We start from the raw sequence: 115,343 nt of genomic DNA, 5'->3' as shown, positions 1-115,343 counted from the left end.
GAAAGCCCTGCATTTACTTTCAGCAGCCGTCAGGAACATTTACCAAAAAAATCATTGCACAGGATTCACTTCATGAAAATATATCCGCAACATTTTTTGACGCGGACGGCGACAAGGATCAGGACCTGATTGTCGTAAATGGCGGGAACGAGCGGCCTGAAACCGACAAGGCTTTTTATGCAGTACAGCTGTATCTGAACGACGGCAACGGAAATTTCAAGCTTGCACCAGCCGGAACATTTCCTGCTGTTTCGGTCAGCGGTTCCTGCATGGCTGCCAGTGATTTTGATCTGGACGGAGATGCCGATCTGTTCATTGGCGGCCGCATGGTTCCGGGCAAATATCCGCTTCCGGCGCGTAGTTATCTGCTCCGGAACGACTCCAAACCGGGCAAAATGGCATTTGCCGATGTAACCCGAACCTTTTGCCCCGAGCTGCTCTCTGCCGGAATGGTGTGCGCCGCTTTATGGGCCGACACGGATCGCGATGGGCTGAACGACCTGGTGATCGCCGGCGAATGGATGCCGGTGCGTGTTTTTAAAAATCAGAAGACCCGATTACAGGAAACGGAATCTGTTAAAAATTCACTGGCGCCTTATTCCGGCTGGTGGAACAGTCTGGCGGCGGACGACTTTGACCGCGATGGCGACATGGATTTTATTGCCGGAAATGAAGGTATCAACACATTTTACCATGCATCGCAAAAGGAGCCGATTACGATGCTGGCCAAGGATTTCAACCATGACGGCACTTTTGACCCGCTGATGGGCTACTTTATTCAGGGCGTCTCCTACCCGAGCGTTCCGCGCGATGCGCTGAACCAGCAGGTGATCCAGTTCCGCAGAAAATTCCCGCATTACATCGATTATGCCAAAGTTACATTTGATAACTTACTGGACGATGAAGAGAAAAAAGATGCCTGCAAAGTGCAGGCAACCTTTTTACAAACCGCTTTTATTGAAAACCAAGGCAACGGAAAATTTGCCGTAAAAGCCCTGCCGGTGGAAGCGCAGGTTGCACCCGTATACGGCATTGTGGTGACCGACGTGAATGCAGACCGGAATCCGGATGTGATCCTGACCGGCAATTTCTTCCCGAATGAAGTCAACATGGGCAGGCAGGACGCATCGACCGGACTGTTGCTGCTCGGGAACGGGAAAGGCGGATTTTCACCGCAGCATCCTGCCAAAAGCGGCTTGCTGCTGCAAGGCGACGCTCGTTCCAGCGCCTTGCTGCGCGGCCCTCACAACCGGCTGTTGTTACTGACAGCCATGCATTCCAAAGGCATTACTGCAAACCGGATCAAACAATAAAAAAGCCCCTTTCACGGCCATTCCGCAGGCAGCCAGCCTTCATTCAGCCTATGCCTAAGCGAACCGGCGAAGGGGTGCCCGTTTCCGTTGCGTTAAAGGACTTCGGGTACGTCGCCACCAGAGCAGAAAGCCGGTGACGGCCAGCAATCCGGGAGCAAGTCCGATGATTACATAAAGTATCTTTACGATGATGCCTCCGTAATTACCCACATGCAAGGGATGAAAAGTGGCTTCTATCCGTTCGCCCAAAGGTTTCTCCGCCAGCCTGACAACTTCCTGTACTTCACCCGTCTGCTGATTGATCCTTACCGAATTTCCGGCACCCCAAAGTTTCCATTGTCCTGCCGCATAGCCCCGTACTTCAAATTTACGTTCTGGCTGTGTGGGCAAATAAACATACACCGGTTGCAGTTCCGGCATTGCTTGCAGCGCCTGCTGAAACATCCGATCGGCCGGTACCTGCATTTGCGTATTGGATCTGGTGGAAACCAGCTCATTCTGCCAGGTTTTGGATTTAAAGGCAAAAAGATTCATCCAGAAGCCCGTAAAAAAAATGACCGCATTGAAAAGCAATGACCACACGCCAATGATGCGGTGCAGGTCGGAACTGATGGTGCGCCAGTTTTTCCGGTTGATCTTTACCCGAAAGCACAGTACGTGCCATAGCATTTTCTGATACACGATAGCACCTGTAAGCAGGGACAGCAGCATGGTAATACCAAAAATCGCCGTCAGTGCTGCTCCCGGAATGCCCAGCTGAAAACTGAAATGAAACTGAAACAGCCATTCCAGCAGACTGGGAATAAAATCACTGGCCGGGCCTTCGCGCAGCACAGCACCGGTATAGGGATTGAATGTGATCAATGCCAGATCATACGTCAGCAGTCGGGTATCATTGAAATAGATCCTGAAATTGTAGGCATCTTCCGGGCCGGCATCTGGATTAAGCCATGCTATGCCGTCCAGATCCGGGTATTTTTCTGTGATATGATTGTAACAGCGCGACAGAGCCTGTTCGGGCTTGCTGGCTGAGGCCGGTGAAACGTGCAGCAGGTCCCGATTGAAAAACCGGTCAAGTTCGGGTCGGAACACAAGCACGGAACCGCTCAGTCCCAGTAAAATCAGGAATGTTCCCGTAACCAGCCCAAGCCAGCTGTGAAGCCTGAACAAGCTTCGTTTAAATGTTGATTTTCTCATGCAAATGCCTGATGATCTTAGGTTTACTGCCAACTTGATTAAAGCATTGGTTTAAAACATTTGAGGACAACATCGGCCTCGGAACGCGGATTACCAAAGCTGATAACTGACACCGATCCTGACATTAAACGGATCGCCCAATCCGGCCGTCGTCACACCCGAACGGCTTCCGGTAAAGTAATGCCTGTCCGTCAGATTATACGCATTCAGCTGAAATTGATATCGGTTGCGCTGATAGGAAAGCGCCGCATCCAGAACCGTATAGGAAGGAAAAATGAAATTCTGATTGCTTAAAAGGCCGACCTGATTACTTACATAGCGCACGCCTGCCGCAAAAGCAAGCCCTTTCAGCACCGGGAACGGAAGTAGATATTTACCCCAGAAGTTGAGCTGATGCTTGGGCGCATTGGCAAATCGGTCGCCTTTCTTTCCGTAAGTGCTCGTGCTGACGAGTACATGCTCGTTGAAGGCGTAACCGGCTATGAGGCTGATTCTGTCAAGATTACCTGTTACGGAGAATTCACCGCCCCGGCTGCGGGTACCATCAATGGCAGCCTGACGGTGCGAGTTTTGCTCAGTGGGTGCTGCTGTGAGAATGTTGGTATAATTGATCTGGTACAACGACAAGGTAGCCGAAAGGCGGTTGCTCAGCAGATCTGCTTTGGAACCTACTTCATACTGCGATGCCTGCCGGGTCGGGAACGGGCCTCCGGCCAGAACGTTATTGGAAGTCTGCGGATTGAAGGATTTCAGATAAGTACCGTAAACGGATACATTTTTTACGGGTAAATAAACCAGTCCGATCCTGGGAATCCAGCCAGATGCCTGCAGTTCATCGCCCTGTTTGTTGTCGCGCTCCGACAATGGGGTTTCCTTGCCATTGTAACGGTCATACCGGAGCGAAAGCAGAACTTTAAAATAGTCGCCGACACTGAGCTGATCCTGAATGTAGCCGCCGAACAGGTTGGTGATGCGTTTGTTATCATCCGATTCATCGGCAGGAACGGATGCATCCGGGATACTGCCGGAATAGTCGGGATTAAAGATTGAAATGCGCGTGGATGCCTTGTACTGATAATCATTTTTGGTCCAGCCGTAACGGTTGTAGTCCATACCGGCAACAAGCTGATGCCTCAGAAATCCTGTTTTTGCGGTATAAGCAGCATAAGCAGTTGTCTGCAAACTGAACCGGTCCGTTTCCCAGTCCTGAAATCCTCTGCTGATGGAATCATTTCGGATTCTTCCAACGGGAATGTGATCCGTAAAATCCAGTACATTCCGCACCATCCGCTCCACAACCGTGAGTTTCAGGTTTTGATTAACCTGATGATAAAAACTCAGCGTGCCCGATGCATTGCGGGTTTTTCCATAATCGGTCGGGCTTTGTATCGTCAGATGATTAGGATAATGGTTGAAATCGAAGCTGCCATCGGGTCCGGAATAAATGTAGCTTCCGTTGTCGTATTGCTGAACCGCTTTCTGGTATGCATAATTAAGTTCGAGGTTCAGGGAAGTGCGGCCGTTCAGAAGGTAAGTCAAGGAAGGAGCAATAAACAGATTTTGTTTTTCCTGATCGTTGCGAAAGCTGTTGGAACGGTCATAACCGATAATGGCTCTGTACAGCAGTTTTTTGTTGTTTGAAACAGGTCCTGTAAAATCTGCCGAAGCCCGCATGAATCCCCAGCTGCCCAATGACAGGTCTGCGCCTGCGCCTTTTTCGGACAAAGGTTTTTTGGTAATAAAATTGACCACACCGCCGGGAGAACCTTCACTGAAAAGTGCGCCGGACGGGCCGCGGAGCAATTCAACGGATTCGATGTTATAAAGCAAAGGCTGCTGGCTCCACAAAAACAGGTTTCCCCGTATACCGTTATACAGTAAAAAACTGGCATCGTTGGGCGAGTAAGCAGTGAAGCCCCGCATTTGAAAAGAGCCGTTCCCATTATTGGCCTTCATGCCCGTAAACGTCCCGGCAATCTCGTTCAGTGTAAAAGCCTGACGGTCCCGCAACAATTGTGAGGACACAATCTGTACCGACTGCGGCGTGGAAAGCAAAGGGACATCCAACCGGGTTGACGTATTTGACCTCGATACCAAGTAATTGTTTCTGGCTGTGCTGACCACCACTTCCCTCAGTTCCTGCATGCTTTCCGAAAGATGAAGATCAAGAAACGGATTTTTTCCATCTGTAACTGGAAGACTTTGCGTATGCGCCGTATAGCCAACATTGGATACGGTTAAAATATAAGATCCGGGCGGAATGTTGGAAAGGCTAAAGCGGCCGTTGGCGTCGGTGGTTGTACCCAGCGCGGTGTTTTGAAACGTAACGGAAGCACCGGCAACCGGGTCCTGACGGGTGTTCATGATCCGGCCGTTCAGCGTTCCAAGGCCGGATTGCGCTAAGGAACTGATGCAGTTACCGGTAAACAGTAACCACAGGAATAAATAGTTGAATTTCATTCGACAATACATTTATGGATCCATGCAGCAAAATGGCTGTATGGACATGATTCAAGTAAGCTGGACTGGATAGAATAATCGCTGCGCTGCCCGCCAGATCCATAAGCCGGCAGCACCAGAAAATGAGAAAACCGTACAGGAAATCCAAAGCGGCATGAAGGAAAAGCCGAAGCTAATCCCTGAGCAAAAAGCCCGAATAACCGGAATGTACGATCAGGCGCAGGGCGGATGAACCGGAATGGAAAGCGGAGCGTGGTAAGTAGCCAGCTGATAAAAGAAAGCGGGCCGCAGGGATGGAGAAAAATGTGTCGGCAAAAACTCGAAACGGGCCAACGGCGAAGCAAAAAGATGCAGCGCCGGCAAATTCTGAACCAGATCACTCGTCTGCTGATCCTGCTTTTCCTGCTGTGCTTTCAGCTTTTTGGCCAGATAACAATGCCCGTCACAATGCAACTGCGGTTTGTCGCGGTTTTCACAAAGCACACGCGTAATGTAATCCTTGTTGATCTGGTAATACGCAATGGTTCCCCACTGACTGAAAGTCGGCAGGATGGTTACAATCAGCCATATGTAAAGCAGAGTAGTACGCATCGGATTACCGGGCAAATATAGCGACGGATTGTTTTTGTCCAAGGCATGGATGCCGAAGTTTCAGGTTTTTGTAAAACCATCCAGCAAATCTTATTTCGTGCCGGTATTGTAATACAGCGGGTTGCAGTTTCATGCCGGTGGCAAATCTTCGTCAGAAAATAAAATGGAATGCAGCTTCTCAAGGAAATGTTACAACATCTCAAGCTTTGCTGACGCGCACTGGCAACGGACTGAATTAGTTTTGAAAAATCAAATCTGAACTGCAAACTCTTTCCAATATGGATTATCACAAGTTACTGAATCAGCTTTATCAGGATTTTAATGACCGTAAAATCGATGCGGTTCTGGCACATGTTCATACGGATGTTACCTGGCCGAACGGATGGGAAGGCGGCTTTGTTCACGGAAAGGACGAAGTGCGTGCGTACTGGCTGCGTCAATGGCAGGAAATCAACCCCGAATTAGTGCCGGTTTCTATTCATCCGTGGCCGGACGGAGCCATTGCTGTGGACGTTCATCAGATTATCAAAGACCTGAACGGCCAGGTACTGAGCGACAGTTATGTAATCCATGTATACCGTTTTGAGGAAGGAAAAGTAAGGTCGATGAGTATTGAACAGAAATAGAATCAGCTTAATTTTCAGAGGTTTACACATCCGGCAAGATGTCGATCCCGCTTTTTTTCATCAGGGCGCTTGCATTGAAATCCGTGCAGAAACCTTCCGTCAGCTTGTAGCTGAAAAGGATCTTTTCGTCTTTTAGCGTGCTGTTAAAACTGTAATTGCGGATGGGCAGACGCTGACTTGCCACTTTGGCCAGGTTCAGATCGTGGGTTGAAATAATGCCGGATGCATTCAGCACACTTAGTTGCCGGATGAGGGAAACGCCGCCTTTATACCGGTCCTCGGAGTTGGTCGCTTTGAACATTTCATCCAGCAGGAAGAAAACAGGCTTGCCGCCGGCGATCCGTTGCAAAAGTTGCTCGATGCGTTTCAGCTCGGCATAAAAGGATGAAATGCCTTCCTGAAGATTGTCCTGAGTACGCATACTGGTAAAAAGCGACACGGGTGCAATCCGCGCCGATGCGGCACAGCATGGCGCGTCCGTCATGGCAAGCACCAGATTGCAGCCGACCGTTCGCAGAAAAGTGCTTTTGCCGGCCATGTTGGAACCGGTCACCATGACGACCGATCCTTTCTGCATCAGTTCAAAATCGTTAGAGATACGCTGCTGCGCGATCCTAAGTTTTTTGTCCGGTACAGCAATCTGTTATCGATATTGCTGAATCCAGCTTTTGAACTCCGGCATGGTTTACAATTCATGTTGTCCAACGAAATAAAGCAAATCCAATATAACATTGTATTTTCTATAAACGAGTAGGGAACCAGAACAACCCGGAAAGTAAAGAAAGTTAATGCGTCAAATCTGTCATATGCAATGGAAAATGCTTACTTTGGCCCCGGCTGTACCAACTTTGCACATTGACAAAGCCAATGCATTGCTCTATTTTTGTGACCGATAAGTGTATTTTTTTAACATAACCTTTGATCAAATGGATATTAAGCGAATTTTTGAAAACAATCAGGAGTGGGTTCAGAAGAAGCTAGACATAGATTCCAACTATTTCAGTGACCTTTCCAAAGGACAAACGCCGGATATTCTTTACATAGGCTGCTCCGACAGCCGTGTAACCGCTGAAGAACTGATGGGCATAGCGCCCGGCGAAGCGTTTGTGCTCAGAAACATTGCGAACATGGTGCCCAACACGGATCTCAGTGTCATGTCGGTGATCAATTACGCCGTGGAACAGCTTAAAGTAAAGCATATCGTGGTTTGCGGTCATTACTACTGCGGCGGCGTTCAGGCGGCCATGAAATCGGCGGATCTGGGAATCCTTAACCCGTGGCTGCGGAATATCCGTGACGTGTACCGGACGCACAAGGACGAACTTAATGCCATTGACAATGAAGAACAGCGTTACAAAAGACTGGTTGAACTGAATGTGGAAGAACAATGCATCAATGTCATCAAGACGGCAGAAGTACAGAAAGCGCAGCGCGACCGCAATCTTACGGTCCACGGCTGGGTTTTTGACGTACATTCCGGCAAACTGATCGATCTGAACATCGACTTTATAAAACTGCTGGAAAACATTATGGAAATTTACCGCCTGGATCTGACCGAGCCAGAAGAGCAGGAACTGAAAGTATAATTTCATCATCAGAAATAGTCAGATTAACGATTCTGACTATTTCTGTTTTTAACCAAACAAGCAAAGTAAAACCGCTTTTTACATAACAATGAAAATGCGGCTCCGCCTGTCATTTCAGACAACCTGAACAGCTACTTCGTAGTAATCGATTGTTGGCTGGCCGGCAAAATAAGGCTTCATGTGTGTCATTACGCTTTTTAAAAAACCATTCGTTTCAGCACCGGTTCGGGCTTCTTCCGTTTCCCAGAGCGTTACCATCAGGCATTGGTTAGTTGCCTGATTTACAAGAAAACGGCTGTTTTTGAAACCGGAAAGGTTTTTCAAAGCCGGCCCTACAGAATCCCGGAAATAATCAGTAGCATCTGCAATATGATCCTTGTTTAAAAGAACCTGAACAACTCTTGCATACATAAAGTGAAGATTTTTAAGTTGAACATGATTACAATTGACTAGTAAGTATTTGCTGCCTGCACATGTTGAACTGAACCCGGGCCGACGACAGCTTACAAAGACTGCAACGTAGCCACAACAGCCGCAACAAGGCTTTTATTGACCTTTTCCGAATCGCCGGACATGCTGATAACCCGGTACTCGCCCGCATCGTCCTTTTCCAGGATCAGCGTCCTGCCCTCGATCTCTACATGTAACTGATAAGTATATCCCTGCGGGACAATGGTCAGCGGCAATTCATGGGTTGTGCCCATATATTCCACCGGAAGCATGATCGTTTCATTCATATACGAAGATAATCAGAATGTCTGCGCGATGAAAGCGGATATTGTAATTTGATTGCGTGGCGGTTACTCTTTTATGAAAGGGCTTTCCTCCTTTTTGGCCGGGTCGGAATATTAATTGGTTTCTGGCAAGTAGGAATAAGATAATTTCGTTTTATATATAAAATAACTGTATATAAAACATTGCTTAACTAATTATTTTCTGTCATGCTTGTACATTATACAATACTTTCACTGCGCCGCATCTGGCGGCAGCGCCAGGTCAATCTGATCCGAGTATCAAGCCTGGCGCTGGGGCTGGCGAGCGGTCTGGTCATTTTCCTGTTTGTTAATTACATGTTCAGTTTCGACCGCCATCACCCGCATATGGAACGTTCCTACTGGGTAGTGACGGATATTATCCGGGAAAACACGATGCAGACGGACGCTGCTCCCCGCCCACTGGCCGAAGTGCTTCGCCGTGACTATCCATTTGTTGAAAGTGCAACCAGGCTGGAAACTGTTTTCGGACGTACCATCGGCGTTCCGGACGGGAAGAACGGCTGGGCCAAAAAGTTTAATGAAGCCCGGAATGTCTGTTTTGCAGAACCCCAGTATTTCAATCATTTTCTGGTCAAATGGATCTCAGGCAACCCGAAAACGGCGCTCAGCTCGCCGAACACGATCGTACTCAGCGAACGTTATGCCCGCAAGTACTTTGACCGTGCCGATCCCGTTGGCCGCACCTTGCGGCTCGACAACCGCGTGGACCTTACCGTAACCGGGATTATTGAAAATCCGCCTGCCAACACACAGCTTCGTTACGACGCATTGATATCTTATACAACCATCCCGGATCTGGAACAAAGCGGTGCCATGCAAGACTGGGAAGGCCTTCAGAGCATGTGTTTTGTGTTGCTGCGCGAAGGCAGCAATCCCGGACAACTGGCCGGCACTCTGGATGAAATCCGTAAAAAAAACCTTTCTGCCGAAAAAGCAGCCCGGTTTGCATACCATATGCTGCCTCTTCCGGAACTGAACCATGAACGCAGCGGTATGGCGCCGCGTCCCGTATTGTACGCACTGATTGCAGTCGGACTGCTGCTCGTTCTGGCTGCGTGTATCAATTACATCAATCTTGCAACAGCTCAGGCTTTACAGCGCGCCAGAGAAGTCGGCGTGCGCAAGGTAGTCGGGAGCAATCAGTTTCAGCTGATCAGACAGTTTCTTTTCGAAACCGCCATACTGACCTTTTTTGCCTGTGCAATGAGTCTGGTATTGACACAAATGGCCATGCCGCTTGTCAACCGGACATTGGCGGAGCAAGTCGATATGCTGCACCCGGCGATTTCTGTTCTGGATTTGCTGCACCCGGAAAGCCTGAAATGGTTTCTCATTCTGATTGCCGGAATCGTCATCCTTGCCGGCTTGTATCCCGCCTGGGTGCTTTCCCGGTTTAATCCGGCAAAAGCCCTTGCCGGCCAGCTTACTACGCAGACCGTTGGCGGTTTCAACATTCGCAGAACCCTGATTACCGGACAGTTTGTTCTTTCACAACTGTTTTTGATCATTGTCCTGGTCATAACGGCACAACTCCGGCACATGCAGAAAGTGGACTGGGGTTTCAGTCACGAACGGAAGCTTACCGTATGGCTTTCGCCACCCAATCCCGTTCCTTATGACCAGTTGCGGCAGAGCTGGTTACAGTTGCCGGGGGTAGAAAGCGTGACATACGGCAGCGATCCGCCCGCTTCTCCCTACAACCGTCCTGCTCCATTCAGCTATCATATTGCCTCTAAACCAGAGCCTTTTGAAACACGGCTCCGGGCTGCTGACGAGCATTATATTGCTGCATTCGGGTTGTCTGTAATTGAAGGGCGCAATTTCCGGCCTGCAGATACCACCGCGCAGGAGGTGCTGGTCAATGAAACACTTGTGCGCCAACTCGGTGTTTCACCTGCCAGCAGCATCGTTGGCAAACGGATGCGCATCATGGATAAAGACCGCATGATTGTGGGTGTTGTAAAGGATTTTCGAAGCGGAGATCTGCATCAGTCCGTCTTGCCTGTTACCCTTGTGAATGACTTGGGCCATACCACGATGGCCGTGCTTACATTATCACCAAATTTTCCGAAGACAACGTTGAAAGCCATAGAGCAGGTGTGGGATGAAACACTGCCAGACCGCGTTTATAAAGCGGATCATCTCGACGATTTGCTGGGATCGTTTCTTGATATGGAGCGATTGCTGGCCGGATTTGTACAGGCATTTGCCTTGATTGCCATGGCGATGAGCTGCATCGGGCTTTACGGACTGGTCACCTTTATGGCAGAAGGCCGGGCCAAGGAAATCGGGGTACGTCGGGTACTGGGCGCTCGTACGCAGCAGTTGCTATGGATTTTCGGAAGGGAATTCGGCCGCCTGATCCTGATCGGGTTTCTGGTGGCTGCACCGCTGGGCTGGTGGCTCACCGGAAGCTGGCTGCAGCAGTACGTTCACCGCATTACGTCAAGTGCCTGGTTAATCGCTGCAACACTTGGCCTGACCGTCCTGATTACACTACTGACTGTATTGGGACACGCTTTGAAAGCAGCCGTTGAAAGCCCGGTCAAGTACCTGCGGGCGCAATAATATGAAGGGAGGAAGGAGAAGGGAAGGAAGGAAAAGGAAGGAAGGAAAAGGAAGGAAGGAAAAGGAAGAAAGGTTGGAAGGAGGAAGGACAAAGTTTTCCTCCCTCTAACCTTTCCTTCCTCTCTCCTTTCCTCCCTCCTCCTTCTCACCCTCCTCCTTCTCACCTGCTATCCTTCACGATCCGCTCCGTTTTTGTGAAATTGACATAGCTGTACTTGCCCAGAACGGATAGTTCGAGACTTAGTCTGTATGTTCCCCACGGATATTGTACATGCGTTTGCACGACTTCTTTTTTGGCATTGCCCGTCTTTGACGGTTTGTTTTCAAAATATTCTGCCAGTACGCGGCCGTCCATTTGCGGCGGAACGGGCAGGCCATAAAGCGCCAGAACGGTAGGCACAATGTCCACGTTTGAAGTGGGCAGTTCACTTGTCCATGCATCTTTGAAATCTGGGCCGTCTGCAAGCAGGGCAATATTGATTTCATAAGGACTTGATCCGCCATGGCCGGCAACGCCTCCTGAAAAGTCCGTTCCTGCATAGCTTTTGTCATTTTTGTCATCATTCCAGTTCGGCGCCACAAGGATATCACCGCTCCGGGCGGGATGATTGTAGTGAATGGCATCAAACGACAAGGTGCCTGGTGCCCAGCCCTTCATGCTTCCTTTCTTTTCAGGCTTTGTAAAAACAGCGCCGATCCAGTCGGTGTGATGCAGCGTGGCAACGATTTTTTTAATCCGTTCTTTGTCATGGTTTTTTACATAAACAGCCCCTTCCGAAATCACCACGTCGTCCGATTCCTTATCTTTTTTCAGGCCACTGCTGATCAGCAAATCGCTGAGATTCTGCTTGCCGGTATGCGTTACAAAGCCGTGATCCGTAGAAATAAGGATGTTGTATTTTTCCCTTAATCCGCGGCTTTCAAGCGAATCCAGAATTCTGCCAAACTGCGCATCGACATAGCTGATGGCAGCAACGGCCTGTTCCGAACCAATGCCGTAACGGTGCGCAGCGCCATCCGGATCTGAAAACCAGACGGCGCTCACCAGCGGTCCATCCTTTTTCAAACCATAATGCAGCAAGGCATCCGCAACCCATTTGTGCTTGATATAAACGTCACCGGTACCTTTCGGCATTGGTCCGATTTCGGATAAAACCTGTTCTCTGAATGTTTCCGGCAGGATCAGTTCATGATTGACAATCGCGCCTTTCCCGACTTTGTGATTTTGTAAAAATGCCTGGCCCGTCGTTCCCGAACTGAAAACCATCATTTTCTCACCTGCCGCTTCAAGCACCTCGCCAAGCGACACGGCCGTCAGCAAATTCCCGGATTCGGATTCCCGGACTTTCACCAGCTCTTCATAAGTGGTTCCGATTGCCTTGTTCGCGCTTACTTTCGGGAAATAGATGGAATTGCCCAGCAACCCGTGTGTTCCCGGGTAAGAGCCCGTCGCATAGGATGCCGAATTTACGCGCGTGACGGTCGGGAACACGCTGTGATGATTTTTCCCCTGAGATGCCTTCTGCCTGAATGCATACAGATTGGGCATCAGTTCCTGCGTGATGTAATCCGGACGAAGCCCGTCAAAAAAGACAATAAGCGTCTTGTTTTTGGCTGTAACGGTCTTCGCCTGAGCCGATTTCTGTTCCGGCTGCCTTACGCCGGCATAACCTGGAACAACCCGTTTGATACCGACCTTTTCAGCTTCCGGCATAAAATCCGCCACGTTATTTACGAGTACAAAATCAACGCCTTCCGCATAGAGTGAACCGAGTTCATCCGGGGACTTGGCATAAAAATAATTGATTTTGACGTTGTTGTCCTTCAAAGATTTCATCGGTCCTTTTCTGTCCTCGCCCGGTTCGTGCCGCAGCAGTTGGATAAAATCCGCTTTCATGTCAACCGTTGCCTGAACGTATCGGGGTGTATCTTTCCGGTAGCTGTTATCACCGTTGCAGATCAGGATGCCGGGGACTATTTTACGTGCTGCCCCGGCTGCCTTTTCCGAGCAGGTCAGAAATGCCTGATGCATCCTGCCGGATTTCGCAAGCGCGGCAGCTGCCCTGGAACCTACTGCCTCGTCGCCTTTCAGGTGGCAGTTGAGCCATACATTTGCCGGCATCATGGCGAGTGTTTCTTCAAAGGTCGGCACTTGCGTTCCTTTAAACTTCTCCCCTTTTTTGATGCCTGCATCCAGTGCCCGGATTTGTGCAAATGTGAGATCCGAAACGTTTCCGGTCCCATTGGTCGTCCGGTTTACGGCATCGTCATGCATGATCACCATCATACTGTCTTTGGTAAGCTGGATGTCGAACTCGATCATCTGCACGCCAAGCCGTACAGCTTCCCGGAAAGCGGGCAATGTGTTTTCCGGATGCGTGTCCATGCAGCCCCGGTGTGCGCACAGGCCGCGTTCCGGCATTTTGATATTGGTCTTCTTTTGAGCCAGTGCAACATTTGCAGTTTGTAAAGCCCAAAGCACAAGGATTGTACAAACCGCTATTTTATTTTTAAATATCATCTTGTAACCAAATCTGAAATGAACTGAAAAAATTATTTATCCCACCAAACCTTGATATTGCTGTCGTCACCGCCCATGGAAGCTACGGCTCCTGCCAGTGCTTCGGGATTAAGAGACTGCAAGTATGTAGGATACGGAACGCGGGAAGGAAATGTGTTTTCGGAAGGGATTCCGGCTCCCCGCGGCAGTACCGGGTAACCCGTCCTGCGCTTTTCAAACCACGATTGGTAATCTACAAAAAAGTAGGCGTAATACTTCTGCAGCATGATCTGTTCCAGCTGTTTATCCGCTGTTGCCGAGGCATTGTATGAAATTTCGGGCTGCTCCAGAAATCCTGCGGGCATGGTTACACCCCATTGTGCCATCGAAGCCGCAATGCCTGATTCGTAATGCTTTTCAGCCGTCGAGCCGGTGTTGTATCCTTTTACGGCCAGTTCGGCTTTAATGAACTCCACTTCTGCCCACGTCATCATGACGCCCAGCTGCGGCAGCGTTTTCAATGCATCCGAATAGCTGGAATTGCTGCCTACTGCATATTCCGTTGTAGTCGGGTAACCGCTTTCAATTCCCTGAAACACTTCTGAATTACCTGATTTCACCTGCGTCGCCCATGCCGCACGGCGCGGATCATTCAGTGCATTCATGCGGTCCATGAAAAATTTGGTATAATAATTTCCGTCACGCCAGTCTACTTGCCTTGCATTGTAAAACGGGTTGAAAAACGGAAAGGTACCCGGATACCTGAAAATGGCCTCGTCTGCATTGGATGTAAAAACGGGGTTTGCAGCCGGATCGGCAAGAATGGCGTTAATTTGCTCCTTTACATTTACTTCCCCTTCCCTTTTCGATATTCTCAGCAGCAAACGCAGCCGCAGCGAGTTGCAGAACTTCTTCCATTTCAGAATGCCCGGATTTTTACCGCCCGACAAGGCATTGGCGCTGTAAAGCATATCGCCTCCGTAGGTCAGTGCTTTGCTGTCATCCAGCAATCCGTTTGCCGTTTCCAGGTTTTTCAGAAGCTGGATGTAAATATCCTTCTGTTTGTCAAAAGTCGGCTTGAAATTTCCTTCAATGGCTTTCGTGGCCTGTGAATAAGGTACGTCGCCGTAAAGATCCGTCAAGATGGAATAAGCCCACGTTTTGTAAATCAGTGAAATGGCTTTGTAGTTGTTTTCATTGAGCCGGTCGGCGATCAGGTAAATATCTTCAATGTCGTTCAAATACGAATAGAAATTGTTCCATACACCGCTGCCGGGATTTACAATATAGCGGTGCAGACCGCCGCCGCCTGCACTTGCCCGCGGCGCATCCACCTGCATGAGTTCATGTGTAAAATTGCGGCTCGCATTGACCGTACTGTTCACGATCTGATATTGCAGCTGCCCGAGCATAACGCCCGGCGTGATTTCTTTCGGACGGTTGGGATCGGTGTTCAGTTCTTCAAAACCGTTGGTGCAGGACGTCAGAACGGCGAGCAGGAATAAAATCGGAATATAGGCTTTCTTTAACATGTTCTTTTTGATTTAAAATTTCAGGGTTAAGTTCATGCCCATGGTTCGGGTCGAAGGGAATTGCGCAAGCTCAACGCCGGGTGTAAGCGTACCGTTATTGAGGTTTCCGCCTTCGGGGTCAAAACCGGGGAATTTTGTAAAGTTGAAAAGGTCTCTTCCGAACAGCGCCAGGCTCGTCTGGCGTACGCCGATTTTAGTAAGCAGCGCCTGCGGCAAATTGAATTCCACCCTTAACTCACGGATTTTCAGGAAAGAAGCATCGAAAATATTGGTTTCGGCATTCGCGATCTGATAGTAATTGTCGTAATAAGAGCTTGCAGGCACTTTTACCGTATTCGGTGTAAAGCTTCCGTCCGGCTGTTTCACGACGCCCTGCCCGATGATGCCATCTTCCCGGCCCGGCAAAGTGACTTTTGTTTTGCCCAATGTATTGTTCTTGTGGTTGGTCTGGGAAAACATGCTGCCGCCTTTCTGCCCGTCGAGCAACAGACTGACACGCACGTTCCGGATCGTGAATTCATTGGATATACTTGCTTTCCAGTCGGCAAATGCATTGCCCCATTTTTTGGCAACCGGGTCCAGTGCAGCAGGAAGCCCCACCGAAGAATAAATGATCTGGCCGTCCGGCGAGCGTTGGAAACCGCGGCCGTACATATCGCCCATCAGCCCGCCTACGCGTGCCTCAATGCTTACGTTGGTGTTGTGCGCATAAATCACCTGATTCGTAATGCCGGACGCAAGTTCTCTTACATAACTCCGGTTTCTGGACCAGAGCAAAGTCGTGTTCCAGCTGAAATTTTTGGTTGTGACCGGCTTGCCCGTCAGCTTGATTTCCACACCGCGGCTGTTGATCAATCCCGCATTGATGAGTGCATTGGAATAACCTGAAACCGGGTCCAGCGGAATAGCCAGAATCTGGTTGCGGCTGTTGTTGTTATAGTAAGTAAGGTCCAGGCCCACAAGGTTTTTGAGCAAACGTACATCCAGCCCGAATTCGTAGCTTGCCGTGATCTCGGGTTTCAGGCCGGCATTGAAAAGCGTGGAGGAATTGGTAAAGCTGTTTCCGTAGATACGGTCATAGTAACGGGCCGTCTGATAAGGCCGCGTATCGTTTCCGACCTGCGCCCAGGAAGCACGCAGCTTGGCAAAGGAAACAGCCTGCGGAAGTGTAAACAGTTCGTTCAGCAGGAAACTCGAACTGACCGATGGATAAAAGAAGGAATTGTTTCCGTAAGGCAGCGTGCTCGACCAGTCGTTCCTGCCGGTTACGTCCACAAATATTTTTTCATCGTAGGAAAACTGCGCGGCCGCGTACATGCTGTTGATCGCCTTTTTGGTTTTCAAAGGATCAGCCACGGCCTGATCCAGACTGTTGGAAATCTGGTAAATGCCCGGCTGCGCAAGCTGGTCTGCGTACATGCCTGCAAAATCGTAAGACTGGCGCATGGCGTTGGCTCCGGCAGAAGCAGTGACGTCAATAATGCCCAATTTATCTTTATAGGTTAATAAAAAGTCGGTATTGGACTCATAAGTAAATACATTCTGTTCCCGGTACATGCCGCGCGGATAGCGTGTCATGCTGAACGGACGCTGTTGCGAGCGGAACTCGAAAGCCATATCCAGTCCGGTACGAACGAGCAGGTCAAGCTTTTTGGAAATTTCGTAAGTGGCCGAAACGTTGCCGATAAATCCGTGCTTGTTCATCTTGTTAAGCATTTCGTACATGCCCAGATACGGATTGTCCGGCGTCGGGTTGAACGGATTTCTTTGCTTCACATTTTCCAGTCCCGGCTCCCAGTAAGGTTTAAACCATTCCGGCTTGATGTTGGGTGCTGTTCCCAGGATCAGGAAATACATCAGCGACTGATTGTTGTATCCCGCCATAGGCAGGTTGTCGCTTTTTTTGTTGGTATAATTGGCTTTACCGTTTATTTTCAATCTTTTGGACACATTCTGGTTGACGGAAAGTGCTGCATTGATCCGCTCGAAACCTGTATTCGGAATGATCCATTTGTTTTTCATGTGCGTCAGCGACAGGCGTGCAGATCCGTTTTCGCCTCCGCCTTCTACCGAAACGCTGTTGGAAAATGTAGTTCCGGTCTGGAAAAAACCGGAAATGTAATCTTTGTTGGCTACCCACGGCGTGCGTACCGTCGGACGGCCGTCCGGTGCGTCCGGGTTATACTGGAAATACGACTGCCCGTTGAACTTGGGTCCCCATGCCCTTCCCGCCGCTACGGTTGTTGCAGTATTGGGACCGTCCTCGCTGTCGAGATAGGAAAAATAGGCGCTGCTCCGCCCTTCGCCGTATTCAAACTGATAATCCGGATAACGGTTGATCTGCTCGAAACTGAAATTGGAATTGACCGTAACGCCGATCCCTTTATCCTGACGCACACCGGATTTCGTCGTGATGATAATGGCTCCGCCGGCTGCCCGGCTGCCGTACAATGCCGTGGCGCCCGGGCCTTTCAGTACCGTAACTTTCTCGATGTCGTCCGGGTTGATGTCCGACAAGCTGGAACCGTAATCCACCGGGCTGTCCGCAGAAAGGTGCGAATTGAAACCTGTTCCCGTAATCCGGCTGCTTACCGGAACCCCGTCCACAACGATCAAAGCCTGATTGTTGTCGAGGTTCAATGAAGATTCGCCCCGCAGCGTAATGCGTGAAGAACCCATCGGCCCTGCGCCGGCTCCTTGAATATTAAGCCCGGCGACTTTGCCGGAAAGCGTATTGACCCAGTTGTTGGATTTGGCATCTTTCACCGCATTTTCATTGATGGTCTGTGCGGCAAAACCGAGTGATTTTTCTTCCCTTTTAATTCCCAGGGCCGTTACAACCACTTCGTTGAGGATTTTGGTGTCTTCGTTCAGTGTAACGTTGATCACGCTTTTGTTGCCAAGGGCCTTTTCCTGCGACACAAACCCGATGGCAGAATAAATGAGGACTGATTCTCCGGAAGGCACCGCGAGGCTGTACATGCCGTCCGCGTCCGTGGTTGTTCCCGAACTGCTTCCTTTGATCAGGATGCTTACACCGGGAAGCGCATCGCCGGTGGCAGCGGTAACCTTACCGCTTACGGCAATGGATTGGGCAGACAACTGCAATGCCATGCAAAGTCCGGCCAGCAAGAGCATGAATGTTGGCAGTAAACGTACTTTCATTTTGATAAAAAGGTTAGGTGAGCTTATCAGGACCGCGAGTGACCTGACATTTTTCAAAACCTCAAAGTTATCCGGCTATCCGGAACCGGATGTTAAGCCTGCATTATTCAATTGTTATGAAATTACCGGCGGATTTTTGCTGCATCCGGATGGTTCAATTCCGGATTGTAAAAAGGAGTAAAAACCAGACTGACAGAAACGGCATTGCTTCGGAAATGCGCTACACTCCGGACACGGGAAAACTCCAAAAAAGCTTGAACATGATTGAGAATCAGCCATGCAGCCGGATAATAAAAAACAGGTCTTTTAAGCGAATTGCACCGTCCGCTGCTTGCAAGCATGATTGTTTTAGGCCTAACGGTAACTTATGTCAGCAAACGAAACAGTATTAACTACCATCCTTAAATGAGTTTAAACAACATTACAATCATTGGCGGCGGAGCATGCGGGATTTCAGCATTTATTGAGCTGTTTCTTCAGTTCCGGATCGCCGGACTTCATCACCAAGTAAGTATCACCATTATTGAAGAAAATCAGGAAGTCGGGAAAGGGCTTGCTTTCGGAACAAGGCAACCGGGTCATATCCTCAACACGCAGGCCGATCTGATGGGAATTCATTATACAGAACCCCAGCATTTCAGCGAATGGCTGATCGAAAATGCCGAAAGTGTTGAAGATGAATTCGTAGACAATCATGGCCGCAACGAAGCCTTTACAACCCGGCGGCTTTACGGCGACTATCTGAAATCACAGTTTGATCATTATTTTGAACTGGCACAAACAGAAGGCATGCAGGTCGAAATTATTCATGCCAGTGCATTGAAAGTTGAAAAAACAGCAGACGGTTTTACCGTTCACCTGTCAGGAGAAAAAACCCATTCGTGTAACTATCTGATCCTGGCGCCGGGTACGCCGGTTGCCAACAATTATCCGGATCTGGAGAAAAAGAAAAATTACTTCCCGTCTCCGTGGCCATCCAGCCTCATCATTGAAAATGTGCCCAAAACAGCCAATGTCGGCGTACTCGGGTCCAGCCTGAGTGCCATTGACGCACTGATGACGCTGGCCGATAACGGGCATGAGGGAAAAATTACCTTTTACTCGCTCGACGGATTGCTGCCACGGGTTCAGCCCGAGAATCCGGAATCTTATGAATGCAAATTTATCACGCTTAAAAACCTGCATCAGATCCAGCGCAGTAAACTCCGTAACCCCAAGGTAAAGGAACTGTTCCGTCTTTTCATGCAGGAAGCAGAGGATTACGCGGGCAGGAAAATCGACTGGAAAGCAACCGAACGTGTCGGCAAACCTGCTGGCGAGCTGTTGAAACAGGATATCAGAATCGCGCAGGAAGGCGGCGATGCGCTCATTGCCATTCCGTACGCACTGCGCTATACCAGCTCGGAAATGTGGAAATCTCTGGACGAATCCGAAAGGATCAGGTTCAAAAAATGGCTGGGCGGCTACTGGGCCATCAACAGGCATTGTATGCCTTTGGTCAATGCGGAACGGATCGACAGACTTTTTGACAATCAGCAGCTGAAAATCATTCCCGAACTGAAAGATGTAACGCACGATCCTGAAAAAGGATTTGTACTGACCTACGGCGACGGACAGACTGTAACCGAAGAATTCCTCATCAATGCAACGGGCCCGGCATCTTCGGTAAAAATGATGAAGTCGGAACTCATGGCGGCACTGGCGGAAAGCGGCCTTGTAGAACCGGAACCGGTGGGCGGAATCAAAATCCATGCGCAAACCATGCAGATTGTGAAAAACAACAAGCCCTACCCGAATTTTTATGCCCTCGGCCACATCACAAACGGTACATTACTGGATGTGAATGCCGTGTGGTTCAATGTTAAAACAATCGGCAATTTGTGCCAGCACCTTACCAGCCAGATCTTTGAAAAAGCTTCTTGAACTATACGGCGAACTGCTGCCTGTCATGGCTTTTATCCCCATCGGATATTTCATCAGCAAAAAAACCAGCTTCAAGTCTGAATATATCAGCAAGCCGCTGATCAATGCGTTGCTGCCTTTGCTGGTTTTTACAAATATGCTGGATGCCGAAGCCTCCAAACTGATGATCCTGCCGGCATTGACGTTCCTGCTGGCACTCGGAATGAACTTTGCAGCCCTTGCCGGACACAGGAAATTTGCTCCAGACACCGATCCGCTTTTGCTCAGAAGCTCATTTTCCTTCTTCAACATCGCGTTTTTCGGCATTCCGACGATTACTGCGCTTTTCGGTGAGGAAAAAGTCAGCGTGCTGATCTGTATTTACCTGGGCTCTGCGCTGTACGGCGATACAATTGGATATTATCAGGTGGCAAAAACCAAGCATTCGCCGGGCAAGGCCTTAAAGGAAATGCTGCGTATTCCATTCTTATATGTGTTTGCAGCAGGTGTTATCTGCAAGATTCTGGATGTTGAAACGCCTGAATTTATCAAACCTGTTTTAGGCGTTGTGAGTTTTGCAGTTTCTGCCGCAGGAATGATGATCGTCGGGTTTCAGCTTGCCAATGTAGATTTCCGGAATATCAAATTCGGCTACTTCTCCAAATTGCTGGCTTTCCGGACGGTTGCAGCGGCCGTCCTTATGGCTGCCATTGCTTTTGCAGCTTCCCTGATCTTTAAAAATCTGGAAGAGGAAGATTACAAAATGCTCGGTCTGGTGCCGCTTTTTCCCATTGCAGCCAATGTCACCATTTTTGCCGCCGTTCTGAAAGCAGATGAAGAGCAATCGTCCATGCTGGTGTTTCTTTCTATGATGCTGTCCGTCGTGCTGGTTTCCATAGCTACGCTGGTGCTGATGTAAAATGCTCAATTTACAGTCCGCAATGGTTTTCAGGCCATTAAGAAGTGCATCAAGTCTGGATTTTCAACTGAACGCCTTTGCGTGAAAGCCATTCTGAAATCAGCTGACAAGCGCAATCCGGTGCCGTATGTACTGAAATCCAAAAAGAAAAGCTGCCTTTTTCAAAGCAGCTTTTCTTTTCGGTCAGTTTCCGGATCAGGCTTTTGCGGTATCTCTCAGCGCCTTGATCTTGTCATGTGCCGCATTGATTTCGTGCGCCTGGCTGCTTACCGTACTGGTAACATCCGGCAGAAGTTCGCCGCTTGACAATGCTTCCTGATATGCTTTTTTGATGGCATCTTCTCCGCGTTCCGCTTCCGACAATATACTGGCGCGGTCGCTGCCGCCGAAAAGCGATTTTACATCAATCCATACGCGGTGCAAAGTGCCGCTTACGCTGTTGCCGGTTTCAATTTCATCTGCGGAACCAACAATGGCAGCAAGCTCCTGTCCGTTCTTACGGCTTTGCTGTGCGAATTCCTGAAATAGTTGTTTCAGGTCAATATTTTGGTCATCAATATCTGCAATTACTTTCTCGAAACCGGCTAGGCGGTCATTATTAAGTTCAATCAGATTGTTAATGATACTGGTGGTATTTCCTGTTGTTGACATGATAATTGTTTTTGGTATACTATACGTAATAAGAAAGTCGTGCCACAATGCCGTTTTTTTATGACGGGCAGAAAAAAATTTCCGGAGAACTTGACAGGGCGGCATTGTGGTATTCCATTTTCCTGGCATAGTTTGTTTACAGACCTGCGTATACTCATCTAAACGTTGCTGCCAGCTTGATTTTACAAAAATTGCTTCCGGTTCTGTTTATTTGCTTTTCAGCTGTCACTTCTCCGCTTCTGGCGCAGGACAGCTGGTTCAGGCGAACGATACAAAAAGCCATTACGGACACTACTGCACCGGGTAAACCCAGTTTCCGGATTTACCCCACACTGGCTTACTCACCTGAAACCAGTGTCGAATTTGGCCTGTCGTCATTGCTGCTGTTTCAGGCAAAAAACGACACACTGAACCGTTTGAGTGAAGTCCAGGCTTTCAGTTTTGTGACTTTGGAGGGACAATACGGAATCTGGCTCGACAATGCCATTTATGGAAATCACGACAACTGGTTTTTTCTGGGCAGGACGCGGTTTCAGAGATTTCCGCTTTTATATTACGGGATCGGTCCCGAAACGCCCGGCAAAGATCCTGCGCTGATTGATGCCAACTACCTTCTGTTCAGGCAGCGGGTTTTGAAGAAAATCGTTCCGGATTTTTTCATCGGTCCCGAAATTGATTACCAGCAATTGTATAACACAAACTTTGAACAACCAAAGGACCATTTTTATGAAAAACCGACAGGCAGTGACGGAACGCTCAACGTGGGCCTTGGTGGCGCACTGGTTTTTGACAACCGGCATAATGTACTGAATGTCCGAAAAGGTTTCTTCGGTGAAATTTCCTTCCTGAAATACCATCCCGGCCTGGGAAGTGACTATAATTTTCACGGTGTCAATCTGGACGTTCGCTCCTATCATCCTTCCGGCAGCCGCAATGTACTTGCATGGCAGGTTTACGGGAATTTTTTCCGGGGCAACATCCCTTTCAACCAACTAGCGCTGATGGGCGGGGAAATGATTATGCGAGGGTACTACTCAGGCCGTTACCGGGATAAAAGCATGCTCGCAGCGCAGGTGGAGCATCGCTGGCTGCCATTTGGTTTCAGCAAGCGTTTCGGCGCGGTTGCTTTTGCGGGAGCTGCGGTGGTGGCGCCCAGAATCGCTGATTTTACGACCAGACACCTGCGCACTTCCGGCGGCGTCGGGCTGCGGTATCTGTTGTTTCCGAAAAAAGACATTTATCTGCGTCTGGATGTCGGGTTTACGGAAGATGGTCCCGGATTTTATTTGTTTACCGGAGAGGCATTCTGAGGTTGTTTTTGGCTGTTGGCTGTCAGCTTTTGGCTTTTGGCTTTTGGAAAATCCTGCTTACTGTTCATAAAAACGGTTTATGAGTTGGTATGTTCTGAAACCAGCGGAAAGATAAGATGGGCGTTATTTCATTTTATTGTGAATGGATGTTGCCGGAATTTTGCCGGACGCATTTACTTCAAGAAGTTGCCTGACAAAATCCCGGGCATAACCAGGCTTTATGAATCCACGGATTGTTACTGAAATTCAATTTCGATTTCAGGGATTTTCCAGTGTTGAAAGGGATTGCCGTTCGGTTTTCGGAGTACCTTTTAACCCGATTTTCAATTTCTTCTTTTTTTTCATTTTTGCTGCTTTTCCCACAGGCTGCTCCGAATGTTTTGCCTTTTTGGTTTCTTTTTCCTGCCTGGCAGAAATCCTGATCAGTTTCTTGGCAAGCTTTTTAGCCGTTTTCCTGATTGCTTTTTTCAACTGTTCGGCCCCGTTTACGGTATCCGTCAGTTTATCCTGAATCGTTTCCGTAATAGCTGCTGCCAGCTCCTTTTTTTGTCCTTTCATAGGTTTTTTATAAATGATATTTTAATGTGTCCGGCGCAGATCCGAAAAGTCAGTATCTGATTTCTTGCCTTGAAATGTACAGCGTGCCGCGTGCATTTTCCTTGTCACAAGGCTGCATATTTCCGCCGGTATCACAAAGCGGCGCCGATCCGGAAATGTACAACCGCGACTTTTTATCAAAATAGACACTTTTCAGTACATGCCGTTGAGGCAGAGCGATTTTACGGCCATTCTCGGACTTGATGCCTTTATCTTCTACATGGCCGTTGGTATCGATAAACCGATCAATACTGAACCGGATGCCGTTTGCCGAATAGCTGTAATTGAGCGGAGTTTTCATCTCAGACCTTTCCGCTTGCCGGTCCAGTTTTTTCCATGAAATCCCGCCATCCATGCTGAAATAGTATGGACGTATTGCATAACGGTTATCCGGATCGCTGCTGCTGATGGTTTCGGTATCGAGTACAAACAGCGTATTCCCCTGACATTGCGAATCCGCTCAGACCGATGTTGGAATCATAGCCGGCCTGTTTCCAGGTTTTTCCCTTGTCCCGGGTATAATGAATATGGCGACGGTCGGTCAGCAGCAGCGTACCGTCGATATCACCGTAAACAGCCTGTATCTCGTGTTCATCCGGTGCATGCAGAATGTACCAGTCAGAATGCTCTGTTTTTGTTTCTGTTACTGTTATGGGAGCGGGAACTTCGTTATCCTTGCGGCATGAAAAAAGAAACAGCAAGGCAAGCAAAATGGTCAATGAATGTTTCATAAGGATACTGGGAGTTTCATGTTATTCAAGGATCAAAATTTAGATTTAATTTTAGTGGTATGCAGCTATTTGCTGTTATTAAATTGTAAAATATGGCCCTATTCTGCGATACTTTTTTTAAACAAGAAAATCGGAAGCAGACGCCTCCGATTTTTCTAAATTCTGACACCAATTATATAATCTTTTAATATTTTATTTATAGATCGTATTCTGCGGATCCCAGTTGGTCCATCCTTTTGTCCAGTCTGTAGTTCCGAATGCACCTCTGAAAGTTTCTTTTGTGAAGTAAGCATCAGCGCCTTTTCCATCCCATACAGCTCCGGTCAGAAGCGGTGATGTGGCCTGCGGCAACAAGCCAGGAGCAGTCAGTGTAAAGTTTGCCGTGTTCAATAAAAGGGAAGCAAGGTCTTTCACTTCATTTTTACGGGCAGCCGTATTAAAGTACGCAGTGGCCTGCGCATCGGTAATTTCACCTTTTCCGGTTACAGGAAGTGTATTGTTGGCCAGAACGATTCCTCTCAGGTCCAGTGTTCCCTTGGTTGCATTGGTATACGTTCCGGTTGCTGTTCCGTCCAGGCGAAGGCCTTCAGGATAACCTACGAAAAGGGAATTCAGAATGCTGATGGAAGTATTTCTGCGCAAATGCATGCCGGCCTGGTACCCGCCGCTTCCTTTGATCGTTGCATTGGAAGGCGTTCCCGAAGTAACAAGGTTGCTCACATTGGCAAAGACCGGTGCTGTTAGGGGAAGACCTGCATTCGGTCCTGTTGCGGGTTCGCCTGAGTTGAAGTTATCGGATTCAAAACCGTTGGATGCGGACTGATCGGCATACTCCGGATCACGCAGTGACAAGGCGTACTGGACTTTTCCTGTAAAACCCCAGTCCGTATCCCAGTCGTCATCATAGCCGCGGTAAGCAACCAGATATTTGGAATTAACTGTTCCTCCGAACCATTCGAATGAATCGTCACCGCTGTATGATACCTGCACGTGGTCAATCGTTGTGCCGGAGCCTACTGCATAAAGCGTCAATCCGTTAATTTCGCTGTTTGCTGTATTGCTGAGCGCAATACCTGCAAATTCAATGCGTACGTATTGCAAAGTTCCTGAGTTGTCATCGGCAATGTTATCGGTTCCAAGTCCGGCGTTCGTGGTTCCGCCGCGGATTCCGCCTTCAGGTCCTTTTGAACCCGCCTGGTTATGAGGTGCTTTACCGATCAGTACAACACCGCCCCAGTCTCCGTAGTTACGCTGTCCCGGCTCTTTGGAAGAAGTAAAAACGATCGGTTGTTCAGCAGTACCGACCGCCATGATCTTGGCGCCTGCTTCAATGATCAGCGATCCGCCTTGGCCTTGTGCTTTCGGGTCAGCCTCTTTTCCGGCTCCTTTGATGATCGTACCTTTTTCAATTGTCAGTGTGTTGCCGGCAGTTACATAAACAAAGCCTTTCAGCACATAAACATTATTGGCAGTCCAGGTTGTATTTGTTTTGATTTCTCCTGTAACGTCTACAGTTGCACGGTCCGAAACGGTAAACGGCGTTGCGCTTTTTACTGTTGTTCCGCCTGTCGTTACCGTAATAAGACCGGTTGTTGCCCCAACCGGCACCGTTGTTTCAAGTGTTGTAGCTGTTGCTGCAGTTACCGTTGCAGGCGTTGTATTGAACAAAACAACGTTATTTGCCGGGGTAGGATCAAATTTTGTTCCTGTGATTACCACTTTCGTCCCTGCGAGCCCGGAAGCAGGAGTGATGGATTTCACTGCAAGTACTTCTGTAACAGGAGCCGGCTTGTCATCATTTTCACAGGCAGAAAGCGCCGCAAAAAGACTCATTGACATGAAAAACAGTTTAAATTTTGTTCTTGACATAATCATAATGAACATGAATTGTTTACTTGGGTTGTTTTAATTGACTTGGCTCAGGGTTTAAGTAATTTTTATGGGATTACAGTGCGCTTTCCAAAGGTGTAGGCAGCCGTAACGGTAAAGTAACTTCCTCTTCTGAATCTTCTGATATCCTGATCGGCAGACGCTATTTTCGAGGTTACATCTTTTCCGATTTTTCCGTCTCTGTTGAAATCCTGCGAGAAACGTACAGGCTGGTTCAGAATGTCCTGAATTCCAAGGCGGAGTTCAAGCTGGTTTTTGAATTTTTTGCTGATGTTCAGGTCAACGACATTGCGGGGCATTTCATAAACGGTCGGGTTTTCAAGATTCCCCACTGCAAAAATCCGTTGTCCGAAAATGTTGTAAAGCACGTTCCACTGAAAGCCGGATGGCGCTGCATAGTAAATCCCGGTATTGATCAGGTATGGCGACTGATTGGCCATCGGACGTTTTTTATCCGTAATCCCGGTCAGGTCATACTTCACATTCGCACCGCTCAGGTCCGGACCTTCTACGAATTGTCCAAGGTTTACCGTACTTTTTATGAAGGATGCATTTCCAACCAGCGTCAGGTTTTGCAGGAACGGGATTGTGGATTCCTGAAATCCTTTGCGTACCTCGAGTTCAACACCATAGTTTGTAGAATTGTTGGCATTGATGAAAGTATAAGCCAGTCCGTTTCCGGTCGGCAGCAAAAATGTCTCGATCGGATTTTTGAAATATTTATAGAAACCGGTAACGGAAATCAGCTGGTTGGTACTTGGATAAAATTCCCATTTTGCGTCAATGTTCTGGATCTTAGCCGTTTTAAGCGCCGTGTTTCCTCTGATGTCGGCCTGCAGATTGAAGTCAAAATAGGTAAAAGGAGCAAGCTCGCGGAATTCGGCCCGGTTCAGTGTAGAAGAGAAAGCAAGTCTCAGATTCTGTTTTTCAGATACTTTGTAAGTAAAGTTCAGCGAAGGCAGCGGAATGAAAAGTTTGTTGTTTACCAGTTCCTTTCTCTCGTTTACAATGTAGGAATGAAGTTGCTGGTTGTTGTATTCTCCTCTGAAACCCACAGTCAGTATCGCTTTGGGACCGAAATTCATGTCGCCGCTGAGGTATGCAGCATAGTAATTGTTGATTCCCGAATACGAATCAAGGTCTTTGGTACCGTCCTTGATCGTCAGTCCGCCTTCCTGGCCCGTTACATTCTGTGGCGTAAAAATGGTCCCGATGTCGCCGCGCAGGATACCCGAAGCATTGCCAATCGTGTTGTATCCATAGAAACGGGCAGAGTAATCGCGGTCTTTACGTTCTCCGTAAACCCCGAAACGGATCCTGTTCGGCTCGCGGTCGGTCGGGTTGCCCAGCGTATGCTCTCCGTTAACCGAAAGTGTCAGAACGCGCTCATTTAATTTGGAATAAAAACGGCCCAGATCAATCGGGTTCGGCTCAATCGGCGCTACAACCTGATATGGTGCAAGCTGACCATCCGATCCCGTCGCGCCGGTCACACGCTGAAAACGGACGCGTTTCCAGTCCGGCTCCCAGCGGCCGGTGTAGCCAAAACCTGTAATCCAGTTCAGCTTGGTCAGATCGCCGAATTTATGGTCACCGGAAACCTGCGTAGTAACAATGCTGCGGTTTTCGAAACGCTGCGAGTAGTTGCGCACGTCGTATCCGTCCACAACTCTTTGTCCTTCACGAACAACCGTTTCTGTATTGCCCAGCTGGTTAAACAATGTCTTCCATTCCAGATTGAATACCGGGGAAAAACGGAAAGTCCAGTTGTGAAGCACACCGATACGCGACTGGCGTGCATAGCTCTGATCCGTGTAGCTTTCGAATACATCATTGGCGGTCAAACCATTCTGATATAATTTAAGGCCTACTTCTGCAAACTGGTTTGTAAGGGAGTAGTTAATGTTAGTCAGGTTGCTTACATCCACATTGCCGATTTCAAAACGTCTTCCCATGTTCAGCGCAAAACGCATGTCAGGGTTAACGGTCTGGCTTTTCAGTGCCCAGGTATTGGGAAGTAACTGTCCGTAAGTTGCTCTTTCCGGAGCGCTGAGCGAGTTGAAATCAGCTGATCTTTTCGGAAAGGCAGTTGAAAGCTGCTGATCTGCACCCCAAAGTCCAAGCCAGTTGGCACCGCTGCGGGAATGCGTCTGTACGTTCTGAAAAGTAGTGTTGGCCCTGTAACCGATCGTAGCCGCGCCTTCTGTAAAGTTCTGGTCCGGGCGGCGTTTGGTATAAATCTTGATGATACCGCCGGCAAAGTCACCTGGCGACTCGGCGGAACCGGATTTGTAAACAATCATCCGGTCTATGATGTTGCTTGGTACAAGGTCGAAAGAGAATGAACGCGTATCCACTTCGCTGGAAGGCGTGATTACATCGTTGATCAGTACAGAATTATACCGCGAACCCAAACCGCGGATCATCACAAAACGGTTATCAACGATGCTTACACCCGGCACGCGGCGGATGGCCGATGCGGCATCCCTGTCCTGTGATTTCTGGATCTGCTGCGCGGAAATTCCCACCGCAATGGGTTTAAGCTGCTTGATTTCGCTGATGACGGCCACTTCCGTGTTCGTGGCACGGGCGCCGCGTACTACCACTTCCTGCAAGGCAGTTCCTTCTTCACTCAGTTCCGTGTCAATTACCGTAGTGTTCCCGGATTCCACTCTTACGTTCGGGATTTCCTTGGTCTGGTAAGAAACAAAAGTGACAATAATCTTGTAGGAGCCTGCGGGAACGTTGGCCAGTTCAAAATTGCCGTCCACATCGGCGGCGGCCCCGATCTGCGTGCCTTCGATCAGTACGGATGCACCGATCAGCGGTTCTTTGGATTTGGCGTCTTTAATGGATCCCCGGATGGAACCCGGATCGGCAAAGGCCGTAAAGGCCAGAAGGGAAAGCAGCAGTGTCAGTAAATTCTTTTTCATCTTTTTTGGTGTCATTTTTACGACACAAAAGTAGATTCGTCAGGTTACTCCGATATTTCCCGAATGTTATCTTATTGTTAACTTCAGTCAGCATTGTCCTTCATTCCCGGCAGTTTATTTTACTGAATTCCGCATCATTATTTTTAAAAAATACCGCGCATGCATCGTGACTTTATACCTTATACGACTGCGTAAAGGATTGGATCAGATGCTGTCAGGAAGCCGCAATGATCCTTTTTTTACTGTTATACCGATTTGTTTGGCAGTAAACTGATAAAGTTTCGGCAGAATGCCGCTTTATAACATTCGCTTAATATTGGATGGCTTATTTTTGAACAAAAAGCCGGGATGGATATTTTCTTAATGGTACTGGGAGGGCTGGGCCTTTTCCTGTTCGCGATCAATAACCTGTCTGATACGTTAAAAGAGCTTATTGGCAACAAAGCCAACAAATGGCTTGACCTTTTTACCAAAAACCTGATCACTTCCGTACTTACGGGCACTGCTGCCACCGTCCTGCTGGATTCTTCCTCCGCCGTGATCATTATGACCATCGTGCTGGTGAACGCAGGTGCGCTGACTTTCCGGCAATCGCTGGGAATCGTTATGGGCGCCAATATCGGAACCACTTTTTCGAGCCAGCTCATCGCACTGGATATTGGCCAGTACTCGCCTGTTCCGATCTTTCTGGGTCTGGTTTGCAGCTTTTTTGCAAAAAGTGAGAAAGTTTCCAATGCAGGCCGGGTTATTCTTTACTTTGGCATTCTGTTCTTCGGGCTTTATACCATGGAAAGAGCAGTGGAACCGCTGAAAGACCATGAAAAATTTCTTTCCTGGATGGAACGGCTGGACAGCCCGCTGCGGGGAACGTTCATCGGTGCACTGGTCACACTGGTGATCCAGTCTTCTTCAGCAACTGTCGGCATGGTGATTACACTGGCCAAAAAACAGCTTATCAATTTGCCCGGCGCCATGGCGGTTATGCTGGGTGCGGAACTGGGTACGTGCTCTGACACACTGATGGCAACCATCCGTGCAGACCGCCAGGCAGTCAAGACGGGCTTGTTCCATCTGGCTTTCAATGTGCTTTGCATAGCAATCGGCCTCGCCGTGTTTCCGCAATTCTATAAGTTTATCGAATGGATTTCTGCCGGAGCGGGGATGCAGCAGAAAATTGCCAATGCGCATATGGTCTTCAACACAGCGGGTGTGCTGCTGTTTCTGCCTTTTATTCCTTTGATTGAAAAGCTGCTTGATCAGGTACTTCCGTCAAAACCTGTAAAGGCCCAAGCAGAAAGTCCTCTGATTGACGGCTAGGCTGTTCGCTCTCATCATTAAATCAAAAGAAATATTGTGCCTATATTCCGCCTTATTTTCATGAAACGATGTGTACGGAGCGTCGCCATGGCGGAGAATGTAACCAGTAAATGCATTGTAAAGTAAAGGTGTCGTTTTATATTTGATGACAGAGCGGCCTATTCATTCCTAAACACCGCAACTTTAAACATCATGATAAAGCAACACCATGAACTCACCCGGCGTGAAATGATCGGACTTACCGCTATGGCCGGCGTCGCAGCATTGACCGGAACCACATTCGCTGCCCCTCCGCAGGCTGCACCGAAACGGCCCCGCATCGCCTGTCTTGTAAGCTACTGGGGCGCTACAAGGTCCCATGCAGACTGGATTATAGCGAAATTAATGGACGGTTACTGGTGGGAAGGCGCCCACACTCCTTCTCGCGTGGATGTGGTTTCCGTTTACATTCATCAGTTTGAAACCAGCGGACTGGGCCAGAAAATATGCAAATCAAAGAACATCCCGATTTTCAGGACTGTGGGCGAAGCGGTAACGCTGGGCGGCAAGGAACTTGCAGTGGATGGCGTCGTCATCGTCGGCGAACACGGAGAATATCCGACCAATCTGAAAGGACAATGGCTGCTGCCGCGCTGGTGGATTTACCAGCAGGTTATCCGGGTATTCGAGCAGAGCAAACGCTCGGTACCGGTTTTCAACGACAAGCACCTTTCATACAGCTGGGACGAAGCCAAATGGATGTTCGACAAATCCCGCGAGCTGAAATTCCCTCTGACCGGAGGCTCTTCCATCCCGACGTACTTCCGCAAGCCCGAAGTAGAACTGGACATCGATACGCCAATCAAAAATTCAATCGTCGTTGGCGGTGCACCGGATGAAGGTGCCCTGTTCCATTGTGTTGACGTACTTCAGTCTTTTGTTGAACGCCGCAAAGGCGGCGAAACGGGCGTCAGGTCCGTGCAGTGCATCCGTGGTCCCGAAACATGGAAGTGGACCGAACGCAATCCATGGGCCGGCAAGCTGCTGGAATCGGTACGGACAAGCTTTGATTTGAAATCAGGGCATTTTCAGGAAATTGAAAAACCAAACGTCTGTATTGTAGAATATAATGATGGTACAAAAGCAGCGGTGTATTCCGGGCAAGGCGTGGGCTGGACATATGCCGGCGAAATCGAAGGGCGCAAAGATCCGGCGGTTATATCCATGCTGGGCTGGCCGGGCCCGTTCTCGCAATATCACGCCTCCAACTCGCAACCGCACTGGATTACGGAGATGATGGTGACCGGAAAGGAACCGTTCAACGCGGAGCGGCTGCTCCTTTCCACGGGAATAACAAATTGCAACATGGATTCGAACTGGGAAAACGGCCGTTACTCCGACGTCGGCCGGCGCATCGAAACGCCGTTCATGAACATGACTTACCGCTCTGCACGCGGTCCGCAGTTCAGCAAAGGCGAACGGCCGCCGAATGTGCCGTACATGCGGGGCTTTGACGAATAGCAAATTCAGCACCATTCCGACCGCACTGCAAACCAGCCTTTCAGGACAAAAACAAATATGCGCCGCCTGCTTCTGCTTTAAAAAACAGCTTTAAATTTGTGTACCAAAACATGTACACAATGGCAATTATAGAAACGACAAGCAGGCAATTCAGGGAAAGGCAAAAAGATTTCTTTGATATGGCCGACAAAGGTGAAAAAGTGGTGATCAGAAGAGGCCGCAAGCAATCCTATGTGCTTACTCCGGTTTCAGAAGAGGACTTGTATTTCACTCCTGAAATGATCCAGCGTATCCAGGATGCACAGCAGGAAATCAAGGAAGGCAAATCCACTGTCATCAGAAGTAAAGATGATCTGGACGCATTTTTTGACAACCTGTGAAATACATTCTTGTTTTTTCGGATAAAGCAAAAGAAGATCTGAAGTTTCTGAAGATGTATGAACCTCAGGCATATAAGAAAGCAAGGTTATTAATTGAAGAGCTTACGGAGCATCCCAAAACAGGACGGGGAAAACCGCAGCTTAAAAAACATAACCTTGCAGGATTATACGCCAGAAAGATTACTGACAAGCACAGACTTCTGTATTCAATAAATGAACAAACCATAACTGAAGATATTATTTCCTCCAAAGGTCATTACAACGACAAATAGTACATGGTGCTTTTGTACTTTTTGTGAGATTAACCCCGCGAAGACGAAAACAAAAAACGAATGAAACGCAGAGACGTTATTAAAAGCCTGACACTCCTTCCGGCAGCCGGAAAAGTTCTTCCGGCACAATCTATTTTATACAGCGCGAATGCCGGAAATATGTTCCCTTCATCTGTTCAGGGCAAGCCTATGCCCGATCTGCACCGGGAAGCATTTGTCATGGACGGGCATACGCATGTAATGAGCCGCGAAATGGTGCTGAAAACCGACATCGGCCAGCGTTATCCGGATGGAACGGTCGATCTTCCGCGGGCAAAGGAAGGCGGACTGGATGCCATGTTCTTTTCGGTTTATACGCCTGAAAACTATTATCCCGGAAGATTTGAGATCAAGAATACTTTCCGAGTAGTCAACCTTGCACTGGATCAGATCAAAAAGAACAACGCGGTCATCGAACTGGCTCTGACGGCTTCCGACATCGAACGGATCAGTAAAAAAGGAAAAATAGCTGCTTTCCTCGATCTGGAAGGCGGTTATGACCTTTATGGCGACCTCGATCTGCTGCGGGCGCTTTACAAACTTGGCCTGCGCTCCATGCAGCTGACGGCTCACGGTACGACCAATGCTTTTATAGATGCCTGCAACGATGTATACACATGGGGCGGAATCAACGATCACGGAAAAGCGGTGATCCGGGAAATGAACGATCTGGGTATGGTCATCAATGTGGCCCATGCTTCCAACGACGCCATTATCCAATCGGCTGCTGCCAGTCGGCATCCAGTCATTTACAGTCACGGCGGCTTTTACAAAATTGTGGATCATCCCCGCTGCATTTCTGATGAAGCTGCAAAGGCCATTGCTGCAAAAGGTGGCGTTATCGGGGTTCATTTCGGCAGCCTTTTCAACAATCCGAAATACTGGGCATGGCAGAAGCCGAACAATCCCATCCGAAAGCAGCCCGATCCGCAGCCCAAAACGCCCCGGATCTTTAACGAACAGGTTACTGCAAAGACTATTGAAGACGTAGACAAGGAGTTTGCACGCGAACTTCCGTTTACTTTCAATGGAACCATTCCCGACGAGTACTGGATGCATGTGGACCAGCTGGCCAAAGTAATTGATTACGGCGTAAATCTGGTTGGTGAAGACCATATTGCGCTGGGTTCCGATCTGGACGGCGGCCCCGAACTGCCGCGTGAAATCAAAGACATCAGCGACTACCCGCAGATCACCATAGCCATGCAAAAACTGGGTTATACCGATCAGCGTATCAAAAAAATCCTGGGTCTGAACTGGTTGCGCGTGATCCGGAAGGTGACGGAGGGGAAGTGAAGAACGAAGGATGAAAGGATTGAAGGAGGAAGGGATGAAAGGATTAAAGGAGTAAAGGAGTAAGAGAGGAAAGGATTGAAGGGAGGAAGCTGTAATTTTTTGTTCTGAAGAGGTGTACGGTTTGGAGCGGATTGTTCATTTCTGGACAGTCTGGATGCTGAAATATTGTATAACTTATTGACTGATAGATTTTTAAAAAACCGGCATGAATATTTGAGCTGGCGTTGGCAAATGCAATGTTTTGTGGTTATAACCTTCTTGCCATTCTGAACGGTATAGTACGAAGATTGTGTTTGTCAACCTTTCACCAAATGGATCATGATCGGCAGCTACTTTAAAACTTCGGGGCGCAGCCTGATGCGCAACAAACTGTTCTCATCCATCAATATGGCTGGCCTTGCAATCAGTATGTCGGTCGGGCTGCTGCTGATTGCATTTGTGCTTGATCTGCGTTCGTACGACAGGTTCCACAAGAATGGCAAACGGATCTACCGCATTACGAACGTGGCCACTTTCAACGGTGAACAAGGCAGCGGCAGATACGCTTCCACATCCGTGAAAACCGGAAAGCTTATCCGGGAAAAAGTTGCCGGTATTGAAGAAGTGGTGATCCTGCGCAATGATTTCCGGAAGGATGCGAGAGTTGGAGACCATGTGCTTCCCGTCAAAGGTTTCTGGACGGAACCGTCTTTTTTCCGGATATTTACATTTCCCATGCTGGAAGGCGATCCTGAAACGGCATTGCGCGACCCCTACTCCATCGTTCTTACGGAAACAGCCGCGAAAAAGCTGTTTGGCAACCAGTCTGCACTGGGCAGGGCCGTCAAATTTGATACTTTGGATTATCAGGTGACCGGTGTGATGCAGGACGTTCCTTTCTTCTCACATATTCAATTCGAAGCACTTGTATCGTTTGCTACGGCCGAACAAACAGGCAAAAACGACAAACGTTTCGGGGACTGGACCAATATGTTTTCAAACGCTGTGTACGTGCTGCTGCCGGAAAACGCAGACATTGCAAAATCGGTCCAACTGCAACTTGACTCCATTGCCGGAGCAGAAAATCCTGCTGACGAAAACACCAGAATCCGGCTCGAACTGCTTCCTTTATACCAGATCGTGGTCGGAGAAAGTCTCCGCTCCGGCTCCATGAGCGGCTCTGTCGGTCCGCATATGCCCCCGGTCGTACTCTGGATACTGGGCGGACTTGCATTCATTGTAATCCTTTCGGCGTGTTTCAATTATACCAATCTTTCGATTGCACGTGCCATGCGCCGCTTTAAGGAAATTGGTCTGCGCAAAGCCATAGGCGCCCGGAAAGGGCAGATATGGCAGCAGTTCCTGACCGAGGCAATCCTGATTTCCGTAGCTGCATTGCTACTTTCCTGTTTTATATTTCTTGTATTGCGGCCGCAGTTAATAAACATGGCTCCCGAAATACAGCATACGGTAAAGCTGGATCTCACTCCGTTAACGGTCGTTGCGTTTATTGTTTTTTCAATTGTCGTAGGTGTTATTGCCGGATTGATGCCCGCCCTGTTCTTTTCCAAAGTCAGTCCGATGCATGCGCTCGGGAACGCTTCTGCGGTGAAAGTATTCAAACACGTTACACTCCGGCGCGCGCTGGTGGTGATTCAATACGCCGTCACACTCATTTTTATTACCACAACAGCCATTGGCTATGTACAATACAGAAATATCCTTGCGTTCGATCTGGGGTTTAGTACAGAAAATATTCTGAATATTAATATGCAGGGCAACAAGCCGGATGCACTTTTTAAGGAGCTGAGTGAAATGCCCGAAGTAACCGGACTGTCACGGTCGCTGATAACCACCGGCGTGGGAAACGCCTGGGGCGGCCAGATGAAATACAAAGATTCGCAGGACTCAGCCCTGGTCATGACCAACCATATCGACGAAAACTACTTGCCGCTGCATGGATACAAACTCATTGCCGGCGGAAATTTCATGGCGCGGCCTGCCACTGCGGAAGCTGTAAGTGAAGTGATTGTCAACGAGCAGGTTTTAAAACGTTTTAACATGAATGTCAACGATCCTCAAAAAGCAATAGGCGAAGAAATTACATTCAGCAGTTTCAAAATAAATGGACGCAGGATGAAGATTGTCGGCGTCATGCAGGATTTTCATTACGGGAAAGTCGAAAATCTCATCGGGCCGGTAGCATTCATGCCGTGGACACCCGAAGACGGGGTAATTATAAATGCCAAAATCAAAAGTACGGATATGCCGGCAACATTGGCCAAAATCAAATCTGCATGGAAGAAAACGGACCGTGTACATCCATTTAAAGCGGAATTTTATGACGAGGCGATCGAAGATGCTTACAGTGAATTTTCTACTATGATCAAGATCATTGGCTTTCTTTCGTTCCTTGCTGTTTCCATTGCTTCCATGGGGCTGTTCGGAATGGTGGTATTCACAACCGAGACGAGGCTGAAAGAAATCGGCATACGGAAAGTAATGGGTGCCAGCCCGGGCAGCCTTGTTTATTTACTGAGCCGGGGTTTTTTACTGCTGCTCTCCATATCGGCACTTGTAGCACTTCCCGTGACTTACCTTTTCTTTGAAAACATCGTGCTCGTCCATTTTCCCTATCATACACCGGTTCAGATTTTCGAGCTGTTCGCCGGCCTGCTCGCGGTATTACTGATCGCATTCGTCATGATCGGTACGCAGACGATGAAGGCAGCGAGCAGTAATCCGGTGGAGGTTCTCAGGAGTGAATAAAAGACGGAATGAATGCCGGCTACTTATCCTTTTTATACGCTTGGCAACCGCAAGTATGCACCTTTATTGATCCTGATTTTTGTTTTTCAGAGTAAGCGATTTAAACTGCCGCGTCAGGTCCGTAAGGGATTTTTCAACGCCCATTCTTTCGAGGGATGATGCCCCGACAAATCCCTGCGCATCCGTTCCGTCCAGTACGATGCGCACATCTTCCGGCGTATTGACCGGGCCTCCGTGCGTCAGAAAAAATATATCCGGATTGATTTCCCGGGCTGCTTCTATGATCTTCTGGGTACGCTCCATGGCGTCATCCATGGTGCAGGAAGCACCGGTAACACCAATGGAACCGCCGACCGTCGTTCCGACGTGGGCGATTATGGCATCTGCGCCGGCCTCTGCCATTTTGATGGCTTCTTCGGGTTTGGCAACATAAACGATTGTAAACAGATCCATTTTGGAAGCAATGCGGATCATTTCCACTTCTTTGTCAAAGCCCATGCCTGTTTCTTCCAGAACTTGCCGGAACTGACCGTCCACAATCGAATGCGTAGGAAAATTGTTCACACCTGAAAAACCCATTTCTTTTACTTTCAGCAGATGGTGCCACATTCGTCTGCGCGGATCAGAACCGTGAACGCCGCATATCACCGGAATTTCTTCCACAACCGGCAACACTTCAAATTCACCGATACTCATGGATTCCGCATTGGCATCGCCATAGGCCATCAGCCCAGCCGTGGAACCATGACCGGCCATTCTGAACCTTCCGGAATTGTATATAATGATGAGGTCCGCCCCTCCTTTTTCAATGAATTTTGCGCTGATACCCGTTCCGGCACCCGCTGCGATAATGGCTTTACCCTGATCCAAAGTGGCTTGCAAACGGTCTCTGACTTCCTGTTTCGTGTAAGGATTTCCTTTATTGGTCCAAGGATTCGGCATAATGCAAAATTATGGTTTATATGTTATGGTTTGTAAATTTCCTGCTGGCTATTTCCTGCTGACCGGCATCATAGCCAGCAGCCTCGCCACCAGCTCCACTGCAAAAACCGTATCGTTGATGTTTGCGTCCACTTCCACAATTTCTGCTTTCTCGTCGAGATTTTTCTTTATCGAATCAAATAAAATACGGTCCGCTTCCGGATTGTAAAATATGCCGCCTTCCGAACCGATCTGGGATAAACCTTTCAATGGCATCACAACGGCAACAGGTGCTGACGAGCGATTCAGTTTCTGAGCCAGCGTCTTGCCCAGAATCCGGTTTTCCTCTTCATTCGTGCGCATCAAAGTTACATCCGGCGCCCAGCTATACAAATGCCGGCCCGTAAACTTCTGCGGAACGGTATCCGGATGCGCAAAATTCACCATATCCAGACAACCCGGAACGACAACCTGCGGCAATCCTGTTTCGGTTGCCGCTTCCAGCCGGTGCGGCCCGGCACTGCAGATGCCGTCGCATAAGTCATCGGCCAGTTCCGTTGTGGTAATGTCCAGCACTGCGCTGAAAACACCTTCCCGGATAAGCGATTCCATTGCTCTTCCTCCTACCCCGTTTGCATGAAAGGCCAGCACTTCATATCCGTGCATTTGCAACAGTTCCGTGCATTTATCCACGCAGGCCGTTGTGTTCCCGAACATACTGACGGCGATTGTTCCGGCTGTAACCACTTTTTCACTCACCACGACATTGGACATGGCGCAAATGGCTTCTGCTGCCTGCGCGACCAGCACCTGAATGACGCTGTTAAGCCCGGCCACATCCACAACGGACGGAATGAGCGTAATATCTTTGTTGCCGATCTGACGGGAAAGGTCCTTGCTGGCAATGGTGGAAAGGCAGATTTTAGGAATGCCGAAAGGGATTTCCTGCATGGAAGCAAGTGCTATGTATGTACCTCCGCCGCCGCCCATTCCGATGGCTCCTTTTACAAGCTTTTGCGCAACCAGTCCGGAGACAATCCTTGCGGCGCCTTTTCCCATCACGTCCATGGCATGTCCGCGGTCACGCTTGCTACGCAGTTCTGTAATGCTCTCGCCTCCTTCCAGCGCCACCGCATCGCATTCGAAATCGACAGGAAACAATGCAGTACTTCCCATAACGCCTGTATTGATGGTCAGGACCTTTTCACCGCGTGCCGCAATACAATCATACAAGTAAGCAAAAACTGCTGCTTTTGTATCAAAACAGCCAATGATCAGAACGGACTTTGTTAATGACGACATAAGTTAATGGTTGAAGCAGGCAATCGGGTTGAAATTAATCAATGAATCTGTGAAAATGACTTTAAAGTCGGGTTAAAACAACCATATCGAGCAGAACTGGCCTTTCCTTATGGGAAAATAAGCCGGTAAATCCGCCACCTGCTTGCCTGTATAACCATCAATAAGCCCTTCTATCCCGAAGGAACGCCCGTCCGGAAAGCCCTGACTTTTGATACCGGCCGCTTCCAGACAAAACAGTTGTCAGTTTTTTTTCCGCAGCATTAAATCCGGGATTGTCTTTTTGGGAGGAAGGGAAGAAAGGAGCAAAGGAAGAAGGGAGGAAGGAGGAATTAAACTGTTGGCTTGTTTTTCAGGACCTGAATTTCTGCTTCCAGCTTTTGGATGTAATCATTTTGGGATTGAAGTAAATGCTGTATTTCCTGCTCGGTGAATCTTGGTGTAATGTGTTGCGGGCAGTTCCAGTCGTAGGCTTTGATGTGGAAAACCAGCATCCGTTCGGGCCGGAATTTATAATCTTCTGGTTTTAACAAATCGTAGAGATCAGGATTGTCGCTGATCTCTGCGATTTCTGCTTCTGCATACATTTTTAGCCGGGCCTGCATCGGGTATGAGACAAGAATCAGCGAAACCCTGGGATTTTTCATGATGTTCCCGACCGATATATACTGCCGGTTTCCGCTGAAATCAACAACACCAAGCGTTTGATCATCGATTATTTTGATAAAGCCTTTCGGTCCGCCGCGGTGCTGTATGTAAGGAAATTCATTGTCGCCATGCGATGCCATGTAAAAGCTGTCCATCTGACGGATGAAACCGACCTCTACGGCGGTCAGGCCATCTCTGAAACTCATTTTCTCCACTCGTTCGTAAGTACTTCGGCTGCCGAGTCTTTGCTGAATGGCTTTGATTTCGTCGGTAAATGCAAGCTTTGCGTAGTTCATGGCAGTTTTGTTTGTAACAGGCCCGGTTCTATTTATAGCGACTGAATTTGTCGGATCATCTGGTTCGTAAATCCCCACTCGTTGTCGTACCATGCCATTACTTTAACCAGGTCGCCATCCACAACCCTTGTCATTTCCAGATCGACAACTGCTGCAAACGGACTTTTGACAATGTCCGTCGAAACGAGCGGCTCTTCGGTTACGGCAACTACTTTTTGGTACCGCTCCGTCGCCGCTTCTTCGGTCAGGATCCGATTGATTTCTTCCACGGTGGTGGCACGCTCGGCAATGAACGTAATATCGGAAATGGAACCCACCGGAACCGGCACGCGAACGGCAATGCCATCAAACTTGCCTGCATATTGCGGCAATGCCTTGGTGGTGGCTATGGCAGCTCCCGTTGCGGCAGGTGCCAGGTTTATGCCTGCGGCGCGGCCCATGCGCGGCTCTCTTCTGGAAGGCGCATCCACAAGCGTTTGGGATGCGGTATAAGCGTGCGTGGTGTTCAGAATGGCTTTTCTGATGCCGAGCCTGCGGCCGAGAATCTCAATAACCGGACTGATGCTGTTGGTCGTACAGCTTGCACAGGAGAAAATGGAAACCTTGCCTTCTTCGGTATTGACGCCGTGCACGACGGTCGGTGTATCTTTGGTCGGGCCGGAAATGACAACGAATGCGGCACCGGAGTGGATGTGTTTCTCGGCATCGGCGCGGTTGGTAAAAAAGCCTGTACTTTCGATTACTACTTCTGCACCCAGTGCTTTCCAGGGCAGGTTTTCGATTTCGCGTATGCTGTGGTATTTAACGGGTTTGCCGTCGATGAGGAGGGTGTCGCCTTCGACTTTTATATCTTTCTCGTATTTGCCGTAATTGCTGTCGTATTTCAGAAGATAAGCGGCATTTTCAATGCTCATCAGATCATTGACGCCCACCAGTTCGAGGTCATTGCTTTCAAAGATGATTTTCAGTGCAGCACGTCCGATACGGCCAAAACCATTAATTGCTACTTTTTTCATGATGTTGTTTTTTGAGTTAAAAATCGCGTTGATTTCATGTCTCAAAGTTGCATCATCCGTAAATGCTTTTGTTAGGCAACAATTCCCGTTCTGTTGGCAATATTTCCCTGTTGCAGCACGGGCTGCTCCTGTTGCTCGCGGTAATGGCCCGGCGACACGCCTTCTTTGCTTTTAAAAAAACGGCTGAAAGTCTGAACGTCGTCATAGCCCAGCTCGTAAGCAATTTCCTTGATGGAAAGGTTGCTGTAATTGATCTGACGACGCGCATGCGTCATAATCCGGTCGTGGATAATGTTCAGCGGCGTGCGTGATGAAACGAGTGAAAAAAGATTGGAAAGTGTTTTTGGGGACTTGTTGAGCTGCGATGCATAAAATGCCACGTTGTGATGGACAGTAAAATGCTTGTCGACCAGATAATTGAATTCCCTGATGATTTCACCCTGTGTTCTGTCGATTTTATGGAAATTGCTGGATTGCCGTAATTTCCTGACCGAAAGGATCAGCATCCGTTTAAGCAGGGCCTGCAGCATGTCCTGCTGCAGAATGTCGCTTTTCTGCATTTCGGTTTTGAAAAGTTCCCAAGTCAGTTCAAAGTCCCGGATTTCAGCTTCTTCTATTGAAATAACCGGGATGCCGTTTGCACCGAAAAACAGCAGTCCTTTGCTGCCAACTTCGTTGTCGTGGTTTACGACGCAGTAAAAAGGCTGGTTAAACCGGATCATCCTCGCGGACTCGATTTCAATTTGATCAATCCGGTGAAATTCAGTCAGAAAGATGATCTGGTTTTTGCCAAGCTGAAAAGGGACTTTATCCACGGTGATATCCATGCGTCCGGCAACATTCCAGATGAGTGTCATATCCGTTTCGCGCACATCGCAGGCTAGTTGACTATTGGCAGGATCAAGCTCGTAAAGACTCAGGATTTCGTTCGAATTCTCAAAAACCATCTTTTTGTTATTTTTATCAAAAATAGGTTACAGAACCGAAATGTCAAGTTGAAAACAGGCCATGCGCCTGCCCTTTCCCGTTACAATCCCGGTCAGTACCCATGACCGGGATCTTTGCTTAAAGACTTTCATTAAAGCCTTTTTACACTATTCTGCATGCGCCGGATCATTTTTGCGGTATGCCCAGTAAAAAATCTGCGGCAAAACAGTGAATGACAAAATCATACAGATCAGCAGTCCGCCTACGATCATAATGGCGAGCGGTTTTTGGATTTCGGAACCCATGCCGTTGGAAAGTGCGGCGGGCAGCAGTCCGAGCGAACCCATCAAGGCAATCATGATAACCGGCCTGATCCTTCCGTAAATGCCGTCGGAAATGGCCTGCCTGAGCGGTAGCTTGTGCAAAAGATTGTCCTTCATGACATGCACCAGAATGATCCCGTCAATCGTACAGACCCCGAACAGAATGATGAAACCGATTCCTGCCGAAATGCCGAAAATAGTATGCGTAACCCACAAGGAAATAAAGCCGCCGATGAATGCAAATGGGATGGTAACCAGCGATATGAGCGTATCTTTTGCATTTCCGAAATTCATGTACAGCAGGAAAACGATCATTACCACCGCCGCCGGGATAATCAGTGCCAGCTGCTGCGTGGCGCGTTCCTTGCTTTCAAATTCACCCGCCCATTCCACTTTGGTGTTTTTGGGAAAATTTACATTGTCTTTCACTACTTTTTGCGCCTCGGCAATCGTACTTCCCAGATCGCGGCCTTCGATACTGAAACCGACACCGATGTAGCGGCTGCTGCCTTCTCTGTAAATAAATGCCGGGCCGGTTCGCGTTCCGATCGCAGCAATTTCCTTTAACGGCACCTGATGGTCATCAAGCGACGGGATCAGAATGTTGCCGATCTCTTCTTCCGTATTCCTGTATTTTTCCTGATACCGAACGGTAATGTCAAACATCCGGTCATTTTCGTAAAATACCGAAGCCGCTTTCCCGCCGATCGTCATTTCAATCACCGCCTGCGCATCGGCCATGGCCACGCCGTGCCGCGCCATACGGCCTTCGTCCAGTTTGATGTTGAGCTCCGGCAAGCCTATGTTTCTGTAAACCAGAATGTCGGCGATGCCTTCCACGTTTTTCAGATTGGCCGCTACTTCATCCGCCTGCGCTTCCATATCCACAAGATTGTCTCCGAAGATTTTAACCACCAGCGAACTTTTCACCCCGGCCACGTATTCTTCCACATTATCCTGAATAGGCTGGCTGAACCCGAGCGTAATTCCCGGAAACGAAGCAAGTACCTGCTTCATCTCGGCCAGCAGCTGTTCCTTCGTGATCTTGCGTTTCCATTCCTTTTCGGGTTTGAGCTGCAAGTGGAATTCGTTGTTGAAGAAACCCGTCGGATCGGTACCGTCATTGGGGCGGCCCGTCTGGCTCATGACAAAACTTACCTCGTCGAACGAGCGCAACGTATCCCGCAGCGCATGGCCGGTTTTCACGGATTGTTCCAGGTTGATGCTGTTGGGCAAAGTAGCGCGGACGTAAATGGCGCCTTCATTGAGCTTGGGAATAAATTCGGTTCCATAGCTCATGAATTTTCCTGCGCAAACGGCAAACAACACGATAAAACCGATCATGACCAGTCGCTTGTGCCGCTCGCTCCACAGGTAAAGCCTGAAGATGTTGTTCCGGAAAAAATTCACGACCGGATTATTGATCTCGCGCACATTGCTTTTGAGCAGCACCTTGCACATGGCAGGCACAAAGGTAAGACTGAGGATCAGCGAGCCGACCAGCGCATAACCCAATGTAAATGCCAGCGGTGTAAACATTTTCCCCTCCACTTTCTGGAATGAAAAAATGGGAAGCAATGCAACGATCAGAATAATTTGTGCAAAGAAGATATGCGGTGCTACGTGCTTGACACTGCGTTTCATCAGGCCGAGCTTGGACATCTTATTAAACCGGTCTACGCCCAGTTTCAGGGAAGTCCGTTCCAGATCGACGTATATTTTTTCCACTATCACCATCGTTCCTTCCAACAGCAGCCCGAAGTCAATGGCACCGAGCGAAATCAGGTTGGCCGGCAGCCCCTGAATGCGCAGCATGGTGATGGCAAACAGGAATGAAAGCGGGATCACCAGCGCTACGGTTACCGTCGTGCGCCAGTTGAACAAAAACACAAAAACGATCAGCGACACCAGCACGATTCCTTCGGCAAGGTTGTGCGTGACTGTATTGACGGTTGCATCCACCAGTTCCGTACGGTCAATTACCGGAATGATTTTGACGTCTGCAGGAAGAATGCGTTTGTTCAGATCGTCAATAGTACTTTCCAGCCGGGCAATGACTTCGCTCGGATTTTCACCGCGCAGCATCACGACAACACCTTCCACCAGATCCTTGTCTTTGTCCAGTCCCACTTGTCCGAGCCTTGGCTTGGCGGTAATTTCCACGTCGGCCACCTGCTTCACCAGCACCGGCGTATTGCCTTTGACGTGGATCAGAATGTTTTCAATATCCTTAACACTTTCCAGAAGCCCCATCCCGCGCACTACATAAGCCTGATCGCCCTTCTGGATTACGTCTCCGCCGACATTGACGTTGCTTTTTCCGACAGCTTCAAAAACATCCAGCGGCGTAAGGTTGTACTGTGCCAGCAATGCCGGGTTAACCCTTACTTCATACATTTTTTCCTCACCGCCAAAGCTGGCGACGGTTGCCACGCCGGGCACGGCAACGAGCTCACGCTCAATAACCCATTCCTGCAATGCGGTCAGTTCCTTGATCGGACGCTCGCTTTTAAGCACATAACGGAAAATTTCACCCGTCGCACCGTAAGGCGGTTCTATTTCGGCTTCGGCTCCTGCGGGCATTTCGATGTTCCGAAGCCGCGTGGATGCGTATTGCTGCGCATAGAAATCTTCCACGCCATCTTCAAAAAGGACCGTCACCACAGACAATCCGAAGAGTGAAATGGAACGGACCTGTGATTTTTTCGGGATCGTGTTCATTTCCTTCATTACAGGCAGCGTAATGAACTTTTCGATTTCCTCCGCACTCCTGCCGGGCCACTGCGTAATGATTCTGGCGCGGGTATTGGTCACATCCGGAAATGCTTCGATCGGCGTGTTGATGTAACTTACCACGCCCACAACGGCCAGAACAGCCGTCATGAAAAATATGATCATTGTATTCTTCAAAGAGAAGGCTACAACGCTTTGTGTCAGTTTTTGCATGAAATTTCTTTATTTATCCTGTCCGAGGACTTCGGAAAACAACAGGAGCTGATTTTTAATGACGATCTTCTCTCCTGCCGCGATACCGTTTTTGAAGAAGAGCCGGTCGTTGTCTTTTACGTCGGCCTGTACTTTACGGGGTTCAAGGGAATTGTCCGGTTTCTGGATCAGCACATAATTTTCATTGTTGTGCAGGATCAGTGCGCTGGCGGGAATGCCTACGGCCAGCTCTTTCGACTGACGTGTTACGACGGCTTCAATCGTGAGCCCGGGTTTCAGTTTCAAATCCTTGTTTGCCATTCTGATTCTTGCTTTCAGAACGCGTTCCTGCGGGTCAAAAACCTGAGAAATGTCGGAAATGGTGCCTTCGAAAAAATCGTTCGGATAAGCCTTGGACTTGATGACCGCCTTCATTCCTTTCTGTACAAAGGAAAGATCAACGGCATATACATTGGCAGTCACCCACACTTCCGACAGATCCGAGATTGTGAAAAGACCGGCATCGCCGCTGCTCACCTGCGTACCTTCGGAAATATTGTATTCGACGACGTAGCCGCTTACCGGCGCTTTGATCTGGAATACGCCTTTTTCCGAACTTGCGTTGTAGAGCGACAAATTGGACTGTATCTTTTCTATTTCCGACTGCAGGATTTCCGTTTCACTCTCGGCTTCCACCAGATCCTTGTCGGACGCAATGCGGTCCTCGAACATTGATCTGACGGACGACAGTTTTCGTTTTGCCACGGCAAGCTGCGCTTCAAGAACCCGGCTCTGTGCATTCAGTTCCGAGAGTTCGCTGCTGCGCATTTCGGCCAGAACCTGACCTTTGGCAACGCGGTCACCAAGGGAAACGGACGATCTGGTTATGGTTCCCGTTACAAGGCTTGCATACCGGACAACCTGATTGGGATTGTACTCGATCTGGCCGGTAAGCCGGATCGATTCGGTGACCGGCTCAATGACGGCGGGATACGTCGTTACATTTGCAGGCTGATAGGATTTACGAGGTTTTTCCGTTGCAGGTGCCTCTTTTGGTTCATAGCAGGACGTCATCAGCATGGCAGCGGCCATGACCGTGATCAGAGGAAGGTTTGATTTTAACATGTTTGTTTCAGGCTTTTAGTCTTAAATCTCCGCTCCGGTTGTGTAAACGAGCGTTTCGCGGCTTTGACGCAGTTGTTTGATGGTGGTAAAAATCGTTCGCTTGTTGGAAATATAAGCTTCGAAGAAATCCAGATATTCGACCAGATTCACGTTTCGCTGTGTGAAATACCGTGTGTAGGATTCCAGGACATTGTCCAGCTCGCTGCTGTACGCCGGATCCAGACTGCGGTAGGCGGCAAGGCTGTTCTGCAAATCGCGGAATGCGGCCGTTACCTCGGTTTCGATCTGCTGCACCTTTTGCTGCGCCTGCACGTCCGACTGCTCCATGCCAATCCTGCTTTCCAGGATATTTCCCTGATTCCGGTTAAAAACGGGCACATCGAACTTTAATCCAAATCCGAAAAAATTGAGCAGGAAGTTACCGCCGCGGTCATAATTGATACCTGCATGTACATCCGGCCTGCGCTGGGCGTATTCGTAGTCGTACTTTTTCCTTGCCCAATCCTGCTGCATGAGACTGATCCTGCTGTCAGGTCGATTAGCCAGTGCTGCAGCCGTGAGATCATTCAGTGCAAGCGCGGACAATGCTTCGGTATCGGGCACTTCCGGCGTTTCAAATACAAGGTAACTGCCTGCCGGTGTGTGCAACAAAACGGCCAGATCTTTCTGAAGGCTGTTGATCTGCATCTGCGATTCCACCATTTCCTGACTTAGTTCCAGTTTCAGCGCACGCAGCCGGAACAGCTCGGGTTTGCTTACATTCCCTTGTTGGTACTGACTTTCAAAAGAGGTCAGCAAACGTGTTACGGCAGTCTGCTGATTAGCAAGTACGGTATGTTGGGATTGCCGGAATGCCAGCTCAAACAGGTTTTCACGAAGCCGCAGCTTCATTTCACGGATCAGCTCGGAAAAATATTCCGCGGCCATATCGCGCGATACCGATTCGAGTGCAATGCGTTTGCGACGTTTTCCGCCTGTTTCGATCAGCTGCGAAAGCTCGGCCGTGAACTCCCGGTTCCTGCCGAAATTCCCGAACAACGGCGGGATCGTTTCCCCGGAAGACAGCTGATTGCGCGTCGTCCACAAATTGACTTCGTCCAGACTGAACTCGGGATTAGGCCAGAGTTTTGCCTGAATAATGGAAGCTTCCGCCTGGCGGATGCTCAGTTTTTGCGCGATCAGATCCAGGTTATTGCCCAGAAACAATGCTTCTGCTTCTTTTTGACTGATTCTTAAAGTGTCCTGTGCAGACACCGTTAACGAAATGGTAGAGGAAGCCAGCGCGAAGAATGCTATGATGTAAACCTTCACACAATGTCTGTTTATTGAAGGCACAAAACTAGCCGCGCAACATTAGAGCGTTCTTTGAGCTACATTAAAAGTAAATGAGAAATCAGAATCCGATGCTGATCGTGGTGCCTTCACCAACCTTTGACGTAATCCGCAGGCTGATGTGATGGTTTTCCAGGATTTTGCCGGAAATGCTCATTCCCAGACCATTTCCTTTTTTTCCGAATACATTTCCGCCCCGGTAGAAAGGCTCGAAAATATGTTTCAAATCTTCTTCCCCGATCCCGATTCCCCGGTCCCGTATCTTCATCAGCAGCCGTTCTTCCACTTGTTCCAGCGAAATATCAATGGGCTTGCCTTCCGAAAACTTGGCTGCGTTTTCAACCAGATTGTAAAGTGCGATGTAGATCTGGGTCGGGTTGCAGACATACGTGAGCACATCCGTCCGGCCTTCAGGCAGTTTCCAGTGCAGATTTGTTTTGGTGTCCGGGTATTCCGAACTCAGCTGGCCGAGTACTTCCCAAAGAATTTCATCCATCCGCTGTTCACCCGTCATCTCCGGGGTATGTTTTTCAAGATCAGCCAGGATCAGCAGGTTTTCCAGGATTTTTTCCAGTCGCTCGGCATCGTGCAGTACATCGCGGCTTACAGATTGGTATTCATCAATGGACCTTTCCCTGTTCAGCAAAACTTCCAGATCACCCACAATGGCCGCGAGCGGGCTTTTCAGTTCGTGCGAAGCGTGGCTGATGAAATTTTTCTGAATCTGAATGTTCTGGTAAGATTTATCCAGCATGGCATTGAACTCCTTAAAAAGATCTTCCAGCTCGTCGCGGGTCTCGGGATAAGTGAGCTGCTGCCGCTGCCGGGTGACATCCAGCGACTTTACCTGTTCAATGATATGCCGGATCGGCGAGTAAGCGATTTTGGATAACGTATAGCTCAGCGCCACGATCACGATAATCCCGATCACGAGCGCAGTCAGCAGAATTTTCAGGAACTCGTTTTCCTGTGCGTTCAGCGTGGGATTATTGGCTTTGATAATGACGCTGAACGCACCCTGATTGTCGCGGTAATAAATGGCATAATAATACAGGCTGTCTACTTTGAAACTGTAACTTTCGCGGTCGCGTATCGTTTTAAGGATCTTGATCGTAATGTTTGTGTCCGGATCGGCTTCACCAAAATGGATGTTACCCGTTTTGTCGTACAAACGGATTTCCTGATTTGCCGTGGCGGTCAGGAATTTCTCCTCAATTCTTTTGTACTCCCGGGAGGTTACTTCATCTTCTTCCAGATAAAACATCGCCGTTAGCGAAGCCTTCCGTGCCAGTTCCTCGAAAAAGATATTTTCCGCGGATTTGGTAAAATTAAAATAGATCAGTGCCGATGAAATGGTGAATACCAGACTGAAAATCAGGGAAGAAACGAGCGTAAGCCTGTGCTGGACTTTCATTTTGGTGCCGAGATCATGTAACCGCGCCCTTTTACCGTTTTGATCAGTTTTTCAGGAAAATCCGCATCGATTTTGTTGCGCAGATAAGAAATATATACATCGACTACATTGGTATACGTATCGGACCCGGCACCCCAAACAACCTGCAGGATCTGGCTTCTGGTTACAATTTTGTTTTGATTCTCAATCAGATAAACCAAAAAACGAAATTCTTTTACCGATAAAACAATTTCCTTTCCGGCCCGCAGCACGGCGTTGGTATCCAGGTTCACTGTCAGGTCGCCGCAGGAAAGTGCATTGTCCTTGGAATAATGCAGTTCGTAACGCCGCCGCAACGCATTGATCCGCGAAAGCAGTTCAGGAAAATGGATCGGTTTGGTCAAATAATCGTCTGCGCCAAGGTCGAGCGCTTTGATCTTGTCTTCGGATTCACCCAAGGCACTCAGTATCAGGACCGGCGTATCCATTTTTCTATACCGGATCAGTTGCGTGAGCTGAAAACCGTCCATATCGGGCAGCATAATGTCGAGGATAAACAAATCCCAGGTTTCATCCTGAATCAGGCGCCTTGCTTCCAGCCCATCGCGGGCAATCTGGACAAAATAGCCTGCTTCCTGCAAACCTTTCACCAGAAAACTGCCGATCCGCTCATCGTCTTCGACTATCAGTATTCTCATACAGGCATTTTTAAAGAGGAATTTACTTGATCAAACATGCAGTGCATTCGCTTTTTTCGTCAGTTGCTTTCATGTACGGAGCGGCAGCCAGTCAAATAGCTGTACAGCGTACAAACCTAAAAGTATTTGTCCGGCTTAGCAAAATGAACAGGCTGTGATTTTTGTTCCAATAAGTACGGTCAGGCTTTTAGGATCAGAAAAATTCCGGTAACCGGCTCCAAGAATCCGCTTTTTCACTGGCCGGATGAAGCCGTACCTTGTAATTTATGATCATTAACATGATCCGAAAACCGGTTTAACAGGATTTTTAATTTCGGGTCAATAAACGTTCTGCAAAATGGCTTGTCGGGATCATTGTAATAGTAATCAAGGTATTTTTCACTGTTCAGTCTGAAGCTATGAAACCGGATTACTTTTGTAATGACCGGGTTTTCAAAATCATTCCGGAGTTGTTCAATAGCTCGTTTGGCAGAAATAGCCTGTTTATCCGCGAAAGTATAAACTGCAGACCGGTATTTGGAACGCATGGAATGTTCAGCGGTGCAGCTGTGCGTATGAAGGTGAATTTCAACAAGGGTTTCGAGTGTAATCAGGTCAGGGTTGTATTCCACGACAACTGCCTCTGAAAATTCGGCTGGATGGTCACCGGAACTGATCCAACCCTGATTTACGCTGATTACTCCTTTTAAAGACTGGAATATGGCTTCGGTGCACCAATGGCAGCTTCCTCCCAATCCGATTTTGTTTATGCCGGGCATGCGTTTCAATTTGCTTTATAAGAGCAACGTCAGCAAAAACGAAATGTTACACAAGGAAAATCTTTGCGTCGGAAGTTGTATACATTGATTGCTCTTTAAAGAAATTTACCTGAAAAGATCCGGTTTGTTCCGCTTGCTTTTTACCAGGGGCAATTTGCCGGTTCCGGAAAATATTCTTCACTGAAAAACTTTCCGGTGGGTCCATTCTCGTCTATAAGCGCATATTTTACAATTCGTTGCGCCGCTTCTTCCGCCGTGCTGGTGCCCTGCTGACCGGTAAAATCCGTTTTGGTCCAGCCCGGACAAACCGCGTTGACCTTGAAGGGCGTGTCACGAAGCTCATAAGCCAGACTGATCGTGTACATATTTAGTGCTGACTTGGAAGACTGGTATGCAGCATACCTTTTCGGATAATTACGGTTGTCTAGTTCTGCCGCCAGTGCAAGAGATGCCATGCTTGTGCTTACGTTCACAATGCGCGGGGCAGTTGACCCTTTCAGTAAATCCATAAATGCCTGTGTAACCCCAATAACGCCAAACAAATTGGTTTCGAAAACGGTCCTGAACTGTTCGGCCGGCGTTTCGAGCGCGGATTGCTGTAACCCTCCCGAAATGCCTGCATTGTTGACCAGCACATCCAGTGTCCCTGTTTTCAGACCAATCGTATTTCGAGCAGCGAATACAGATTCCGGATCAGCAACGTCCAGTTGTACTGTCCCGACGTTGTTAATACCTTCTCCTTTAAGCTTTTCAACTGCTGACCGGCCACTTTCCAGATTCCGGCTGCCCAGATAAACGTAAAATCCTTTTCGGGCAAGTTCCCTTGCTACTTCAAACCCGATACCCTTATTTGCACCTGTTACCAACGCTGATTTCATCTTTTCAATGTTTTTAAATGATGCATCAAAAGTAGCAGCTGCAAAAAAAGCCGGAATGGACGAATCATTTTACTTGCTGGACAAATCGCGAGAATCCTCTAGAAAGGTGCTCACGCTCTTGCCTGTACTTCTTTTGAACAGTCTTGAAAAATAATCAGGATCATTGAAACCCAGATCGTACGCCAGTTCTTTTACGGAAATTGAAGTGTAATGCAGCTTCCGCTGCGCCTCCTGCATAAGCCGGTTTGTAATCCATTCCTTTGGTGAATAGCCCGAACACGCTTTTACGACACTGTAAAGGTTGCTCGTAGTCATGGCAAGCTTTTCGGCAATGCTGTTCACATCCTGCTGCTCGGTCAGGTGCGATTCGACGGCTAGTTTAAACGCAACATATTTGGATAATTTGGGACTTGGAAAAATCTCCGGATTTCCGTGCTGAAAGTAGGCGCTGTTAAGCTCGGTCAGCAGCGTATGCAAATGGGCCAGAATAATGTCCGCATGCTTTTGTTTCCCCGGCGAATGCAGCAATCTGAACAACATAGAAAAAACAGCTTTGACCCGGCTTCTGGATTCCGGGTCAAATGTGATTGTATTGGAACCAAACGGATTGACCAGGAACGAATAGGAATGCGGAAGCAGCGCCAGCGTATTTTCGTCAAAAGAAACGGTATAATGCTGATCGTCCGGATTAAAATAGGTATTTGTAAAGATTTGATTGGGCAAGCCAAAAACCAGTTGCCCGTTGGTAACAGTAATGTCCTTTAAATCAACTTTACTGGTTACAGAACCCTGATCCACATACATCAGGTAATAAAAAGAAAGTTTATGCGGGTTAAACAGCTTTACAAGAACATCTTCCGGTAAGGCAACCGCACAATTTTCATTCACCGCAATCGACAGTTTGTCATGGTGTTTAATTTTCTCCAGTAAGCCGTAAGTATCCTGCATATCTTAATATTTGCTGAATCAAATGTAAAAAGGACCCGTTAAATTCCCGAAATTGAAAAACAGCATCAAAATTTCAGGAGGAGCCTTCTGGGAAAAGCGATGGACAAAGGAGGCCCCGCCGGGGCCAATTCCTGCAAAACGCTTTATTCTTGCTACAAACAGGGAGCCGCGCTGCGGCTGGTTCAAAACATGCGTAATGCAATCGCTCCGGAGGAGCAACCTGTTTGTAGAAAGTTCAAAACCATGTTTTTTTTGGCTCCGGAGGAGCCTTCATGGGAAAAGCGATTGACAAAGGAGGCCCCGCCGGGGCCATTTCTTATAAAAACGCGTAATCCTTGCTATAAACAGGAAGCCGCTCTGCGGCTGGTTCAAAACATGCGTAATGCAATCGCTCCGGAGGAGCAATCTGTTTGTAGAATGTTCAAAGCCATGTAATTTGCTGGCTCCGGAGGAGCCTTCATGGGAAAAGCGATTGACAAAGGAGGCCCCGCCGGGGCCAATCCCTCCTAAAACGCTTCATACTTCTATAAACAGGAAGCCGCTCTGCGGCTGGTTCAAAACATGCGTAATGCAATCGCTCCGGAGGAGCAATCTGTTTGTAGAAAGTTCAAAGCCATGTAATGTGCTGGCTCCGGAGGAGCCTTCATGGGAAAAGCGATGGACAAAGAAGGCCCCGCCGGGGCCAATCCATGCAAAACGCTTTATCCTTGCTACAAACAGGAAGCCGCTCTGCGGCTGATTAAAAACATGCGTAATGCAATGGCTCCGAAGGAGCAACCTGTTTGTAGAATGTTCAAAGCCATGTAATTTGCTGGCTCCGGAGGAGCCTTCATGGGAAAAGCGATGGACAAAGAAGGCCCCGCCGGGGCCAATCCATGCAAAAACGCTTCATACTTCTATAAACAGGAAGCCGCTCTGCGGCTGGTTGAAATTTATATTAATCCAAAAATAAAATCATGACTATCATAAAATTTTTGCTGCGACTCCTCAGCATTCCAACAGCAAGATAATTTATGGCAATATTGCTTGACAATAACAAAAAACACTCCTACCTTTGCTAACGCCGTTAGGTAAAACTGGATCAAAGATGGGCATTCTGGAAAGAAGAATCAGGCAGAAAGAGAATATGCGGACCACCATTCTGGCTGTTGCTTTGCAACAGGTCAAGGATGAAGGCTGGCAGTCGCTGTCCATCCGGAAAATAGCGGATGCCATTGAATACAGCGTTCCCGTTATTTACGATCACTTTGAGAATAAAGAGGCCATTCTGTTTGAACTTTCTCTGGATGGTTTCAGGTTACTGGAACGGTCGCTGGAAAAGAACAAGAAAAAATATCCCGATCCGACCGAACGATTGAAAGCCCATGCTGAAACGTATTGGAACTTTGCCTTTAAAAATCCCGAGTACTATCAGCTGATGTACGGCCTGGGCATGCCTTGCTGCGGTGCCGGAAAAATGAAGCCGGAATTCAACAGTTTTCGTAAGTACATCGGGGAAGCCATTGAAGGAATTGTAAAAAACAAGAAATCTGACGACAGTGAAACCTGCTTTAAAATCTATGCATTCTGGTCTGTGTTGCACGGGCTGATTTCCATTGTAATGATGCGCTGTTCCGACATTGATGACTCCACTATGAATAAAAAAGTAATGGATGACACCGTAGAAGCATTCATTAAAAATTTATAATTTTTTTACATATAAGCTAACGGTGTTAGCATTAATAACTCCGCTACCCCTTCTTAATTAAGTATTTATCACCATAATTGACCTTCAGTATCCATGAAAAGGATCCATTTAAAATCAAAACAAAGGCTTATTGCACTACTTTTACTTGTAACCGTTTCCGCAGTTATTTATAGTTGCGGCGCTTCCAATGCCGATGCGCCTGCCTCCGCGCCGCCCGCGCAATCTTTGCCCGTCCTGACCGTAAGCGACCATCAGGTCACAGCACACAGAGAATTTACAGCCTCCATCGAGGGCAGCCGTGACATCGAGATCAGGCCGCAGGTCGACGGTTATCTGGACAGGATTTCGGTAGATGAAGGTGCCTACGTGCACAAAGGACAGGTTTTGTTCCATATTGATCCCCGTCCGTACGCCGAGCAGCTGAATAATGCCACTGCAATCCTGCAATCAGCAAAAGCGGCACTGGAAAGTGCTGCCATCAATGTCGATAAACTTACTCCACTGGTGACCAACAATGTCGTTTCGGATGTACAGCTGAAATCGGCGAAAGCTGCTCAGGATGCGGCAAAAGCAAATGTAGCACAGGCGCAGGCTGCTGTAGATGCCGCCAAAATCAACCTCGGCTATACTTCCATCAAAGCGCCGGCAGATGGTTATATCGGAACCATTCCCTTTAAAACAGGCAGTCTGGTTGGGAAAGGCACCATGCAGCCGCTTACGGTCCTTTCTGAAACCAAAGAAATCCACGTCTATTTTTCCATGAGCGAGCTGGATTTTCTTCAATTCAAAAACCAGTTTCCGGGCAACACGGTTGAACAGAAAATCAGACAAATTCCTCCGGTGGAGCTTCTGCTGGCCGATAACAGTGTGTATCCGCAGAAAGGCAAAGTGGAAATCGTGGAAGGCCAGTTTGACAAAACCATGGGCGCTATCAACTTCCGTGCCACTTTCCCGAATGTGAACGGACTCTTGCGTTCAGGCAATACCGGTAGGATCCGCATTCCTCGTGAACTGGTCAAATCGGTCCTGATTCCGCAGGAAGCTACCTTTGAATTGCAGGATAAAGTGTTCGTTTATACCGTTCTGGATAGCAACAAGGTAGAAGGCCGGCCGGTTACGGTTTCTGACAGAAGCGGCCGTTATTATCTGATCTCAAACGGATTAAAGCCCGGGGAAAAGATTGTTTACAACGGTCTTGACAGGCTCAGGGACGGAATGGCAATTGCGCCTCAGAACATGTCAATGGATAGTTTGTTGCACGCCAATCCGATCTGACCTGCTGATCATATAATATTTGCTGTCATCCTGAGCAATCCGGTTTTACAAACCGGAGCGAAACCGAAATGCTGAAAGCATCATTTCATGAAGCATCGTGCCCGGCAAGTAGCATCCTGCAACCGGCTACTGGCTCTGTACGCTCAGGATGACATGCATTTAGCCGCAGCCGTTCATTGGCTGTTAACACCACAAAACAACTTAATAACTACCCTCATCCCGGGGGTAAAACAAGACCTCTATGTTCCAGAAATTTATTGAAAGGCCCGTCCTTTCGACCGTTATCTCGATCCTGATATTACTGCTCGGGATCATTTCGCTCACCACTTTGCCCATTACCAAATTCCCCGACATTGCCCCTCCTACCGTTCAGGTGACGGCCGTATATCCGGGAGCGAACGCAGAAGTTGTGGCGCGCGCAGTGGCGACGCCGATTGAAGAAGCCGTAAACGGTGTGGAAAACATGACTTACATGACTTCCTCTTCCAATAATGACGGAACAATGGCTTTAAACGTCTATTTCAAACAGGGTACCGATCCGGACATTGCGGCTGTGAACGTTCAGAACCGTGTTTCCAAAGCGGTCAGCCAGATTCCGCAGGAAGTTGTGCAGGCGGGTATTTCCACTCAAAAACAGCAGAACAGCATCATCATGTTCGTGGCGTTGTCGAGTGAAGACAGCACTTATGATGAAACCTTTTTGCTGAACTATATCAAGATCAACCTCGTGCCGCAGTTGCAGCGTATACCCGGGGTCGGACAGGCGCAGCCTTTCGGGACGCGTGACTACTCCATGCGCATCTGGCTGAAACCGGATCGCCTCGCCGCATACGGTTTGTCGCCTCAGGAAGTAACGGGTGCAATCCGTGAGCAGAGCCTCGAAACCGCACCGGGCCGTCTGGGCGAGAACAGCAAGGAAGTTTTTGAATATGTACTGAAATACAAAGGAAAACTGACGCAGAACAAGGAGTATGAAGATATCATTATCAAAGCCAACAGCGACGGTTCCGTCATCCGTCTGAAAGATCTGGCGCGGGTTGAATTCGGTTCCTATACCTATTCTTCCAACGGCAAGCTGAACGGGGACGCTTCATCCGGTGTTGCCGTTTTCCAGACCGCCGGAACTAATGCAAACGAAATCCTGATTCAGGCAGAAGCCTTGCTCGACGACTTTTCAAAATCGTTGCCCAAAGGTGTGAAAACGACCATTATGTATAACTCCAAAGATTTTCTGGATGATTCCATCGGTCAGGTTCGCAGCACGTTGCTGGAAGCTTTTGTGCTCGTGTTTATTGTTGTGTTCATCTTTTTGCAGGATTTCCGGTCTACGCTTATTCCGGCCATTGCCGTGCCTGTGGCCATCGTCGGTACGTTTTTCTTCATGCAGCTGTTTGGATTTACAATCAACTTCCTTACGCTTTTTGCTTTGGTACTTGCCATCGGAATTGTCGTCGATGATGCGATTGTCGTAGTCGAGGCTGTGCATTCCAAAATGGAGCTCACGCACTTGCCGGCGCGGCCTGCCACGATGGAATCCATGAATGAAATTTCCGGCGCGATTATTTCCATTACGCTGGTTATGGCCGCAGTATTTATTCCGGTTGGATTCATGCAGGGCCCCGCAGGGGTATTTTACCGGCAGTTTGCATTTACGCTCGCCATCGCTATTTTGATTTCGGCACTGAACGCCTTGACACTCAGCCCTGCACTTTGTGCATTGTTTCTAAAAAACCCGCATACGGACGAAAACGGTCACCATGGACGCAAAGGTTTTTCAGCCAGGTTCTTCGCAGCGTTCAACACCGGTTTCCAGGCAATGACCGACAAGTATGTCAAAAGTCTTCAGTTCCTGATCCGTCGTAAATGGGTTACTGTTTTCGGTTTGCTGATTATTACGGGTACTACAGTCTGGCTGACATTGAAAACACCAACCGGTTTTATCCCGACAGAAGATCAGGGCTTTCTGCTGTATGCGCTCAACACGCCTCCGGGCAGCTCGCTGGACCGTACGCACAAGGCCATGGCACAAGTCGACAGCATTGTAAAAAATTCGCCGATTGCCGAGCAGCGCTATGTTGTGGAAGGAATGAACATCATTTCCAATTCCAATGCATCGCCTTATGGTGTCGGTTTTATCCGGATGAAGCCCAAGGCCGAACGCGGGGATGTTCAGGATTTTGATCAGATCGTGGGGATGATGTCTCAGAAAGTTCGGGCAGTCAACGACGCCAACGCATTCTTTTTTACCTTTCCGACCGTGGACGGATTCGGTAACGTCAGCGGATTTGAATTCATGCTTCAGGACCGCGGAAACGGATCGCTGGAAAAGCTGAGCGCGACAACCAACCAGTTTCTGGGTGCCCTGATGAAGAAAAAGGAAATAGCCTATGCGTTCACAACCTTTGCAACGGGCAATCCGCAATACATGCTGGAAGTTGACAATGCCAAGGCAAAACAGCTCAACGTACCCGTCAACGAACTGCTTCAGACTCTTCAGATTTATTACGGCAGCAGCTTTGTTTCGGATTTCAACCGTTTTGGTAAATATTACCGGGTAATGGCGCAGGCCGATGCTTCCTACCGTGCAGATCCGTCGTCGCTGAACAATATTTATGTCAAAAATACGCAGGGTGAAATGGTGCCTGCCAATTCGCTTGTAACGCTCAAAAGGGTATTCGGCCCCGAAACCGTTACGAGAAACAACCTTTATAATGCCGTCGTGATCAACGGAACGCCGAAACCGGGTTACAGCACGGGCGACGCGATCCGGGCCGTGAAGGAAACTGCCGCCGAGGTACTTCCCAATAATTACCGCACCGAATGGACCGGCATGACACGCGAGGAAATCAACGCCGGTTCGCAGATTCTCTTGATTTTTGTACTCAGCCTGGTGTTCGTGTATTTCCTTCTGGCGGCGCAGTATGAAAGCTACATTCTGCCTTTTGCCGTCATCCTGACCATTCCGCTGGGTGTTTTCGGTGTAATGCTGTTTATCAATCTTGCGGGAATTGAAAACAATATTTATGTACAGGTCGGACTGATCATGCTCATCGGATTGCTGGCCAAAAATGCAATCCTGATCATTGAATACGCCGTGCAGCGCCGTCATGCAGGAATGTCCATCGTGGCATCTGCGCTGGAAGCATCGCGGCTGCGTCTCCGGCCGATCCTGATGACTTCATTCGCCTTCATCGTGGGTCTGATTCCATTGATGCGTGCCACCGGCGGCTCCGCTCTGGGTAACCGCTCGATCGGTACGGGTGCAGTCGGCGGGATGCTGACGGGTGTGATCTTCGGCATATTCGTGATTCCGGTACTGTATGCTATTTTCCAGTATTTACAGGAAAAAGTAGCCGGCAAGCCGAAGGAACTGGTGAAAGAAGAGCTTGTTAATTAAAACCTCCACTCATCAAGGCGACGATTTAAAATAGTTAGAAACATATTCATGAAAAACAAAACAGATATTCCGTATTTGCTGGGTTTTGTGCTGCTGATAATGGTTATTTCCTCCTGCAAAGTAACCAGGGATTACAAGCAACCGGAGCTCAGCCTCCCAACGCAGTACCGCAACGCCACATTTGCCGACACTGCGACGCTGGCCGATATCGAGTGGAAAAACTTCTTTCCGGATACCACTTTACAAAGGCTTATTGAACGCGGGATTACGTACAATTACGACCTGCAGCTGGCTTTGAAACGCATTGATATTGCGCAGCAACAAGTGAAACAGGCGAAATTCCTGCAATTTCCACGGCTCGACTTACAGGTAACCGGACAATACAACCGCCCGTCGAGCAACAGCCTGAACGGGATCAGCGCAAGCAATTTTCTGGGTTCCAAACACATTGAAAACTACATTGCAGGCGTAACCCTGAGCTGGGAAGCCGACATCTGGGGCAAAATCCGCAGCCAGAAGCAGGCTACGCTGGGTCAGTACCTGCAAACCTACGAAGCAAGCAAAGCACTGAAAACTAGACTCGTAGCGGATATAGCAAAAGGTTTTTTCAATTTACTGATGCTTGACAAGCAACTGCAGATTGCCAGAAGCAACCTTGAACTGAGCGACAATACGCTGAAAATCACCCGGCTGCTGAAAGATGCCGGCGAAGTCACTTCCCTTTCTATCCAGCAATCCGAAGCACAGCGGGAATCCATTGCCTTGCTCATTCCTCAACTGGAACAGGATATGATCATTCAGGAAAATGCACTGCAGATACTGACCGGCCAGATGCCCGAGAGCATTGCAAGAACAGTCAGCCTGTCGGATTTTGAATCGGGCGACAGCCTGGCTACGGGCGTACCCGCTGCGCTGGTAAGCCGCCGTCCGGATGTCCGCGAAGCTGAAACGGCTGTCCTGATCGCCAATGCGCAACTGGGCGTTGCCCAGGCAAGCATGTACCCTTCGCTGATTATTTCGGCAAGCGGCGGTGTAGAATCATTCCGGTCGAGTAACTGGTTCAATATTCCGGGTTCTTTGTTCGGGATTGCAGCGGGTACAATCGCCAGGCCGGTTTTTGCAAGAAGACAACTGAAAACCAACCTGGAAGTTGCCAAAATTCAGCGGGAACAATCGGTACTTGAATTTCGCCAGTCCGTTCTGAATGCAATCGGAGAAGTTTCCAATACTTTGGTACAAACCCAGAAGCTGAAAGAACAGGAAACGATTGCGAATAATCAGGTAGCGATTCTGCAGCAGGCCATTTCCAACGCACAGCTGCTTTATCAAAGCGATATGGCCAATTATCTGGAAGTGATCACCGCACAGGGAAATGCTTTGCAGGCCGAACTGAACCTTGCTTTTATCCGCAGCCAGTCACTGGTAGCAAGAGTGGATTTATACCGAAGCCTGGGCGGTGGCTGGAAGTAGGAAAACGCAAGTCCGCTTTGGATAATTTTGGCTTAAAAGATTTAAGCAGAGTCTTTTAAAATTACCGAACGCTTCAAAAGAGGAAGCCCGGAGATGAACGTTCCGGGCTTCCTCTTTTATTTTCCAAAACCATTGTTTTTAGACAAAACGGGTAAATTATTTTAAATCCATTTTCTTCTTCATTTATAAAAGAAGCCTTCAAACCGCTTTGAACAAATCCGCATTCCTGATTTGGAGATCACCAGAATGACGGCCTTTCGGTGGTTCCGCCGTTTGTCCTGCAATCGGTACATTCGGAAGAGGCTACCAGCACCGAATCAGCACGGGGGCCCCAGTAAGTAAGCAGCAATTTGGTTGTGTTCAATGCACACTCTTCGTCACGTCCGCCGCATGCAATTGGAAGGGTGTCGGGTTCGGTACATCTTGGAAATATGCCCAGATGCGGTGTAATTGTTAACCGTCGGGTTTCTTCCGTTGCGGCGCTGAAATAGCCAAAAACGGGCTCTTTGGAATCTGCAATATTTTTTATATTTCCCGTAACCTGCGAAGGCTGCGGATCAAAAAGACTTCCGGTTCCCTGCGTCGTTTTGGCAAGGTCAGTCCAGTATTCAAATGCCTTTTGCGACAAACCATATTGCCTGACCAGCAAGCTGTATTTGATGTAAAGTTTGTTGGTCGAGACCGGCACCGTGTTCAGCGGAAGGTTTTTAATGATATCGTCGCTTAACCTGACCGTACTGCCCAGCAAAATACTGCCCGACTTTTTATGGCTCCAGCATGAATTGATGTTATCTTTCCGAAGCACTACTGCATTGTTCACTACTTCCAGCGCGGAATAATACGTTGCTTCATATTCCCAGGTTTCCTCAAATTTCCAGCGGTAAAACTGCGTATGGTTCTGCGCATCATGCGTATTGACATAAAACATCATGGCGTTCTGAAAGGCGTCCAGCTTGTAAGTAACGCTGTCGATGGCAGGCGTCCGGCTTACGGTGACGTATTCGGAAAGGTATTCCTGTCCGTTTCGGGTTTTAATGCGGATCCGGTATTGCAGGGCCGTGTTATATTTTCTGGGCGGCAGCACATAAACCCCGTTTCCGGATTCGGTGAAAAGATACATCTCGCCCTCTTCCTGTTCAACGACAACCGTGGCACCGGTTTCAGTCACCGGCTGCGTATTCTGGTTTATATTCTGCGTTCTCCGCAGTTCGATCCGGCTGGTATCCGTTCCGCTGACATTGAAAAATCCGTCAACGACCAGATGACTTTCATCTGAATTCACTTCCGGCGGAGAAAAAGGTTCTATACAGCCGTCCATGAAAAGCAGCAGCATGAACAATGCGGATGCAATGTAAAATTTCATTTTCAGAATGATTAAAAGTTTACCAAATCAAACCGCAGTTACCGGAACGTAAATTGAAATCATTGCCTCACTTCTTATTCTTTATACTTTTCAGAAAGGCGCGGACAGGTGTGCGCCAGACTTCCATTTTATGGAATCAAGGAAAGAAAAGGGCTTTTCTACTTATACAGCTGATTTATTGATCATTCCGCCTGTCCTGCTGAATTTCCATATGCATTTTGTTCAGCTTGAAAGCCATTCTGGGAAAACTTCGTAAGACGGCAAGCTGGTAGAAAACCATGCAGGCTTCCTTTACATAGCACGTACCTGAAACATAATGTTCTGCTTGTGCGGATGCGGAAATTCAGTAACCATTTTACTATGAACAGAAACATTTTCCTGCTTTGCCTGCTTCTTGGCGCTTTCATTTCAAAGCTGGCCTGCGCACAGACGAGTACCGACGAGTTCCGTCCGGCAGCGTCCAACCTGTCCGGCGTGGAGTATCCGAAAATCTCCGGCGATAACCGTGTAATGGTCCGTCTGAAAGCTCCGGATGCTGTAAAAGTGCAGGTGCAGGGCGGCGACGGACTGCAGAAAGATCCGCTGGATCTGGTGAAAGATTCAGAAGGAAACTGGAACGGCATTATTCCGTCCGCCGGGCCGGGTTTTCATTATTACTGGTTTGTCGTGGATGGCGTGCGCGTGAACGATCCGGGCAGCGATGCCTATCTTGGCTACGGACGACCTACAGGCGGTATAGAAATTCCGGCTGCAAATGAAGATTTTTATCTGCTTAAAAACGTGCCGCACGGCGTCGTGCGCGAGCAATGGTATTATTCGGAAATTACGGGCAAATGGCGCCGGGCTTTTGTATATACTCCGCCGGGCTACGATGCTTCACCAAATAAAAAATACCCGGTTCTATATCTGCTGCACGGTGCCGGCGAAAATGAACGCGGCTGGTCCATGCAGGGACATATGAACGCTATTCTGGATAATCTGATTGCCGGTAAAAAAGCTACGCCCATGCTTGTTGTGATGGATAACGGATATGCAGTTCCCAAAGGCGAAACGGCTCCGACCACAAACACCCGGGCGGAAATGGCGCGCAGGGCGGCTACACTGGAAGAGGTTTATCTTAAAGAAATTATCCCGACGATGGAAAAAACCTATCGCGTGCTGCCGGGCCGCGAAAACCGGGCGATGGCCGGACTTTCCATGGGCGGACTGCAGACGATGCTGATCGGCGTCAAGCACGCTGACCTTTTTTCACATTACGGTTTTTTCAGCGGGGCCATTTTTGACGAAATCCTTGCCGACCCGAAAACAGCATTGAACGGTGCCTTTTCGGATGCAAATGCATTCAACAAACGGGTAAAAGTTTTATGGTTTGGTGCCGGAAGCGAAGAAAAACCATTTACCAAAATGGCAACAGACACCCGCAAAAAGCTGGAAGGGCTTGGCATAAAGTCCAGTTACTATGAGTCGCCGGGCACCTTTCACGAATGGCATACATGGCGCCGGTGCCTGCACGAATTTGCGCCGCTCCTGTTTAAAAACTAATATGCTTATAATGATAAATGCCTTGCCTTTCTTTTGGTACGGACCACAGGCGAGTCAAGATCAGTACTGTAACGCCATGAAAAATGATGGGTCCCCGGCTGTTTGTACGCGTATTTGATCAAATCGCTTTGCCTGAGCACACGCATTGCCTTGTTGTCGTAAAGCCGGTACAACTTTCCGCTGCGGTCCCGAAATCCCCAGAGGCCGCTTTTCAGGATTTTTCTTTTTTGTCCATTTTTATAAACCACTTTCAGATTTTTCCCGTACGGTGAAGCAATCTTTTTTATGGTACCGACAGAATCTTCCCAAACCGCATGCTTGCTGTCGTACATCAAGGCAGGAAATTGCCCGAAACAACGTCCCGACAACAACCCCAATAAAACAATCAACAACCCGCCTTTCATAACCCCTTTTATTTACAACCCATGACAAATAACCCAAAACGGACAATAAATGACCACACATGACCCAAATTCCCATTTCCCTAAATGTACAAAAAACCCTTCATCTACAACAACTGCCTGGCCACACGGAAAGTATTGGCATGCGCTTCCATAATGGTCCTGAGCTGGGCCGAGTAACCGCCGCCCATGCTGCATTGAAGCGGAATATGATGCTTACGGGCCGTTTGCAGCACAATTTCGTCGCGTTGCCGGCAACCCTGAATCGTGCAGGCCATGCGGCCGATCTTGTCGGTATGAAGAATGTCCACGCCGGCCTGATAAAAGATAAAATCCGGACGGACCTGCTGTATAAGTTTCGGCAGAGTTTCTTTCAGAATGCCCAGATAAGTATGATCATCCGTTTTGTCTTCGAGCGGAATATCCAGGTCACTTTGTTCTTTCCGGAAAGGATAATTGTTCTTGCCGTGCATGGAAAAGGTAAATACCCGCGGCTCACCGGTAAAAATTTCCGCCGTTCCGTTGCCCTGGTGCACATCCAGATCAATGATAAGCACCTGCTTGGCCTTGTGATGATCCAGCAGATATTGTGCCGCTACTGCCTGATCGTTGATCATGCAGAACCCTTCGCCCTGATTGCGGCCGGCATGGTGCGTACCGCCGGCTATATTGAAGGCCATGCCGGTTTTCAGCGCTTTCAATGCACCTTGCACGGTACCGTTCGTGATCATTAATTCACGTTTGGCCAGCAACGGCGACTGCTCAAAACCGATGCGGCGCATTTCCTTCGCACTGAGGCTGCCATTTATCAGACGGTTTGTATAATCATAGCCGTGCACCGCATAAACTGCCTCTGCAGCCACCGGTTCCGGACTGAAAAAATCCGGTTCTTCCGCTGTACCTTCCCGCAGTAACTGCTGAGGCAGCAGCTCGTATTTGTCCATCGGAAAACGGTGGCCTTCCGGAACGGGGTATTTATAGATGGGATGAAAAGCAATCGGGAACATACCTTGTTTTACCGCCGTTTCCGGCAGGTTCCGTTCTTTAAAAGTATGTTTTAACCAAAGGTTTCATTTTATGAATACTGTCCGTATTGATCCTGCAGTACTTTCCTATTGAATCAAAAATAATGGCAGGGTTGCCGATGTCAAAAATCCGGTACATTTCAGCTCTCCTGTTTTCTTCCACGTTCCATGAAGCGGCATAGGAATTAATGACAGTACCCTTCATCGCTTCATTCAGTTCAGACCATTGATAAGTTTGATAAGTCATGTTAATTGTTAATTCTTTATATCTCAAGTTAAGAAAAAGCATTTACCGTTTTACCGAAAATAACATCCGACCTCATATCATAACATTCAGATAATATTCCCTGTTTTGTTCCGGCAGCTGATGATGCCTGAAAATATCATTGCTGTTCCTTGTCATGACAATTCAAAAAAGGAATGATAAGTAAACGGGTCACTGCCCTCAACATTGCAGACCGGTTGTCGATATTTGATTAAAAAAACGTTTTTTGCACGGATTGCTGCCAAATGCCAACTTGCATGTAACTCCTTTCATCCTGCCGTTAACAACATTACATTTCCGGCATTTGCCACCGTTACACACCATATAGTTGTACAATTACAACAAATTATTAAACACTGCAAGCTGACAATAAAGTTTGGATTAAAACAAATTTAATTTTTGCTTAACACTGCGCACCATCTATACATTGGGGTTTCGTCTACCTTTACAGAATATTCGGGCACTAAATGGATATAACCCGAAATTGCCGTTTTATACCATTCCGTAAACGATAAATTTTTAATCCTAGTCGAACTTATCTAAAAATAGCGGGTTTTACCTGCTATTTTTTTAATGCACGATTAGGCAGTTTTACGCATGCATTTACCGGAATGATGCAACCGGTTTTCGGTATTTGTCAATGCCCTTTTCTGTATTGTCTCAACGGATTACAAGGCGGTCATTCTGTATCAAATCGGAAAATTTATTGAACAATAACCGGCGTTCTTCATTAACATCATGTTAAGATTGTTGTGAATAGCACGGATTTTGATAGCCGTATCAGAAACTTTGTTAAAATTAGTGCAGCACAAGCTTTTGCCAGATAATGAATCCGCGTCTGAAACGAATACATGAAAGAAAACTGATCAAGCTTTCCATTGCAACCGGCTCGTTTTTAACCATATGGGCTATTGTGGTCGGGATTTTGGGTGATTCCAAATCCATTATTTTTGATGCTCTTTTTTCAATGGTCGGCATCAGCCTTTCCGGTGTTTCATTGCTCGTCAATAACTTTATCCGTAAGCCGGACGATGACAATCTTCCTTTCGGACGTTCCCAGTTTGAGCCGTTCGTGATCACGGTCCAGTCTTCCGTAATCATTTTTTTATGTCTTTATTCGCTCGCCACTTCGGTCATCGATATCATGAACGGCGGCAAGGCAGTCGAGCTGGGCATTGCACTTCCTTATCTGATTTTCTCCATTATCGGCTGCTTTGTTTTATGGCTTTATTTCCGTAAAAAAGCCTTGCAGCTTAATTCGGAATATGTCCGGATTGAATCAACGGAATGGCAGCTGGATGCGCTTCTGAGTTTTGGCGTACTGCTTGTTTTATCTTTGGGTTACTTTCTGAAAAATACTTCCCATGCTTATCTGATTCCTTATCTGGATCCGTCCATGGTCCTGTTTATTTCCGTTTTATTTCTCCGGATTCCGGCCAGGACTTTTATAAAGAATATAAAGGAACTTCTGCAGTTTGCGCCGGATGATGAAGTGGAAGAGAAAATACATGAACAGGCCGCTTTTATTTCAAAAAAATATCACTTCAAGGATGAGTACGTGCGGGTAGCTAAAACCGGCAGCAGTTATAATATTGAAATTGATTTTTTACTGCCCAAGGAACTGGCAGAGACACAGGTAAAAGAACTGGATATGATCCGGCAGGAATTATATGACCTTATAAAAGGCGATTACAAAATGTGGCTGACGATTTCCTTTACAACCGAGCTGAAATGGATGATCTGATGCATGCATTCAACGCTTTATATATTTTGGAACAACCCGGTGAACAACCTGAACATGAATCAAAAAATGAGTTCTCAATTATCCCGAAAAGACTTTGGAAACGATTTCCGCTGGGGAACAGCAACGGCATCCTTTCAGATTGAAGGCGCCGTAAAAGAGGACGGTCGGGGACTTTCCATCTGGGATACTTTTTCCAGAATACCGGGTAAAATAAAGAATAACGACAATGCGGACGTTGCCTGCAATTTTTATCATTTGTATGAAAATGACCTTGCGCTTGCTGCACAATTAGGCTTTAAGGAATTCCGGTTTTCCATTTCATGGTCACGTATATTACCGGCCGGAACCGGCAACATAAACCGCAAAGGAATTGATTTTTACAACCGGCTTATCGATCAATGTCTGCAGCTGAAAATTACGCCATGGATTACTTTATACCACTGGGATCTGCCGCAGGCTCTGGAAGACAGAGGCGGCTGGAAAAACCGTGAAATTGTAAACTGGTTTCAGGAATACACCGAACTTTGCACAGCCGAATTCGGCGATCGCGTCCGTAACTGGATCATCCTGAACGAACCCATGGCTGTGGCCGGACTGGGTTACACCACGGGCTTGCACGCGCCGGGCAAAAAAGGCCTTTTCAATTTTCTGCCAGTTGTACATCACCTTTCTTTATGCCAGGCGGAAGGCGGGCGGACTGTACGCCGGAATGTGCCGGGTGCCTACATCGGAACGGCTGTCTCCTGCTCGTTTGTAAAGCCTTATACGGGATCACTGAGGGATAAGATGGCTGCCAAAAGAGCGGATGCGTTGCTGAACCGGCTTTTTATTGAACCCGCGCTTGGCCTCGGCTACCCCGCCGATGCTTTTTCCTATCTGAACAACATTGAAAAATACATGCAGCCGGACGATCGTGAGAAATTGCAGTTTGATTTTGACTTTATCGGCATTCAGAATTATTTCAGTGTAGTAGTAAAACACTCATGGCTCAAACCTGTTCTATGGCTGGCGGAAGTTCCGGCATCCAGACGGAATGCGCCGGCAACAGCCATGGGCTGGGAAATTGACCCGGAAGGAATGTATCAAATCCTGCAGCAGTTTTCAAAATACAAAGGAATAAAGGATATCATTGTTTCGGAAAACGGCGCGGCTTTCAAAGATGTGCTTTCCAACGGGCAAATTGAAGATTCGGAAAGAACAGCCTTTTTTCAGCAATATCTTTATAACATTCTCAGAGCCAAACAGGACGGCGTAAATGTAAAAGGTTATCTGGCATGGTCGCTGACAGACAATTTTGAATGGGCGGAAGGTTATGCAGCCAGGTTCGGACTTGTCCATATCGATTTTGACACACAGGAACGGACAGTCAAAAATTCGGGAAAGTGGTTTGCTGACTTCCTGAATGCGGAAAAATAACCGGTCAGGGCAAATTCAAACACTCCAATTTATTCTAAGTAATAGCAATATCCTTGTAGAAATCATTAACAAATTGGTAATCTCTCCGTAATACCCGGTTCATATGAAAGGAGCATATTTGTATTATGAGAGATACAACACACTTCCGGACCATCATTATATCGGACCTGCATCTGGGCGCGAGCGGCTCCAAAGCAGAAGAAGTAACCAGTTTCCTGAAAAACTATTCGTGCAAAAAGCTGATCCTGAACGGGGATATCATTGATGCCTGGCAATTGAAAAAGTATGGTGTCTGGAAACGGAAACATACGATGTTTTTCAGAAGAGTGTTAAAAATGATTGAGGAAAACAACACCAAAGTCATCTATATACGCGGCAATCACGACGATTTTCTCGATCAGATCATTCCTTTCCGGCTGGGCAAGCATTTTCAGTTCAGAAAGGATTACATCCTCAATTCAGGTTCGAAGAGCTTCTACATAACCCACGGCGATGTTTTTGATTCCATCACAACCCGTATGAAATGGCTTGCGTACCTCGGCGACATGGGTTATACTTTTCTGCTCTGGATCAACAAATTTTATAATAAATACCGCGAATGGAAAGGATTGCCTTACTATTCACTTTCGCAGCGGATCAAGCAGTCGGTGAAAATGGCGGTAAACTATATGTCCGATTTTGAGGAAAAACTGACGGAACTTGCAAAGGCCAAGAGCTGCGACGGCGTCATTTGCGGGCACATCCATCATCCGGCAATCCGAGAAATTGATGGCATCCAGTACATGAATTCAGGCGATTGGGTGGAAACGCTGAGTGCTTTGGTGGAGGATTCCGAGGGCAACTGGAGCCTGCTGTATTACAACCAGCAACATGCCGGAAACAAATCGGAAAACAGCAAGCCGCTCAGGACTAAAGTCGTTGAGAACTTTCCAGGAACTGAAAAACAGGTTGCATTTACCGGCATTATCCCCAACAAAGACCATCGCATTTTATAAATATGAAAATTCTGTTTCTTGTTCAGGGTGAAGGACGCGGGCATCTTACGCAGGCCATTGCGCTGGGACAAATACTTAGAAGAGCTGATCACGAAATAGTGGGTGCCATGACCGGCAAGTCCGCCGGCCGCATTATTCCGTCATTTTTTAAAGAACAGATCCAGGCGCCTGTATACGAATTCGATGCGCCGTGCATTGCCTATAACGCCAAAGGAAAAGGCATGAACCTGGGCCGGACAATTGGTACGCTGCTGTTGAACGCCCCGAAATACCTGCGTGCCGTTCAATTCATCAACAGGATTGCATGCAAAGCAAAACCGGATGTAATTATCTGTTTTTATGAAACATATGGCGGGATTTACAATTTTCTTTACGGTTCAAAAGTACCGATGATCTGTATCGCGCATCAGTATCTGCTGCTGCATCCCCGGTTTATTTTCCCTGAAAACAGCCGCTTCAGCAAATCCGTCATCAACTTCAATTCCCGGATTACTTCCTGGCTTGCTGCCAAACGGCTTGCATTGTCGTTCCGCGAAATGGAATCCAGAAACGACCTGAAAATAACGGTTGTTCCGCCGCTGATCCGAGAAGAAGTCCTGGACCTGAAACCCACATGCGGCGATTTTTTCCTGGTTTACATGACGCATCACAGCATGAGCCAGAAAATCATCGACTGGCATTTAAGTCATCCCGGGGTAAGCCTGCACTGTTTCTGGGACAATGCGGAAGCGAATGAAGTTTTCCAGTTTGATGAAACGCTGACTTTCCACCGGATCAACAGCGAAAAGTACCTGAACATGCTGGCGTCGTGCAGGGCGCTTGTAACCACCGCAGGATTTGAGTCGGTATGCGAAGCGATTTATCTCGGAAAACCCGTTATGATGGTTCCGGTGCCAAACCATTTTGAACAGGAATGCAATGCACTGGACGGCGTAATTTCAGGAGCGGGCGTCCGGTGCAAAACGTTTGATCTTTCCGTTATGCTGGAATATTTGCCCAAACATCAGGATCAATCGGAGAAATTCAGGAACTGGTACAAAAGCGGGGCAAGCCGGTTTGTGCAGGAAATTGAAATGATTTCCGGTGATTTCACGCCTGTAAACCATTGAATCGGTAACATTGCTTCAGTAAACTTTTATTTCTTCCTCCTGCATCGGCTTGCTCCGTTGGCAAGCAAACAGCTTGACAGGCTTTTTCCTTAAAAACCTGTTTTCAGCATAAATCAAGGTTTTCTGCTCCGCCGGATCTGTTATTCCCATTTCCTGATTTTTCATTTTTACAGCACCGGCTTGTAAATTCAATTTACATGCACAGTGAGATTTCACTCCGAATTACTTTCAATGATAACAGCTCCTTAACATTGGGCATTCGTATGCCGGATATCTTTGAGCCAAAAACGAGCACTTTTTAATATGAATTCAAGAAGAGACTTTCTTAAACAGGCTGCGCTGCTGTCGGGCACAGGCGCTATGATGAACATGCTCCCGCCGGTTATACAAAAAGCCCTGGCAGTAAACCCTGAACTCGGAAGCACTTTCTACGACGCCGAACATATCGTTTTTCTGATGCAGGAAAACCGTTCTTTCGATCATCAGCTTGGCACTTTGCAGGGCGTACGCGGCTATAACGATCCGCGGGCGATTGAGTTGCCGGATAAAAACAAGGTATGGCTTCAAACCAACAAGGAGGGACATACTTTTATGCCTTTTCACCTGAAAGTCAAAGATACCAAAGTGGCCTGGATGGGCTCCATTCCGCACGGCTGGACCGACCAGACCGACGCCATGAACAATGGAAAATATGACAAATGGCTGGATGTGAAAAAGACCGGCAAAAAGGATTATGCAAATATCCCGCTGACGATGGGCTACTGCGACCGGTCGGATTTCCCGTTCTATTATTCTCTTGCCGACGCATTTACCGTTTGTGATCACAACTTCTGTTCCAGCATAACAGGCACGCATCCCAACCGGTATTACTGGATGACCGGTACCGTGCGCGAGAAAAACGAAACCGAATCCATTGCACATCTGTGGAACAACAGCAATTACGAATTTCCGGAACTGGACTGGACTACTTACCCCGAACGCCTTCAGGAAAACGGCATTTCCTGGAAAGTGTATCAGAACGAACTGACTATGGGCTACGGACTGAAAGGCGAAGAAAGCTCCTGGCTCAGCAACTTCGGAACCAATGTGCTGGAATATTTCAAACAATACAATGTACGGCTGCATGAAGGCGGAATTACCAATCTTCAGTCCAAAAAGGAAAATGTACAGGAACTGATCGCACAACTTGAAAAAGATCCGGCCGACGAAAAATCCGCTCAAAAGCTGGCCGCCGCCAAAAGGCTGCTTTCCAACATCCAGACTGCACAGACGAAATTTACCAAAGACGGTTACAAGAATCTCTCACCGCATCACAAGGAGCTGAATGACAGGGCATTTACAACAAACAGCAAAGACCCGCACTTTCACGACCTCACTGCCATGGAATACAATGACAAAGGTGAAAAAAGAACGCTGAATGTGCCCAAAGGTGATGTTTTTCATCAGTTCCGGGAAGATGTCAAAAACGGTACGCTGCCTACGGTTTCCTGGCTCATGCCGCCGGCTCATTTTTCCGATCATCCCGGCCAGCCCTGGTTTGGACCCTGGTATGTAAGCGAAGCGATGGAAATTCTGCTGCAAAACCCCGATGTCTGGAAGAAGACGATCTTTATCCTTACTTATGACGAAAATGATGGTTACTTCGACCATGTGCCGCCTTTTACGGTTCCCAATCCGTACAAGGAAAATACGGGCAAGGTTTCAGCAGGAATTGATCCGAAAATGGATTTTGCCACGCGAACCCAGCAAACAAATCCTTCGACCATGGAAAAAAACATCCGCGAAAGTTCAATCGGGCTGGGCTACCGTGTTCCGATGATCATTGCATCGCCCTGGACGCGCGGCGGGTTTGTCAATTCAGAGGTTTTTGATCATACTTCTTCCCTGCAGTTCCTGGAAACTTTTCTGGAAAAGAAATTCAACAAAAAGATCAGGGAAGAAAATATTACGCAATGGCGCAGAACGGTCTGCGGCGACCTTACTTCTGTTTTCAGGCCCTACAACGGTGAGCAAATCACGCGGCCGGAATTTCTTGAAAGAATGCCGTTCCTGGAAGGTATCCATCAGGCTCAGTTTAAAGAGGCTCCCGCCAATTTCAGGCAGCTCACAGCAGAGGAAATCAGGCAGATCAACGCTGATCCTTTGCAGTCGCCCTATTTTCCAAGACAGGAAAAAGGCACCCGCCCGGCCTGTGCACTGCCGTATGAAGTGTACGTAAATGGCCGTTTTGATCAGGCTGAAAATAGTTTCGGTCTGGAATTCAAAGCAGGAAATATGGTTTTTGGCAGTAAGTCTGCCGGCTCTCCGTTCCGGGTTTACGCAATCAATCCGTTCCGGAATGAAACTCTCCGCTCGTGGGATTACAGCGTGGCCGCCGGCGATACGCTGCACGATGAATGGAACCTGTCCGATTTTGAAAACAACGCTTATCACCTCCGGGTGTACGGCCCGAATGGTTTTTACAGGGAATTCTCAGGCGACGCAAACAATCCTTTGCTGGCAGTTACCTGTGATTACGAAACGGCCGGTCCGTCCCGGCTCAGCGGAAATATACGGGTCTCCATCCGTAACAACGATAAAAAACCGCACGAAATCATCATAGCCGATAACAGCTACAAAACCGGTTCCCGCATAAAATCCATTGCTGCCGGAAGTCAGGCTTCTGTTGTGTTAAACCTTTCCAAATCGCATCAGTGGTATGATTTCAGCGTCAGGATCAAAGGTTTGGAATCGTTTGAACAGCGTTACGCAGGACATGTGGAAACCGGCGCCGTGACAAAAACGGACCCGCTGATGGGTGGCGTTGTGTGAATGAAATGATTTTTTATTCGTGTAAATTGGTGGGTTCGTGGCTGCCGGAGTTCAGGAAGATATGTTTCTTCCTGAACTTTCATTTTTGTTCTGTGCATCCGGCTTTCATATTTTACATCAATACATATGATGCCCGCCGTTTATACTGAGGTTGGAACCGGTAATGAAGGATGCCTTGTCGGATAACAGATAAGATACTGCATCTGCAACTTCCTCAATGTAACCCAGACGCCCGACCGGAATCTGTGCAACGATCTTTTCTCGTATGTCCTCAGCGACGGCCATCACCATATTGGTGCCGATATATCCCGGCGATACAGTGTTCACAGTCACGCCGTACTTCGCAACTTCCAGCGCAAGAGATTTGGTAAATCCGTGAATGCCGGCCTTTGCCGCCGAATAATTCGTCTGGCCAAACTGCCCTTTCTGCGCATTGATGGAAGAAATGTTGACAATCCTTCCGAATTTCCGCTCGATCATGCCGTCAATTACGTGGCGCGAACAATGAAAAACACTGTTCAGATCGGTGTTGATCACGTAATCCCAGTCGTCCTTCGACATTTTGGTGAATTTTTTGTCTTTGGTCACACCCGCATTATTAATCAGAATGTCTACAGGCCCGATACTTTCCTCAATCGATCTGATCATACGTCCCACAGATTCATAATCGCCTACGTCACCGATTGCAATATCCAGCTCATGTGACATTTCTGCCAACTCGTTCTGAAGTGCTGCACCTTTCTCAGGGCACCGGCAATTTCCCACTACCCGGTATCCTGCTTCACATAAAGCCTTGCACAACGCAATCCCGATCCCGCCGGTGCTGCCGGTTACAAGTACTACTTTCCTGCTGTTACTGTCCATTTGTAATTTCTTCTAATATTTTGGTCACTGCATGCTTTTCTTCTATAAATTTTACGAGCTCTTTGTTCAGCGCGTCCGGCATTTGATAAGGGACGAAGTGTCCGCCTTCCGGTAAAATCACCAGCTTTGCATTCGCCATCCTTGCAGTTTGCTTCGCCAGCAGCTCAGCAAAATTCTCTCCGCGCAGATAAATCCACGGGCTTATAAAATCCTCGGTTCCAGCCACAATCAGACATGGCTGCCTGACTTCGCCCAGTATTCCGTCTATTCCTTCCAGCAACATGGATTCTACAGAACGGGACAAAAGAATTCCGAAAGCCTTGGCTTCATCTGTATACCATGCCATGCTGGAAGCAAAATCGGAAGCCTGCTGATAATCGTTGCGAAAACCCATAATCTGGTTAAGCTTGTTGTGCGTAAATGCATTGCCGCTGGCCACTACGCCGGCCATTGTTTGGATAAGCAACTGTTTTTCAACCGGGGTATATGGTTCGACACCCGACGGAGCAACCATCACGAGCTTGTTCACAAGTTGCGGCTCCTTCAAGGCAACCATAAAGGCAGTCTGCGCACCCATGGAATGACCAATGAGAGTCGGCGCATGCAAAGCGAGTTTTTTTATAAACGAGATTACACACTGTGTATAAAACGCAATGGTGTACGGAAAATAGCCTTTGTCCGAGAAACCATGTCCGGGCAGATCAAGAGCAATACACCTGTAACGTTTTGTAAGCATGCTCATGTTTTTGCGCCAGGTTGGCAATCCCGTTCCCATTCCATGAATAAAGAGCAGCACGCCTGCATCTTTGACGCCTTCATCCACGTAAGCTATTTCAATATCGCCATCGATTTTAATTTTTTTCACCGCATACGGATACGGAACGCGTTCGCCCGGCTCTTTTTCGGTAAGCGGCATCCTTGCCGTATGAGAATGTTTCCAGAAATTATTCCAGGTATTTAGCAAATTAAACATGATGATCTCTTTCTTTTAACCATGAAACAATCCCCGGAGCAAGTTCTTTCTGTGACCTCGATCCCACGAAAACACCAATATGCCCTCCTTCAAATTTTGTCAGACATTTGTCTGTGCTGCCCACAAGCTCATTCAGCGGTATGGATGCATCCGGCGGAACCAGATGATCCTGCTCCGCATAGATGTTCAGCAGCGGAATGGTAATATTTGCAAGGTCGACAACCTCGGAACCAATGCGAAGCGTACCTTTTATCAATTTATTCTGCTGATACAGCTCTTTCATAAATTTCCTGAAGCACTCGCCGGGCTGGCTCGGGCTGTCCGCAATCCATTTTTCCATTCTTAAAAAATTAAGCATTTGAGCCTGCTTGTCTGCGGCGTCCAGTATTTGAATGTACTTTTTGGTTTTGAGCAGCGGTTTAAGCATTTCAAATCCGGTATTCAGAAGCTGGCCGGGAATATTTCCGTAATAGTCCACCAAAGCATCCACATCCAGGTGCCTTGCCCAGTGCGAAAGCATGTCACCTTTGGAATGAAAGTCAACAGGAGTAACCAGTGTGACCAGGTTCTTTACCTTGTTGTTATACAACGCAGAATAGATCACGCTGAACGTCCCGCCCTGGCAAACGCCCATCATGCTGATTGTATCCAGACCGCAACACTGTCTTACCGTATCCACAGCACCATTCAGGTAGCCGTTGATGTAATCGTCCAGTGTATTGTACCGGTCTTCCCTGGAAGGATATCCCCAGTCGATCAGATAAAGGTCCAGCCCGGCCGACTGAAGGTTGCGGATAAAGCTCCGGTCCACCTGTATGTCCAGCATATTGTGGCGGTTTACCTGCGCATAAACCAGCAGAACGGGCGTTTTTAACAAAGGCGGGCTATCCCTGCGATAGTGATACAGGGTTACATTATCCTTTTTCCAGACCGTATCTTTCGGTGTATTTCCAACGTCCAGCTCCTCTATTTTTCTGAGTGCTTCGTACCCCTGCGCAAGTTTGCTGGTTACCGAGGCAAACTCGTGTGGTGAAACTTCATACATGCCGTATCGTTGCTACTGTTCTTTTTTTACTTTCTGATTGGATTTGACTTCCTGCTGCAATTCCGTAATAAGCCGTTCCAGTTCGCTGATCCGGTTACGCAGTTCATGATTGACCTGATAAACTTCTTCCAGCTGTGATTTCAAAACAACCGGAAACGGCTGAAGAAAGCTTTCCATCTGCTTGTCGTACGTTTTGCTGATTTCAGCATGCAGTTTCAGCAGTTCGCCCTGCAAAGCTGCATACGCTTCCGTAGCGAAAAGCGTAACGTATTCCCTTTCATTGATCGTCGCCCATTCATTATAGAATTCATCGAAGCTTTTGGCAGAATGGTCCGTCTGAGACTTTTCGGATACCGACTGCATTACTTTTTCCCAGGCCGATACGCTGGTTTTATAAAGCATCGACTGCATCTGGCTCATCTTCGTTACATAATCACTCCACAACCCGGCCAGCTTCGAAAATGATTCTGAATAATGCGCAGAACCGTTTGAAGTCTGGGCAAAGTAAGGTGTAAATCCTTTTTGCGCCGTCTGGAACAGGCTGCCGTAAAACTGCATCATTCCTTCCGGGTTCATCTGCGCCATGCCGCTGAAGAACGGCATGGCGTTTCCGGCCATTGGCCCGAAGCTGCTACCCGCATCACCCATTGTAGCCATCCACATCTTCATGAGCTTGCCGTACTGTTCGTAATAACCTTTCATGATGGTTCCCTGATCAACACCGAAAAGCTTGTCAACAAAAGACCTGAACGCCTCAGGATCAATCATTTTCCACATGTCCTTGTGATCAAACGGCATTTGTTCCATCTGCTTGAGTACCGGCTGCCACAGCGCAAATAACCGCGTATAAATGTCCACGCTTTTTAGCATATTGGAAAAGGCATCCCGCATCTGATTGCTGCCAAACGGGTTATAGGCATTGCCGAAGTTGCCGGTAGTCATGTTTTCCATCATGGACTGGTATCCCTGCATCCATTGCTTCTGGACCTTTTGCATGTTTTCCCAGCTGGTACTTTGCCCATCACTCCACTCGTTGGCCATGTGCTTCCAGCCATCAACCAAATTGGTGGTATTCTTGTACCATGCGTCAAATACACTTTCTCTTTGTTCCATGCGATATCAATTTTTTGGGGCGGCGCTTACTAATATCATGCCACCAAACCGGGATCGCACTACTGTCAACAGATACATGTGGAATAAAGGCACACTGCCGGAACATAAATTTTCTTTTCCAAATTCACCCTGCACATCATGCAACTTCTTTATTATTAAGCTCTTCGTAATTTGTCAAAACAAACCCCATTGAAATCTTGGTGTATCATACCCTTTCTCGCATTTCACAGCTGCGAAGATTTTTCCGGTCACCATAGTGCATCTCCATGATCATTTATTTACTTTGCCTATCTATTTAGTATAGTATTCACTATTCCGGCCTGACCATCAAAGCATCACATGCGGATAAATTGTACTGATATAATGAAGAAATACCTTCCTGCACTGGCATTCCTGCTGCTGATTCTGACCGTACCTGTCGTCAGCACGTCTGCACAGCAAGCACCGAACATTATTTTCATCATCGGCGATGACATTAGCTGGGATGATATCGGCACGTATGGAAACAGCAGGATCAGGACACCGAACCTGGATAAAATGGCGAAGGAAGGCCTCAAATTTACAAACATGTTCCTGACGGCAAGTTCGTGCAGCCCCAGCCGCACAAGCATACTCACCGGCAGATACCCGCATAATACCGGCGCAGCGGAACTGCATGTGCCTTTGCCTGCTCACCTGAACTATTTCCCCGAAATCCTGCAACAAAAAGCCTATTTTACAGCACTTGCCGGCAAATGGCACGAAGGTCCGGCCACAAAAAGGGCGTATGATACCTTACTCGTTGACAAAGCAGCAAACGGCGAAGGCGGCGAAGAACAATGGATGAACTTGCTAAAATCAAGACCGAAAAACAAGCCTTTTTTCTTCTGGCTGGCACCTTACGATGCGCACAGACCGTGGTCGGAAAAAACCACCGGTCCGAAGCATAATCCGGATACGGAAATTACGGTTCCGCCTGCGTTGGCGGATACTAAAGAGACAAGGCTGGATCTGGCTGCGTATTACAATGAAATTGCTCGTCTGGATCATTACATCGGTGAACTTCTGAATGAGCTGGACCGTCAGGGCATTGCAGAAAATACGCTGGTCATTTTCACGGCGGATAACGGACGGGCGTTTCCCGGCAGCAAAACCAGACTTTACGATGCAGGCATTAAAACGCCCTTTATCGTGAAATGGCCGAAAGGAATCAGGCCCGGTCAGATTTGCAACAGCCTTGTCAGCAGCATTGACATTGCTCCCACTTTACTGGAAATTGCCGGTGCGCAACCGGCTGAAACCTTGCAGGGAAAAAGCTTCCGGGAACTGCTCGGGTCGCCTGAAAAGGAATTCCGCAAGTACATTTTCGCAGAACATAACTGGCATGATTACGCCGCGTACGAACGTGCTGTCCGCAGTAAAGATTTTTTGTACGTCATCAATAAAAGGCCGGAACTGGACAACGGCGGACCGATTGATGCCAATCAGAGTGCCTCGGCAAAAGCCTTGAAAGCTGCAAAAGGAAAACTGACTCCGCTGCAGCAGGATGCTTTTATCAAGCCACGGCCGGCAGAAGAATTTTTTGATAACTTCAAAGACGTTTTGCAATCCCGGAATGAAATAGCAAACAAGGCTTACGCTTTGCCTTTGTCCGAGCTGAAAGCCGTCTTGAAAAAATGGCAGGATGAAACCGGAGATACCTTTCCCGAAAATATAACGCCTGACTGGTACCACCGGGAAACAGGTGAAACTTTACCGCAAAATGGCCGGCGCGGCGAAATGCCGGGAAGTGCCAGCCATGCAGACCGCATCCATGCAAAAGGCCCGTTCTGAAATTTACAAATCCATACCATGAACAGAATACTGCTTTCATTATTAACCGGTTTGCTCCTGTCTACAACCGTTTTTGCACAACAGCCGGACAAACCCAACATACTCTGGATCGTCAGCGAGGACAACAGTCCGTTTCTGGGATGCTACGGCGATACTTTCGCCACAACGCCGAACCTGGATAATCTTGCCAGACAAGGCATTTTGTATAAAAATGCATTTGCGACCGCGCCCGTCTGCGCACCGTCCCGGAACACGCTGATTACCGGCATGTACCCGCCGTCACTCGGAACGGAACATATGCGGAGCACTTATCCGGTTCCCGATTTCGTCCGGTTTTTCCCGCGTTATTTCCGCGAAGCCGGTTATTATACCACCAACAATGCCAAAAAAGATTACAATACGACTGACCAGCCCGAAGCCTGGGATGAGTCCAGCGTAAAGGCTACTTACAAGAACCGAAGGCCGGGACAACCGTTTTTTGCCGTGTTCAACCTCAATGTGTCACATGAAAGTATCATCCATACACCGATTCCGAACGATCAGTTAAAGCATGATCCCGAAAAGGTCCCGCTCCCGCCCTATCATCCGCAAACACCTGAAATGAAGCACGACTGGGCACAGTATTACGACAAGGTGGAGGAAATGGACCGACAGGCCGGGGCGCTGCTGGAAGAACTGGCGAAAGAAGGTCTGGCAGAAAACACCATTGTTTTTTACTACAGTGACAACGGCGGCGTACTGGGCCGGAGCAAACGTTTTATGTACGAGTCGGGGCTAAGAGTGCCGCTGATCATCCGTTTTCCGGAAAAGTATGCAGCACTGGCGCCTGCAAAAGCAGGAACTGTTACGGACCGCATGGTTACTTTCAACGATTTTGCCCCGAGCATGCTGAGTCTTGCGGATATCAAAATTCCGGCTTATATGCAGGGAAAAGCATTTCTGGGCAAACAGCAGGTCAGGGAAAGAGATTATGCATACGGTTTCCGCGGGCGAATGGACGAAAGGACGGATTTTTCCAGAACGGTAAGGGACAAAAAATACCGCTACATCCGGAATTACATGCCGCACAGAATCTATGCGCAACATCTTGAATATCTCTGGAAAGCACCTTCCATGCCATCGTGGGAAACTGAATTTAAAGCCGGCCGCCTGAACGATACACAAATGAAATTCTGGCAGGAAAAACCCGCAGAAGAATTGTTTGATACAGAAAAAGATCCGCATAACATTCATAATCTGGCGGACGACCCTAAGTTCAGAAGTGTGCTGCTGAGACTTCGGGAAGCAAATCACAAGTGGCTGATCGAATCAGCTGACGTAGGCTTTATTCCCGAGGCCATGCTGAGCACCATCGCTGAAACAACAACCTTGCATGCGTATGCGGCCAGCGGAAAATATGAACTGAAAAAAGTCATTGAAACGGCTGAAATGGCCTCTTCCAGAGATCCATCCACACTGCCGGAAATTATAAAAAGACTGAGTGACAAGGACGCCGTTGTAAGATACTGGGCTGTAATAGGAACGGTTATTCTCAAAGAAGCGGCAACGCCGGCAAAAGCAAAGCTGAACAATTTGCTCAGCGATCCTGAAATAAGCGTCCGCATTGCCGCAGCCGAAGCTTTACTGAATCTGGGCGAAACAGAAAAACCCGTGCAGACATTGAGCGAAGCACTGAAAAGCAAAAACAGGATGGCACGCGTCCAGGCTTTGAACGTGCTGGAAAAAATCGGTGACAAAGCCCGGCCTTCGTACGACAATGTGCGTTCCCTTTTGGTATCCGAGCCCAAAGATGGTGATTATGACGTAAGGGCTGCCAAACAGGTTCTTCAGCAAATTGAAAAATAACGGCACAAGCCGGCCAACCGAACGTCATGTAAAATGGATAAAACAATGGATTCACACCGAATTACAGAAAAAGCCAAAGTCGTTTCACTTCAGACCACGGCAATATGCTGCTGACACGAAGAAATTAATTACATTTTTATTTTACTGATTTTAGCTTTCGGCTTTTTTCGAACGGGCTCTGATTTTGCAACGATCGCGCATATACGCAAATAAAAACGGCTGCCCGCCAGGCAATGAAAACGCATGTCTGGCGGGTAGCCGTTGATGAACCTATTTATTTAAACCAGTTGGCTCAGGGCTTCCACACTGAAACCTTTGAGTTCACTTGTGCGCTGTTCGTGAATCTTCTGAACCCAGAAAGGATCTGCAAGCAATGGCCTTCCTACGGCAACAAGGTCGAAGTCGCCGCGGTCCATGCGTCTTACCAGTTCATCCAGTGAGCTAGGCTGTGAACTTTCCCCGGCAAATGCTGCCATGAACTCGCCTGTCAAGCCGATCGAACCCACGGTAATGGTTGCCTTTCCGGTCAGTTTTTTGGCCCAGCCTGCAAAGTTCAGGTCGGAACCTTCAAATTCAGGTTCCCAGAAACGGCGCTGCGAGCAATGGAAAATATCAATTCCGGCGTCTGCCAGCGGGTTCAGCCATGCTTCCATTTCCTGCGGCGTTTTGGCCAGTTTGTTGGTGTATGCCGATGGCTTGAACTGCGACAAACGGATGATCAATGCAAAATCGTCGCCAACCTGCCGGCGTATTTCCTTAATCACTTCTACTGCAAAACGGGTGCGTTCAGCCAGCGTTTTTCCGCCGTAAATATCCGTACGCAGGTTGGTTGCATCCCAGAAAAACTGGTCGATCAGATAACCGTGGGCGCCATGGATTTCAACAGTTTCAAAACCCAGTCTTTTGGCATCGGCTGCTGCACGGCCAAAAGCGGCAATGGTATCTGCAATATCAGCGTCAGTCATGGTATTGCCATTGTTAAACCCGGGCCTGTTCAGGCCGGACGGACCTTCAAACGGCGCTGCAGGAACCCAGCCTGAATGGTGATTGTCCATAACTCCCATATGCCAGATCTGCGGTCCCATGGCACCGCCTGCATCGTGTACTTTGTTGATTACATTCTGCCAGCCGGCTAAAGCCTTTTCACCGTAAAAATGCGGAACATTCTGGTCATTGGAAGAAGATACGCGTTCAATCACAGTACCTTCCGACAAAATCAGGCCGACTTCACCTTTGGCGCGCTTGCCGTAATAATTGGCCACATCTTCAGTAGGAACGCCATTCGGAGAAAAAGAACGTGTCATGGGTGCCATCACCACACGGTTTTTCAGGTTTAATGATTTCAGGCTGAATGGCCTGAACAGAATTTCTGAATTCATATTGTAAAAAATTGTTAACTAAATCTTTGATTGCACAAGTTCGCTCAGGGCTTTGAATGCTTCTTCATTGCGCTGGTAATAAGTCCATTGGCCTACGCGGGTTGATTTTACAAGTCCGGCGCGCTGCAGAATGGACAAATATTCCGATACGGTGGATTGCGTGAGACCCGCTTTTTGCTGAATCTGGCCGACGCATACGCCGTGCTTAAAGCCAAAAGCCTCCTGACCGGGAAAACTGGTTTCCGGCTCTTTAAGCCAGTTCAGAATATCCAGCCTGGTTTTATTTGAAAGTGCCTTGAATATTTCCAGTTGATCCATAAATCGGTATATCGAATTATTCCGATATACCATTTAACCAGATGAAAGTGATGTTAGTTCGGTTTTTCCAAAAGAATTTTAAAAAGAAGTTGCTGAAACGGCATAAAAAAAGCCCCTTGATCCAAAGATCAGGAGGCATTTCAAATCCAACATTTTACTTTCCGCTTCTCAAATCCCGCTATATCCGCACCGCTGTATTCTCCACAAGTCGGGTCCATTCCGGCAGTTCCGGAATGCCCGGCTTGCGTTTGCCGAAAAACTGGTTGAACATGGTTCCATGCTTGTCAATCAGCTCAATACCGGTGACAATGCCCGCTTCGCTTGGCTTCCTGACAACCCACGCCTCGTCTATGGCGTCACTGCGCAAATGCAGGTTAAATTCAGGGTCCATGATGTTCAGCCACGGCCCCATGACGAATATTTTCCTGATCGGGCCGGTATGGATCTGGATGCAGTTCGGATTGGACACAAAAACCATGATCGGCACCTGTATTTCAGATGCAGCCTCAAAAACCTGTTTCATGCTTTCCGGCGCGATCCGGTATGCATAACCTTCCGGCGCATGGCGCAGGGCCTGTTTTCTGGACAGATTATATTTTTTTAAAAGCGTAAAGAAATCGTGGGTATCTTTTAGTGCAAGCCATTCTTCCTGAAATGCTTTTACATCCATGTCAGCGGTTGTTTCCTCTTCGGCCTTCTTTTCTTCTTTTGGCAAAACAAAAAGCATAACCTGCTGATCCGAAGCAGTGTACCTGGCTACAAGCGTATCGTATGCTTCCTTGTTGCTTTTTTCAGTGAGGTAAATTTTATGCGCGGCTTCTCCGCGGCTGTTGAAAAACTGAAGACTGTAACGGTCGTTTTCGTGCACGGCAAAACCGAATTTCCAGTCGCCCAGAAACAGTCTCAGATCAATATCCGGCCCGAGTACAAGCCCTACGTGGTTTTGAAAAGAGACCTTTTCGTAAACTCCTTTGCGCTCATGCACGACGTGATCGTTCCGCGTCAAGGCCATGACATAACCCAGCGAACCAACTTCCTTGATCAGTTCACGAAAATCGCCGTCCAGCAGTATCGCGTTCTCTCCTATTCCGGTTGCAACCAGTTCGGCTTCAGATGTATTCAGTTCTCTGGCTGCGTCGCGAATGCGCGTTTTCGGGTTCAACACTTTGAATGCAGCCCAGCTATCTTTCAGTTCGGAGCGGTTTGCTGTAAGTTCTGTTTTCATAATGAATTTATATTTTCGACATTATTTTTATAAGCTGTATCCGGAACGATAACCGGAAACGGCGTACTTTCCGGCTGAATGATGCGCACGGACAAACCGAATGCATCTTTGATATTCCCTTCTGTCAGTACGGTCTCCGGCGTTCCCGCTGAAAGGGCCTTTCCGTCTTTCATCATCAGCACCTTGTCTGCATATTGCAAAGCCAGGTTCAGGTCGTGAACAACAGCAATGACGCCAAATCCTTTGATGGTCATTTCCTTTGCCAGCTGAAAAGTTTCATACTGATGCAAAAGGTCCATGCCGGTTGTAGGCTCGTCGAGGAAAAGATACCCGCCTTTGACTTCCCAGATCTGCGCCAGCGTCCTGGCAAGCTGCACACGCTGCTGTTCACCGCCGGAGAGTGTCGGAAACAAGCGGTTTCCGAATGCTGCCATACCCGTTTTTTCAAGGCAAAGTTCTGCAATCCGATGGTCGTGCTTATCCGGACTGGCATCATAAAAAGGATACCGTCCCATCATCACTATTTCCCGTACGGTAAAGGAAAGCGAAATATTGTTTTGCTGCGCAAGGACGGCACGAAGTTGCGCGAGTTCTTTCAGTTTATAATTTTTCAAATCCTTGCCAAGGAAATCGATTGTGCCGGAATCGGGTGTATGTTCTCTTGTCAGGAGCTTCATCAGCGTGGATTTCCCGGCACCGTTTGCACCGACAATCGCCCATAATTCACCGGTAGTTGCCTGAAAACGGATATTTTCAACCAAAGAGCGGCCTTTTACCGAAAAACTGACCTGATTTACTGAAATCATATCCTTCGTCTTTTTTGATCCCATAGAATGTAAAGGAAAAACGGTGTCCCCAGCAATGCAGTGAGGATTCCGATCGGCAGCTCCGAGGGCGCTACAAGGGTCCGGGAAACGGTGTCGGCCAATGTCAGGACGATGGCTCCGCCCAAAGCCGAACCCACCAGAACTATTTTATGGTCGGGCCCGAAAGCACTTCGGATGATATGCGGAACAACAAGCCCGACAAAGCCGATTCCGCCGGCAACCGCAACCGAAGCACCTACGCCCATCGTTGCCAGCAGGACAATCTGTTTTTTTAGCGTATTCATATTGACGCCCAACGCGGCCGCCTGACTTTCGCCCAATACGAGCAGGTTCAATGCCTTGGACAGATAAGGCATAAAAAATACGGTGCACAAAACAAAAGGGGCAACCGCCGTAACCGACGTCCAGGTTGCTCCGCCCAGACTGCCCAGATTCCAGAATGTAATTGTCCTGAGCTGCTCATCCGTAGCCATATAAGTCATCAAACCCGTTATGGCGCCTGCAAATGCATTGACCGCAATTCCGCAGAGCAGCATGGTGGTTACATTTCCTTCACCGGTGAATCTGGACAATTGATAAACCAGAAAAGTCGTGAATGCCGCGCCGGTAAAGGCAGCAAGAGCCAACGCATAAGCACCTCCGGTTTCACTGATGATCCCAAAATACCTGGCATTGAACAGGATCATCAGAATGGCAAAAAGCGAAGCGCCGGAAGTCACGCCGATCAGTCCGGAATCTGCTACCGGGTTACGGAACAGTCCTTGCAGGGAAGCGCCTCCGATGCCCAGCGCTGCACCGACCAGTACGCCCAGACAAACGCGGGGCAAACGTATGATCCAGAAAACCAGCGATTTCTGTTCTTCAAATGCAGCTGTTTCCGCAAATCCGGATTTGAATAAAACAATTTGACACAGTTCCGTTAACGAAATCGGCAGCGCGCCGGTGCAAGCGGAAAAAATAACGCATCCCAGCAAAATGAAACCTAACAAAAAGACTGCTCCGGTTACGGAAACCTTTCTTCCGGATTTTAAAGCAGGAATCGTATTGGTGTCACGATAAGGTTTTCTGATCGTTTCTGTCATTTTATCAGTTGATTTTTTGAGCCAGTTCCAATGCCGCCTTGCCTAATCTCGGACCGAATCCGGTCAGAAGTTGTCCGTCCATGGAAACGATTTTCCGGTTTCTTCCTGCATTTGTATTGGCAATACCCGGCACTTTGAGCAGCCCTTCGGCGCCATCTACGCTTTCGAGCCCGCTGCTGAACAGCACCAGCACATCCGGATTGGCAGCCAGCAGCGATTCCGGAGTAAGCGGTTTGAAATCCGAAAAACCTTCAACGGCATTTTTGTTTCCGGTTAAAAGGAACAGTTTGTCCAGCGATGTTCCGGTGCCCGACACCATCAGCGTTCCGGTGCCGCGCGCATAAATGAACAGCAGCTTTTTCGGCGCAGCCGGTTTCGGGATTCTGGCTAGGTCTGATTCCAGCATTTTTACCATTTTCTCGGCCTGTGGAATAGCATTGAAATACTTCCCGACATCGCGGATCAGCTTCACGGCTCCGGCTTTTGAATATTCCTGTCTGAATGCAACGACTTTTTTACCGCTGCCGGTCAATTGCCGGATTACGGCAGGTGCAATCATGGTCTGATCGGTATAAATGATCACATCGGGATTCAATGCAATGATCCCTTCCGCCGAAATGCTTCTGTTATGCCCGACTTTCGGAATCTTACTTAATGAAGCCGGATAAGTACTGGTGATATCCACGCCGGCCAGCTGGCTTTCCAGACCCAAGCCACAGATGATTTCACTCAAGGTACCGCTTACAGAAACGATACGCAAAGGCCTGGCAAAGCTGCTGACATACACTCCGGCATTCAGCAGCAGCATAAACATCAAAACGGCTGTACTTCTGCTTTTTCGGGCTGACATAATTTGTGGTCGATACAATCTTTATTACTGATTTTCAGAGAAGATCCGGTCAATTTCCAGTGCAAGCAGCGATTCCTGAAACAGGCCTTTTACCTCATCTATTTCGCTTTTGCTGAACGATAGCATGAAATTCGGAATGGGCGAAGGAAGTATGACCTCCTTGCCGTTCGGCAACGGTATTTCCAGTATTTGCACCTGGGATTTATCATACAAAACGTTATGAAATCCGTGTAATCCGCTTTTTGTGAAAATAAAGAGGAAGTTGCCGAACACGAAATTGTAATGATCGCAGCAGCTGCACTGACCGATGTAACCATGCTCGGACTGGCTCAGGATGCGTAAGGAATTGTCGTTCATCATCATTTTGTTACGTTAAAATTTTCCGTTGTCATCAGCCAGAACGTACCGGAATGTGAAGTAGCTGGATTCTTCCGTCGGCACATTTTCAGGCGCACCTTTGTAGTAGTTTATGATTTCCATTTTGGCAAACTGGCCGGATGCGGTTTTTACCAGGATCGTGCGGCCGGGAATCGGAACAATGGCGTGAATGCCCATATCGTACGTATACCACGAGTTTCCGCTGCCGCCAGCAATCGCATTTCCGTTCTCGTTGTCCGTTTTGTAACCTTGCTGTGGCGCTTCGGTTATGGTGTCGAACCGCTTTTCAGACATTTGCGCACCGCCGTTTCCCGGGCCGCTGCTGCCGCCGTTCACAAGGATGGTTGTTTTGCTGAATGCCAGATCCCAGCCCGCAGTTTTTGCTGAGTCAGCGGAGACCTCTTTACCTTTTACCAGACTGAAATACTGAAAGGGTTTCGCATTGGCGTTCAGGTCTTTGATAAGAATGATTTGCGGTTCGGCTGTACCTGGCGCAAATGCATTGCCGATCAGTGCAAGTGCCAGTAATAGGATTTTCAGCATGGCTCTACGGGTTTTTTAATGGGTGTTTCAGATTGTAAACTGCGCGGTGCTTGCCTTTTGCAAACGGGATTTTCTGACCGTCCGGATTTCAGGTCCGAACGGTCGGTAGTACTTTCACTACGCTCCTTTTTTTACCAGCTCGTATTCCAGTTTCGGCTTGCCTCTTTCGCCGCCGTCGGTACTTGTGTAACTGATAAAGCGCAGTTTGTATACATTCCCCGCTGCATCTTTGATTACATAAAAACGATCGGTTTTCACGCCGGCGGGCGTTGTAGAGCCGGGTGCTGCGGTAGCACGCCATTTTGTTCCGATTACATCACCGGTTTTCAGAAAAGTGGTAGCCGCAATGCTGGATTCCTTGAAATCAGCATAACTTACGGTAGCGGTCATGACCTGTGCAGCTTCCACGCCGCCCAGATGATTGATACCGACATAATCCTGCACCCAGTAAGGTGTGTTCAATCCGGAATTGTAAGTACTGTAACTCCATGAAAAATCCCAGCTTCTGGTACGCGGTTCCACCGGAACGACTTTATCCGTTTCAAGCGAGGCAAATGCAAAATTGAAATCCGCATTCTTGGCAACGTCAAGGGTTTTGATCGCCGTTGAGCCTAGTCTTGCGTACTGTACTTTATACCCTTCGCCGTTTCTACTGATTTTCACTTTAAACCATTTGTCGGCAGACTTGTTTCCTTCGTATGAATAGAGATACACTTTGTTTTCGGCATCTGTGGCTGAAACGGCTGCTATGACCGTTTTTGTAATGTTGCCCGTCCAGTCGTCCACAATGTGAACGGAAGCAGTATCCGACGGATCATGGTTCAGTTTGACGCCGGCCGAATCGGCCAGTGTTACCGCGCTGAAATCGGTTTTGGAAGTGGCAATTGCCGTTGATTGACAGGCAGGATTCAGAATCACGCGGAAATCAGGGCCGCTGTAAAAGCCCAGGTTCCAGCTTTTGCGGTCAACGCCGGTCTGACTGTTTCCGCTCAGATCAAAATAAACGGAATTGGCATAGGTAACATCGCCGACTTTGCCGTTCAATGTAGCCGTGCTCCCGGTGGAAGTAATGGCCGAAAACGAAAGTTTCAGCTCGTTGTTTGCTCCGGCGACTGCGGGCGCTGCAACCGTTGCGATTTTAAAAAGAATGTTTTCATCGCCGTTCAGGGAAGTTACCACCTTTTTAACTTTAAATGAAACCGACGTTGCGCCGGCAGGAATGCTTAAATCCAGACTGTTTCCGGTTGCTGCCGGATCGGTTGTGAAATCGGTTCCGTAAGTTAGTTTAGAAGGTATCAGATTCACTTTCACAGCAACCGGAGCCGTTTCTGCACGGCTCAGTGTAACCCTGACTTCGGTTTCCGTTTTTGAATTATCAAATCCCTGGTCTTTGGCCTCAAAACCGGCAAAATTGTCGGGTAGCGGCGGCTCATCATCGTTACAGGCGTTAATAGAAAACAATAAAAAACTGGCTAACAGATATTTAGATATTTTTTTCATGAGGTATATGGGATTGAAAGGGTAAAATTTAATTTTTCGACCATTGCACATTCAGCCCCAGAAAAAAGGACCGGCCGTAAGACATCGGCACGGAGCTGCCCGCACTGTGCGCGCCTGTTTCCTGCGCCGTGTTTCTTAAACTGGTTACATCAAACAGGTTTTTGGCACCGCCGATGATGCTGATGTATTTGTTGAAAGTCTTTGTTAAAGTCAGGTCCGCCATATGAAAGCCGGCAGTTTCAGCAAGCCTGGCAGAAATTTCGTTTGTAGCAGAAATGACCGTTTCATAGCTCGGACGCCTGCCGGTATATTTGTAAAAAAGACTAATGCTGGCGCCCATTTCAGAGAATGTGTATATCAGGTTCGAATTGATTTCAGGTGACCACGTAAATTCCGGAGTCGGGCCAAGCTCAGCTTCAGATTCAGAAAGCCGGTTATAACGTCCGATGAAGGTGCCTCCGAGCGTAGCCTGTATATTTTTCCAGAAAAGCTTGTTTTCAAGCGTAAAACCTGTTGTCTTGAAAAGATCAATATTCAGATAGGTGGAAACCGCAGCATTTGCCGGCGAGGTGCCCGTCGTAATCAGGTCACGAAAAACATTGTAAAAACCGCCGAAAGTTGAGTTGATCCGCAAGGCTGTTTTCGCAACAGGCTGCCACGCAAGAGAAGCATTCATGCTGTTGGAATATTCCGCTTTCAGATTTTCATTGCCGATGATGTCATGTGATGCATCCTTGAATTTGAAATACAGTTCGCGCAACGCCGGCGACCTGAAACCGCGTGCATAGCCGAACCGCAGATCCAGCTTTTTACTCAGGGCAACTTTGCCGTTCAGTGACGGAATGACGGGCGGTGCGTCATAAATCGTATTTTTCAGAAACCGCAGCCCCGGCGTAATCCGGATCCCGGAAACGATCCTGAATTCCGGTGCAAGAAAAAGCGCATATTCAAGGATGGTCGGCGAACCCTGAATCCGGTCTCCCGAACTGTTGTTGCTGCTGATGTCGATTCCGCCGAGCAGTGCCAGGGCCGGTGCCATTTTGTAATGCATCGTTCCGCGGAAAAAGGCGGAAGTAAAAACAGATTTGTCCTGAGAAGCATTCAGCGCTTTCGTGCGTTTTCCGGTGTTGAAATCCATATGGGTGCTTAAAGTCCTGCGGCTATAATCCGTATAGGAAAGTGCGCCGGTAAAATTCAGCTTCTCATTCGGTTTGAACGCGCCCTGTAGCTGATGAAACCAGCGTTTGGAAATGTAATCGACATCGCCGGCCTTGTTTTCAGCATTGACATAACCCAAAAAATAAATGGTTTCATCCGTGCCGTTAAAACGGTACCATGCATTCCATTTATCGCTGCGGTAACCGGCCGATACCGTATAAAGCATCTGTTCCTTGGGCATCCAGGCTTTTTTACGGCCCGAAGAATCGCCTTGCCAGCCACCAAAATGGTTACGCGCTACATGTCCCGAAAACAGAAGCCCTTTTCGCTGCCATGAAATCCCGACATTCTGGTTGTGCGTTCCGGTGCTGCTGAATGCATTGTACTCTTTCCCCGCCGTTTCCTCCTGAATTCTTGCACTAACAGACAGGTTATCGCTTTCTGTGCGCTTTTTTGTAAGGATATTGATAACGCCCGCAAGTGCGTCCGTGCCGTAAATGACGGACATCGGGCCTTCCACGATTTCGATCCGGTCAATGGTGTTGATGTCAATTTGTCCAAGACTTTCACGCGTGCTGCCACGGTCCACCATGGGAACGCCGTCGAGTAAAATCTTTACATTCTGGCCCGACATGCCCATTAACTGAATATCGCTGGTGCCGAGCGTAAGGTCATTGGAAAACCGGATTCCCAGTTCCGTATTCAGGATCGTCTGGATATTTGTCGCACCCCTCAGCCTTATACGCTGGCTGTCTATTGTGCGGATCTGGTAAACCGAATTCTTTAATGACTGCGCCTCGAACTGGCCTGTAACGACAAGTTCCTGCAATGCAATGGATTTTTGCTGCAAGGAATCTCCTGCCGGTGTTTTTTCAGGCAAATCCTGCGCTGTTGCGGTACATGCAAACAGCAGCATCATGCATGAGAATGTATACAAGTGTTTCAAGAGCTTCTTCTTATTTAGACTAATTATATTTTACAAAGGAATGCTTATTTATACTAAATACAAATTATGGCGGTGAAATATTTTAGGAACCAAATGGGAACTGCAACAACTGAAAGTTTGCAGCAGTCTGATTGCAAGTAGATTAATCTGATTATTTGCCGAACAAGCTAAAACCTTGATATGCTGGATGGAAGACCCGGCTGCATTGAATTATACCCGAACCCTCATAATCTCCGGAAGACGGATGAAGTGAAGGCAAGAAGCAAGACGTATCTGGATCTTCAATCAATAATGATCTTCCTGCATAACGGCATACAGGATTTCGCTGAACTTGCCATTTTCAAAAACGTGTGTTTTGCCGATTACCTTAAAGATTACGGAAGTATTTCCGCGGTTAATCAGGATATGGTCTCCGGTTACGGGCAAATTCCATTTGGGGAAAGCGGCAGTAAAGATCCTTTGATCATCGGAACCGTTATGCAGCGCAAATTTCAGATTGCAATATTCATCCATTCTATCAACTGTTTTTATGAAATATCCTTCAGAAACTGCTGCGGCCCGGTTCTGAACCCAGGATAGTGAACCGGAAAAACAATGAAACGGAATATGCCCGGAAATTGGTATGTTCTATTTTACAAGTCAATGGCTTTAAGCGGCACAAACCGAACAGTTTTGCAGGATGAGTGCATCAGAGTTGCGGCAAAAAGATTTAATTTGCAGCACTACCCGTTTTTGTCAAAATCCAGATTTCCATGTTCAGACATTTTCTTTTTCTTGCTTCCGTATTACTGTTTTCAGGCTGCCAGACAGCAAAGGTTTCAGACAAAAGTTATACTTCACCGAATATTACCGTTCAGAAAGTCAGGGAAAACGTATACCGGCATACCACTTTTCTTCAGACGGAAAGCTTCGGAAAGGTTTCCTGTAATGGAATGGTTGTTTTTGACAGGAATGAGGCTGTGATATTTGATACACCTGTGAATGACAGCATGTCGGCAGAACTTATAAAATGGGTGGACGACAGTCTGAAATGCAAGGTCATTGCCATTATTCCAACGCATTTTCATGCAGATTGCCTTGGCGGACTGAATGCATTCCACGAGCGCGGAATTCCCTCCTACGCTTCCAACCTGACGATAAAAGCAGCCAAACTGAAAAACTATGCCGTTCCGCAAAACGGTTTTGACAATATACTGAAAATCAAAGCAGGCCATAAAAAAGTAATTGCCGCATTCTACGGCGAAGGCCATACCCGCGATAACATCATCGGTTATTTTCCTGACGAGAAGGTCATGTTCGGAGGATGCCTGATTAAAGAAATGAACGCAACAAAAGGCAACCTGGAAGACGCCAATGTAAATGACTGGTCGGAAACGGTGACTAAAATCAAGGCAGAATATCCGGACGCAGAGGTTGTTATTCCCGGACACGGCGAGTCGGGCAGTACCGCGCTGCTGGATTATACCATAAAGCTTTTTCAGCAAAACTGACAAACCGTGATTCTTCTTCTTATTTGAAAGCGGAATACTGATACAACCGAACTGGGCAGTAAATACGGTTTACAAAAGTGCATTGATTGAAATTCGCAAATATCGGATTGATATATACAAACCACAGACCCGTATTTTAATCACCTTTGCCTAATCAAAAAAACGTTTGAAATAATGGAAAAGAAAATAGCACTTGTAACCGGCGGAAGTCGCGGTTTGGGAAAAAACATGGCACTCAAGCTGGCCGAAAAAGGGATTGATGTCATTCTTACTTATTACAGTAAAGAGGAAGAAGCACTGCATGTGGTTGAGCAGATTGAACAGGCCGGGCAAAAGGCAGCCGCGCTGCAGCTGAATGCGGGTGATGTAAAAAGCTTTGGTGCCTTTTTCGAAAGGCTCGGAGAAGTCCTGAAAACCAAGTTCAATACCGAACGTTTTGATTTCCTGGTCAATAACGGCGGAATGGGCGGCAATGCACTGATTGAAAATGTTACCGAAGAACTGTTTGATGAATTACTGAACGTGCATTTCAAAGGGGTATATTTCCTGACGCAAAAAGCGCTTCCTGTACTGAACGACGGCGGCGGGATTATCAATGTTTCGTCCGGTCTGGCGCGTTTCAGCATGCCGGGATCTTCTGCTTATGCTTCCATGAAAGGCGCTGTGGAAGTATTTACAAGATATCTGGCCGCGGAACTCGGACCCAGAAAAATCAAGGCCAATGTCATTGCACCGGGTGCGATTGAAACGGACTTTTCAGGCGGCCGGGTTCGGGACAATGCGGAAATTAACAAACATATCAGCCATATTACTGCGCTTGGACGTGTTGGCCTGCCGGATGACATCGGCGGTGTGGTCGCATTTTTATGTACCGAAGATGCCCGCTGGATCAATGCGCAGCGTATAGAAATCTCCGGCGGAATGAATCTTTGAAACAACCGGATTTTGAATGGCCATGCAAAGCGTTTAAATTTGATTTTTGCAAAAAAGAAATGATCGGCAATTCATCCATCGAGGACTTTTATCAGAAAGCCACCGCCAAACTTCCCGAAGGGATCACGAGGGAAATCGGGCATTTCAATATTTTTGAAACGGAAAAGCTTTTTGAACAGAACAGCGGAGCGCGCATGATGCCGTACAGCCGCCGGGCCTATTACAAAATCAGTCTGATCAAGGGAAAAAACCGGGCAGAATACGCCGATAAAGTCATTGATATTCACGAAAGTGCCTTGCTTTTTGCCACGCCCCGGATTCCATATCACTGGCTGCCTCAGGACGATAACCAGTCGGGGTTCTTTTGCATTTTTACTGCGGATTTTCTGGCAAAAAACAAAGCCGGGATTGTACTGGACGATCTGCCGATTTTTCAGCCCGGCGAATTACCTATTTTCCAGCTAACGCAGGAAGAAACGGACGAACTCGAGTATATATTCCGGAAGATGTACAAAGAAATGGGCACGGACTATGTTTACAAATACGACCTGATTCGCAATCTGGTCATGGAACTGATCCATTACGGCCAGAAACTTCAGCCCGCTTCGGCGCTGCATGTGGCCCAGAGTGCCTCCGACCGTATTTCTTCGCTGTTCATTGAACTGCTGGAACGTCAGTTTCCGCTGGAATCTCCGCAGCAAAGATTGAACCTGCGTACGGCGAAAGATTATGCCGATACCCTGGCGGTTCATGTAAATCATCTGAACAAGGTATTAAAGGAAACATTTGGCCGTACCACGACAGAAATTATCCGTACGAGAGTCATTCAGGAAGCCAAGATTTTACTTAAACAGACGGACTGGAACATTTCGGAAATTTCTTTCACATTGGGGTTTGACGATCTGGCGCATTTTTCCAATTCTTTCAAAAAGCAGACATCTTTTACGCCACTTGCATTCCGTTCATAAATTTTCAATTACCAAACAAAAAGGATCGCTGCTATGGCGATCCTTTTTGTCTGGCTTTTTCAAAACCGGAATCTATTACAAATTCAGACCGGTTTCCGGTTTGTCATGGTCAATATCCTCAATATCGACTTCGGTTTTCCGTACCGTATCCCTGATTACTTCCTTTCGCTCTCCTACTTCCTTCCGGATGGAAACTTCTTCAACAACGGTAGCAATTTTGCTTACAACCGGCACTTCCCGGGTTTCGATCAGCTCTGCTTTTCCATCTTTGAAAGTTTCAAAATCATCAACAGTTGCCGGGCGGTCCACTGCTTCACGCGTAACGTGCACCTGTTCTTCGCGGAGCGTTATGCTTTCGCTTACAGGCGTTTCAATGATTTTGCTTGTAACGGCCACACCGCCAGTTTCCACTTCTGTTTTGCCCACATTCAGTTCCTCTTCAATAATCGGGATTTTAACAGGGTCTGCATTATTGCGGCCTGCATAAAACTGTGTGTCATCAAAATGCTGGTGATTGTAAAAACCTTCCGGATGGCGGTCGTACAACGCAGTACCCGCTGCCGCAAGTCCAAGTCCGGTCAGCGTATTCCGTATCTCTGATTCCAGTGCCGGAGTGATTTTTCCCTTTTCGTATTCAGGGAGTGCATAAAGATGCTGTGCTTCGGATGAAGGTAAAATCACTTCGCGGTCATTTTCCTGCAATGTCACCAGCCCAATCGGGACAAGTACTTTTCTGGAGTTCAGATTCAGGTCATTTTCATCCAGATCCACAACGATGTAGCGGACTTTGCGGCTTGTTACATCAAAAATCAGTTCATCCACTTCACCCAGATCTTCACCGGTTGCGTTTTTCACTTCCCAGCCTTTGATATCCGGCTGTCCGTCTACAATCTCGAAATCGCTGCCGCCCAGTTCCTGCAGGCGGTTTTCTTCATTATAATCATCATTTATGGCCATTGTCAAATCCTTTTAGAGTTAAAATGTTAGAATCAAATCTTACTTCTGCGCCCTTGCAACAATATCCACTCTTCGGTTCATTTGTCTGCCTTCCGGCGTTGCGTTGCTTGCAACCGGATCGGATTGTCCTTTGGAATAAACAGCAATGTTATCCGCGTTGATATTTGCATTTTCAACAAGCCACTGTTTCACAGCTTCCGCGCGCAATTTGCCCAGTTCCTTGTTCAGGCCGGCCGTTCCGGTGGAATCGGTTCTTCCGTAAACAGCCAGAGAAGCTTCTTTGTAACGCTTGTTTACGGAAGCGGCGATTTGTTTCAGCTGATACTGCGCACTTGCCTGCAATGCCGTATCGCCGACGTTGAACAAAATGTTTTCGCCAAGTCCGTAGATCGTATAATCCTTGTTTCCCCGCACCGAAATCGTGGTATCTGTAATTTCTTCGTAAGAAGTTTCAGAGGCATTCCAGTCAACATTGTCCCAGGCAGCCAGAGCGGAAGTGTCCGTTGCAGTGCTGTCGTTGCCGATGGATACGCTCTTGTCGTTGCTGTTGCTGCGGAAGTAAAAGATCAGGGCCACAACAAGTACCGCAAGGATTAACCAAATCAGCCATGGATTGTTCTTTTTGGGTTGGACGTCTAATTCAGCCATTTTTCCTATTTTTTTATTTAAAACATGCATGCAGTTTCTCTGCCTGAAGGATATGGCTCTAAAAATGATGCCAGGCCGGATTCTGTAAAATACAGCAATCAGAATCAGCAGGAAAACAGCAGAAACAGGCCTGCTTTACGCTGTTTTGGGGAATTCGGATTGCGGAGCGGTCCCGATCGTATACAGGTTCCACGGGTTCGGAAACCAGCATCATGCCTATACTTTTCATGTAAACTTCCGGCCGGCTGCTCATGAAAATATGCCGGTTATCTCCGCCAATCTCTTCATGATTTTACGCGAAAGCAAATACCTTCTAAAATATTTACTACAATTTGTTAGGCAGACGATATCTATTATAAGTGAAATAATACGTCAATTCTGACAAAATAATTAATGTTAGTTTTAAACATGACGCAGGTCATGTTTTCAGGACGGCGCCCCGTCTAATTTTGTTTCATCAAATTACAAACGAGTAACACACTGATTCACACATAACTCTAACACGCAGCATTTTAATCCGGGTAACCCATTTCATGTTTTCAGGCTTTCCCGGCTGAATGGCTCCGTCAGCTGAATCAATTTTTCAACAAACAGACTTAGTTCAACCTATTACAAATATTCAGGAAAATGCTAGCACCAGTTCAAGCTTTCGATTTCAGAGAAGAGCCTTCATCGCTTAACAACAACATCTCCTTTATGAGAGAAAGTGAAGCTTCCTATTACGGCTCGGACGGATACCTGCACTTTGCACAACCGGGAAGAAACTGGATATCGCAAAGTCACAAATTATCGTTGAGCCCGTGGGTTCAGGTGATGGCCTTTGCTGCAACGACAAGCGACACGCTGGCACCGGACGGTTCCGGCACTGCCTGCAAAATAACTGAAGAAATCAAAACCGGCGAACACAGGATTTCACGCATTGTTCCCGTTCCGCAGGGACAGCCGGTTACGGTAAGTATGTACCTTAAAGCAGGATCGCGAAGCAAAATACAGTTCAGCTTTTCAGATTCCACTTCTTTTACCGGAGGCAACCCGACTGTAAAACTTGATCTTGCCAATGGTACTTTTATAGCGGCCAGTTCCAATCTGATCAGTTACAAGGCGGTTAACAGCGGCAACGGCTGGTGGAGACTTCAGTTAACGGCCGTTCCTGACCTTGGTTCGGTATCCGGCTTTCATGTTTACATTCTGAATGACAGCAGTATGGCAAGCTATGCAGGTGTTACCGGAAAATACATCTATGCCTGGGGCGCACAAATGGAGCCGGGAATTAACATGACTGCCTACACGCCGACTGCCGAAAACCCTTACATGGGCCTGCGGTACAATTACAGGCTGTCCAATGCAGCCCCGTTACTGGCAGGAGCACTGATAGAACCGGAAAGTACCAACCTGATCCCTTATTCTCAAAAGCTGGAAGGTACGCCGTGGCGCAAACAAGCTGCAAGTACACCGCTTTCGACTGTGAAATCTCCGGACGGTGAAACTTTTGGCTACAAAATAAAGGAGAGCACGGCAAGCAGTACAACCCATTATATTGTGCCCAATCCGACAATCAGCACAGAGGCGGGAAATACATATACACTCAGTGCATTTTTTAAAGCCGCCGAACGCACCTGGGTTTATTTCAATGTAAGCGGACTTACGATCCATTTTGACATAGCAAACGGAATTGTAGGAAACAAAAGCAGCATTTTTATCGGATCGGCAGTAGAGAATGCAGGAAATGGCTGGTTCCGCTGTGCTGCCACTTTCATCGCATCTTCCTCCAATACCTCGACGGTAATCGGTTGTGAAATCAGCAACGGCAAGCAATCCTACACCGGTGACGGTACAAGCGGTGTGCTGATCTGGGGAATCCAGCTGGAAAAAGCCGTTGCAATGACAAGTTATATCCGTACCAATGCCACTCCCGTTACCAGAAAAGCGGACATAGTAACCTTGAACAGGCCGGGTTCCAGCAGTGCATCGGACGTTTTTACACAAAGAACCGATGGTGGAAACTGGATCAAACAGACAAGTACCAACTATCAGATTGAACAATCGGAAAACGAAATCCAGATCATCAATTTTTATGATTCCAGTATGATCAACTCGGAGCATGAGGATATTGCCGTTAACTTGTTCCCCGAGCAGTTTGTTTCTGTTGGAAACGCGGGCACCATCCTGAGCATGTTCGACAAATCCTATATGACACAGACTGCGAACAAGGAATGGTCTCTTCAGAAAGCAATGAATAAAACGTCTCCGCTGTACCGCGCAGTAGTAAATGCAGGAGAAGTCTGGTCCGGAGACTATACCAATAAATACCGCGAACGTTCCGAGTTTTACATGAAAGGCGCACAAATGCCTTATGATCAGGATGTATGGCTTTCATTCGCAATCAAAATCGAACCGGGGGAAGCACTTACCCTGGAACCGTCCGACTTCTGTTACCTCGGCCAGTTTCATGCCAGCGAAGATGAAGGCGATATCAGTTCACCGCCGGTGCTGGGTTTCAGGCTGGAAGGACTTGACACTTTCAAAGCTTTTACCTGCTCCACAACGGTAACACCGCATACGGTAAGTCCGAAATCCTTTCTGAGAGGCACGAGCCAGTTTACGCGCGGAATCTGGCACAAAAACGTCATGCGCATCCGTTTCTCGCCAACCAACGGTCAGTTTCAATGGTGGAAAGACGGCGTGGAGCTGGTGAATATTTCCAACATCGGAATCGGTTATCCGGATGAAACCGGCCCATACTGGAAGTTTGGCATTTACCGGTCGCCAATGCCTCAGACGGTTGCCGTGGAATATGCAAATATGGAAGTACAGTTTAATACTTCGCTCGAATCCAGGATTACCAATCCTTTACTGATTGTATAACCACATCGATTTCAAAGCAGCTGCTGCCAATCGGCTGAAAGCATTCAGTAAAATAAGGAATTAATAAAAACAAATTTCACAGCAGTTATTCCAAACCAGTTCAGGACATTTACTTATCATAAAATGGACATCAAACGCAGAAATTTTCTTCAGGTTGTTTCACTTGGCCTGAGTACCCTTGCAACCGGATTCAAAATGCCTGAAAACGAGACGGCAGGCTCTTATACAAAATCATTGTCCATAGAAATGCCCTGCAAAAACGGCAGCTACGAATTTCATGTGGACGGTGTTAAACAAATCGTCAATCTCGTCAACAAGCAGGGAAAACTTAAAACGCCTGCGCATTCCTGCGAGATCCGGTACATGGCCGAAGACGGCTTTACGCCATTGACTGTACATATTGAACAGGATGCTTCGCAACTGCGCCTTTTCCCGGGTTCACGCGGAATCGCCGCCCCGCAACCCCTGGCTTAGCAGCAACCTAAGGCTTTCATTATCTTACTATTTTACTCCACGTTATGGCTCACGGCTGTTTGTTCCATCAAACGGCTGTGGGCTTTTTAGTTTCTGAACGGATAGAATTACAGTGCAGCCGGAAGCTAAATCTGCAATCCGGGTTTTTAAAAGGAAGAATAAGTGTTTATTTTACAGGATTGAAGCCCGTATTCAGACCTTATGAAATCCTTGATCAAAAACAACAGTTTATTTCATTCCATCAATCCGCAGACGATCCTATTTTTCTTTCATAACTTTTTTATCAATGTCGGCACAACGCTCGTTTACGTTTCTGCCAATGTCCTGTTGCTTGAAAACCATCCTGAATATTCGCTACCGATTGCTTACATAGCTGCTGCGCTTGCCGTAATGGCCGCCGGAAAAGTCTATGAACATTTCGAACACAGGCTTTTGCTCAAAAGGCTGAGCCTGGGCACCATGCTTTCGTCCTTACTGATGGTGGTTACCGTAATGGCGCTGCTGCTCGTCGGGCACGGCGTTGCCACGGCCATTGCCATTATGGTCGGTTACCGCATTATCTATTTACTTATCAATCTGGAATTCTGGGGATTGTCGGCGCTGGTTTTTGACGTGAGGCAAAGCAAACGGTTGTTCAGCGTGATCGGTTCGGGCGATATGCCGGCCAAGGCACTCGGCGCCGTGCTTGCCGTTCTGATTCATTCACCGTCGGTACTGATGATTTTACTGATCATTTCACTGGTCTTTTTTGCCCTGGCATTTTACACGCAGGTGCTCACCTTCCGGTTTACCGAAATCCCGAACCCGCATCATGCCCGGCCGCGACAGACATCGGCATCGGATTCCAGGATTATTCGTAAATATTTCGGGGGCAACAAGCTGATTACATCCTTATGTCTGGGCATGGCGGCCATGGCGGCGACGGCAACATGGATCGAGTACCATTTTTTTGTCAATGTAAAATACAAGTTTCACAGCCAGCATGACGTCATTGTCTTCGTGGGGTCTTTGCTTACGGCCACGTATGTGATTGCGACCTTGGTAAAAATGCTGTTTTCAGGAAAAACGGTCGAACGTTTCGGGGTGCGGCTTACGCTCTTTTTACTGCCGCTCACGACTATTGCCATTTCGCTCGGACTGCTGGTTTCATCTTATTTCCGGAAAGATGAGCCGTCCTTGCTGGTGTATTACTGCATTGCCTATTTATTGTTTGAGCTCGTCAGAAGAACCATCTTCGATCCGGTTTTCCTGGTTCTTTTTCAGCCTTTATCCACCAAAACCCGCCTGAAAGGTCATACGCTTGCCAAAGGGTTGTTTGAGCCGCTCGGAATGCTGATCGCCGGATTGCTGCTATGGATTGTCTATACACAACAGCTCAGCGACATCAGCCTTACTTTTGACCTGTCACTGCTTTTTGCCGTCGTGGCGCTTTTTATTTTCCGCAAGGCATACCGCCATTATATGCTCGAACTGAAAAGTGCGATCAGCAAGCGGTTTATCAGGAGCGGTGAAATGGCTTCCTCGGCGGAGGCGCTGCCATTTATAACGGAAAACCTCGCAAGTCAGCGTAAGGAAGAAGTGATCAATGCGATCGAATGGCTGGCGGTAAACAAGGTTTCCGTATTCAGTAAAAATGTTGATTCTTTGCTCGGAAATCCCAATGCGGAAGTCAGGCTGAAAACCTTGCAGTCACTGGCCGCATTGAAAAAACCCGAACTTTCGAAAGCATTTCTGGCCTATATTGAAACAGAACCGGAGTCCGCATGCCAGACACTTGCCGTCCGCATTGCATGCTCGGCGTCCCGGCTTTCTGATGAAAAACTGGCTTATTTTCTTTCGCACGAAGACTTGGATATTGTAAAAGGTGCTATTCTGGGTTGTTGGGAAGCAGGACAGGCATTGCCCTTGATCCATGGCACGCTGCGCAGGCTTTTTGCTTCCGGAAACGAAAAATCACAGCTTACCGCGCTGGACTGCATTCAGACAACCGGTCTGGATTCTTATGAAAACAGCCTAAGAGACTGTCTGGATAAAGGTTCGGAAAAAGTGAAAAATGCCGCCATGGAAGTGGCCGCTACGTATGGTTCCGCAAAATTGATTCAGGAACTGAAACCGCTTCTTGCCGAAAACCTGAACAAACCGACTTTAACCGCACTGATCCGATCCGGCAATTCCGGCATCCGCATTGTTCAGGACTGGCTGCACCGGGATGTTACCGGAAAACGGATCGATACTTTTGTAAAAGCAGCCGAGAAAAACAAAAACGACTTCGTTTTCCGGACGCTTTTTGAACTCGTTACAAACATTTACAACAGCAAACCTGCTGTAAATTCCGATTCCGCTGTTAATGTACAAGCAGCCGATACCTTTATTCATCTGTCTGCACTGAAAGCACTTACGGGTTACAAGCCAAGCGATGCATACAGAACATCCCTTGCTGAATTTGTTGAAAAAGAACTGATCCATGCTTCCGTTTTACTGAACGGAATGGACGAAAGCGGCGAAAACAAAGTCTGGAACGATGCGCTGGAGTATGAACTTGAAAAAACGGGCCAGCGGCTGTTCTATCTTTTTATGATGCAGTATGACAAGGATGCCGTACAAAATGCGTGGAACGGCATCAGGCATGCATCCCGCGAAAAACGGGCCAACTCGCTGGAAATGATTGAAAGTCTGATTCCGCGCATGCTTTATCCTTCGTTGCATGCCTTGTTTGAAGACATTTCCATCCTGAAAAAGCGGGAAGCTTTGCGGCAGTATACGGCCGATCCGGATGCCGGAATGCCTGTTGTTCCTTATATTTTAACACGCAGGGAAAAGCTTTTTACACCCTGGACCATTGCACTGGCCATCCAGAACTGTGTTCCGGATGATGAAAACAGCAGGCTTCTGCAGGCATTAATCAATCATCCTTCCCGGCTTGTACGCGATGCGGCCAGACATAGAATTACACAACTGTCACAAACGGAAAATCCGGTTTTTACAATTACTGAAAGCATGAAACACGAAGAAGCAGCCCGGCAAATTTCTGAAATGGAAAGGGTTATAGTCCTGAAAAACACGCGTATTTTTTCCCAGACCCCGGAAAACGTGCTCGGTTCCATCGCTCCGATCATGAAAGAAGTAACGTACAGCGAAGGCCAGGAAATATTTGCTAAAGGGGATCTCGGCGATTCCATGTACGTGATTTATACCGGGCAGATCGGCGTTTATGACGGGTCCAGACAGCTTGCCTTGTTTGACAAAGGTGAAATCTTCGGTGAACTTTCATTGCTGGATGCCGAACCGCGCTCGGCTACAATCGTTGCCGAGACGGACGCACTGGTTTTCCGGATTGATCAGGAAGATTTTTTTGAACTGATGGAAGAACGGGATGAAATTCTGCGCAATGTGCTGCGGATACTTTGCCAGCGGATCCGAGTGCAGAACGAAAAAATGCGTGTGTCGTGATTTTTTTGTGAAATGTCAGATGTGAAAAGTGAAATGTCAGATGTGAATTGATCAGATTGATTTGATCAGGTTTTGCAGATGGATTGCTTTTTTCGGGGCACGTTGTCGCGTTGCTGACTGGGTCCAGTAATGGTGTGCGGTCAGGAATTTCACCTGAATCTGATTCCAGCTTTCGTGATCGGCAACGATTTGGCGGACTTTCAGTTCCTGGAACAAGGTTTCTGCAATGGGTTCAAAATCATCGCGCCCGAGGTAATCCAGATCGGCATCGCAGATGATTTGTTCAAGATGATTCTGAGGGTTCTGCGGAATTTTGGTGGCCATGATCATTCCGCAGACCGATGCAATTTCTGCTTCCGTAAACCTGAAATCCGGCAATATTTCCCGGACAATCCGGCAGCCTTCCTCTTCATGGTTCTGATAGGTGTTCATAAAGCCGCAGTCGTGATACAATGCTGCGGTACGGAGCAGTTTGATGGATTGCTCGTCTGTAATTCCCTCCTGCCCGGCCAGGTTCAGGGCGGCCTGCGTTACGTCTTCCACATGATGCAGGCCATGATAATAAAGCGTTTCCGACAGCCTTAACCCCAGCTGGCCGATGATGTATTCCTCTGCTTTTTCAACGTTCATAACTATTCCAGCACTTCATATATTTTAACAGGATTCGCCTTGTTTTTCAGATTTACTTCACCGACCAGATTGCAATTAAATGCTTCTTTAATCAGCAGATATGCAGATTCCGGCACTACGACCTGCCCGGGCGAAGCAATGGATTGCAGCCGTTGAGCTACGTTCACGGCATCACCGATTACCGTATAGTCCAGCCTTTTCAGCGCAGCCGAACCGATGTTGCCGGAAACCATTTCACCCGAATTGATGCCGATTGAAACTTTGGGGTAATAACCGGATTGATTCGAAAGTTCTTCTCTGAAGCCATTGATGTGATTTCTGACGGCCAGCGAAGACTCTACGGCACGGTCCAGATGGTAATCGCCGCGAAACACGGCCATCACGGCATCGCCCATAAACTTGTCCACCAATCCGCCCTGCGCAATGATTTCCTTCACCATCACATCAAAATACTTGTTGATCATTTTGACCACACGGTCCGCAGGCTCATTTTCAGAAATGGAAGTAAAGCCGCACAAGTCCATGAATACGACCGTAGCTTCAATGTTCTCGCTCGTCATGAGCGATTGCTCAAAAGCATCCTGCGTCATAAACTGCAGTACCGAAGCATCCACATACATGCGCAGGATGTCGTTTTCACGTACCGCCTTAATGGTTTCTTTCAGCTGCGCCACATATTTCAAGGTCTTTTCCATGGTCACTCCCAGGTCTTTGAAATCAATGGGCTTGGTCACAAAATCAAATGCGCCCCGGTTCATGGCAGTGCGGATATTATCCATATCGCCGTAAGCCGACACAATGACCGATTTCAGGATCGGGCTGATTTCGCCCAGCCGGACCAGCAGCGTAAGTCCGTCCATTTCAGGCATATTGATGTCGCTGAGCACCATGTCAACATCCGGATTTTCGTTCAGCGCCTGCAATGCTTTCAAGCCGTTTTCTGCAAACACAAACTCGTATTCCTGTTCTCGGATCTGTCTCCGGAACTTCTGCTTGATCAGTAACTGCAGATCGGTCTCATCGTCCACAACCAGAATTTTCGCTTTCATAGGGTATTGAGCAATTTGACCTTTAATTCATTAAAATTCACCGGCTTGGACAGGAAATCATCCGCACCGAAATGCATAGCCTGATCGTGGTTGCCGCTGTCGCCGTATGCCGTGATCATCATCACTTTAGGCGGCGCGGCGGGATGATCCTTGCGGATGCATTTCAGCAGTTCGATACCGCTCATGCCCGGCATATTGATATCGGACAAAATCATGACCACGCCGGAAGGATTGTTCCCGAGAAACCGTAAAGCTTCTTCTCCCGAAAAGGCAAAGGAAAATTCAAACTGACCGCTGCGGATTTCCTTTCTGAACTTTTGCTCAAAAAGCGATTTCACATCTTCTTCATCGTCAACTACAAGTATTTTCATATCAATCGTTAGTGCTTTTCCCAGCTGTTCAAAACCGTTTTTCAGCTGATCGGAAGCGTTATTCTGAATTCTGTTTTTTCCCCCTCGACCGTATCCACATCCAAAACACCGCCATGTCCGGCCGTGACGATATCGTAACTCATGGAAAGCCCCAGGCCCGTTCCCTGTCCGGTTGGTTTTGTGGTAAAAAACGGCTGAAAAATTTTAGTCTTTATATGTTCGGGAATTCCTGTTCCATTGTCCGTGATCCGGATATAGATTTTACCGTCAAATTTTTTGGTGCTGATTTTCACTTCGGGCTTGTAATCCTGCCGGCTTCCGGATGCTGCGAGCCGGCGCTTTTTCTCGGCAACGGCGTAAAACGCATTGGTAAAAAGATTAAGGAAAACCCGGCCCAGATCCTGCGGCATCACATTTGCCTTTCCGATAGCTGCATCGAAATCCGTAACCAGCGCGGCATTGAATTCCTTGTCCTTCGCACGCAGCCCATGATAGGCAAGCCGCATATATTCGTCGGCAAGCGCATTGATATCCACGGGTTCCTTTTCGCCGGACGATGCCCTGGAATGCTGAAGCATTCCTTTTACAATCGAATCCGCCCGTTTGCCGTGGTGCGTAATTTTCTGCTGGTTCTGGCTGAGGTCCGAGATAATGCCTTTTATGTAATCCTTGTCATTTTCCGGCATTGTTATCTTGTCAATTTCCTCTTCCAGTTCCTGACAAAGTTCAACGGATACTTCTGAAAAGTTATTGACAAAGTTCAGCGGGTTCTGGATTTCGTGTGCAATTCCGGCGGTAAGCTCGCCCAAAGATGCCATTTTCTCACTTTGTATCAGCTGGTTTTGTGTCGATCTCAGTTCCTGAATTGTCTTCTGCAGTTCCTCTTTCTGCTTGGTCAGTTCGATGGTCCGTTCATTAACAAGGTATTCAAGCGACTGTTTCTGTGCGTTGCTTGCCTGTTCTTCCCGCAACCGCTCTTCCCGCTCCTTGGCAAGGATACGCTGCTGTTTTCTGGCATAGAACCAGATAACGAAACAAAGGATAAAGGCAGCCGAAATAGCGACTTCGAATATGTAATCGATTCTGTCATAGGAAGCCGGGAAAAGAACTTTCACCAGATCCCGCAGCACGGAAATGGCAATGAACGGAATAAATGACTGAATAACGGTTCGCAGCGACTGAAATTCTTCGTTCCTGTAAAGATATACCAGCAGGGAAACGGTATAAATATGCCAGAACCAGTCAAACCAGGACCTTTCGTCAAATACATAATACAAACCAATCAGCGCAATGGAAATTCCTCTGGCGTATATCAGGATCTGATCCTGTTTCGGAAAATGCGTTTTGGTTTGTAACGAAGAACGAACGTACTGGATCAGGAAAATGGAAACTAGAAAATACTCCATGCAGGTTTTAAATTGCTTTTTGTTCTTTTATAACGCAGTGTCAATTTCAAAGCAAAGTAATTATTTTCATTGACATGCACTTGTCAACACGTTCAAATAACCGGAGTAATTGATCCGTACGACGGTAAAATGATGGTCATGAACCTGTTATTTTCATTCCGGTACTGTATTTCTACAAATGCTTTTCAAATAATTACATGCAAAATTTTAATCATATTCTAACAAAATAAAACGTGCCGCGGTAACAGGCATAGGTAAGTCAAATAGTCTGTTTAACGGTTACATTCTTATTGCGGAATACGCAATTACTTCTTCAAATTATAAAGTGGTCACCAGCAGTTGGAATACAGTTAGCTTTCAGCTTATTCAAACTATTTCATGCGCGTTGACCCCAAATATTATGGCACTCACCACAGCGATTTTAGAGGTTTACGGGAATGTAATACCTTTCGGAAAAATTAAAAAACAAGGTTGATTATGATTCTGGAAGACCTTTTGAAATGCGATTGCAATCCGGATAATTTTCAGAATTTTTTAACTCCGTAAACGCACTGAAAACCAGTTAATATTTTTTAAGTACTGCGGCATTTGCCTGAACAACTCCTCTATTACCAAATGAAAAAGCTTTTTAATACTTTTATGTACGCTGCTTCGGCAGGATTGATTTTCGCCTTTGTTCTTAAAATAAGCATTCGTATAGGCCATATCGGTATGACGGCGCAGCGCAAGGGATTTGTTATCATGCTTTGTCTGGACGTCTTTGTGCTGGCCATGATCATGATATACAGCGATTATCATAAAATTGTCGGTGAACGTGATCTGATTGAAGAATTCAAAAAATTAAGAAACAGAAAGTTCCACAAGAGCGCCCTAAAAGAAATAGAAGAAACAGCTTTTGAAAGCTGTAATTAAGCGTACCCGCAGATGTTCCGATCAGGCTGTTATGCCGGCTTATTCAGCTTTGACGGTTCATCTGCACCTTTTTATATTTACTTGATTACAGCCTGAACAGCCGGATTTTTATAAATCGTTTCAGTTGCCCCGTATAAAATTCCAGTCAGATTTCCTGCTTTCTCTTTTCAGTCCGGCCATTTATATTTTCCTGAATTCCGGCCCGATTGACCCCATAATTCAGCCTGCTCACCACAGTAATTTCATGAATAGCAGGCACACCAGATATCTTTGCACAAGTCAATTTATTAGCTGATTAATAACATTAATAACTTCAATTCATTTGCATGCAAATGAATTAAAAGACCAAACCGAATTCTGATTTCAAACCCAACTCTATCATTTTAATTAAACCAAAATCGAGTATGATGACCTATGAAGCTGCATTGCAAATAGTATGTGAACGTACTTACGGCCAATACGATCCGCATAAAAATTATGACATTCAATATCACATAGAAGCCGCCCGGTTATTTAACAGTGAAGTTATTTATGCCGACCGGAAAAGGATCATTGAAATGTATTCGAAGAGTGTATCTGTCAATGAAGGTTTTTCTTTCAGTTTCCAGCCTGATCCCGAATTCATCATCAATTTACCGTTACCGGCATGACCCTGGAAGAAAATAAAGCATTGTACGAAGTCAGCTTTCCGATCTGCGGTTTGGGAAACCGAATGTCGGAGCAACTTGAAAGGCCGCTGAGCTATTCCGGTTACGGATTGCCGTCCCTTATTTTTATGTTTAAACTTTGGTATAAAACCAATGAAGGCTGTGGTTTCTGGACAAGTATTTACGATTTGTACCTCAACAATCACACGATTTCAGAAGAACAGATCATGAAAGTATTTATTGAATACAACATTGTGCCGTTCAGTTTTTCCCGGGCATAAAATGCATTTGATACTTTGCTGATGCGGATCTGTTTCAGGTCCATTGAAAGCCGTTTAAACCGTAACTGATTTGTATAAAAGCAAAGAGGTTGCGGTTTTTCTGTTTACGGAAAACCGGACGGTACCAACAAAAAAAGATTTCAGCCCGACCTTTGCCGGGCTGAAATCTCTGCAATGAAAATGATCCGAGCGAAACTTTTTTCCAGCTCCGTTATGACTTGTTTTTCTGGTCTTCGATTGCTTTCAGCAACTTTTCGTAAGGCGCATTGAACTTGTCAATTCCTTCCTTTTCAAGTTGCTGTGCAATTGCTTCCAGATCAATACCTGCATTTTTTACCTTTTCAAGCAATTCGGTAGCTTGTTCAAGACCGGGTTCAAGGTTGTTTGCAGCCACGCCGTGATCGCGGAAAGCTTCGATGGTTTCCAGAGGCGCCGTGTCCACTGTATTCGGGCCGATCAGCGCCTCCAGATATTTGGTATCCTTGAATGCCGGATTTTTGCTGCTGGTGCTGGCCCATAACAGACGTTGCGGCTTGGCTCCTTTTTCTGCAAGTTTGTTCCAGCGCTCGCTGCTGAAAACGCGTTGGTAAATCTCGTATGCCTTCTTGGCGAGCGCAATGGCCACTTCTCCTTTCAGATCGCCCAGTCCTTTTTCATCCAGCAAAGGATCAACAAGCACATCGATACGGCTCATAAAAAAGCTTGCGACCGAAGATATCTGGCTGATGTCACCGCCCGCATTAAGCCTGTCTTCCAGCCCCGAAATGTACGCATCCGTTACCGCTTCGTAGCGTTCGAGCCCGAAAAGCAGCGTAACATTAATGTTCAGACCTTCTGCAATGGCCCTGCGGATCGCTGGCAGTCCGGGCAGCGTTCCGGGAATCTTGATCATGACATTTTTGCGGTCTACTTTTTCCCAGAGGTCCAGAGCCTGATCGATCGTTCCCTGCGTGTCCAGTGCCAGAAACGGAGAAACTTCCAGACTTACATAACCGTCTGCACCGACGACTTCTTCATTATAGACTTTGTCAAAGAAATCGGCAGCCTGTTGTATATCGTCGATTGCGAGCGCAAAGAAAATTTCTTCATTTGTTTTATCGCCGGTTGCCAGTTTTGCAATATCGTTATCATAATCGGAACTGCTCGAAATTGCCTTTTCAAAAATAGCCGGATTAGAAGTTATGCCGCGGATTCCATCCTCATCAATCAGTTTTTGCAGCTTTCCGGACCGCATCAGTTCGCGGTCAATGAAATCGAGCCAGATACTCTGACCGTGATCATGGATTTGTTTAACCTTGTTAGTTGTCATATTTCAATTCAATTAAATTGTAAACTCGGTTTTAATGTTTTTCTAAACAAGTCTGAATATAGCCAGTAATACGCTGAAATACCGGATTTACTGCTTTTTCAGGTATTTTAATAAAAATATTTTAAAGTCGGTCCAGCTGTTTGTCAATTTCAAGCGCTGCGCTGATGAGTGCAAGATGCGTAAATGCCTGTGGAAAATTGCCAAGGTGTTCTGCTTTATAACTGATTTGCTCGCTGAAAAGTCCCAGATGGTTCGCATATCCGTTCATTTTTTCGAAACTGTCCAGTGCTTTGCTCACCTGACCGCTTTTTGCAAGCGATTCGATCAGCCAGAACGAACACATGTTAAACGTGCCTTCCTCGCCTTCAAGCCCGTCGAAAGACTCCTTACCGTTTCGGTAACGGTACAGCAATACGTCCAGGCCAAGTTCCTTTTCCACTACTTTCATCGTTGAGAGCCAGCGCGGTTCATGCGGCGAAATAAAGTGCATAAGCGACATCAGCAATACGCTGGCATCCACATGGCCGGCGCCTTTGTACTGCACCCACGCCCCTACTTCCTCATTCCAGAAATTATGGTAAATGTCCAGGTAAATTTCATCCCTGATTTCGTTCCATTGCTGTTTCGGGTACGGAAACGACCGGAATTCCGCGATTTTGATGGCGCGGTCCATCGCAACCCAGCACATCAGCCGACTGTGCAGAAATTCCTTTTCCACATTCCTGATTTCCCAGATTCCGTGATCCGGTTTCCGCCAGCTTGCAATCACGATCTCGATCTGTTCCGCGATGGTTTCCCAGAATTCGTAAGTAACGGCCGAATACTGTTTGTTATAGATGTATATGGTATCGATCAGCTCACCATAAATATCCAGCTGCAGCTGGTTTTGCGCGGCATTGCCGATCCTGACCGGCTTAGAGTTTTTGTATCCTGAGAAGTGGCTCAGTTCCTCTTCTGCCAGCTCATGTGTTCCGTCAATGGAATACATCAGGTACAATTTATCATCCTGGCAGCGGGCATGGATCCATTTGAGAAATGCCGTGGCTTCACTGGTGTAGCCAAGCCGCAGAAATGCGTACATGGTGAATGCAGCGTCCCGGATCCAGGTATAGCGGTAATCCCAGTTGCGTTCTCCGCCCAGCGTTTCGGGCAAGCCAAAAGTCGCAGCTGCCACCGTGGAACCGTGTTCCGAAGAAGTCAGCAGTTTCAGCGTAATGGCAGAACGATTTACGGCTTCGTTCCAGCGGCCTTTGTAGGTGGATTGGGACGACCACTTTCGCCAGTATCCGATGGTTTCCTTGTACGTGTAATTTTTGTAATATTCAACTGGATTCGTTTCCTCGATATGCTGATGCCCGCATTCCAGCACCAGATAAACGGTTTCAGACTGATTAAGTGTAAATTCCGCATAACCGCTGTTGTCCACAACCTGCAAAGGCACATCGGCAAGCAGGCGCATGACCGTTTTCTGATCATTCTGTACTTTGAAAAACACTTCGTTTTCACCGGCTTCGCAAGTATGGTTCGAACGGGCATAATCGAACGCAGGCGCGCACTTCACCTTGTACGTGATACTTCCGCGTACCGTTTTAACTTGCCTGACAATGGCATTGGACTTGATCGCGTGTCCTTTTTGCACCGGCATGTAATCGGTAAGTTCTGCAATTCCCTCTTCGGAAAAGAACCGCGTAAGCAATACGGCCGTGCCGGGCAGATAAAGCTGTTTTGTATTGTAATCCTGCAGATGCGGTGTCACCGAAAAGCTCCCGCCTTTTCGGGAATCAAGCAACTTTGCAAATACAGTCGGAGAATCAAAGGTCGGGTAAGACATAAAATCAATCGAACCGTTCATCGAAATCAATGCGACCGTTTTCATGTTTCCGATCAATCCGTAATCTTCAATCCGGTTGTACTCGTGGTTAATATTATCCTGCATTACGTACTGATTTGATATAGGTTTCTGACTGATGCGTATTGATCAGAATTCAGAAAATAACCAGGCCAGCATGGGAAACAATGCCTGTAATAATCCGAATTATGGACTGAAAACCGGTGTTACGCCATGGCAATGTTCCGGTTCACGGATGCATTGTCATGGCGTAATAGCTGTAAAATATCCCCCCGGCCTGCAACCGGACCGGACGAAACGGCTGATTTCAAAATAGCTTTTTTCACATATTCACAAAAACGGCTGCATCCTACTACTTTGATTATTTACAGAAGTATTTCTGCTAAAATTTCAATAAGTTATTTCTATTCATTGTTGTCAGCGGATGTGAATAGTTGTATAGTTCAATTTCCAGCTAAATGGAAATTCCGGCTTTCACATGAAAGAGCTATTTCGCTTCATAAACAAAATTACATTGTAGTGTTCCAGGGAAAATTTCGGATTTCGGAAATGATGCACCTTGGATTTCACCTCAATTTTCCGGATTTCAAACCCTCATAAATGGTCATTTTACCCCGTAGTTACAGGTCATCATCCCAATAATATATACCGATTATTATTCTGGTTTTATCTTTCAGCCATCAATAAGTAATACTAGCAACGCTCATATTCCTCTAACAGTAATTCAGTCAAAAATCAGTATGTATCAGCATTATCAAATTTCCTCTTTTCTCCTTACTCATCCTCAATATTTCGATGTCACCAGCCCGAGCTGTGATGGCATCGGGCTTGAAGCGAATTTATCTTTTTCAATATAATCACTCCCTCTATTCTATCAATTATGAAAGAAGATTACTTCTTTACTGACAAGCTCGCACGCTTTTATGCACGGGTCTGGCCATTGATTTTGTTAATTGGCCTGATCGTCAGTGTTCAGTCGCATGCACTGAACTTTGTACGGGAAATCGATTTCTTTTCCCGTCCATTCAAACACTTTGTAGACAGCCGGTTAGCTGCTGTACGGTCATCGGAAAAATTGAATTCCGAACATGGCCTTACACGCAATCAGGTAAGGTCCAAAGGGATCAATGCGCGGTTACTGACCGTAGCGGATCCGGCCCCGGAATTCAAGGTGAATTTCCAGGATGCAGCCACGGTAACGCCTGATGGCTGGCTGAAAGATTACGGACAGCCTTTCGGGCCGAGAACCGGCACAAGCCAGGGAAGCGGCCTGGAATACGGCTGGCGCAAGGTGGCAGACGGCACACCGGTGGACTTGTCGGTAGGCGGAACATCGAACCTTGGAAACGGCCGTAAACGCACGAAGCCTGCAGATAACATTTTGCTGGCTACCCTGATGCACATGCAGGCCAATACCATTCCGAGCACTACTTCTTTCAACGGTACGAGAGTCGAAGGCTATTGGGAAATGAAAGTTCCTAACGGGTCCTACGACGTTACTGTTTCTGCCGGAGACGGCGATGTAGGCACGGTTCCAGAAAGCCATACGCTTAACGTAGAAGGCGTTAACGCATTTTCCAACTTCGTGCCAAGCGGTGCGGCTGGCGCTTCAACCCGGTTCAAATCCGCCAAGGTACGGGCAACTGTTACAGACGGTTTCCTGACAATCAACGCCACCGGCGGAACAAATACAAAAATCAATACGGCGATCATTACGCCGGTTCCGGCCAATACGGCACCTGTTGCCGCTGCCGCTGTTTCAAATCAAACGGCCAAAGCGGATTCTGCTTTTTCTTTCACGGTCCCTGCCGGCACTTTCACAGATGCGGACGGAGACAAGCTGACACTTTCAGCCTCGTTGAGCGATGGCACTTCGCTTCCTGAATGGCTTACATTTAATGCGACAAGCAACACGTTCAGCGGTACGCCGGCAACTGCGGCCACTTACAGCATCAAACTCACCGCTACGGACGGACAGGCTTCTGCCAGCTCGGAATTTACGCTAACTGTAAACCCGGCTTCCGCCCCAACTAATGCGACACCCGTTGTTGCTGCAATCGGCAATAAAACAGCCAAGCTGGATTCTGCATTTTCTTTCGCGGTTCCTGCCGGTACGTTCACGGATGCGGACGGAGATGTGCTGACTGTTTCAGCTTCTTTAAGCAATGGCGCTTCGCTTCCTGAATGGCTTACATTTGACCAGTCGAACAACACGTTCAGCGGTACGCCGGCAGCTGAGGCCACTTACAGCATCAGACTTACTGCTACGGACGGAAAAGCTTCGGCTTTTACTGATTTTGATTTAAATGTAATTTCCGGAACTGCTGCTCCGGTCAATACGGCACCGGTTGCGTCCGCTGCGATTGAGGACCAGTCCGCCAAAACCGGTACTGCATTTTCTTTTGCCGTTCCTGCCGGTACTTTTACGGATAAAGAGGGCGACAAACTGACACTGTCTGCTTCACTGAGCGGCGGCACTGCCTTGCCCCAGTGGCTTTCATTTGATAACACAAGCAATACTTTCAGCGGCACGCCTGAAACAGCAGCTGCTTACAGGATTATTGTAACGGCTACGGACGGCAACCTTTCCGCAAGCACAGAATTCAACCTTACGGTAACGACAGCCGTCTCACCGATCGTGGTGGCTTGCCCGCCGATCAGTACTTTGCCCTGCGACCAGGTTGCAGTGGCTTTGCCGTTTACGCTCAACTTTGATGGTACCGAAGGCGGTCTTGCTGATAAAAACAAAACCGGAACCGGTTTCACCATGGTGGATGCTTACTCAGGCGCCCGTCAGGCTACCGACAATGAGGCTACTTTCTCAAACATCATTGGTTACGAACCTTCCAAACTGACTGTGGCAAATGGCATCCTTAGTGTTCTGACCAACAAGGGAATTGCACATTTAACCAACAACAATCAGATCAATGCGCTGGGAGCAGGCATTACTGCAAGCGGCAAAATCACGCTCGAAACAACGCTTATCAATCCTTACAACGGCGTTAATTCCGAACAGGGCGGTATATGGCTTGGTCTGAATGACAAAACGTATCTGAAACTGGTTGCTGTCGGCAACAAAATAGAATTGCGCAGGGAACTGAATGACGTAAGTGCTGATGTTTCCGACCGCAAGATTACTGCTGCCATCACCGGGCTTAACACAAGGACAGTACGTCTTCGGATGGTTGTAGATTTGATCAACAACAAACTGGAAGGCTTCTACTCCACCAACGGCACTACATATGTGAATGTAGGCGGTACTTCAGCAGCTGCCGGCCTGAATATTGCTGATCTGGCACTTTCGGGCAAAACCGTTTACGCAGGAATTTTTGCCACGCATCGCAATGGCACTGAACCTGTCACTTTCAATTTTGACAATTTCTCTGTTTCAAAAGAAGAACCTGCTGCTAACCAGGCACCTGTTTTTGCCAATGCATCCTACTCGTTCACGCATGGAGAAGAAACTGCAGTAGGCACAGCCATCGGTCAGGTTTCCGCAACGGATGCTGCCGGCCAGACGGTTCGTTACAGCATTACGGCCGGCAACCAGTCGTCCAAATTTGCGATTGATTCGGCAAGCGGCGCCATTACACTTGCCGCTGCACTGAACTACGCTACGGATTCGGTGTATGTACTGACCGTTCAGGCTACGGACAATGCTGTTCCGGCACTTTCTGCTACGGCACAAGTTACTGTTAAGGTAAATAAATTTACACCTGCCAACCAGGCACCTGTTTTTGCCAATGCATCTTACTCGTTCACGCATGGGGAAGAGATTGCAGTTGGCACGGGCATCGGCCAGGTTTCCGCAACGGACGCTGCCGGCCAGACGGTTCGTTACAGCATTACTGCCGGCAACCAGGCATCTAGATTCGCCATTGATTCCGAGAGCGGAGCCATTACACTTGCAGGTGCACTGAACTATGCTACGGACTCGGTGTATGTACTGACCGTTCAGGCTACAGACAATGCTACACCGGCACTTTCCTCTACGGCACAGGTTACGGTACATATCAATAAATTGCTTCCTATTAATCATGCACCGGTATTGGCCTTGTCAATTTCGGACCAGAGTGTTGTTGCAGGCTCGGCTTTCAGCTACAAGATGGCAGCAGGCACTTTCACGGATGAAGATTCAGATCCTTTAACTTATACGGCATCCCTGGAAGGCGGCTCGGCGCTGCCTTCGTGGCTGTCTTTTGATGCTGCTACGGTGACTTTCAGCGGCACGCCATCTGTGGCGGCGGCTTACCGCATCAAACTGACGGCAACGGACGGCAAGGCTTCTGCGGGCACGGTCTTTGGCCTTTCGGTCAGCGCGGCACCTGCGGCAGGCTGTCTGCCTCTGAGCTTTCTGCCCTGCGCACAGCTGACGGTAGCACTTCCGTTTGCCCTGACTTTCAGCGGGACGGAGAACGGGCTGGCAGACAAGGACGGCAAGGGCACCGGCTTTACGATGG

At 47.8% G+C, this 115,343-nt stretch carries 92 protein-coding genes (1 of these 92 running past the window's edge); 36 read left to right on the top strand and 56 right to left on the bottom strand.

The features are described 5' to 3' along the window. Positions 1-1,313: the 3' portion of a VCBS repeat-containing protein gene (locus FEM33_RS23585; RefSeq protein ID WP_139014437.1), read on the top strand. 2,158 nt of this gene lie to the left of the window's left edge; 1,313 of the gene's 3,471 nt are visible here — the last part of the coding sequence; its start codon lies beyond the left edge, outside the window; it ends in the stop codon at positions 1,311-1,313. Between the two features lie 54 nt (positions 1,314-1,367). Here the strand turns inward: FEM33_RS23585 and FEM33_RS23580 are convergent, their stop codons facing one another. The 3 genes from FEM33_RS23580 to FEM33_RS23570 form a co-directional block, all read right to left on the bottom strand. Beyond that, entirely contained in the window at positions 1,368-2,510 is a 1,143-nt protein-coding gene (locus FEM33_RS23580) for a PepSY-associated TM helix domain-containing protein (protein ID WP_139014436.1), read from the bottom strand. Positions 2,511-2,600: 90 nt separating this feature from the next. After that, positions 2,601-4,970 (bottom strand): TonB-dependent receptor, encoded by a 2,370-nt coding sequence (locus FEM33_RS23575; RefSeq protein ID WP_139014435.1) that lies wholly within the window; start codon positions 4,968-4,970, stop codon positions 2,601-2,603. A gap of 213 nt (positions 4,971-5,183) precedes the next feature. Next, on the bottom strand, positions 5,184-5,561 hold the full coding sequence (locus FEM33_RS23570; RefSeq protein ID WP_139014434.1) for a hypothetical protein: 378 nt from the start codon (positions 5,559-5,561) through the stop codon (positions 5,184-5,186). A 278-nt stretch (positions 5,562-5,839) separates the two neighbouring features. Between FEM33_RS23570 and FEM33_RS23565 the strand changes: the two genes are divergently transcribed. Continuing rightward, positions 5,840-6,187, top strand: coding sequence for a nuclear transport factor 2 family protein (locus FEM33_RS23565; protein ID WP_139014433.1), 348 nt, complete (start codon positions 5,840-5,842; stop codon positions 6,185-6,187). Between the two features lie 22 nt (positions 6,188-6,209). Here the strand turns inward: FEM33_RS23565 and FEM33_RS23560 are convergent, their stop codons facing one another. Beyond that, positions 6,210-6,764, bottom strand: coding sequence for a MutS-related protein (locus FEM33_RS23560; protein WP_139014432.1), 555 nt, complete (start codon positions 6,762-6,764; stop codon positions 6,210-6,212). 349 nt (positions 6,765-7,113) lie between these two features. On the opposite strand from FEM33_RS23560, the gene FEM33_RS23555 reads away from it, so the two are divergent. Next, positions 7,114-7,773, top strand: coding sequence for a carbonic anhydrase (locus FEM33_RS23555; RefSeq protein ID WP_139014431.1), 660 nt, complete (start codon positions 7,114-7,116; stop codon positions 7,771-7,773). Between the two features lie 114 nt (positions 7,774-7,887). On the opposite strand, the gene FEM33_RS23550 is transcribed toward FEM33_RS23555, so the two are convergent. Continuing rightward, positions 7,888-8,184, bottom strand: coding sequence for an antibiotic biosynthesis monooxygenase family protein (locus FEM33_RS23550; RefSeq protein WP_139014430.1), 297 nt, complete (start codon positions 8,182-8,184; stop codon positions 7,888-7,890). Between the two features lie 92 nt (positions 8,185-8,276). Further along, positions 8,277-8,510 carry a hypothetical protein gene (locus tag FEM33_RS23545; protein WP_139014429.1) on the bottom strand — a complete coding sequence of 78 codons (234 nt, stop codon included), beginning with the start codon at positions 8,508-8,510 and terminating at the stop codon, positions 8,277-8,279. Positions 8,511-8,714: 204 nt separating this feature from the next. Here FEM33_RS23545 and FEM33_RS23540 point away from each other — a divergent pair, with 204 nt between their 5' ends. Beyond that, complete coding sequence (locus FEM33_RS23540; RefSeq protein WP_139014428.1) at positions 8,715-11,117, top strand: ABC transporter permease; 2,403 nt, start codon at positions 8,715-8,717, stop codon at positions 11,115-11,117. A 160-nt stretch (positions 11,118-11,277) separates the two neighbouring features. Here FEM33_RS23540 and FEM33_RS23535 read toward each other — a convergent pair whose 3' ends face one another. From FEM33_RS23535 to FEM33_RS23520, 4 genes are all read right to left on the bottom strand, one after another. Further along, positions 11,278-13,638 carry an alkaline phosphatase family protein gene (locus FEM33_RS23535; RefSeq protein WP_139014427.1) on the bottom strand — a complete coding sequence of 787 codons (2,361 nt, stop codon included), beginning with the start codon at positions 13,636-13,638 and terminating at the stop codon, positions 11,278-11,280. Between the two features lie 32 nt (positions 13,639-13,670). Further along, entirely contained in the window at positions 13,671-15,149 is a 1,479-nt protein-coding gene (locus FEM33_RS23530) for a SusD/RagB family nutrient-binding outer membrane lipoprotein (protein ID WP_139014426.1), read from the bottom strand. Between the two features lie 12 nt (positions 15,150-15,161). Continuing rightward, positions 15,162-18,314 carry a SusC/RagA family TonB-linked outer membrane protein gene (locus tag FEM33_RS23525; RefSeq protein ID WP_139014425.1) on the bottom strand — a complete coding sequence of 1,051 codons (3,153 nt, stop codon included), beginning with the start codon at positions 18,312-18,314 and terminating at the stop codon, positions 15,162-15,164. A 122-nt stretch (positions 18,315-18,436) separates the two neighbouring features. Further along, on the bottom strand, positions 18,437-18,655 hold the full coding sequence (locus tag FEM33_RS23520) for a hypothetical protein (RefSeq protein ID WP_139014424.1): 219 nt from the start codon (positions 18,653-18,655) through the stop codon (positions 18,437-18,439). Positions 18,656-18,719: 64 nt separating this feature from the next. Here FEM33_RS23520 and FEM33_RS23515 point away from each other — a divergent pair, with 64 nt between their 5' ends. Both FEM33_RS23515 and FEM33_RS23510 read left to right on the top strand, forming a co-directional pair. Further along, on the top strand, positions 18,720-20,237 hold the full coding sequence (locus tag FEM33_RS23515) for an FAD/NAD(P)-binding protein (RefSeq protein WP_139014423.1): 1,518 nt from the start codon (positions 18,720-18,722) through the stop codon (positions 20,235-20,237). Then, positions 20,221-21,135, top strand: coding sequence for an AEC family transporter (locus FEM33_RS23510; RefSeq protein WP_139014422.1), 915 nt, complete (start codon positions 20,221-20,223; stop codon positions 21,133-21,135). The genes FEM33_RS23515 and FEM33_RS23510 overlap by 17 nt, the downstream gene beginning before the upstream one ends. Positions 21,136-21,330: 195 nt before the next feature. Here the strand turns inward: FEM33_RS23510 and FEM33_RS23505 are convergent, their stop codons facing one another. Further along, entirely contained in the window at positions 21,331-21,786 is a 456-nt protein-coding gene (locus FEM33_RS23505; RefSeq protein WP_139014421.1) for a ferritin-like domain-containing protein, read from the bottom strand. A 176-nt stretch (positions 21,787-21,962) separates the two neighbouring features. Between FEM33_RS23505 and FEM33_RS23500 the strand changes: the two genes are divergently transcribed. Next, positions 21,963-23,096 carry a BamA/TamA family outer membrane protein gene (locus tag FEM33_RS23500; protein ID WP_310588835.1) on the top strand — a complete coding sequence of 378 codons (1,134 nt, stop codon included), beginning with the start codon at positions 21,963-21,965 and terminating at the stop codon, positions 23,094-23,096. Between the two features lie 258 nt (positions 23,097-23,354). Here the strand turns inward: FEM33_RS23500 and FEM33_RS23495 are convergent, their stop codons facing one another. The 5 genes from FEM33_RS23495 to FEM33_RS23475 form a co-directional block, all read right to left on the bottom strand. Continuing rightward, positions 23,355-23,654, bottom strand: a complete 300-nt coding sequence (locus FEM33_RS23495; protein WP_139014420.1) for a hypothetical protein — start codon at positions 23,652-23,654, stop codon at positions 23,355-23,357. Positions 23,655-23,703: 49 nt separating this feature from the next. Next, a complete protein-coding gene (locus FEM33_RS23490; protein ID WP_139014419.1) occupies positions 23,704-24,048 on the bottom strand; it encodes a hypothetical protein in 345 nt (114 codons plus the stop codon). Between the two features lie 31 nt (positions 24,049-24,079). Further along, the gene (locus FEM33_RS23485) at positions 24,080-24,424 is read right to left on the bottom strand and encodes a hypothetical protein (RefSeq protein ID WP_139014418.1); all 345 of its coding nucleotides are present in this window, start codon (positions 24,422-24,424) and stop codon (positions 24,080-24,082) included. Between the two features lie 192 nt (positions 24,425-24,616). Continuing rightward, on the bottom strand, positions 24,617-26,257 hold the full coding sequence (locus FEM33_RS23480; RefSeq protein ID WP_229214381.1) for a beta-helix domain-containing protein: 1,641 nt from the start codon (positions 26,255-26,257) through the stop codon (positions 24,617-24,619). Positions 26,258-26,361: 104 nt separating this feature from the next. Further along, a complete protein-coding gene (locus FEM33_RS23475; protein WP_139014416.1) occupies positions 26,362-29,247 on the bottom strand; it encodes a TonB-dependent receptor in 2,886 nt (961 codons plus the stop codon). Positions 29,248-29,595: 348 nt separating this feature from the next. On the opposite strand from FEM33_RS23475, the gene FEM33_RS23470 reads away from it, so the two are divergent. The 6 genes from FEM33_RS23470 to FEM33_RS23445 all read left to right on the top strand — a co-directional run bounded on the left by FEM33_RS23470 (position 29,596) and on the right by FEM33_RS23445 (position 36,799). Beyond that, entirely contained in the window at positions 29,596-30,564 is a 969-nt protein-coding gene (locus tag FEM33_RS23470; RefSeq protein WP_139014415.1) for a Na/Pi cotransporter family protein, read from the top strand. 192 nt (positions 30,565-30,756) lie between these two features. Then, positions 30,757-32,064 (top strand): hypothetical protein, encoded by a 1,308-nt coding sequence (locus FEM33_RS23465; protein ID WP_201747832.1) that lies wholly within the window; start codon positions 30,757-30,759, stop codon positions 32,062-32,064. A 119-nt stretch (positions 32,065-32,183) separates the two neighbouring features. Next, a complete protein-coding gene (locus FEM33_RS23460) occupies positions 32,184-32,444 on the top strand; it encodes a hypothetical protein (RefSeq protein WP_139014414.1) in 261 nt (86 codons plus the stop codon). Then, positions 32,441-32,716, top strand: coding sequence for a Txe/YoeB family addiction module toxin (locus FEM33_RS23455; protein WP_139014413.1), 276 nt, complete (start codon positions 32,441-32,443; stop codon positions 32,714-32,716). The genes FEM33_RS23460 and FEM33_RS23455 overlap by 4 nt, the downstream gene beginning before the upstream one ends. Before the next feature lie 60 nt (positions 32,717-32,776). Further along, the gene (locus FEM33_RS23450) at positions 32,777-34,051 is read left to right on the top strand and encodes a dipeptidase (protein WP_139014412.1); all 1,275 of its coding nucleotides are present in this window, start codon (positions 32,777-32,779) and stop codon (positions 34,049-34,051) included. Between the two features lie 318 nt (positions 34,052-34,369). Then, on the top strand, positions 34,370-36,799 hold the full coding sequence (locus tag FEM33_RS23445) for an ABC transporter permease (protein ID WP_139014411.1): 2,430 nt from the start codon (positions 34,370-34,372) through the stop codon (positions 36,797-36,799). A gap of 63 nt (positions 36,800-36,862) precedes the next feature. On the opposite strand, the gene FEM33_RS23440 is transcribed toward FEM33_RS23445, so the two are convergent. The 13 genes from FEM33_RS23440 to FEM33_RS23380 all read right to left on the bottom strand — a co-directional run bounded on the left by FEM33_RS23440 (position 36,863) and on the right by FEM33_RS23380 (position 52,286). After that, positions 36,863-37,741, bottom strand: a complete 879-nt coding sequence (locus FEM33_RS23440; protein ID WP_139014410.1) for a phosphoenolpyruvate hydrolase family protein — start codon at positions 37,739-37,741, stop codon at positions 36,863-36,865. Positions 37,742-37,789: 48 nt separating this feature from the next. Further along, entirely contained in the window at positions 37,790-39,022 is a 1,233-nt protein-coding gene (locus tag FEM33_RS23435) for a Tm-1-like ATP-binding domain-containing protein (RefSeq protein ID WP_139014409.1), read from the bottom strand. Positions 39,023-39,351: 329 nt separating this feature from the next. Then, a complete protein-coding gene (locus tag FEM33_RS23430; RefSeq protein WP_139014408.1) occupies positions 39,352-39,963 on the bottom strand; it encodes a pyridoxamine 5'-phosphate oxidase family protein in 612 nt (203 codons plus the stop codon). A gap of 32 nt (positions 39,964-39,995) precedes the next feature. Next, positions 39,996-40,979: a type I glyceraldehyde-3-phosphate dehydrogenase gene (locus tag FEM33_RS23425; protein WP_139014407.1), complete on the bottom strand. Its 984-nt coding sequence runs from the start codon at positions 40,977-40,979 to the stop codon at positions 39,996-39,998. Between the two features lie 71 nt (positions 40,980-41,050). Then, positions 41,051-41,926 (bottom strand): helix-turn-helix domain-containing protein, encoded by an 876-nt coding sequence (locus tag FEM33_RS23420; RefSeq protein ID WP_139014406.1) that lies wholly within the window; start codon positions 41,924-41,926, stop codon positions 41,051-41,053. 147 nt (positions 41,927-42,073) lie between these two features. Further along, positions 42,074-45,175, bottom strand: a complete 3,102-nt coding sequence (locus FEM33_RS23415) for an efflux RND transporter permease subunit (protein WP_139014405.1) — start codon at positions 45,173-45,175, stop codon at positions 42,074-42,076. A gap of 9 nt (positions 45,176-45,184) precedes the next feature. Further along, on the bottom strand, positions 45,185-46,279 hold the full coding sequence (locus tag FEM33_RS23410; protein ID WP_139014404.1) for an efflux RND transporter periplasmic adaptor subunit: 1,095 nt from the start codon (positions 46,277-46,279) through the stop codon (positions 45,185-45,187). A 21-nt stretch (positions 46,280-46,300) separates the two neighbouring features. Further along, positions 46,301-47,590, bottom strand: a complete 1,290-nt coding sequence (locus FEM33_RS23405) for a TolC family protein (protein WP_161597216.1) — start codon at positions 47,588-47,590, stop codon at positions 46,301-46,303. Between the two features lie 82 nt (positions 47,591-47,672). Next, a complete protein-coding gene (locus FEM33_RS23400) occupies positions 47,673-49,025 on the bottom strand; it encodes a sensor histidine kinase (RefSeq protein WP_139014402.1) in 1,353 nt (450 codons plus the stop codon). Further along, positions 49,022-49,702 carry a response regulator transcription factor gene (locus FEM33_RS23395; protein WP_139014401.1) on the bottom strand — a complete coding sequence of 227 codons (681 nt, stop codon included), beginning with the start codon at positions 49,700-49,702 and terminating at the stop codon, positions 49,022-49,024. The genes FEM33_RS23400 and FEM33_RS23395 overlap by 4 nt, the downstream gene beginning before the upstream one ends. A 233-nt stretch (positions 49,703-49,935) precedes the next feature. Beyond that, positions 49,936-50,460: a peptide-methionine (S)-S-oxide reductase gene (locus FEM33_RS23390; RefSeq protein WP_139014400.1), complete on the bottom strand. Its 525-nt coding sequence runs from the start codon at positions 50,458-50,460 to the stop codon at positions 49,936-49,938. Between the two features lie 140 nt (positions 50,461-50,600). Next, the gene (locus tag FEM33_RS23385; RefSeq protein WP_139014399.1) at positions 50,601-51,338 is read right to left on the bottom strand and encodes an SDR family oxidoreductase; all 738 of its coding nucleotides are present in this window, start codon (positions 51,336-51,338) and stop codon (positions 50,601-50,603) included. Positions 51,339-51,407: 69 nt separating this feature from the next. Beyond that, positions 51,408-52,286 carry a helix-turn-helix domain-containing protein gene (locus tag FEM33_RS23380; protein WP_139014398.1) on the bottom strand — a complete coding sequence of 293 codons (879 nt, stop codon included), beginning with the start codon at positions 52,284-52,286 and terminating at the stop codon, positions 51,408-51,410. A gap of 99 nt (positions 52,287-52,385) precedes the next feature. Between FEM33_RS23380 and FEM33_RS23375 the strand changes: the two genes are divergently transcribed. The 5 genes from FEM33_RS23375 to FEM33_RS23355 all read left to right on the top strand — a co-directional run bounded on the left by FEM33_RS23375 (position 52,386) and on the right by FEM33_RS23355 (position 60,115). Further along, positions 52,386-52,721: a hypothetical protein gene (locus tag FEM33_RS23375; RefSeq protein WP_139014397.1), complete on the top strand. Its 336-nt coding sequence runs from the start codon at positions 52,386-52,388 to the stop codon at positions 52,719-52,721. Positions 52,722-53,373: 652 nt separating this feature from the next. Beyond that, positions 53,374-53,973 (top strand): TetR/AcrR family transcriptional regulator, encoded by a 600-nt coding sequence (locus FEM33_RS23370; RefSeq protein ID WP_139014396.1) that lies wholly within the window; start codon positions 53,374-53,376, stop codon positions 53,971-53,973. Positions 53,974-54,066: 93 nt separating this feature from the next. Further along, entirely contained in the window at positions 54,067-55,248 is a 1,182-nt protein-coding gene (locus tag FEM33_RS23365) for an efflux RND transporter periplasmic adaptor subunit (RefSeq protein ID WP_139014395.1), read from the top strand. 241 nt (positions 55,249-55,489) lie between these two features. Next, positions 55,490-58,645 (top strand): efflux RND transporter permease subunit, encoded by a 3,156-nt coding sequence (locus tag FEM33_RS23360; protein ID WP_139014394.1) that lies wholly within the window; start codon positions 55,490-55,492, stop codon positions 58,643-58,645. Between the two features lie 48 nt (positions 58,646-58,693). Next, positions 58,694-60,115, top strand: coding sequence for an efflux transporter outer membrane subunit (locus tag FEM33_RS23355; RefSeq protein ID WP_139014393.1), 1,422 nt, complete (start codon positions 58,694-58,696; stop codon positions 60,113-60,115). 238 nt (positions 60,116-60,353) lie between these two features. Here FEM33_RS23355 and FEM33_RS23350 read toward each other — a convergent pair whose 3' ends face one another. Further along, a complete protein-coding gene (locus FEM33_RS23350; protein WP_139014392.1) occupies positions 60,354-61,478 on the bottom strand; it encodes a DUF4249 domain-containing protein in 1,125 nt (374 codons plus the stop codon). A 360-nt stretch (positions 61,479-61,838) separates the two neighbouring features. Here FEM33_RS23350 and FEM33_RS23345 point away from each other — a divergent pair, with 360 nt between their 5' ends. Next, positions 61,839-63,020 (top strand): alpha/beta hydrolase-fold protein, encoded by a 1,182-nt coding sequence (locus tag FEM33_RS23345; protein ID WP_139014391.1) that lies wholly within the window; start codon positions 61,839-61,841, stop codon positions 63,018-63,020. 5 nt (positions 63,021-63,025) lie between these two features. On the opposite strand, the gene FEM33_RS23340 is transcribed toward FEM33_RS23345, so the two are convergent. From FEM33_RS23340 to FEM33_RS23330, 3 genes are all read right to left on the bottom strand, one after another. Further along, a complete protein-coding gene (locus FEM33_RS23340; protein WP_139014390.1) occupies positions 63,026-63,424 on the bottom strand; it encodes a hypothetical protein in 399 nt (132 codons plus the stop codon). Between the two features lie 104 nt (positions 63,425-63,528). Then, positions 63,529-64,428, bottom strand: a complete 900-nt coding sequence (locus FEM33_RS23335) for a histone deacetylase family protein (protein ID WP_139014389.1) — start codon at positions 64,426-64,428, stop codon at positions 63,529-63,531. 37 nt (positions 64,429-64,465) lie between these two features. After that, positions 64,466-64,693, bottom strand: coding sequence for a hypothetical protein (locus tag FEM33_RS23330; protein ID WP_139014388.1), 228 nt, complete (start codon positions 64,691-64,693; stop codon positions 64,466-64,468). A gap of 844 nt (positions 64,694-65,537) precedes the next feature. Between FEM33_RS23330 and FEM33_RS23325 the strand changes: the two genes are divergently transcribed. The 5 genes from FEM33_RS23325 to FEM33_RS23305 all read left to right on the top strand — a co-directional run bounded on the left by FEM33_RS23325 (position 65,538) and on the right by FEM33_RS23305 (position 72,786). Continuing rightward, on the top strand, positions 65,538-66,455 hold the full coding sequence (locus FEM33_RS23325) for a cation diffusion facilitator family transporter (protein WP_139014387.1): 918 nt from the start codon (positions 65,538-65,540) through the stop codon (positions 66,453-66,455). A 66-nt stretch (positions 66,456-66,521) separates the two neighbouring features. Then, positions 66,522-67,871 carry a GH1 family beta-glucosidase gene (locus tag FEM33_RS23320; protein ID WP_229214380.1) on the top strand — a complete coding sequence of 450 codons (1,350 nt, stop codon included), beginning with the start codon at positions 66,522-66,524 and terminating at the stop codon, positions 67,869-67,871. Positions 67,872-67,996: 125 nt separating this feature from the next. Beyond that, positions 67,997-68,866 (top strand): UDP-2,3-diacylglucosamine diphosphatase, encoded by an 870-nt coding sequence (locus tag FEM33_RS23315; protein WP_139014385.1) that lies wholly within the window; start codon positions 67,997-67,999, stop codon positions 68,864-68,866. Between the two features lie 2 nt (positions 68,867-68,868). Continuing rightward, positions 68,869-69,975, top strand: a complete 1,107-nt coding sequence (locus tag FEM33_RS23310; protein ID WP_139014384.1) for a glycosyltransferase family protein — start codon at positions 68,869-68,871, stop codon at positions 69,973-69,975. A gap of 303 nt (positions 69,976-70,278) precedes the next feature. Further along, positions 70,279-72,786, top strand: a complete 2,508-nt coding sequence (locus FEM33_RS23305; RefSeq protein ID WP_139014383.1) for a phosphocholine-specific phospholipase C — start codon at positions 70,279-70,281, stop codon at positions 72,784-72,786. 117 nt (positions 72,787-72,903) lie between these two features. On the opposite strand, the gene phbB is transcribed toward FEM33_RS23305, so the two are convergent. The 4 genes from phbB to FEM33_RS23285 are packed head-to-tail and all read right to left on the bottom strand — an operon-like array spanning position 72,904 to position 76,781. After that, positions 72,904-73,650, bottom strand: coding sequence for an acetoacetyl-CoA reductase (gene phbB, locus FEM33_RS23300; protein WP_139014382.1), 747 nt, complete (start codon positions 73,648-73,650; stop codon positions 72,904-72,906). Continuing rightward, entirely contained in the window at positions 73,640-74,623 is a 984-nt protein-coding gene (locus tag FEM33_RS23295) for an alpha/beta fold hydrolase (RefSeq protein WP_139014381.1), read from the bottom strand. The genes phbB and FEM33_RS23295 overlap by 11 nt, the downstream gene beginning before the upstream one ends. Then, positions 74,616-75,668 carry a class III poly(R)-hydroxyalkanoic acid synthase subunit PhaC gene (phaC, locus tag FEM33_RS23290; protein ID WP_139014380.1) on the bottom strand — a complete coding sequence of 351 codons (1,053 nt, stop codon included), beginning with the start codon at positions 75,666-75,668 and terminating at the stop codon, positions 74,616-74,618. The genes FEM33_RS23295 and phaC overlap by 8 nt, the downstream gene beginning before the upstream one ends. Positions 75,669-75,680: 12 nt before the next feature. Then, positions 75,681-76,781, bottom strand: a complete 1,101-nt coding sequence (locus tag FEM33_RS23285; protein ID WP_139014379.1) for a poly(R)-hydroxyalkanoic acid synthase subunit PhaE — start codon at positions 76,779-76,781, stop codon at positions 75,681-75,683. 363 nt (positions 76,782-77,144) lie between these two features. Between FEM33_RS23285 and FEM33_RS23280 the strand changes: the two genes are divergently transcribed. Together FEM33_RS23280 and FEM33_RS23275 are read left to right on the top strand one after the other, a co-directional pair. Then, positions 77,145-78,593, top strand: coding sequence for a sulfatase family protein (locus tag FEM33_RS23280; protein ID WP_139014378.1), 1,449 nt, complete (start codon positions 77,145-77,147; stop codon positions 78,591-78,593). Between the two features lie 18 nt (positions 78,594-78,611). Beyond that, the gene (locus FEM33_RS23275; protein ID WP_139014377.1) at positions 78,612-80,438 is read left to right on the top strand and encodes a sulfatase-like hydrolase/transferase; all 1,827 of its coding nucleotides are present in this window, start codon (positions 78,612-78,614) and stop codon (positions 80,436-80,438) included. A 278-nt stretch (positions 80,439-80,716) separates the two neighbouring features. Here FEM33_RS23275 and FEM33_RS23270 read toward each other — a convergent pair whose 3' ends face one another. From FEM33_RS23270 to FEM33_RS23220, 11 genes are all read right to left on the bottom strand, one after another. Beyond that, positions 80,717-81,817, bottom strand: coding sequence for an NADH:flavin oxidoreductase (locus tag FEM33_RS23270; RefSeq protein ID WP_139014376.1), 1,101 nt, complete (start codon positions 81,815-81,817; stop codon positions 80,717-80,719). 18 nt (positions 81,818-81,835) lie between these two features. Next, a complete protein-coding gene (locus FEM33_RS23265) occupies positions 81,836-82,135 on the bottom strand; it encodes an ArsR/SmtB family transcription factor (protein WP_138279493.1) in 300 nt (99 codons plus the stop codon). A gap of 178 nt (positions 82,136-82,313) precedes the next feature. Beyond that, positions 82,314-83,360, bottom strand: a complete 1,047-nt coding sequence (locus FEM33_RS23260) for a hemin-degrading factor (protein ID WP_139014375.1) — start codon at positions 83,358-83,360, stop codon at positions 82,314-82,316. Continuing rightward, on the bottom strand, positions 83,357-84,166 hold the full coding sequence (locus tag FEM33_RS23255) for a heme ABC transporter ATP-binding protein (protein ID WP_139014374.1): 810 nt from the start codon (positions 84,164-84,166) through the stop codon (positions 83,357-83,359). The genes FEM33_RS23260 and FEM33_RS23255 overlap by 4 nt, the downstream gene beginning before the upstream one ends. Then, a complete protein-coding gene (locus tag FEM33_RS23250) occupies positions 84,163-85,269 on the bottom strand; it encodes a FecCD family ABC transporter permease (RefSeq protein ID WP_139014373.1) in 1,107 nt (368 codons plus the stop codon). Before FEM33_RS23250 ends, FEM33_RS23255 begins: the two co-directional genes overlap by 4 nt. A gap of 4 nt (positions 85,270-85,273) precedes the next feature. Next, entirely contained in the window at positions 85,274-86,119 is an 846-nt protein-coding gene (locus FEM33_RS23245; RefSeq protein WP_139014372.1) for a heme/hemin ABC transporter substrate-binding protein, read from the bottom strand. A gap of 24 nt (positions 86,120-86,143) precedes the next feature. Further along, entirely contained in the window at positions 86,144-86,482 is a 339-nt protein-coding gene (locus tag FEM33_RS23240) for a DUF6686 family protein (protein WP_229214379.1), read from the bottom strand. Positions 86,483-86,491: 9 nt separating this feature from the next. Then, a complete protein-coding gene (locus FEM33_RS23235) occupies positions 86,492-87,040 on the bottom strand; it encodes an HmuY family protein (protein ID WP_139014371.1) in 549 nt (182 codons plus the stop codon). 117 nt (positions 87,041-87,157) lie between these two features. Then, entirely contained in the window at positions 87,158-88,540 is a 1,383-nt protein-coding gene (locus FEM33_RS23230) for an HmuY family protein (RefSeq protein ID WP_139014370.1), read from the bottom strand. 28 nt (positions 88,541-88,568) lie between these two features. Further along, positions 88,569-90,617: a TonB-dependent receptor plug domain-containing protein gene (locus tag FEM33_RS23225; protein WP_229214378.1), complete on the bottom strand. Its 2,049-nt coding sequence runs from the start codon at positions 90,615-90,617 to the stop codon at positions 88,569-88,571. A gap of 312 nt (positions 90,618-90,929) precedes the next feature. After that, complete coding sequence (locus FEM33_RS23220; RefSeq protein ID WP_139014369.1) at positions 90,930-91,157, bottom strand: hypothetical protein; 228 nt, start codon at positions 91,155-91,157, stop codon at positions 90,930-90,932. A 239-nt stretch (positions 91,158-91,396) separates the two neighbouring features. On the opposite strand from FEM33_RS23220, the gene bla reads away from it, so the two are divergent. The 3 genes from bla to FEM33_RS23205 all read left to right on the top strand — a co-directional run bounded on the left by bla (position 91,397) and on the right by FEM33_RS23205 (position 94,035). Next, positions 91,397-92,134 carry a subclass B1 metallo-beta-lactamase gene (gene bla, locus FEM33_RS23215; protein ID WP_139014368.1) on the top strand — a complete coding sequence of 246 codons (738 nt, stop codon included), beginning with the start codon at positions 91,397-91,399 and terminating at the stop codon, positions 92,132-92,134. A 174-nt stretch (positions 92,135-92,308) separates the two neighbouring features. Beyond that, positions 92,309-93,067, top strand: coding sequence for an SDR family NAD(P)-dependent oxidoreductase (locus FEM33_RS23210; RefSeq protein ID WP_139014367.1), 759 nt, complete (start codon positions 92,309-92,311; stop codon positions 93,065-93,067). A gap of 59 nt (positions 93,068-93,126) precedes the next feature. Further along, a complete protein-coding gene (locus FEM33_RS23205) occupies positions 93,127-94,035 on the top strand; it encodes a helix-turn-helix domain-containing protein (RefSeq protein WP_139014366.1) in 909 nt (302 codons plus the stop codon). Positions 94,036-94,110: 75 nt separating this feature from the next. On the opposite strand, the gene FEM33_RS23200 is transcribed toward FEM33_RS23205, so the two are convergent. Together FEM33_RS23200 and FEM33_RS23195 are read right to left on the bottom strand one after the other, a co-directional pair. Continuing rightward, complete coding sequence (locus FEM33_RS23200; RefSeq protein WP_139014365.1) at positions 94,111-94,992, bottom strand: DUF2382 domain-containing protein; 882 nt, start codon at positions 94,990-94,992, stop codon at positions 94,111-94,113. A 39-nt stretch (positions 94,993-95,031) separates the two neighbouring features. Next, positions 95,032-95,640, bottom strand: coding sequence for an OmpA family protein (locus FEM33_RS23195; protein ID WP_139014364.1), 609 nt, complete (start codon positions 95,638-95,640; stop codon positions 95,032-95,034). A 627-nt stretch (positions 95,641-96,267) separates the two neighbouring features. Between FEM33_RS23195 and FEM33_RS23190 the strand changes: the two genes are divergently transcribed. The 3 genes from FEM33_RS23190 (at position 96,268) to FEM33_RS23180 (ending at position 102,429) form a co-directional block, all read left to right on the top strand. Further along, positions 96,268-98,505: a phage head spike fiber domain-containing protein gene (locus tag FEM33_RS23190; RefSeq protein ID WP_139014363.1), complete on the top strand. Its 2,238-nt coding sequence runs from the start codon at positions 96,268-96,270 to the stop codon at positions 98,503-98,505. 123 nt (positions 98,506-98,628) lie between these two features. Beyond that, on the top strand, positions 98,629-98,979 hold the full coding sequence (locus FEM33_RS23185; RefSeq protein WP_139014362.1) for a hypothetical protein: 351 nt from the start codon (positions 98,629-98,631) through the stop codon (positions 98,977-98,979). 201 nt (positions 98,980-99,180) lie between these two features. After that, positions 99,181-102,429, top strand: a complete 3,249-nt coding sequence (locus FEM33_RS23180) for a cyclic nucleotide-binding domain-containing protein (protein ID WP_139014361.1) — start codon at positions 99,181-99,183, stop codon at positions 102,427-102,429. Between the two features lie 51 nt (positions 102,430-102,480). On the opposite strand, the gene FEM33_RS23175 is transcribed toward FEM33_RS23180, so the two are convergent. The 4 genes from FEM33_RS23175 to FEM33_RS23160 are packed head-to-tail and all read right to left on the bottom strand — an operon-like array spanning position 102,481 to position 105,885. Further along, a complete protein-coding gene (locus FEM33_RS23175) occupies positions 102,481-103,059 on the bottom strand; it encodes an HD domain-containing protein (protein WP_139014360.1) in 579 nt (192 codons plus the stop codon). Between the two features lie 2 nt (positions 103,060-103,061). After that, positions 103,062-104,108: an adenylate/guanylate cyclase domain-containing response regulator gene (locus FEM33_RS23170; RefSeq protein WP_139014359.1), complete on the bottom strand. Its 1,047-nt coding sequence runs from the start codon at positions 104,106-104,108 to the stop codon at positions 103,062-103,064. Next, complete coding sequence (locus FEM33_RS23165) at positions 104,105-104,479, bottom strand: response regulator (RefSeq protein WP_139014358.1); 375 nt, start codon at positions 104,477-104,479, stop codon at positions 104,105-104,107. Before FEM33_RS23165 ends, FEM33_RS23170 begins: the two co-directional genes overlap by 4 nt. Before the next feature lie 41 nt (positions 104,480-104,520). Next, positions 104,521-105,885: an ATP-binding protein gene (locus FEM33_RS23160; RefSeq protein ID WP_139014357.1), complete on the bottom strand. Its 1,365-nt coding sequence runs from the start codon at positions 105,883-105,885 to the stop codon at positions 104,521-104,523. A 615-nt stretch (positions 105,886-106,500) separates the two neighbouring features. On the opposite strand from FEM33_RS23160, the gene FEM33_RS23155 reads away from it, so the two are divergent. The 3 genes from FEM33_RS23155 (at position 106,501) to FEM33_RS23145 (ending at position 107,725) form a co-directional block, all read left to right on the top strand. Then, the gene (locus tag FEM33_RS23155; RefSeq protein ID WP_139014356.1) at positions 106,501-106,797 is read left to right on the top strand and encodes a hypothetical protein; all 297 of its coding nucleotides are present in this window, start codon (positions 106,501-106,503) and stop codon (positions 106,795-106,797) included. A gap of 404 nt (positions 106,798-107,201) precedes the next feature. After that, positions 107,202-107,447, top strand: a complete 246-nt coding sequence (locus FEM33_RS23150; RefSeq protein ID WP_139014355.1) for a hypothetical protein — start codon at positions 107,202-107,204, stop codon at positions 107,445-107,447. Further along, positions 107,444-107,725 carry a hypothetical protein gene (locus tag FEM33_RS23145; RefSeq protein ID WP_139014354.1) on the top strand — a complete coding sequence of 94 codons (282 nt, stop codon included), beginning with the start codon at positions 107,444-107,446 and terminating at the stop codon, positions 107,723-107,725. The genes FEM33_RS23150 and FEM33_RS23145 overlap by 4 nt, the downstream gene beginning before the upstream one ends. Positions 107,726-107,936: 211 nt before the next feature. Here the strand turns inward: FEM33_RS23145 and tal are convergent, their stop codons facing one another. Next, on the bottom strand, positions 107,937-109,034 hold the full coding sequence (gene tal, locus FEM33_RS23140; RefSeq protein WP_139014353.1) for a transaldolase: 1,098 nt from the start codon (positions 109,032-109,034) through the stop codon (positions 107,937-107,939). Between the two features lie 121 nt (positions 109,035-109,155). After that, positions 109,156-110,970 carry a glycoside hydrolase family 15 protein gene (locus tag FEM33_RS23135; protein WP_139014352.1) on the bottom strand — a complete coding sequence of 605 codons (1,815 nt, stop codon included), beginning with the start codon at positions 110,968-110,970 and terminating at the stop codon, positions 109,156-109,158. Positions 110,971-111,763: 793 nt separating this feature from the next. Between FEM33_RS23135 and FEM33_RS23130 the strand changes: the two genes are divergently transcribed. Then, on the top strand, positions 111,764-115,343 hold a 3,580-nt coding region (locus FEM33_RS23130; protein WP_201747831.1), incomplete at its 3' end, for a putative Ig domain-containing protein.

Origin of the sequence: Dyadobacter flavalbus (assembly GCF_006149045.1) — a bacterium.
GTDB classification, from domain to species: Bacteria; Bacteroidota; Bacteroidia; order Cytophagales; family Spirosomataceae; genus Dyadobacter; species Dyadobacter flavalbus.
The sequence above is the reverse complement of the archived record's forward strand: the minus strand, read 5'-3'. Positions and strand labels throughout refer to the sequence as shown.

Excerpts from the sequence above, each read along its gene's own strand:
- FEM33_RS23180 (WP_139014361.1), top strand. The coding sequence starts at position 99,181 with ATGAAATCCTTGATCAAAAACAACAGTTTATTTCATTCCATCAATCCG.
- FEM33_RS23445 (WP_139014411.1), top strand. The coding sequence starts at position 34,370 with ATGATCGGCAGCTACTTTAAAACTTCGGGGCGCAGCCTGATGCGCAAC.
- FEM33_RS23280 (WP_139014378.1), top strand. The coding sequence starts at position 77,145 with ATGAAGAAATACCTTCCTGCACTGGCATTCCTGCTGCTGATTCTGACC.
- FEM33_RS23365 (WP_139014395.1), top strand. The coding sequence starts at position 54,067 with ATGAAAAGGATCCATTTAAAATCAAAACAAAGGCTTATTGCACTACTT.
- FEM33_RS23540 (WP_139014428.1), top strand. The coding sequence starts at position 8,715 with ATGCTTGTACATTATACAATACTTTCACTGCGCCGCATCTGGCGGCAG.
- FEM33_RS23325 (WP_139014387.1), top strand. The coding sequence starts at position 65,538 with ATGAATCCGCGTCTGAAACGAATACATGAAAGAAAACTGATCAAGCTT.
- FEM33_RS23470 (WP_139014415.1), top strand. The coding sequence starts at position 29,596 with ATGGATATTTTCTTAATGGTACTGGGAGGGCTGGGCCTTTTCCTGTTC.
- FEM33_RS23220 (WP_139014369.1), bottom strand. The coding sequence starts at position 91,157 with ATGGATGAATATTGCAATCTGAAATTTGCGCTGCATAACGGTTCCGAT.
- FEM33_RS23200 (WP_139014365.1), bottom strand. The coding sequence starts at position 94,992 with ATGGCCATAAATGATGATTATAATGAAGAAAACCGCCTGCAGGAACTG.
- FEM33_RS23245 (WP_139014372.1), bottom strand. The coding sequence starts at position 86,119 with ATGTCAGCCCGAAAAAGCAGAAGTACAGCCGTTTTGATGTTTATGCTG.
- FEM33_RS23270 (WP_139014376.1), bottom strand. The coding sequence starts at position 81,817 with ATGAATTCAGAAATTCTGTTCAGGCCATTCAGCCTGAAATCATTAAAC.
- FEM33_RS23530 (WP_139014426.1), bottom strand. The coding sequence starts at position 15,149 with ATGTTAAAGAAAGCCTATATTCCGATTTTATTCCTGCTCGCCGTTCTG.
- FEM33_RS23430 (WP_139014408.1), bottom strand. The coding sequence starts at position 39,963 with ATGAACTACGCAAAGCTTGCATTTACCGACGAAATCAAAGCCATTCAG.
- FEM33_RS23230 (WP_139014370.1), bottom strand. The coding sequence starts at position 88,540 with ATGAAAAAAATATCTAAATATCTGTTAGCCAGTTTTTTATTGTTTTCT.
- FEM33_RS23225 (WP_229214378.1), bottom strand. The coding sequence starts at position 90,617 with ATGATGCTGCTGTTTGCATGTACCGCAACAGCGCAGGATTTGCCTGAA.
- FEM33_RS23330 (WP_139014388.1), bottom strand. The coding sequence starts at position 64,693 with ATGACTTATCAAACTTATCAATGGTCTGAACTGAATGAAGCGATGAAG.
- FEM33_RS23390 (WP_139014400.1), bottom strand. The coding sequence starts at position 50,460 with ATGCCCGGCATAAACAAAATCGGATTGGGAGGAAGCTGCCATTGGTGC.
- FEM33_RS23345 (WP_139014391.1), top strand. The coding sequence starts at position 61,839 with ATGAACAGAAACATTTTCCTGCTTTGCCTGCTTCTTGGCGCTTTCATT.
- FEM33_RS23170 (WP_139014359.1), bottom strand. The coding sequence starts at position 104,108 with ATGAAAGCGAAAATTCTGGTTGTGGACGATGAGACCGATCTGCAGTTA.
- FEM33_RS23435 (WP_139014409.1), bottom strand. The coding sequence starts at position 39,022 with ATGTCGTCATTAACAAAGTCCGTTCTGATCATTGGCTGTTTTGATACA.
- FEM33_RS23310 (WP_139014384.1), top strand. The coding sequence starts at position 68,869 with ATGAAAATTCTGTTTCTTGTTCAGGGTGAAGGACGCGGGCATCTTACG.
- FEM33_RS23450 (WP_139014412.1), top strand. The coding sequence starts at position 32,777 with ATGAAACGCAGAGACGTTATTAAAAGCCTGACACTCCTTCCGGCAGCC.
- FEM33_RS23295 (WP_139014381.1), bottom strand. The coding sequence starts at position 74,623 with ATGTTTAATTTGCTAAATACCTGGAATAATTTCTGGAAACATTCTCAT.
- FEM33_RS23250 (WP_139014373.1), bottom strand. The coding sequence starts at position 85,269 with ATGACAGAAACGATCAGAAAACCTTATCGTGACACCAATACGATTCCT.
- FEM33_RS23525 (WP_139014425.1), bottom strand. The coding sequence starts at position 18,314 with ATGAAAGTACGTTTACTGCCAACATTCATGCTCTTGCTGGCCGGACTT.
- FEM33_RS23410 (WP_139014404.1), bottom strand. The coding sequence starts at position 46,279 with ATGTTAAAATCAAACCTTCCTCTGATCACGGTCATGGCCGCTGCCATG.
- FEM33_RS23580 (WP_139014436.1), bottom strand. The coding sequence starts at position 2,510 with ATGAGAAAATCAACATTTAAACGAAGCTTGTTCAGGCTTCACAGCTGG.
- FEM33_RS23135 (WP_139014352.1), bottom strand. The coding sequence starts at position 110,970 with ATGCAGGATAATATTAACCACGAGTACAACCGGATTGAAGATTACGGA.
- FEM33_RS23285 (WP_139014379.1), bottom strand. The coding sequence starts at position 76,781 with ATGGAACAAAGAGAAAGTGTATTTGACGCATGGTACAAGAATACCACC.
- FEM33_RS23275 (WP_139014377.1), top strand. The coding sequence starts at position 78,612 with ATGAACAGAATACTGCTTTCATTATTAACCGGTTTGCTCCTGTCTACA.
- FEM33_RS23440 (WP_139014410.1), bottom strand. The coding sequence starts at position 37,741 with ATGCCGAATCCTTGGACCAATAAAGGAAATCCTTACACGAAACAGGAA.
- FEM33_RS23380 (WP_139014398.1), bottom strand. The coding sequence starts at position 52,286 with ATGCAGGATACTTACGGCTTACTGGAGAAAATTAAACACCATGACAAA.
- FEM33_RS23465 (WP_201747832.1), top strand. The coding sequence starts at position 30,757 with ATGATAAAGCAACACCATGAACTCACCCGGCGTGAAATGATCGGACTT.
- FEM33_RS23480 (WP_229214381.1), bottom strand. The coding sequence starts at position 26,257 with ATGAGTCTTTTTGCGGCGCTTTCTGCCTGTGAAAATGATGACAAGCCG.
- FEM33_RS23535 (WP_139014427.1), bottom strand. The coding sequence starts at position 13,638 with ATGATATTTAAAAATAAAATAGCGGTTTGTACAATCCTTGTGCTTTGG.
- FEM33_RS23495 (WP_139014420.1), bottom strand. The coding sequence starts at position 23,654 with ATGAAAGGACAAAAAAAGGAGCTGGCAGCAGCTATTACGGAAACGATT.
- FEM33_RS23355 (WP_139014393.1), top strand. The coding sequence starts at position 58,694 with ATGAAAAACAAAACAGATATTCCGTATTTGCTGGGTTTTGTGCTGCTG.
- FEM33_RS23565 (WP_139014433.1), top strand. The coding sequence starts at position 5,840 with ATGGATTATCACAAGTTACTGAATCAGCTTTATCAGGATTTTAATGAC.
- FEM33_RS23485 (WP_139014418.1), bottom strand. The coding sequence starts at position 24,424 with ATGAAACATTCATTGACCATTTTGCTTGCCTTGCTGTTTCTTTTTTCA.
- FEM33_RS23425 (WP_139014407.1), bottom strand. The coding sequence starts at position 40,979 with ATGAAAAAAGTAGCAATTAATGGTTTTGGCCGTATCGGACGTGCTGCA.
- FEM33_RS23150 (WP_139014355.1), top strand. The coding sequence starts at position 107,202 with ATGATGACCTATGAAGCTGCATTGCAAATAGTATGTGAACGTACTTAC.
- FEM33_RS23235 (WP_139014371.1), bottom strand. The coding sequence starts at position 87,040 with ATGCTGAAAATCCTATTACTGGCACTTGCACTGATCGGCAATGCATTT.
- FEM33_RS23260 (WP_139014375.1), bottom strand. The coding sequence starts at position 83,360 with ATGAAAACAGAACTTACAGCAAACCGCTCCGAACTGAAAGATAGCTGG.
- FEM33_RS23370 (WP_139014396.1), top strand. The coding sequence starts at position 53,374 with ATGGGCATTCTGGAAAGAAGAATCAGGCAGAAAGAGAATATGCGGACC.
- FEM33_RS23460 (WP_139014414.1), top strand. The coding sequence starts at position 32,184 with ATGGCAATTATAGAAACGACAAGCAGGCAATTCAGGGAAAGGCAAAAA.
- FEM33_RS23360 (WP_139014394.1), top strand. The coding sequence starts at position 55,490 with ATGTTCCAGAAATTTATTGAAAGGCCCGTCCTTTCGACCGTTATCTCG.
- FEM33_RS23190 (WP_139014363.1), top strand. The coding sequence starts at position 96,268 with ATGCTAGCACCAGTTCAAGCTTTCGATTTCAGAGAAGAGCCTTCATCG.
- FEM33_RS23175 (WP_139014360.1), bottom strand. The coding sequence starts at position 103,059 with ATGAACGTTGAAAAAGCAGAGGAATACATCATCGGCCAGCTGGGGTTA.
- FEM33_RS23415 (WP_139014405.1), bottom strand. The coding sequence starts at position 45,175 with ATGCAAAAACTGACACAAAGCGTTGTAGCCTTCTCTTTGAAGAATACA.
- FEM33_RS23385 (WP_139014399.1), bottom strand. The coding sequence starts at position 51,338 with ATGAAATCAGCGTTGGTAACAGGTGCAAATAAGGGTATCGGGTTTGAA.
- FEM33_RS23185 (WP_139014362.1), top strand. The coding sequence starts at position 98,629 with ATGGACATCAAACGCAGAAATTTTCTTCAGGTTGTTTCACTTGGCCTG.
- FEM33_RS23550 (WP_139014430.1), bottom strand. The coding sequence starts at position 8,184 with ATGTATGCAAGAGTTGTTCAGGTTCTTTTAAACAAGGATCATATTGCA.
- FEM33_RS23515 (WP_139014423.1), top strand. The coding sequence starts at position 18,720 with ATGAGTTTAAACAACATTACAATCATTGGCGGCGGAGCATGCGGGATT.
- FEM33_RS23520 (WP_139014424.1), bottom strand. The coding sequence starts at position 18,655 with ATGCTTGCAAGCAGCGGACGGTGCAATTCGCTTAAAAGACCTGTTTTT.
- FEM33_RS23570 (WP_139014434.1), bottom strand. The coding sequence starts at position 5,561 with ATGCGTACTACTCTGCTTTACATATGGCTGATTGTAACCATCCTGCCG.
- FEM33_RS23340 (WP_139014390.1), bottom strand. The coding sequence starts at position 63,424 with ATGAAAGGCGGGTTGTTGATTGTTTTATTGGGGTTGTTGTCGGGACGT.
- FEM33_RS23400 (WP_139014402.1), bottom strand. The coding sequence starts at position 49,025 with ATGAAAGTCCAGCACAGGCTTACGCTCGTTTCTTCCCTGATTTTCAGT.
- FEM33_RS23255 (WP_139014374.1), bottom strand. The coding sequence starts at position 84,166 with ATGATTTCAGTAAATCAGGTCAGTTTTTCGGTAAAAGGCCGCTCTTTG.
- FEM33_RS23165 (WP_139014358.1), bottom strand. The coding sequence starts at position 104,479 with ATGAAAATACTTGTAGTTGACGATGAAGAAGATGTGAAATCGCTTTTT.
- FEM33_RS23350 (WP_139014392.1), bottom strand. The coding sequence starts at position 61,478 with ATGAAATTTTACATTGCATCCGCATTGTTCATGCTGCTGCTTTTCATG.
- tal (WP_139014353.1), bottom strand. The coding sequence starts at position 109,034 with ATGACAACTAACAAGGTTAAACAAATCCATGATCACGGTCAGAGTATC.
- FEM33_RS23575 (WP_139014435.1), bottom strand. The coding sequence starts at position 4,970 with ATGAAATTCAACTATTTATTCCTGTGGTTACTGTTTACCGGTAACTGC.
- FEM33_RS23320 (WP_229214380.1), top strand. The coding sequence starts at position 66,522 with ATGAGTTCTCAATTATCCCGAAAAGACTTTGGAAACGATTTCCGCTGG.
- FEM33_RS23160 (WP_139014357.1), bottom strand. The coding sequence starts at position 105,885 with ATGGAGTATTTTCTAGTTTCCATTTTCCTGATCCAGTACGTTCGTTCT.
- FEM33_RS23420 (WP_139014406.1), bottom strand. The coding sequence starts at position 41,926 with ATGGTTTTTGAGAATTCGAACGAAATCCTGAGTCTTTACGAGCTTGAT.
- FEM33_RS23505 (WP_139014421.1), bottom strand. The coding sequence starts at position 21,786 with ATGTCAACAACAGGAAATACCACCAGTATCATTAACAATCTGATTGAA.
- FEM33_RS23490 (WP_139014419.1), bottom strand. The coding sequence starts at position 24,048 with ATGGATGGCGGGATTTCATGGAAAAAACTGGACCGGCAAGCGGAAAGG.
- FEM33_RS23145 (WP_139014354.1), top strand. The coding sequence starts at position 107,444 with ATGACCCTGGAAGAAAATAAAGCATTGTACGAAGTCAGCTTTCCGATC.
- bla (WP_139014368.1), top strand. The coding sequence starts at position 91,397 with ATGTTCAGACATTTTCTTTTTCTTGCTTCCGTATTACTGTTTTCAGGC.
- phbB (WP_139014382.1), bottom strand. The coding sequence starts at position 73,650 with ATGGACAGTAACAGCAGGAAAGTAGTACTTGTAACCGGCAGCACCGGC.
- FEM33_RS23155 (WP_139014356.1), top strand. The coding sequence starts at position 106,501 with ATGAAAAAGCTTTTTAATACTTTTATGTACGCTGCTTCGGCAGGATTG.
- FEM33_RS23375 (WP_139014397.1), top strand. The coding sequence starts at position 52,386 with ATGGACAAAGGAGGCCCCGCCGGGGCCAATTCCTGCAAAACGCTTTAT.
- FEM33_RS23475 (WP_139014416.1), bottom strand. The coding sequence starts at position 29,247 with ATGAAAAAGAATTTACTGACACTGCTGCTTTCCCTTCTGGCCTTTACG.
- FEM33_RS23315 (WP_139014385.1), top strand. The coding sequence starts at position 67,997 with ATGAGAGATACAACACACTTCCGGACCATCATTATATCGGACCTGCAT.
- FEM33_RS23560 (WP_139014432.1), bottom strand. The coding sequence starts at position 6,764 with ATGCAGAAAGGATCGGTCGTCATGGTGACCGGTTCCAACATGGCCGGC.
- FEM33_RS23210 (WP_139014367.1), top strand. The coding sequence starts at position 92,309 with ATGGAAAAGAAAATAGCACTTGTAACCGGCGGAAGTCGCGGTTTGGGA.
- FEM33_RS23205 (WP_139014366.1), top strand. The coding sequence starts at position 93,127 with ATGATCGGCAATTCATCCATCGAGGACTTTTATCAGAAAGCCACCGCC.
- FEM33_RS23395 (WP_139014401.1), bottom strand. The coding sequence starts at position 49,702 with ATGAGAATACTGATAGTCGAAGACGATGAGCGGATCGGCAGTTTTCTG.
- FEM33_RS23555 (WP_139014431.1), top strand. The coding sequence starts at position 7,114 with ATGGATATTAAGCGAATTTTTGAAAACAATCAGGAGTGGGTTCAGAAG.
- FEM33_RS23335 (WP_139014389.1), bottom strand. The coding sequence starts at position 64,428 with ATGTTCCCGATTGCTTTTCATCCCATCTATAAATACCCCGTTCCGGAA.
- FEM33_RS23240 (WP_229214379.1), bottom strand. The coding sequence starts at position 86,482 with ATGATGATGAACGACAATTCCTTACGCATCCTGAGCCAGTCCGAGCAT.
- FEM33_RS23195 (WP_139014364.1), bottom strand. The coding sequence starts at position 95,640 with ATGGCTGAATTAGACGTCCAACCCAAAAAGAACAATCCATGGCTGATT.
- FEM33_RS23265 (WP_138279493.1), bottom strand. The coding sequence starts at position 82,135 with ATGGATCAACTGGAAATATTCAAGGCACTTTCAAATAAAACCAGGCTG.
- FEM33_RS23545 (WP_139014429.1), bottom strand. The coding sequence starts at position 8,510 with ATGAATGAAACGATCATGCTTCCGGTGGAATATATGGGCACAACCCAT.
- FEM33_RS23305 (WP_139014383.1), top strand. The coding sequence starts at position 70,279 with ATGAATTCAAGAAGAGACTTTCTTAAACAGGCTGCGCTGCTGTCGGGC.
- phaC (WP_139014380.1), bottom strand. The coding sequence starts at position 75,668 with ATGTATGAAGTTTCACCACACGAGTTTGCCTCGGTAACCAGCAAACTT.